Annotated in this window: 112 protein-coding genes and 2 tRNA genes (2 of these 114 running past the window's edge); 64 read left to right on the top strand and 50 right to left on the bottom strand. The window is 60.8% G+C overall.

Features of this window, described 5'->3' with window-relative positions:
* The 6 genes from EGJ68_RS11665 to EGJ68_RS11640 all read left to right on the top strand — a co-directional run.
* Positions 1-534, top strand: partial view of an ABC transporter ATP-binding protein gene (locus EGJ68_RS11665; protein ID WP_123034877.1) — the 3' portion only. 384 nt of this gene lie to the left of the window's left edge; only the last 534 of its 918 coding nucleotides appear in the window; its start codon lies beyond the left edge, outside the window; its stop codon occupies positions 532-534.
* Complete coding sequence (locus EGJ68_RS11660) at positions 531-1,304, top strand: ABC transporter permease (RefSeq protein ID WP_123034686.1); 774 nt, start codon at positions 531-533, stop codon at positions 1,302-1,304. The genes EGJ68_RS11665 and EGJ68_RS11660 overlap by 4 nt, the downstream gene beginning before the upstream one ends.
* Before the next feature lie 3 nt (positions 1,305-1,307).
* Positions 1,308-2,129 carry an NADPH-dependent 7-cyano-7-deazaguanine reductase QueF gene (gene queF, locus EGJ68_RS11655; protein ID WP_123034685.1) on the top strand — a complete coding sequence of 274 codons (822 nt, stop codon included), beginning with the start codon at positions 1,308-1,310 and terminating at the stop codon, positions 2,127-2,129.
* Between the two features lie 133 nt (positions 2,130-2,262).
* Positions 2,263-2,670 (top strand): DUF1761 domain-containing protein, encoded by a 408-nt coding sequence (locus EGJ68_RS11650; protein ID WP_123034684.1) that lies wholly within the window; start codon positions 2,263-2,265, stop codon positions 2,668-2,670.
* Positions 2,671-2,751: 81 nt separating this feature from the next.
* Positions 2,752-2,839, top strand: a tRNA-Ser gene (locus EGJ68_RS11645).
* A 367-nt stretch (positions 2,840-3,206) separates the two neighbouring features.
* On the top strand, positions 3,207-3,827 hold the full coding sequence (locus tag EGJ68_RS11640) for a hypothetical protein (protein WP_158283631.1): 621 nt from the start codon (positions 3,207-3,209) through the stop codon (positions 3,825-3,827).
* A gap of 343 nt (positions 3,828-4,170) precedes the next feature.
* On the opposite strand, the gene EGJ68_RS11635 is transcribed toward EGJ68_RS11640, so the two are convergent.
* Positions 4,171-4,629 (bottom strand): hypothetical protein, encoded by a 459-nt coding sequence (locus tag EGJ68_RS11635; RefSeq protein ID WP_123034682.1) that lies wholly within the window; start codon positions 4,627-4,629, stop codon positions 4,171-4,173.
* Positions 4,630-5,024: 395 nt separating this feature from the next.
* On the opposite strand from EGJ68_RS11635, the gene EGJ68_RS11630 reads away from it, so the two are divergent.
* Positions 5,025-5,333 carry a hypothetical protein gene (locus tag EGJ68_RS11630; protein WP_123034681.1) on the top strand — a complete coding sequence of 103 codons (309 nt, stop codon included), beginning with the start codon at positions 5,025-5,027 and terminating at the stop codon, positions 5,331-5,333.
* Positions 5,334-5,470: 137 nt separating this feature from the next.
* Here EGJ68_RS11630 and EGJ68_RS11625 read toward each other — a convergent pair whose 3' ends face one another.
* On the bottom strand, positions 5,471-6,229 hold the full coding sequence (locus tag EGJ68_RS11625; protein WP_123034680.1) for an SDR family NAD(P)-dependent oxidoreductase: 759 nt from the start codon (positions 6,227-6,229) through the stop codon (positions 5,471-5,473).
* Between the two features lie 127 nt (positions 6,230-6,356).
* Here EGJ68_RS11625 and EGJ68_RS11620 point away from each other — a divergent pair, with 127 nt between their 5' ends.
* Genes EGJ68_RS11620 through EGJ68_RS11605 form a run of 4 tightly spaced genes read left to right on the top strand, consistent with a single transcriptional unit; the run spans position 6,357 to position 10,088 of the window.
* Entirely contained in the window at positions 6,357-7,103 is a 747-nt protein-coding gene (locus tag EGJ68_RS11620; protein ID WP_123034679.1) for a DUF3348 family protein, read from the top strand.
* Entirely contained in the window at positions 7,103-8,950 is a 1,848-nt protein-coding gene (locus tag EGJ68_RS11615; protein ID WP_123034678.1) for a hypothetical protein, read from the top strand. Before EGJ68_RS11620 ends, EGJ68_RS11615 begins: the two co-directional genes overlap by 1 nt.
* Before the next feature lie 17 nt (positions 8,951-8,967).
* Positions 8,968-9,615 carry an OmpA family protein gene (locus EGJ68_RS11610; protein ID WP_123034677.1) on the top strand — a complete coding sequence of 216 codons (648 nt, stop codon included), beginning with the start codon at positions 8,968-8,970 and terminating at the stop codon, positions 9,613-9,615.
* A complete protein-coding gene (locus tag EGJ68_RS11605; protein ID WP_123034676.1) occupies positions 9,612-10,088 on the top strand; it encodes a DUF2894 domain-containing protein in 477 nt (158 codons plus the stop codon). Before EGJ68_RS11610 ends, EGJ68_RS11605 begins: the two co-directional genes overlap by 4 nt.
* On the opposite strand, the gene EGJ68_RS11600 is transcribed toward EGJ68_RS11605, so the two are convergent.
* Entirely contained in the window at positions 10,078-10,470 is a 393-nt protein-coding gene (locus EGJ68_RS11600; RefSeq protein WP_123034675.1) for an MAPEG family protein, read from the bottom strand. The genes EGJ68_RS11605 and EGJ68_RS11600 overlap by 11 nt on opposite strands.
* A gap of 155 nt (positions 10,471-10,625) precedes the next feature.
* On the opposite strand from EGJ68_RS11600, the gene modA reads away from it, so the two are divergent.
* The 3 genes from modA to modC are packed head-to-tail and all read left to right on the top strand — an operon-like array spanning position 10,626 to position 13,168.
* Positions 10,626-11,399 carry a molybdate ABC transporter substrate-binding protein gene (modA, locus tag EGJ68_RS11595; protein ID WP_123034876.1) on the top strand — a complete coding sequence of 258 codons (774 nt, stop codon included), beginning with the start codon at positions 10,626-10,628 and terminating at the stop codon, positions 11,397-11,399.
* A 15-nt stretch (positions 11,400-11,414) separates the two neighbouring features.
* Positions 11,415-12,101: a molybdate ABC transporter permease subunit gene (gene modB, locus EGJ68_RS11590; protein WP_123034674.1), complete on the top strand. Its 687-nt coding sequence runs from the start codon at positions 11,415-11,417 to the stop codon at positions 12,099-12,101.
* Positions 12,098-13,168, top strand: coding sequence for a molybdenum ABC transporter ATP-binding protein (modC, locus tag EGJ68_RS11585; protein ID WP_123034673.1), 1,071 nt, complete (start codon positions 12,098-12,100; stop codon positions 13,166-13,168). Before modB ends, modC begins: the two co-directional genes overlap by 4 nt.
* On the opposite strand, the gene EGJ68_RS11580 is transcribed toward modC, so the two are convergent.
* Complete coding sequence (locus EGJ68_RS11580) at positions 13,169-14,128, bottom strand: hypothetical protein (RefSeq protein ID WP_158283630.1); 960 nt, start codon at positions 14,126-14,128, stop codon at positions 13,169-13,171. It abuts the gene before it with no gap.
* A 68-nt stretch (positions 14,129-14,196) separates the two neighbouring features.
* Positions 14,197-15,123 carry a DUF1853 family protein gene (locus EGJ68_RS11575; RefSeq protein WP_123034671.1) on the bottom strand — a complete coding sequence of 309 codons (927 nt, stop codon included), beginning with the start codon at positions 15,121-15,123 and terminating at the stop codon, positions 14,197-14,199.
* 196 nt (positions 15,124-15,319) lie between these two features.
* Here EGJ68_RS11575 and EGJ68_RS11570 point away from each other — a divergent pair, with 196 nt between their 5' ends.
* Positions 15,320-16,786, top strand: coding sequence for an FAD-dependent oxidoreductase (locus tag EGJ68_RS11570; protein ID WP_123034670.1), 1,467 nt, complete (start codon positions 15,320-15,322; stop codon positions 16,784-16,786).
* A gap of 12 nt (positions 16,787-16,798) precedes the next feature.
* Here the strand turns inward: EGJ68_RS11570 and EGJ68_RS11565 are convergent, their stop codons facing one another.
* Complete coding sequence (locus tag EGJ68_RS11565) at positions 16,799-18,808, bottom strand: DUF3604 domain-containing protein (RefSeq protein WP_158283629.1); 2,010 nt, start codon at positions 18,806-18,808, stop codon at positions 16,799-16,801.
* Between the two features lie 77 nt (positions 18,809-18,885).
* On the bottom strand, positions 18,886-20,844 hold the full coding sequence (locus tag EGJ68_RS11560; RefSeq protein ID WP_123034668.1) for a pyrroloquinoline quinone-dependent dehydrogenase: 1,959 nt from the start codon (positions 20,842-20,844) through the stop codon (positions 18,886-18,888).
* A 184-nt stretch (positions 20,845-21,028) separates the two neighbouring features.
* On the opposite strand from EGJ68_RS11560, the gene EGJ68_RS11555 reads away from it, so the two are divergent.
* Together EGJ68_RS11555 and EGJ68_RS11550 are read left to right on the top strand one after the other, a co-directional pair.
* The gene (locus EGJ68_RS11555; RefSeq protein ID WP_123034667.1) at positions 21,029-22,801 is read left to right on the top strand and encodes an N-acyl-D-amino-acid deacylase family protein; all 1,773 of its coding nucleotides are present in this window, start codon (positions 21,029-21,031) and stop codon (positions 22,799-22,801) included.
* Positions 22,801-23,220 carry an SRPBCC family protein gene (locus EGJ68_RS11550; RefSeq protein ID WP_123034666.1) on the top strand — a complete coding sequence of 140 codons (420 nt, stop codon included), beginning with the start codon at positions 22,801-22,803 and terminating at the stop codon, positions 23,218-23,220. Before EGJ68_RS11555 ends, EGJ68_RS11550 begins: the two co-directional genes overlap by 1 nt.
* A 21-nt stretch (positions 23,221-23,241) precedes the next feature.
* Here the strand turns inward: EGJ68_RS11550 and EGJ68_RS11545 are convergent, their stop codons facing one another.
* Genes EGJ68_RS11545 through EGJ68_RS11530 form a run of 4 tightly spaced genes read right to left on the bottom strand, consistent with a single transcriptional unit; the run spans position 23,242 to position 28,892 of the window.
* Positions 23,242-24,606 carry a phosphotransferase family protein gene (locus EGJ68_RS11545; RefSeq protein WP_123034665.1) on the bottom strand — a complete coding sequence of 455 codons (1,365 nt, stop codon included), beginning with the start codon at positions 24,604-24,606 and terminating at the stop codon, positions 23,242-23,244.
* Positions 24,603-26,480 carry a DUF3604 domain-containing protein gene (locus tag EGJ68_RS11540; RefSeq protein WP_233248779.1) on the bottom strand — a complete coding sequence of 626 codons (1,878 nt, stop codon included), beginning with the start codon at positions 26,478-26,480 and terminating at the stop codon, positions 24,603-24,605. Before EGJ68_RS11540 ends, EGJ68_RS11545 begins: the two co-directional genes overlap by 4 nt.
* A gap of 34 nt (positions 26,481-26,514) precedes the next feature.
* Positions 26,515-27,819 (bottom strand): spinster family MFS transporter, encoded by a 1,305-nt coding sequence (locus EGJ68_RS11535; RefSeq protein ID WP_233248778.1) that lies wholly within the window; start codon positions 27,817-27,819, stop codon positions 26,515-26,517.
* Between the two features lie 59 nt (positions 27,820-27,878).
* The gene (locus EGJ68_RS11530) at positions 27,879-28,892 is read right to left on the bottom strand and encodes an LLM class F420-dependent oxidoreductase (protein WP_123034664.1); all 1,014 of its coding nucleotides are present in this window, start codon (positions 28,890-28,892) and stop codon (positions 27,879-27,881) included.
* Positions 28,893-29,068: 176 nt separating this feature from the next.
* Between EGJ68_RS11530 and moaC the strand changes: the two genes are divergently transcribed.
* The 12 genes from moaC to EGJ68_RS11470 all read left to right on the top strand — a co-directional run bounded on the left by moaC (position 29,069) and on the right by EGJ68_RS11470 (position 38,171).
* Positions 29,069-29,563, top strand: a complete 495-nt coding sequence (moaC, locus tag EGJ68_RS11525; RefSeq protein ID WP_123034663.1) for a cyclic pyranopterin monophosphate synthase MoaC — start codon at positions 29,069-29,071, stop codon at positions 29,561-29,563.
* Positions 29,557-29,808 (top strand): molybdopterin converting factor subunit 1, encoded by a 252-nt coding sequence (moaD, locus tag EGJ68_RS11520; RefSeq protein ID WP_123034662.1) that lies wholly within the window; start codon positions 29,557-29,559, stop codon positions 29,806-29,808. Before moaC ends, moaD begins: the two co-directional genes overlap by 7 nt.
* A 1-nt stretch (position 29,809) precedes the next feature.
* A complete protein-coding gene (locus EGJ68_RS11515) occupies positions 29,810-30,301 on the top strand; it encodes a molybdenum cofactor biosynthesis protein MoaE (RefSeq protein ID WP_199228013.1) in 492 nt (163 codons plus the stop codon).
* A 51-nt stretch (positions 30,302-30,352) separates the two neighbouring features.
* Complete coding sequence (locus EGJ68_RS11510) at positions 30,353-30,832, top strand: flavin reductase family protein (RefSeq protein WP_123034661.1); 480 nt, start codon at positions 30,353-30,355, stop codon at positions 30,830-30,832.
* Positions 30,833-30,854: 22 nt separating this feature from the next.
* Entirely contained in the window at positions 30,855-31,400 is a 546-nt protein-coding gene (locus tag EGJ68_RS11505; RefSeq protein WP_123034660.1) for an NUDIX hydrolase, read from the top strand.
* Positions 31,401-31,452: 52 nt separating this feature from the next.
* Positions 31,453-31,929, top strand: coding sequence for a thioredoxin-dependent thiol peroxidase (bcp, locus tag EGJ68_RS11500; RefSeq protein ID WP_123034659.1), 477 nt, complete (start codon positions 31,453-31,455; stop codon positions 31,927-31,929).
* A 1-nt stretch (position 31,930) separates the two neighbouring features.
* Positions 31,931-32,407, top strand: a complete 477-nt coding sequence (locus tag EGJ68_RS11495; protein WP_123034658.1) for a (2Fe-2S)-binding protein — start codon at positions 31,931-31,933, stop codon at positions 32,405-32,407.
* Positions 32,404-34,578, top strand: coding sequence for a xanthine dehydrogenase family protein molybdopterin-binding subunit (locus EGJ68_RS11490; protein ID WP_123034657.1), 2,175 nt, complete (start codon positions 32,404-32,406; stop codon positions 34,576-34,578). Before EGJ68_RS11495 ends, EGJ68_RS11490 begins: the two co-directional genes overlap by 4 nt.
* A gap of 83 nt (positions 34,579-34,661) precedes the next feature.
* The gene (locus EGJ68_RS11485; protein WP_123034656.1) at positions 34,662-35,888 is read left to right on the top strand and encodes a cytochrome P450; all 1,227 of its coding nucleotides are present in this window, start codon (positions 34,662-34,664) and stop codon (positions 35,886-35,888) included.
* A gap of 168 nt (positions 35,889-36,056) precedes the next feature.
* Positions 36,057-36,929 carry an amidohydrolase family protein gene (locus EGJ68_RS11480; RefSeq protein WP_123034872.1) on the top strand — a complete coding sequence of 291 codons (873 nt, stop codon included), beginning with the start codon at positions 36,057-36,059 and terminating at the stop codon, positions 36,927-36,929.
* Between the two features lie 9 nt (positions 36,930-36,938).
* On the top strand, positions 36,939-37,703 hold the full coding sequence (locus tag EGJ68_RS11475) for a glutathione S-transferase family protein (protein ID WP_123034655.1): 765 nt from the start codon (positions 36,939-36,941) through the stop codon (positions 37,701-37,703).
* Between the two features lie 18 nt (positions 37,704-37,721).
* Positions 37,722-38,171 (top strand): nuclear transport factor 2 family protein, encoded by a 450-nt coding sequence (locus EGJ68_RS11470; RefSeq protein ID WP_123034654.1) that lies wholly within the window; start codon positions 37,722-37,724, stop codon positions 38,169-38,171.
* 72 nt (positions 38,172-38,243) lie between these two features.
* On the opposite strand, the gene EGJ68_RS11465 is transcribed toward EGJ68_RS11470, so the two are convergent.
* The gene (locus EGJ68_RS11465; RefSeq protein WP_158283628.1) at positions 38,244-39,950 is read right to left on the bottom strand and encodes a class I adenylate-forming enzyme family protein; all 1,707 of its coding nucleotides are present in this window, start codon (positions 39,948-39,950) and stop codon (positions 38,244-38,246) included.
* 199 nt (positions 39,951-40,149) lie between these two features.
* Here EGJ68_RS11465 and EGJ68_RS18140 point away from each other — a divergent pair, with 199 nt between their 5' ends.
* The 7 genes from EGJ68_RS18140 to thrH all read left to right on the top strand — a co-directional run bounded on the left by EGJ68_RS18140 (position 40,150) and on the right by thrH (position 45,918).
* Positions 40,150-40,305 carry a hypothetical protein gene (locus tag EGJ68_RS18140; RefSeq protein WP_158283627.1) on the top strand — a complete coding sequence of 52 codons (156 nt, stop codon included), beginning with the start codon at positions 40,150-40,152 and terminating at the stop codon, positions 40,303-40,305.
* Positions 40,306-40,410: 105 nt separating this feature from the next.
* Positions 40,411-40,746 carry a preprotein translocase subunit YajC gene (yajC, locus tag EGJ68_RS11460; RefSeq protein WP_027948226.1) on the top strand — a complete coding sequence of 112 codons (336 nt, stop codon included), beginning with the start codon at positions 40,411-40,413 and terminating at the stop codon, positions 40,744-40,746.
* Positions 40,746-41,762, top strand: coding sequence for a D-cysteine desulfhydrase family protein (locus EGJ68_RS11455; RefSeq protein WP_123034652.1), 1,017 nt, complete (start codon positions 40,746-40,748; stop codon positions 41,760-41,762). The genes yajC and EGJ68_RS11455 overlap by 1 nt, the downstream gene beginning before the upstream one ends.
* Before the next feature lie 18 nt (positions 41,763-41,780).
* Positions 41,781-43,130: an alanine/glycine:cation symporter family protein gene (locus EGJ68_RS11450; protein WP_123034651.1), complete on the top strand. Its 1,350-nt coding sequence runs from the start codon at positions 41,781-41,783 to the stop codon at positions 43,128-43,130.
* Positions 43,131-43,213: 83 nt separating this feature from the next.
* The gene (locus EGJ68_RS11445) at positions 43,214-44,113 is read left to right on the top strand and encodes a 5'-nucleotidase (protein ID WP_123034650.1); all 900 of its coding nucleotides are present in this window, start codon (positions 43,214-43,216) and stop codon (positions 44,111-44,113) included.
* A 129-nt stretch (positions 44,114-44,242) separates the two neighbouring features.
* A complete protein-coding gene (gene cysB, locus EGJ68_RS11440; RefSeq protein ID WP_027948222.1) occupies positions 44,243-45,217 on the top strand; it encodes an HTH-type transcriptional regulator CysB in 975 nt (324 codons plus the stop codon).
* A gap of 83 nt (positions 45,218-45,300) precedes the next feature.
* Positions 45,301-45,918, top strand: coding sequence for a bifunctional phosphoserine phosphatase/homoserine phosphotransferase ThrH (gene thrH, locus EGJ68_RS11435; RefSeq protein WP_123034649.1), 618 nt, complete (start codon positions 45,301-45,303; stop codon positions 45,916-45,918).
* Between the two features lie 209 nt (positions 45,919-46,127).
* Here thrH and pabB read toward each other — a convergent pair whose 3' ends face one another.
* Positions 46,128-47,486 (bottom strand): aminodeoxychorismate synthase component I, encoded by a 1,359-nt coding sequence (gene pabB, locus EGJ68_RS11430; RefSeq protein WP_123034648.1) that lies wholly within the window; start codon positions 47,484-47,486, stop codon positions 46,128-46,130.
* 315 nt (positions 47,487-47,801) lie between these two features.
* Here pabB and EGJ68_RS11425 point away from each other — a divergent pair, with 315 nt between their 5' ends.
* Genes EGJ68_RS11425 through EGJ68_RS11395 form a run of 7 tightly spaced genes read left to right on the top strand, consistent with a single transcriptional unit; the run spans position 47,802 to position 57,702 of the window.
* A complete protein-coding gene (locus EGJ68_RS11425) occupies positions 47,802-49,535 on the top strand; it encodes an acyl-CoA carboxylase subunit beta (protein ID WP_123034647.1) in 1,734 nt (577 codons plus the stop codon).
* A gap of 38 nt (positions 49,536-49,573) precedes the next feature.
* Positions 49,574-52,387: an ATP-binding protein gene (locus EGJ68_RS11420; RefSeq protein ID WP_123034646.1), complete on the top strand. Its 2,814-nt coding sequence runs from the start codon at positions 49,574-49,576 to the stop codon at positions 52,385-52,387.
* 10 nt (positions 52,388-52,397) lie between these two features.
* On the top strand, positions 52,398-52,808 hold the full coding sequence (gene mce / locus EGJ68_RS11415) for a methylmalonyl-CoA epimerase (protein WP_123034645.1): 411 nt from the start codon (positions 52,398-52,400) through the stop codon (positions 52,806-52,808).
* A 23-nt stretch (positions 52,809-52,831) separates the two neighbouring features.
* Positions 52,832-54,994, top strand: a complete 2,163-nt coding sequence (gene scpA / locus EGJ68_RS11410) for a methylmalonyl-CoA mutase (RefSeq protein WP_123034644.1) — start codon at positions 52,832-52,834, stop codon at positions 54,992-54,994.
* Between the two features lie 4 nt (positions 54,995-54,998).
* Positions 54,999-55,958, top strand: a complete 960-nt coding sequence (gene meaB / locus EGJ68_RS11405; protein ID WP_123034643.1) for a methylmalonyl Co-A mutase-associated GTPase MeaB — start codon at positions 54,999-55,001, stop codon at positions 55,956-55,958.
* Between the two features lie 47 nt (positions 55,959-56,005).
* The gene (locus EGJ68_RS11400; RefSeq protein WP_123034642.1) at positions 56,006-56,323 is read left to right on the top strand and encodes a Rieske (2Fe-2S) protein; all 318 of its coding nucleotides are present in this window, start codon (positions 56,006-56,008) and stop codon (positions 56,321-56,323) included.
* Between the two features lie 32 nt (positions 56,324-56,355).
* Positions 56,356-57,702 (top strand): L-cystine transporter, encoded by a 1,347-nt coding sequence (locus tag EGJ68_RS11395; RefSeq protein ID WP_123034641.1) that lies wholly within the window; start codon positions 56,356-56,358, stop codon positions 57,700-57,702.
* Between the two features lie 48 nt (positions 57,703-57,750).
* Here the strand turns inward: EGJ68_RS11395 and EGJ68_RS11390 are convergent, their stop codons facing one another.
* From EGJ68_RS11390 to EGJ68_RS11360, 7 genes are read right to left on the bottom strand one after another with little or no spacing between them, the layout of a single operon-like run.
* Positions 57,751-58,674, bottom strand: a complete 924-nt coding sequence (locus EGJ68_RS11390) for a GNAT family N-acetyltransferase (RefSeq protein WP_233248777.1) — start codon at positions 58,672-58,674, stop codon at positions 57,751-57,753.
* Complete coding sequence (locus tag EGJ68_RS11385; protein ID WP_123034640.1) at positions 58,664-59,776, bottom strand: JmjC domain-containing protein; 1,113 nt, start codon at positions 59,774-59,776, stop codon at positions 58,664-58,666. The genes EGJ68_RS11390 and EGJ68_RS11385 overlap by 11 nt, the downstream gene beginning before the upstream one ends.
* Before the next feature lie 6 nt (positions 59,777-59,782).
* Positions 59,783-61,159, bottom strand: coding sequence for an adenylosuccinate lyase (purB, locus tag EGJ68_RS11380; RefSeq protein ID WP_123034639.1), 1,377 nt, complete (start codon positions 61,157-61,159; stop codon positions 59,783-59,785).
* A 3-nt stretch (positions 61,160-61,162) separates the two neighbouring features.
* Complete coding sequence (hflD, locus tag EGJ68_RS11375) at positions 61,163-61,849, bottom strand: high frequency lysogenization protein HflD (protein ID WP_233248776.1); 687 nt, start codon at positions 61,847-61,849, stop codon at positions 61,163-61,165.
* Positions 61,833-62,924 carry a tRNA 2-thiouridine(34) synthase MnmA gene (gene mnmA, locus EGJ68_RS11370; RefSeq protein WP_123034638.1) on the bottom strand — a complete coding sequence of 364 codons (1,092 nt, stop codon included), beginning with the start codon at positions 62,922-62,924 and terminating at the stop codon, positions 61,833-61,835. The genes hflD and mnmA overlap by 17 nt, the downstream gene beginning before the upstream one ends.
* Positions 62,921-63,373, bottom strand: a complete 453-nt coding sequence (locus EGJ68_RS11365; protein WP_123034637.1) for an NUDIX hydrolase — start codon at positions 63,371-63,373, stop codon at positions 62,921-62,923. Before EGJ68_RS11365 ends, mnmA begins: the two co-directional genes overlap by 4 nt.
* Entirely contained in the window at positions 63,370-64,041 is a 672-nt protein-coding gene (locus EGJ68_RS11360) for a pseudouridine synthase (protein WP_123034636.1), read from the bottom strand. The genes EGJ68_RS11365 and EGJ68_RS11360 overlap by 4 nt, the downstream gene beginning before the upstream one ends.
* A 146-nt stretch (positions 64,042-64,187) precedes the next feature.
* Here EGJ68_RS11360 and icd point away from each other — a divergent pair, with 146 nt between their 5' ends.
* The 3 genes from icd (at position 64,188) to clpA (ending at position 68,252) form a co-directional block, all read left to right on the top strand.
* Complete coding sequence (icd, locus tag EGJ68_RS11355) at positions 64,188-65,441, top strand: NADP-dependent isocitrate dehydrogenase (RefSeq protein WP_123034635.1); 1,254 nt, start codon at positions 64,188-64,190, stop codon at positions 65,439-65,441.
* Positions 65,442-65,628: 187 nt separating this feature from the next.
* Positions 65,629-65,958: an ATP-dependent Clp protease adapter ClpS gene (clpS, locus tag EGJ68_RS11350; RefSeq protein ID WP_123034869.1), complete on the top strand. Its 330-nt coding sequence runs from the start codon at positions 65,629-65,631 to the stop codon at positions 65,956-65,958.
* Positions 65,959-65,975: 17 nt separating this feature from the next.
* Positions 65,976-68,252 carry an ATP-dependent Clp protease ATP-binding subunit ClpA gene (clpA, locus tag EGJ68_RS11345; protein WP_123034634.1) on the top strand — a complete coding sequence of 759 codons (2,277 nt, stop codon included), beginning with the start codon at positions 65,976-65,978 and terminating at the stop codon, positions 68,250-68,252.
* A gap of 47 nt (positions 68,253-68,299) precedes the next feature.
* Here the strand turns inward: clpA and infA are convergent, their stop codons facing one another.
* From infA to EGJ68_RS11325, 4 genes are all read right to left on the bottom strand, one after another.
* On the bottom strand, positions 68,300-68,518 hold the full coding sequence (gene infA, locus EGJ68_RS11340) for a translation initiation factor IF-1 (protein WP_027948202.1): 219 nt from the start codon (positions 68,516-68,518) through the stop codon (positions 68,300-68,302).
* 86 nt (positions 68,519-68,604) lie between these two features.
* A complete protein-coding gene (locus EGJ68_RS11335) occupies positions 68,605-69,444 on the bottom strand; it encodes a hypothetical protein (protein ID WP_123034633.1) in 840 nt (279 codons plus the stop codon).
* A gap of 124 nt (positions 69,445-69,568) precedes the next feature.
* Positions 69,569-71,005 (bottom strand): cryptochrome/photolyase family protein, encoded by a 1,437-nt coding sequence (locus EGJ68_RS11330; RefSeq protein WP_123034632.1) that lies wholly within the window; start codon positions 71,003-71,005, stop codon positions 69,569-69,571.
* A 51-nt stretch (positions 71,006-71,056) separates the two neighbouring features.
* Entirely contained in the window at positions 71,057-71,911 is an 855-nt protein-coding gene (locus EGJ68_RS11325) for an NAD-dependent protein deacetylase (protein ID WP_233248775.1), read from the bottom strand.
* A 92-nt stretch (positions 71,912-72,003) separates the two neighbouring features.
* Between EGJ68_RS11325 and EGJ68_RS11320 the strand changes: the two genes are divergently transcribed.
* Positions 72,004-72,915 (top strand): TIGR01777 family oxidoreductase, encoded by a 912-nt coding sequence (locus EGJ68_RS11320; RefSeq protein ID WP_123034630.1) that lies wholly within the window; start codon positions 72,004-72,006, stop codon positions 72,913-72,915.
* Here the strand turns inward: EGJ68_RS11320 and EGJ68_RS11315 are convergent.
* Positions 72,891-74,192 carry a sigma-70 family RNA polymerase sigma factor gene (locus EGJ68_RS11315; RefSeq protein WP_233248774.1) on the bottom strand — a complete coding sequence of 434 codons (1,302 nt, stop codon included), beginning with the start codon at positions 74,190-74,192 and terminating at the stop codon, positions 72,891-72,893. The two genes, EGJ68_RS11320 and EGJ68_RS11315, sit on opposite strands and share 25 nt — an antisense overlap.
* 175 nt (positions 74,193-74,367) lie before the next feature.
* Here EGJ68_RS11315 and EGJ68_RS11310 point away from each other — a divergent pair, with 175 nt between their 5' ends.
* On the top strand, positions 74,368-75,381 hold the full coding sequence (locus tag EGJ68_RS11310) for a MerR family transcriptional regulator (protein WP_123034628.1): 1,014 nt from the start codon (positions 74,368-74,370) through the stop codon (positions 75,379-75,381).
* A gap of 30 nt (positions 75,382-75,411) precedes the next feature.
* Here EGJ68_RS11310 and EGJ68_RS11305 read toward each other — a convergent pair whose 3' ends face one another.
* Together EGJ68_RS11305 and xrtH are read right to left on the bottom strand one after the other, a co-directional pair.
* Positions 75,412-76,023 carry an exosortase H-associated membrane protein gene (locus EGJ68_RS11305; RefSeq protein WP_123034627.1) on the bottom strand — a complete coding sequence of 204 codons (612 nt, stop codon included), beginning with the start codon at positions 76,021-76,023 and terminating at the stop codon, positions 75,412-75,414.
* Entirely contained in the window at positions 76,020-76,517 is a 498-nt protein-coding gene (xrtH, locus tag EGJ68_RS11300; protein WP_123034626.1) for an exosortase H, read from the bottom strand. The genes EGJ68_RS11305 and xrtH overlap by 4 nt, the downstream gene beginning before the upstream one ends.
* Positions 76,518-76,584: 67 nt before the next feature.
* Between xrtH and EGJ68_RS18245 the strand changes: the two genes are divergently transcribed.
* Both EGJ68_RS18245 and EGJ68_RS11295 read left to right on the top strand, forming a co-directional pair.
* Entirely contained in the window at positions 76,585-76,752 is a 168-nt protein-coding gene (locus EGJ68_RS18245; RefSeq protein WP_169515381.1) for a hypothetical protein, read from the top strand.
* Complete coding sequence (locus EGJ68_RS11295; RefSeq protein ID WP_123034625.1) at positions 76,752-77,225, top strand: LEA type 2 family protein; 474 nt, start codon at positions 76,752-76,754, stop codon at positions 77,223-77,225. Before EGJ68_RS18245 ends, EGJ68_RS11295 begins: the two co-directional genes overlap by 1 nt.
* Positions 77,226-77,237: 12 nt before the next feature.
* Here the strand turns inward: EGJ68_RS11295 and EGJ68_RS11290 are convergent, their stop codons facing one another.
* Both EGJ68_RS11290 and EGJ68_RS11285 read right to left on the bottom strand, forming a co-directional pair.
* Positions 77,238-78,590: a sodium-dependent transporter gene (locus EGJ68_RS11290; RefSeq protein WP_123034624.1), complete on the bottom strand. Its 1,353-nt coding sequence runs from the start codon at positions 78,588-78,590 to the stop codon at positions 77,238-77,240.
* 66 nt (positions 78,591-78,656) lie between these two features.
* The gene (locus tag EGJ68_RS11285) at positions 78,657-81,875 is read right to left on the bottom strand and encodes an AsmA family protein (RefSeq protein ID WP_123034623.1); all 3,219 of its coding nucleotides are present in this window, start codon (positions 81,873-81,875) and stop codon (positions 78,657-78,659) included.
* A 124-nt stretch (positions 81,876-81,999) separates the two neighbouring features.
* On the opposite strand from EGJ68_RS11285, the gene EGJ68_RS11280 reads away from it, so the two are divergent.
* Positions 82,000-82,087: transfer RNA gene (locus EGJ68_RS11280), tRNA-Leu, on the top strand.
* 104 nt (positions 82,088-82,191) lie between these two features.
* On the opposite strand, the gene EGJ68_RS11275 is transcribed toward EGJ68_RS11280, so the two are convergent.
* Entirely contained in the window at positions 82,192-82,878 is a 687-nt protein-coding gene (locus tag EGJ68_RS11275) for a hypothetical protein (protein WP_158283626.1), read from the bottom strand.
* A gap of 99 nt (positions 82,879-82,977) precedes the next feature.
* Entirely contained in the window at positions 82,978-83,691 is a 714-nt protein-coding gene (locus EGJ68_RS11270; RefSeq protein ID WP_123034621.1) for an NnrU family protein, read from the bottom strand.
* Positions 83,692-83,898: 207 nt separating this feature from the next.
* Here EGJ68_RS11270 and EGJ68_RS11265 point away from each other — a divergent pair, with 207 nt between their 5' ends.
* Together EGJ68_RS11265 and EGJ68_RS11260 are read left to right on the top strand one after the other, a co-directional pair.
* A complete protein-coding gene (locus EGJ68_RS11265) occupies positions 83,899-84,534 on the top strand; it encodes a dUTP diphosphatase (protein ID WP_199228012.1) in 636 nt (211 codons plus the stop codon).
* Positions 84,531-85,478: a hypothetical protein gene (locus EGJ68_RS11260; RefSeq protein ID WP_123034620.1), complete on the top strand. Its 948-nt coding sequence runs from the start codon at positions 84,531-84,533 to the stop codon at positions 85,476-85,478. Before EGJ68_RS11265 ends, EGJ68_RS11260 begins: the two co-directional genes overlap by 4 nt.
* Before the next feature lie 5 nt (positions 85,479-85,483).
* Here EGJ68_RS11260 and trmA read toward each other — a convergent pair whose 3' ends face one another.
* The 6 genes from trmA to EGJ68_RS11230 all read right to left on the bottom strand — a co-directional run bounded on the left by trmA (position 85,484) and on the right by EGJ68_RS11230 (position 88,731).
* Positions 85,484-86,578 (bottom strand): tRNA (uridine(54)-C5)-methyltransferase TrmA, encoded by a 1,095-nt coding sequence (trmA, locus tag EGJ68_RS11255; RefSeq protein WP_123034619.1) that lies wholly within the window; start codon positions 86,576-86,578, stop codon positions 85,484-85,486.
* 23 nt (positions 86,579-86,601) lie between these two features.
* Complete coding sequence (locus tag EGJ68_RS11250; protein WP_123034618.1) at positions 86,602-86,919, bottom strand: TusE/DsrC/DsvC family sulfur relay protein; 318 nt, start codon at positions 86,917-86,919, stop codon at positions 86,602-86,604.
* Positions 86,920-86,927: 8 nt separating this feature from the next.
* Positions 86,928-87,218, bottom strand: coding sequence for a sulfurtransferase complex subunit TusB (gene tusB, locus EGJ68_RS11245; RefSeq protein WP_123034617.1), 291 nt, complete (start codon positions 87,216-87,218; stop codon positions 86,928-86,930).
* 2 nt (positions 87,219-87,220) lie between these two features.
* Positions 87,221-87,592, bottom strand: a complete 372-nt coding sequence (locus EGJ68_RS11240; protein ID WP_123034616.1) for a DsrE family protein — start codon at positions 87,590-87,592, stop codon at positions 87,221-87,223.
* Complete coding sequence (gene tusD / locus EGJ68_RS11235; RefSeq protein WP_123034615.1) at positions 87,589-87,993, bottom strand: sulfurtransferase complex subunit TusD; 405 nt, start codon at positions 87,991-87,993, stop codon at positions 87,589-87,591. Before tusD ends, EGJ68_RS11240 begins: the two co-directional genes overlap by 4 nt.
* A 63-nt stretch (positions 87,994-88,056) precedes the next feature.
* The gene (locus tag EGJ68_RS11230) at positions 88,057-88,731 is read right to left on the bottom strand and encodes a Bax inhibitor-1/YccA family protein (protein WP_199228011.1); all 675 of its coding nucleotides are present in this window, start codon (positions 88,729-88,731) and stop codon (positions 88,057-88,059) included.
* Positions 88,732-89,118: 387 nt separating this feature from the next.
* Here EGJ68_RS11230 and EGJ68_RS11225 point away from each other — a divergent pair, with 387 nt between their 5' ends.
* Positions 89,119-90,027 carry an NAD-dependent epimerase/dehydratase family protein gene (locus EGJ68_RS11225; RefSeq protein ID WP_123034614.1) on the top strand — a complete coding sequence of 303 codons (909 nt, stop codon included), beginning with the start codon at positions 89,119-89,121 and terminating at the stop codon, positions 90,025-90,027.
* Positions 90,024-90,443, top strand: a complete 420-nt coding sequence (locus EGJ68_RS11220; RefSeq protein WP_123034613.1) for a nuclear transport factor 2 family protein — start codon at positions 90,024-90,026, stop codon at positions 90,441-90,443. Before EGJ68_RS11225 ends, EGJ68_RS11220 begins: the two co-directional genes overlap by 4 nt.
* A gap of 47 nt (positions 90,444-90,490) precedes the next feature.
* Here the strand turns inward: EGJ68_RS11220 and EGJ68_RS11215 are convergent, their stop codons facing one another.
* Positions 90,491-91,504, bottom strand: a complete 1,014-nt coding sequence (locus EGJ68_RS11215; protein WP_233248773.1) for a HupE/UreJ family protein — start codon at positions 91,502-91,504, stop codon at positions 90,491-90,493.
* On the bottom strand, positions 91,501-92,439 hold the full coding sequence (locus EGJ68_RS11210; protein WP_123034612.1) for a peptidyl-prolyl cis-trans isomerase: 939 nt from the start codon (positions 92,437-92,439) through the stop codon (positions 91,501-91,503). The genes EGJ68_RS11215 and EGJ68_RS11210 overlap by 4 nt, the downstream gene beginning before the upstream one ends.
* Positions 92,440-92,524: 85 nt before the next feature.
* Here EGJ68_RS11210 and EGJ68_RS11205 point away from each other — a divergent pair, with 85 nt between their 5' ends.
* The 5 genes from EGJ68_RS11205 (at position 92,525) to EGJ68_RS11185 (ending at position 96,822) form a co-directional block, all read left to right on the top strand.
* Positions 92,525-93,118: an acyl carrier protein phosphodiesterase gene (locus EGJ68_RS11205; RefSeq protein ID WP_123034611.1), complete on the top strand. Its 594-nt coding sequence runs from the start codon at positions 92,525-92,527 to the stop codon at positions 93,116-93,118.
* Positions 93,119-93,189: 71 nt separating this feature from the next.
* Positions 93,190-93,621 carry a hypothetical protein gene (locus tag EGJ68_RS11200; RefSeq protein WP_199228010.1) on the top strand — a complete coding sequence of 144 codons (432 nt, stop codon included), beginning with the start codon at positions 93,190-93,192 and terminating at the stop codon, positions 93,619-93,621.
* A gap of 158 nt (positions 93,622-93,779) precedes the next feature.
* Positions 93,780-94,787 carry a sodium-dependent bicarbonate transport family permease gene (locus tag EGJ68_RS11195; RefSeq protein ID WP_123034610.1) on the top strand — a complete coding sequence of 336 codons (1,008 nt, stop codon included), beginning with the start codon at positions 93,780-93,782 and terminating at the stop codon, positions 94,785-94,787.
* Between the two features lie 80 nt (positions 94,788-94,867).
* Positions 94,868-95,182, top strand: coding sequence for a P-II family nitrogen regulator (locus EGJ68_RS11190; protein ID WP_027948176.1), 315 nt, complete (start codon positions 94,868-94,870; stop codon positions 95,180-95,182).
* Positions 95,183-95,544: 362 nt separating this feature from the next.
* Positions 95,545-96,822 (top strand): tyrosine-type recombinase/integrase, encoded by a 1,278-nt coding sequence (locus EGJ68_RS11185; RefSeq protein WP_123034609.1) that lies wholly within the window; start codon positions 95,545-95,547, stop codon positions 96,820-96,822.
* Positions 96,823-97,137: 315 nt separating this feature from the next.
* Here EGJ68_RS11185 and EGJ68_RS11175 read toward each other — a convergent pair whose 3' ends face one another.
* Together EGJ68_RS11175 and EGJ68_RS11170 are read right to left on the bottom strand one after the other, a co-directional pair.
* Positions 97,138-98,553 (bottom strand): heavy metal sensor histidine kinase, encoded by a 1,416-nt coding sequence (locus tag EGJ68_RS11175; protein WP_332888882.1) that lies wholly within the window; start codon positions 98,551-98,553, stop codon positions 97,138-97,140.
* A complete protein-coding gene (locus EGJ68_RS11170; RefSeq protein WP_123034606.1) occupies positions 98,522-99,214 on the bottom strand; it encodes a heavy metal response regulator transcription factor in 693 nt (230 codons plus the stop codon). Before EGJ68_RS11170 ends, EGJ68_RS11175 begins: the two co-directional genes overlap by 32 nt.
* A gap of 162 nt (positions 99,215-99,376) precedes the next feature.
* Here EGJ68_RS11170 and EGJ68_RS11165 point away from each other — a divergent pair, with 162 nt between their 5' ends.
* The 4 genes from EGJ68_RS11165 to EGJ68_RS11150 all read left to right on the top strand — a co-directional run bounded on the left by EGJ68_RS11165 (position 99,377) and on the right by EGJ68_RS11150 (position 103,911).
* A complete protein-coding gene (locus EGJ68_RS11165; RefSeq protein WP_123034864.1) occupies positions 99,377-101,140 on the top strand; it encodes a copper resistance system multicopper oxidase in 1,764 nt (587 codons plus the stop codon).
* A 10-nt stretch (positions 101,141-101,150) separates the two neighbouring features.
* A complete protein-coding gene (locus EGJ68_RS11160; protein ID WP_123034605.1) occupies positions 101,151-101,900 on the top strand; it encodes a copper resistance protein B in 750 nt (249 codons plus the stop codon).
* A 32-nt stretch (positions 101,901-101,932) separates the two neighbouring features.
* Positions 101,933-103,285 carry an APC family permease gene (locus EGJ68_RS11155; protein WP_123034604.1) on the top strand — a complete coding sequence of 451 codons (1,353 nt, stop codon included), beginning with the start codon at positions 101,933-101,935 and terminating at the stop codon, positions 103,283-103,285.
* Positions 103,286-103,452: 167 nt separating this feature from the next.
* Positions 103,453-103,911 carry an ATPase gene (locus EGJ68_RS11150; RefSeq protein ID WP_123034603.1) on the top strand — a complete coding sequence of 153 codons (459 nt, stop codon included), beginning with the start codon at positions 103,453-103,455 and terminating at the stop codon, positions 103,909-103,911.
* A gap of 49 nt (positions 103,912-103,960) precedes the next feature.
* Here the strand turns inward: EGJ68_RS11150 and EGJ68_RS11145 are convergent, their stop codons facing one another.
* The 9 genes from EGJ68_RS11145 to EGJ68_RS18405 all read right to left on the bottom strand — a co-directional run.
* Positions 103,961-105,235 carry an ATP-grasp domain-containing protein gene (locus EGJ68_RS11145; protein WP_123034602.1) on the bottom strand — a complete coding sequence of 425 codons (1,275 nt, stop codon included), beginning with the start codon at positions 105,233-105,235 and terminating at the stop codon, positions 103,961-103,963.
* A gap of 977 nt (positions 105,236-106,212) precedes the next feature.
* A complete protein-coding gene (locus tag EGJ68_RS11140) occupies positions 106,213-107,871 on the bottom strand; it encodes a BCCT family transporter (RefSeq protein WP_123034601.1) in 1,659 nt (552 codons plus the stop codon).
* A 137-nt stretch (positions 107,872-108,008) separates the two neighbouring features.
* The gene (locus EGJ68_RS11135) at positions 108,009-108,290 is read right to left on the bottom strand and encodes a DUF5676 family membrane protein (protein WP_123034600.1); all 282 of its coding nucleotides are present in this window, start codon (positions 108,288-108,290) and stop codon (positions 108,009-108,011) included.
* Between the two features lie 76 nt (positions 108,291-108,366).
* Positions 108,367-108,501, bottom strand: coding sequence for a hypothetical protein (locus EGJ68_RS18410; protein ID WP_269845666.1), 135 nt, complete (start codon positions 108,499-108,501; stop codon positions 108,367-108,369).
* Positions 108,498-109,115: a methyltransferase family protein gene (locus tag EGJ68_RS11130; RefSeq protein WP_123034599.1), complete on the bottom strand. Its 618-nt coding sequence runs from the start codon at positions 109,113-109,115 to the stop codon at positions 108,498-108,500. Before EGJ68_RS11130 ends, EGJ68_RS18410 begins: the two co-directional genes overlap by 4 nt.
* 245 nt (positions 109,116-109,360) lie before the next feature.
* Entirely contained in the window at positions 109,361-110,281 is a 921-nt protein-coding gene (locus tag EGJ68_RS11125) for a DMT family transporter (RefSeq protein WP_123034598.1), read from the bottom strand.
* Positions 110,282-110,638: 357 nt separating this feature from the next.
* Positions 110,639-111,004: a cation transporter gene (locus tag EGJ68_RS11120; protein WP_123034597.1), complete on the bottom strand. Its 366-nt coding sequence runs from the start codon at positions 111,002-111,004 to the stop codon at positions 110,639-110,641.
* 74 nt (positions 111,005-111,078) lie between these two features.
* The gene (locus tag EGJ68_RS11115) at positions 111,079-111,519 is read right to left on the bottom strand and encodes a hypothetical protein (protein WP_123034596.1); all 441 of its coding nucleotides are present in this window, start codon (positions 111,517-111,519) and stop codon (positions 111,079-111,081) included.
* Between the two features lie 75 nt (positions 111,520-111,594).
* A protein-coding gene (locus EGJ68_RS18405) for a DUF2933 domain-containing protein (RefSeq protein ID WP_123034595.1) crosses the window boundary here: on the bottom strand, positions 111,595-111,848 show its 3' portion. 28 nt of this gene lie beyond the right edge of the window; 254 of the gene's 282 nt are visible here — the last part of the coding sequence; its start codon lies off the right edge, out of view; the stop codon is at positions 111,595-111,597.

Here is a 111,848-nt window from a genome sequence, read left to right as displayed (position 1 = left end):
AAGCGACACGTGCCCTCACGCATGCTCTCCGGTGGCATGAAGCGGCGTCTGATGATTGCCCGTGCCCTGGTGCACAACCCGCGCTTGCTGATCCTCGATGAGCCCACGGCCGGCGTTGATATCGAGATGCGCCGTTCCATGTGGGACTTCCTGCAAAAGCTCAACCAGGAGGGCACAACGATCATTCTGACCACGCACTACCTTGAAGAGGCCGAGGCCTTGTGCCGCAATATCGCCATCATCAACCACGGCGAGATTGTGGAGAACAGCTCCATGCGTGATCTGCTGCGCCGGCTGCATCGCGAGGTGTTCATCTTTGATGCGGTGGACGAGCTGCCCGACGTGGTGGAGATCGAAGGGTTTGGTGTGCGACGTGTGGATGAGCGCACGCTGGAGATAGAAGTCGAGAAGGGCCAGCACATCAACGAGGTGTTTGCGGGGCTCAGTCAGGCCAGTATCCGCATCAGCAGCATGCGCAATCGCGCAAACCGGCTGGAAGAGATGTTTGTACGGCTGGTGGAGGGCGCGCAATGAATTTTCAGGAACAATGGGTCGCCCTGGTCACGATCCTGCGCAAGGAGATCAAGCGCTACCTGCGTATCTGGACCCAGACACTGCTGCCGTCCGCAATCACCATGTCCCTGTATTTCGTGATTTTCGGTTCGCTGATCGGGTCGCGCATCGGTGACATGGGGGGCTTCACCTACATGCAGTTCGTGGTGCCGGGGCTGATCATGATGGCCATTGTGACCAACTCCTACTCCAATGTGGTGTCGTCTTTTTTCGGCTCCAAATTCAACCACAGTGTTGAAGAGCTGCTGGTATCGCCCACGCCGAATTACATCATTCTGCTCGGTTACGTGATTGGCGGCGTGAGCCGGGGGTTGCTGGTTGCCGTTATTGTTACGCTGGTGTCGTTGTTCTTCACCGACCTGCACATGCACAGCTTTGCGGTCGTGGTGATCATTGTGCTGATGACCTCTATCCTGTTTGCGCTCGCGGGCTTTATTAACGCGGTGTATGCCAACAATTTCGATGACATCTCTATTATTCCAACGTTTGTGCTCACGCCGCTGATTTACCTGGGCGGCGTGTTTTATTCGATGGACCTGCTGCCGGATTTCTGGGCCGCGGTATCGAAGCTCAATCCGCTGGTCTATGTGGTCAACGCATTTCGCTATGGTGTGCTCGGTGTGTCGGATGTCAGCCTAAGCGTGGCCTTTGGCATGATCACCGTGTTCACCGTGGTGGCCTGGTGCTACAGCATGCACCTGTTGAACACCGGCAAGCGGTTGCGGCAGTAAGCCATGGCGCTGGACTCGGAAGCGCTGCTGCTGGGCAAGCAGGTACCCGCAGCCACCCAGTATGCGCCGGACCTGCTGTATCCCATCCCCCGCGAGGAGGGGCGCACTGCGCTGGGTTTGGCCGGGCAGCTTCCTTTTGAGGGCATTGACGTCTGGCACGCCTACGAGCTGTCCTGGCTTGATGGCCAAGACAAGGCACAGGCCAGGGTAGGGCGCTTTACCATTCCCGCCAGCACGCCGAACCTGGTGGAGTCCAAGTCTTTCAAGCTGTATCTGAACTCCCTCAACAACACGGTGTTCGACGACGAGGCGGCGGCGCTGGCCTGTATTGTGCGGGATATCAGTGCCGCAGCGGGCGGTGAGGTTGCGCTGGCGGTATTCGCCCCCGATGATCCGGCCCTGGCGGGTGCGCAGCCCGATGGGCTATGCATTGACAGCGCTGCCGGGCGCTGGCCCCGGCAGGAGCCCGAGGCCAGCATGTTGCAGTGTGCGCCCGGGAGTGTGGTCGAGGAGCGGCTGTACAGTCACCTCCTGCGTTCTCTGTGCCCGGTGACCGGTCAGCCCGACTGGGCAACGCTGTGGTTGCACTACCGTGGGCCCGCGCTGGATCACGCGGCTTTGCTCAGCTACATCCTGGCCTATCGCGAACATCAGGATTTTCATGAGCAGTGCGTCGAGCGTATCTTCTGCGATCTCCAACAGGCCTGCGAGCCCGAATTCCTGCACCTGCAGGCCTTTTACACCCGCCGCGGTGGGCTGGACATCAATCCATTTCGCAGCAGCGGTGGCGGTGAGCCGCCCTGGCTGCGTTTGGCGCGGCAGTAGCGCCAGCCCCGCGCTTGGTGGCCAGAACCCGGCTTGGGGGTCGCCGATATGGCCTGCCAAGCGGGCCTTGACTCCCGCGCGGCCCTCGGCAACAGTTATGCGACAACAACAATAACGTTTATTGGAGTTCGTCATGGCTGAAGTTCCTGTTCACTTTCTTGCCGTTCTGGCCGCTACGTTCACCGCGTTCGTGATCGGCGGCCTGTGGTATTCCCCCCTGCTGTTTGGTGCCGCGTGGATGCGGGCTGCCGGCCTGAGCGAGGCGCAGGTAAACAGCGGAAACAAAGCCAGAATTTTTGGCCTCGCCTTCGTTTTCCTGTTGGTGATGGCGCTCTGCCTGGAGCGGTTTCTGGCCGCACCCGGCGTGACTCTGGTCACCGGCACGCTCTACGGCTTTCTTACAGGGTTTGGCTGGCTGTTTTTTGCCACGGGGGTTATCACCCTGTTCGAGCAACGCCCCTGGTCGTACCTGCTGGTAAACGGGGGCTATTGGGTGGTGGCGCTCACCGCGATGGGTGCGGTGTTGGGCGGCTGGCGCTAGCGAGGGCGTCAACGCGGTAGAACAAACTGCCGCTAAAACGCTGGCAAGCGCTGGCGGTTATGTTATGATCCGCGCCCTCACGGTGAGGTGGCCGAGTGGTCGAAGGCGCACGCCTGGAAAGTGTGTAACGGGCAACCGTTCGAGAGTTCGAATCTCTCCCTCACCGCCATTTATTCCCACTGCTGGCTCTACCCAGTTAACGGGGGATGGGCCGATATTCACTAAACCCTGTTGATGATGCCATCGGAACGCCGCACCACCCATCCATAATGGGTCAGCACTCTTAGCCTGTAATTTCCAAAGTTCCTGAAACCATACGCTCGCTTCGACATCATCTTTCGGCGACCGATTGGTGCTATTGTTGCCTGACTTCTACCAGTCTCAAATACTGGTTATTCAGTTTGCGCCAACAACTGACAGTCAGATATGCTGAAGTGATAAGCATAGACGTCTAGTACCATAATTGTGCGGCCTCGGGTGTGGCAGCGCCAAAAAGACCTTCGACACATCGGCTCCAACTGAACCGGGAACTCTTGGTGGAAAATCACGTACCTAGAAGATACAGCCGCAATTATAGAAAAGCGGTCCAGTACATGCTTGTTTCCATGGTGCTTGGAGCGCTGTTGATAGTTACTGGTGTCGGCTGGATCGTGACGGCATATAAGCTCTCTTCGATGAATGAGCTATTTCTTGGCCGCGAGGTGGCAGTCAGGGGAGAGGATGCAAGTGCAGACACCCTGAGGGACAAGGTCGCCGCCCTGGAGCAGCAAGTCGCGAAATTGCAGGAAGAGAAGGCGAGTCTGGTGCAGAATCGGATTCCCGATCTCAATCCGCTGGTGTTTGACGCCATCGTTCCCATCGGCGAACGCTACCTGAAGAACATTAGGTTCACACGGACAGGTACAGAGCAGAAAAAACGTTTTGGTTACCTTGCCGTGTTGCAGAACGATGGCCAACGGAGTGTCGACCCTGACGTCACCATAATCCTGTTCGATGCCCTGGGCGTTCAGGTTGGAATGGCGCAGCTTGCAAAAGACGAGACTTCATCAGATGCGGGGAGCGATGATTTGAACGCAGGGGAGTCACGCTCCTACTTTAGTCAGGTCAAGCTGAGCCGTGACCGCGATCCCGAGTATTTTCATGTCGAAGTGAGGTGAATGAGGCGATGCTTGTATCCATCACTTTGGTTTTGCCTCGACACGCGGAGACTCAGTTAAGTGTAGTCTTTGCTTGGTAGGGCGGTGGTTAGTAGTCCCGCACTTGTCGAGATTTTGGTGCCCATCACCCCCGCTCGCCTTGCGTATGGCGCAGGTCTTTACAATATCCCGCAACCGTTGACGCGACTCTGCCGACAGGCAGCGCAGTTCACACACGCATAATCCGCGCTCGCTGAGCAGACGCTGCAGGATATGGCAGGGGATTTCGAGCTGCACTGTTTCAGTGTGGTCGAGACGGTTGGCTGAAGTCTCCACTGTCATGGGTTCAGAATGCTCGCGCGGTTCAATGCAGGCGTCGATTGTCGGCTCCTGCGGAGTTGGGCACCGGTTCATGTGTGTGTGTTCGTTCACTCGGAGTGCGCACCTCCATTAGACGCTGGCAACATGCGAGTGCTGTCTGCTGGTGGGCACCACTCACAATGTGCGGCTGCAGTTTCGCGATACAGCTACACAGCAAGCGCCGGGTAAGCTCGGGCTGGCGCAAATCGCGGATCAGGCGCAGGGTCAGGCAGGCTGCGTCGGCGAAGCGGTGCAGGTCGATGGCGGTAGCCTTGCGGTGCATGGTCAGCAGCACTTCGGCCGCTTCCAGAGCGCCGCCCGCGGCAGCAACGGCTCGCTCCAGCTCCCCTCGTTGCTGGAAGAGCAGCGCTTTTTGCTGGCTCAAGTCCCAGACGCTGAGTGCCCGCGAGCGCGACTGCTCAACCAGAGTGCGGTGCGCGTGGCACAGGAAGCGCAGATGCATGGTGGAGTCTCCTGAGAGGGCTTGCGCTCAATATAATGATAACCATTATCATTTGCAACCCTCTGCGGGCTCGGTTTCACCGGCACCCCGTTCGCGCCCCAAGCCATGGCACATGGGCGCTTCCCTGCACCACGAGGGCGCAATGCGGCGCATGTGCACGTCAATATCCTGGCTATCTGCACCACTGCCGGGCAGGTCGGTATGTCAGGTGTTACTTTATGTAGCCGAGCGGTGCGGAGGTAGAAATATGATCAGCAATCGTCATACAAAACAGTGAGATAAAATCGTTATCTTATGCCGATTAACAGTTGCATTCTCTGTCTTTTGTGTGAATATAGGTAACACATCGGGTAACAAATCGATGTATTCGATTTTCATCACACGAGGTGTATGCCATGAAATCCCTGCTCACAATCCCCGCCCTGTTCCTTGCCGCCAACACCTGGGCCAGTTGCCCCGCCAGCCTGCCAGTAGAGCATCCTGCTATTCCGGATGGCGCCATTGCCAGCCATGCTGAGATGCAGATAGCGCAGGAGGCGGTTGCCGACTATGTTGCCGGCGTCGAAGCCTACCTTGATTGCCGAACGCTGATTCACCCCTTGCTGCACAACCGGCTGGTAGACCGCGCCGAGACCGTTGCCGCACGCTACAACGGTGCGCTTGAGGATTTCCGCAAGCGTGAAGAAATGCTGGCAACCAATTGAAATAGAGAAGGTTTTCCTCTACTGATCAACCGCAGACAACAATAAGTGCGGTTTTCATACCCGGCTGCATAGCTGCTGCACCATCACCATCACACCGAACCGCTCTATCGCCCACTATAGATTACGCCGGCCGCGCTTCAGCGGCACAATGTCCCCCCATCCACTACCAGTGAATGCCCGTTCACGTAGCTTGCCTGCGAGCTGCACAGCCACAAAGCGGCAGCGGCAATTTCGTCGGCACTGCCCATGCGACCGCAGGGAATACTGGCCAGAATCATCTTCTCCAGTTGGGGCCCCTGTTGCAGCGATGCCTCCAGCATCGGGGTCTGGGTCGAGCCCGGTAGCACGGCATTGATCCTCACGCCGCTCGTGGCCAATTCCATGGCTGCGGTGCGCGTGAGCCCGAGCACGCCGTGCTTGCTCGCACAGTAAGGCGATAGATGCGGTGTCGCGATTACGCCGGCGCCCGAGGCGATGTTGACGATGGCCCCGGAACCCACTGCCTGCATTACCCGCAGTTGATGCTTCAGGCACAGGAATACCCCGGTCAGGTTGATATTGATGACCTCCTGCCACGCGTCCAGCGTGGTGTCGGCAATGGCAGCCGGTGCGCCCGCCACCCCTGCACTGTTGACGGCGTAGTCCAACCCGCCAAAGTGCCGCCGGCAGCTGTCCACCGCGGCGCTCACGGTTGCCTCGTCCGTCACGCTGCCGGGAGCGGCAATGGCGTCCAGCGCCTGGCTGAGGCCGTGCAAGCGTTCCTCGTCACGGTCCATCAGCAGCAAGCGGCAGCCCTGTGCCGCAAATTGCCGGGCGCAGGCTTCGCCGATCCCAGAGGCAGCGCCGGTAACCAGGGCCACCTTGTTCTGCATGTCTTCATAGTGCACAGCTGTCATGGTTTTTACTCCGTGGGGTCCTGCGGCCCATCATAGCCCGCCATGCTTGCCTGACATACGCAAAACGCGGGGAGGACTCTGGCGTTGATCTCCGCTAGAATGCCCGCCCTTTGCGACCTCGGTACTCATGTCCCGCGCCCCCGTCCACCGCCCCCAACGCCCTGCGGTCACCTCACGCCTGCAGCGAGCCCTGTCGATTGTACCGATTGACGCGGCGGTCGTGCCCAGCGGGGAATTGCTGGCGTGGCTCGGGCAGCCGCTGGACTTGCACAGCGCCAGTGAGCTCGCTGACGTGCTGTCGACGCAGGGAGCGCGGGGAGCCCGCGAGGAGCCGGTCAAGCCTGTGCCGGGGCAGGGTGGTGCAGCGGAAACGTTGGGCAGTTGCGAGGAAACACTGCTGGCGGTGCAGCGTGGTGTGTTGGGCGAGTTAGTCCGGAGTTTCACTGCCGCTGAGGGCGCGCTGCTTCCCCTGCCCAGGTTTGACGCGCCCAGTAGTCTGGACGGCCTGAGTGCCGCGGAGCGTTTACGGCGTTTCCACGCCGCCTGGCAGCGTGAAATGGAGCTGCGTATACAGGCGCTGCGGCGCGACCTGCGGGCGTATCTGCGGCGGGTAAGCCCTGCACTGGCGGGCCTCGCCGCACTGGACGAAGCCCTTGAACGCCATGTGATGCGTGCGGGGGAGGCGGCGCTGGCCATCGTGCCGCCGCTGCTGGTGCCGCGCTGGGAGGCGCTATTGGCGAATGACGCTGATGCGGGCAGTCAGGATCTGCTGATCAGCGAACTCAGGGAACTATTGCTGGCCGAATTGGAGCAGCGTCTGCAGCCAGCGCTGGGCCTGGTGGAGGCGTGTACAGCGCATGGGGAAGGAAATTGATGATACGTTTTTTCGCAGGATGCCTGTTTTTGCTCGGTGCGGGGCTGCTCGCCTGGCTCGCGTTGGGCTTTGCCGCCAGCAGTCTGTTGGCGCTGGTCGTCACGCTGGTGATTGCGCTGGCCTACACGGTGGGCGCGCTGGAACTCTGGGTGTTCCAGCGCGACACGCAGCGTTTGCAGCAGGCGCTGCAAGCCAGTGATAGCGAGGCCACGGAATTTGAACACTGGCTGGCGACCTTGCCGGCGGCCTTGCGCAGCGCCGTTGCCCGGCGCATCCAGGGTGAACCGATTGCGCTTCCGGGGCCGTTACTGACGCCGTACCTCACGGGGCTGCTGGTGATGCTGGGCCTGCTGGGTACGTTTATTGGCATGATGATCGCCCTGCAGGGGGCTGTGGGTGCATTGGAGGGCAGCACTGAACTCGCCGCCATCCGCGCCGGGCTGACCGCGCCCATCAAGGGCCTGAGCATGGCGTTCGGTACCTCGGTGGGCGGTGTGGCGGCGTCCGCCGTGCTGGGTTTGCTGTCAGCCATGGCCAGGCGCCAGAGGCTTGCGGTCGTGCGCGAACTCGATGTGCAGGGCGCGCGGCTGTTCCCCGGCCAGGGGCCGCTGCATTACCGTCGACAGATGCTGCACGAGGCCCGCACGCAAACCGGGCAGTTGCCGCTGCTGTTGGCACAGGTCGAGGCACTGCTGACCCGCGTTGATAGCGCCACCGACAGCCTGCATGCGCGCATGCTCGAGGGGCAGGAAGGTTTGCAGAACAAGCTCGTGGAGTTGCACACGGGCTTGTTCGAACATGTGGGCCAGTCATTGCGTGAGAGTTTTGCCGCCAGCGGGCGTGAAGCCGGTGAGAGCATGGCGCCAATACTGCGCGACACCCTGCAGGCGATTGCGGCACAAACTGAGGCGACGCAGACGACCGTTCGCACTGGTGTCGACAATCAGCTCGCCGCGCTGGCCGAGGTGCGCGTGCAGGCTGCGCAGTCCGTGCGAGATACCCGTGCCCTGGTGGCGTCACAGGCCTCCGCGGTAGCCGCGCAGGACAGTCTGCGGCTGGCGCTGGAAGCCACGGTGCGCGATGCCGGTAGCAGTCTCGACACGCAGGCTGCGAATGCCACCGCGATGCTGCAACAGGTGGGTGAGCAGTTGAGCGCTCACCGCGAGCGGCTGGAACAGCAGTGGTTGGCGGAACGCACGCGCTTTAACGAGCAGCAGCAGGCGCTTCTTGAGGCCCAGGCTGACAGCGTGCAGAACGCACTCACCGCCGCCATGACGACCAACGCACAGCTGACGGTCGATACGCTGCGTCCGATAGTGGAGTCGACCATGGCCGGGCTGGCTAGCGCGGTTGCGACGGTGCGTAAGGAGGCGAGCGAAGCATTGCAGCGGGATGAGAGCTTACTCCAGTCCCAGCGCGAGCTGGTGGCCGGGCTGCAGGCGACGGCAGGGGCGCTGGCGCAGGATTCAGCGGCGTATCGCAGCACCCTGGAGGCGTTCGCGCAGCAGACGGCCACCGCGCTGGATGCCACAGCCCTCCAGTTTGCGTCCACTGTAGGGCAGGAAGCCGACCGGCTCGCCGAGGTGGGCGGCCAGTTCGCCGCGGGGGCGCAGGGATTGACTGCACTGGGCGATGCCCTGGGCAGCGCCGTGGCGCAGTTCGACGCAGTAGCCCAGGGCTTGTCCACCACGCTGCAGCAACTGGCGCAGGGTATGGAGGAGGCGGCGGGTCGCAGTGACGAACAGCTCGCCTACTATGTGGCTCAGGCGCGTGAGGTGATTGATCACAGCGCGTTGGCACAGCAGAAGTTGCTGGACCAGCTGCGAGAGATCAGCCGCAGTGTGTAGCGCAGCAGGCTTGGGCAATGTCTGAATACGAGTACGAAGGCGATGGTCAGGACACCCCGGTATGGGCGGTGTTCGGCGACCTCATGGCGGCACTGGTGGGCATTTTCGTGCTGTTGTTGGTGTGGACGCTGGGCTTGCAGGTTGAACTGACGCGCTCCCTGCAGGATGAAGTGGCCCTGCGGGAGGCCGAGCAGCAGCGCCGCATGGAGCTGGAGCAGGCGCTGGCAGACCCGCTGACAAGTAACCGCATTACCTTGCGCGACGGCCGCATCGGCATCAGTGGCCAACTGTTGTTCGGCCTCAATTCCGCAGAGTTGCAGCCTGAGGGTCGGGCGTTGATCGCCAGCCTCGCTGCACCGCTGGCACACTACCTGAGCCAGAGCGACCACCTGCTGATGGTCAGTGGTTTTACCGATGACCTGCCCATTCACGCGGATAACCGGGTGTTCACCGACAACTGGGAGCTCTCGGCGCAGCGCGCGTTGACCGTGACCCGGGCGTTGGTGGACGCCGGGCTGTCACGTGAACTGGTGTTTGCCTCGGCGTTTGCCGAGCAGCAGCCCATTGCGCCCAACACGGATGCCGACAACCGGGCGCGCAACCGGCGGGTGGAGATTGCCCCGGTGCCCCGCACGCCGCGCGTGGAGCAGGAGCCCGCTGGATGAGCAGCGAAAAGATCACGGGTGGACTGCCAGCGCGGCCCGGGAGAGAAGCCCTGCGCGCGCTGCCCGGTTTGCTTGAACGCGGCGTGCAGGCGCTGTCGCCTCCCTCGCCGCGGCTGGCGCTGGAAGCCAGGCTGCAGGGGCAGGAGTTCGCTGCGTTCGGTGGTGCAGATGGCGTTAGTGTCGCTGAGCCGCAAGCGGATGGTTTGGTGGCGGCACGCCGTTACCGCGAACAGCATGCCTCGCAGGTGATCGACCAGTTGTTGCTGGAGTTCCGCGCCGCATTGCCGGAGGCGCCGGGGCCACTGAATCCGGAAACGCTGGTGATTCGGGCAGTCGCGCGATTGCAGGCCGTATCACCGGAATACGTGGAGCGCCTGATGCGCCACGCGGAAATGTTGTGCAGCCTGCAGGGGGCGACCAGGCCGGCCGCCCCTGCCCGTGCCGCCCGACGACGCAAGTCGGTTAAAGCATAGCGAACAGCATCATGGCGAGGCCGGCAACACTGACACCCCAGATGGCGCTGCGCAGGTACGTGATGCCGACCAGATAGACCGGCAGGTACACCACCCGGGACCAGAAGAATACCTGTGCACCGAGCAGAGCCTCTGCGCCATGGCCGCTCACGTGCGCAACCAGCACCAGCGGTACGAAGAGCAGGAAACCTTCCTTGGTATTGTTTGCCGCGCGTTCCGCGCGCCCGCCGAGTGCAGTCGCAGCCGGTAGCTGGTCGCGGTTGCTGAGGCCTGCCTTGAGGCCCTCGGCGGTCCACTCGCGGTTGCGCAGAATAGCGCCCAGCAGAATAGCGACAAACGTGAGTACCGTCATATAGAGCGCCAGCTGCAGCAATGTCGTCATGGTGTTACTCCTGTCTGTTATGGTTGTTAGCGACGGATCATGCCCTGAGTAGGAGGTGCAGTCCAGCCTGTCATACACGGCTATCGATGCGCCATTGGTTGCTCCTGATTCCCACAGCCGCCTCCAGCAAGTATGCTCACGCGATGAATCTGGCGATGAAACAAAGTGCGCTCCGCAGGGTGTGGCTGTTGCTGGGCTGGCTGGCGCTATGGGGCCAACCGGCGCTGGCCGGCGTGGACATCCGGGTGGCCGTCGCCGCGAATTTCACGGCCACATTGGAGGCGCTTGCTGGTCCGTATGAGCAAGCTTCCGGCAACCGGTTGGTCATCAGCCCCGGTGCCACCGGCGCCTTGTATAGCCAGATCGCCAACGCGGCGCCGTTTGATGTGTTCCTGGCGGCCGATGAGCTGCGTCCGCGCAAGTTGGTTGAACACGGTATGGCGGTGGCGGGCACCGCGTTTGTCTACGCGCAGGGCATACCCGTTCTGTGGAGCCCGGACGCCACGCTGATCGACGCCGAGGCCGGCGTGCTGCGTCAGGGGCAGTTCCGCTATCTGGCGATCGCCGAGCCGCGCACCGCGCCGTATGGCGCTGCGGCGCGCAGTGTGCTGGAGGCGCTGGGCCTGTGGGATTCACTGGAGCGACGTCGACAGCTGGTGCGCGGCAGTTCCGTTGCCCAAACCCACAGCCAGATCGCCAGCGGTGCCATTGAGCTGGGGTTCGTGGCGCTGGCGCAGGTGCAAACAGCGCAGGGTGTACCAGGGTCATACTGGATTCCGCCTGCGGACCTGTACGCACCTCTGACGCAGGGCGCGGTGTTGCTCAGCGGTGCCCGCGCCACGGCAGCCGCGCGGCATTTTCTGCGCTGGCTGCAGGACGATGCCGAGGCGGCTGCCATCATTGAAGCCGCTGGCTATCGCCGTGGCTGAGCGGGTGTCCCTGTGATGTTGTCAGCGGAAGACCTCACCGCCCTGTGGGTAACCCTGCAACTGGCGGCGGTCAGTACCGTACTGTTGCTGCTGTTGGCGACACCACTGGCCTGGTGGCTCTCGCAGACCGCAGCACGGGGGCGCGTACTGGTCGAAGCACTGGTCACCTTGCCATTGGTGTTGCCGCCGACTGTGCTCGGGTTTTACCTGCTGCTCCTGCTGGGCCCGGAGGGTGCCGTGGGCGGCACGCTGGAGCGTATCGGCGTAGGACACCTGGCGTTCAGTTTCAGCGGTCTGGTCGTCGGCTCGATGGTGTACTCCCTGCCGTTCGTGGTGCAGCCATTGCAGAACGCCTTTGCGGCCACGGGCGCGCGCCTGTTCGACGTGGCGGCTACCCTGCGTGCATCGCCGCTGGACCGTTTTTTAACGATCGCGCTGCCCCTGGCGCGGCGCGGCTATCTTACTGCCGCCGTGCTGGCGTTCGCGCATACACTCGGGGAATTTGGCGTCATCATCATGCTGGGCGGCAACATTCCCGGCGAAACGCGCGTGGCGTCAATCGCCATTTACAACCATGTGGAATCGCTGGATTACGGCGCTGCGCACGCGCTTGCCCTCACCCTGGTTGTGTTGTCCCTGTCGTTGTTGACGCTGGTTTACGCAGTCAACCGGCGGGCGCGGGCGGTGGGGGTGCCCGGGTGACTATCGAGGCACGCTTTGCCCTGCAACAGGGTGAATTCCGGCTTGATGTGGACCTGACTCTGCCGGGTGAGGGCGTCACGGTTATCTACGGCACCTCTGGCGCGGGCAAGAGCACGCTGCTGCGCTGCGTGGCGGGGCTGGAGCGAGCGGCGCAGGGGGCGCTCTCGGTCAACGGTGCCGAATGGCAGCGCGAGGGGCTGTTTCTACCGGTGCACCGTCGTCCACTGGGTGTGGTTTTTCAGGAAGCCAGCCTGTTTCCGCACCTGAGCGGGGCTGGCAACCTGCGCTATGGTTTACAGCGAACACCTGCACATGAGCGTCGTATCGCCTGGGACGAGGTGGTGCAGCTGCTGGATATAGAGCCGTTGCTGGCGCGCTACCCACAGACCTATTCCGGCGGCGAAAGACAGCGCATTGCCCTGGCGCGCGCGCTGCTGGCCAGCCCGCAACTGCTGCTGCTGGATGAGCCGCTGGCCGCGCTGGATGATGCGCGCAAGGCAGAGATACTGCCCTTTCTCGAGCAGCTGCGCGCGCGTTTCGCGGTGCCCATGCTCTACGTGACCCACAGCCTGCGCGAGGTCGCACGGTTGGCCGACTATCTGGTTTTGCTCGAGGCGGGCAGGGTGGTTGCGCAAGGCCCCCTGCAAAGCGTGCTGAGCCGTCTGGATCTGCCGTTGGCCGCGGCAGAGGATGCCGGTGTTGTCATCGAGGCCGAGGTGGCCGAACACGACACGCAATGGCATTTGTCGCGGTTGATATTTTCCGGCGGCAGCCTCTGGGTAGCGCGCTGTGCCGAGCCCGTAGGGTCACGCTTGCGCTGCCGGGTACTGGCGCGAGACGTCAGCCTTGCGCGCGAGCGCAACGAACAGAGCAGTATCGTCAATTTGCTGCAGGCGGACGTTGTCGAGCTGGCTCCCACTGATTCACCGGCGCATGTACTGGTGAGACTCGACGCCAACGGCACATCGCTGCTGGCACGCATCACATGCCAGTCACAGGCGCGCCTTGGCGTGCAGCCGGGCGAACGCTTCTGGTTGCAGATCAAATCGGTGGCGCTGCTGCGCTAGTTAACGCGAGAACGCTTCTTCGATATCGCCGGTGAAGACTGCTTCCAGGCGCAGGACAATCTCCGCGCTGCCGCGGCGCTCATCTTCCAGCACATCGCGGCGCCAGAAGTAGCCGGGCTGTACCTCGAGAAACAGCCACTTGCGGTTGAGGTTTTGCCGGTAGCGCATGCCCATGCCGTAAGCCTGGGTAAGATGGCGCGGCTGGGTTCTGCCGTTGAGCGTGCCGTAAACGCCAATAACGCGGTTGTTGCTCAGGCGTTGATTTACCGTCACCCCCGTGTTCCAGCCGAAGCCGTCGCGCTTTTCGTCCCAGCGCGCCCGGTTATACCACTGCAGGAGGCGGTCGGCGCTCACCGCGACGTCGATGTCAAAGCGGGTGTCCGTGCCAAAGCGGTCGTCCGTGCGATACAACAGCTCCTGGCGAAAACGCGCCGACACCTGCTCGGAGAGCGGTGTCTGGTAGCGGTAGCGCGCTGCCAACTCGGGGTTGATGCCGGAGCTGAATCCCAGCCTGAAGTCTATGCGGTCGTGAGTGCCCTCGCGGCCCACGACCTGCAGGGCAATATCATCGGATTGATTCTGCTGATCGCGCAACAATTCATCGCCGAGGCTGCCGCTATCCTCGTCAGAGAACAGCAGGCTGACACGCTCATCGAGGTTGGGCAGATTGACCTTGCCGCGCAAGCTCAGGCCAGTGTCCCAGCCGTACTGTTCGCTCCACTCCAGTGAAGGCCGCAGGCGCAGCGTGGAATAGGCTGCTTCTGCATCCACCCGCCTTACGCCGAAGAAACTGTCCATCCAGCCTGCGAGGTCATCTGCGCGGGTGGACACGTAACGGTGCCCCTGGTCGAGCCAGGGTGTCTCGTCTTCGACGTCGTCCTCTTCAGCGCTGACGCCTGCACATGGCAGCAATAGCCATAATGCCACCAGCATCAGAGCTTTGCAGGTTTGTTTAGGCATCAATGTGTCCCGAAAGGAGGCGCTTCTAATGCCGCGACTCTATCAGTTGCCAAGGGGGGCCGCCTGAATTATTTGCGTGAATCTGGCCATGTATCTGGCGCCACGAAACAGCGGCTGCGTTCGTTGCCGTGAGCGTCCAGCGCGGCGACCAATTGCGGTTTGCCCCCCTGTCGAAAATGCGTCTCCAACGTGGCGGCGAGCGTTGCACCTGCTTGCCCATGGCGCGAGGCACGCAGGGGCGCCAGCCAGTGGAGACGCGGAATGATCTGCCAGTCGCCCGCGCACTCAGCGCGCCATGCTTCAAGTGGCAGCCAGCGGCCCAGCGGCAGTGCCGTGTTGTAGCCTCGGGGCGGCGGCAGTGGAGCCGCCGACGGTGAGAAAAGACAGCCCGCTACCCTCGCTTCCCGCAGCGGTTTTTCCGCGTGCAGGGCTGCGAGAACAGGCTGTGCTGCCGGCTGCTGGCTGAGCTGTGTCTGGTGTTGTAGCAGTCGTTGCAGTTTGCGATCAAGGCGGTCGACCGTGTTGGGGCCGATCCAGTCGCCGCTGTTGCTGTAGCCAGCGCTTGGCGTGGCAGTTGTCAGGCCCAGGTAAAATTTTACCGCAAGTTCCAGATGTACCGCCCGTTGCCGCTGGTGGCACCAGTAGAGGCAATCGAATTCCCCCAGTGTCTGGCCACCCGCGCGCACCGGCAGGTTGCTGGCGATCAGCTCGGTATCGCGGTCGCTGTGCAGGAAGAACTGCCACAGGCGCTCGAAATAGACACCCAGCCGTGTCGCCGGGCGCTGCTGCAACCAATCCTGCAGTGGCCCCGGGTCCCGATCCAGCGCCTGCAGCCAGGCACTGCGGGCGCCGGTGAGTGGGAACGCTGCCGTGCCGAGATCTGCCTGCGGTAAATGCAGTAGTGCAGGGGTGAAACAGGCCCAGGCGAGGTCCCGTACCGTACGCTCTTGTAACGCCAGCCCGGCCAATGCGGCCTCTGCTCCCTGATCGTCCATCAATCCCCTCGGCTCGTGGCTGTGGCGGTGCGGTGGTCCCGGGGGCGGGGCTCCCCGCGGGTCTGCAGAGTTTAACCGGATCGCGCTTTATCCGGGCGAGAGCGGCACAGCGGGGAACGAACGGGTAGTATCAGTGCCGTAAAAATGTGGCCCGTTGGGGTCGCCATGCTATTGAGAGTGTAGAGGAGAAGCGTTTGTGACGGCGAATTATTCTGCAGCAACACCCTGCCGGCTCGACCAGGTGCCGGCCTGGGATATCGAAACCGATGTGGTGGTCGTGGGCTTTGGCATTGCCGGCGCCTGCGTGGCGATTGAAGCCGCCGGCGCAGGCGCATCCGTCACCGTACTTGAAGTCGCCGGTACACACGGCGGCAGTGCGGCGCTCTCGGGTGGTGAGTTTTATCTTGGCGGTGGCACACCTGTGCAGCAGGCAGCAGGTTTTGAAGATAGCAGCGAAGCGCTGTTCAAGTACCTGTTGCAAAGCGGTGGTCCCGGTGTAGATGAGGCAAAAGTACGCCTGTATGCCGATGGAGCGGTCGCACACTACGAATGGCTGGCGGAGCAGGGCATTCCGTTCAAGGGCACCTACTTGCCCGGAAAATGGCTGGAGCCGGTAACTGATGACACACTGATCTGGTCTGGGAGCGAGCGGGCCTGGCCGTTTTCCGAGGTGTCGGACCCGGCACCGCGCGCCCACGCCGCGCAAATGGAGGGTATGGGTGCCGGGCGTCTGGTCATGGATAAACTGGCCGAACGTGCGCTGGCCTGCGGTGCGCAGGCGCACTTCAACGCGCGTACCCTGTGCCTGGTGGCTGACGCGACCGATACGGTGCACGGGGTAGTGGCTCGCATCGACGGCAAAATCAGCTTTGTGCGTGCGCGCAAGGGCGTGGTGCTGTGCGCCGGCGGTTTTATCTGCAACAAGGATATGGTGCAGCGCTTTGCGCCCGGGGCGCTGGCTGCGGCCGAAATGCCTACCAGCGGCGGCAACGATGACGGCTCCGGTATTCGCATGGGCATGTCCGTTGGTGGCGCGGTGAGCCACATGAACGAGTTTTTCGCCACCAAGCCGTCGTTCCCGCCGGACAATATGGTGTTCGGTATTTTTGTCAACGAGCGCGGGCAACGCTTCATCAATGAAGACGCGTACCACGGTCGCGCGACGCATTACATCCTGCGTCAGCCCAATGGCCGCGCCTGGTTGCTGATGGACAACGGCATTTTTGCGCGTCCCGATTTCAACCCGGATATCCAGATTGCCGCCGTCGGTGAAACCTGGGCTGAGGTGGAGACGGAGCTGGGTATACCGGCCGGCGAACTGGTGCACACGGTGGAAAGCTACAACCGCTATGCCGCCGCAGGCGAGGACCCGGTGCTGCACAAGCATGCGGACTGGATGCGGCCACTGATCGAGCCGCCTTTCGCGGCGCTCAGCTTCACCGGTGAAGATTACCCGGCGACCGGCTTTACCCTCGGCGGTCTACTCACGGCGGCGTCTGGCGAAGTGCTCAACGGCGACGGCGTGGCGGTACCCGGGCTGTATGCCGCCGGCCGCACCAGCTGTGGCCTGCCGCGCTGGGGCGAGGCCTACTGTTCCGGTATTTCCCTGGGTGACGGCAGCTTTTTTGGCCGCCTTGCGGGTCGGCAGGTTGCTGCACAATAGGCGCGGGCGGCATCAATTGCGCTGGCGTGGCGCCGTGTACCAGATAGGCGATGTCCACGCGCGCTCCTGAATTGTCTTGGGCACGTTGGGGTCGCTGCAGCTGGGCGGCCTGTCTGCCGGGTTGAGCTGGTTGCACTGGTAGGTGGACCAGCGACAACTGGGATTCTCTACAACGCGGGCGTAATAGACGGCATCACGCTTGGCGTCGAAGTCGGGGTCCTGCCAGACGCTGCACAATTGTGCGTGACCTTCGCCCTTGCGTTCGCATGTTTCAATATCCACGCTGGCGCCGTTGTTGGCGTTGCCTGCCACATCGTAAATAGTCTGGTGCATACGGCCCAGATCATCCACCCAGCCTTTCACAACCTGAATGCGCTGCAGTGGCGCGCCCTCATCGCTGGCATCACGCAGGGCATTGAGCGCGAAGACGGGCGCACTTTCTGGCCCGTGTGTGGAAGGCAGCTCACCGCCCATTGGCACACCGTGCTCGTAGCCCTGCGCGGCAAAGTCTCCACCTTTACACATGTCCTGCGGGAACTCCCAACCGCCAAAGAACCGCGGCACAATACGCGGTCCACTGGTGCCAAAAGTTTCCCGCCGTTTCATCGCGGTAAACAGGGATTCGCGACTGTTTTCTTCAGCCCAGATACCTGCAAGCCCTCCCGGATTGCTTCGTACCGGGGAATTGGTGGCAACGTTTCCCACCTTGATTTCACCTTGAAGGCGGTCCGCCGGTAAGGTGTCCTGGCCCGAGGACCCCTCAAAGCCGGCTTCAGCGACGGCTCCACCCGTGGCGTTGTGGTTATCACTCGCGGCAATGATACCGAGCCTGAGCGGGTTTACGCCGATGCGTTGCTGTTCTTTCAGGCCCTCAATGAGGCCATAACGGACAAAGCTGAGTCGTGAGATGCAACTGCTGAGTTGCATGCCCCCGACACCCGTACTCAATTCGCAGTCCACTGCGGGTTCAGCCGGCTCACGCAGTTTTTCAAAATCACACAGCTCGTCGGCGCTGCCGAGTACCTGGTGCAGCCCATTGCGGCACTCAGAGTCACCCTTCACTTGCATGATCTCCACCAGCGGTTCGAGGCGCTGGCGCAATTCGGCCATGCGGATCTCATCGGCGGGGGTATTGGCGCCGGGATATTCGGAATAAAACATGCGCCCTGCACTCCAGTTGGAGTTGTGCGGAATCGCCAGCACATCGCACTCCGTGTCGCTGTCGAGGCAGTTCCTTTCCAGGTTACGCCACAGGGCCTGCGGCGTTCCTGCCTCCTGCGCGCTAACGGGCAAGGTTGGAACCGTCGCATTGCGGAATATGACGTTGCGATGCATGTTGTTGGAGTCGACAGCCAGTGAATACTCATAGCCCACGAAAGTGGTGAAAGCGCAATCCTCGCTGGCGTCATTCCACGTTTCGGCCGCGCGCTGTATTTCCAGCCAGGGGCCGGACATTGCCTCGATACACGCCGTACCGTCTTCACCACAGACATCCGGATTACGGGGGGCCGCATCACCTTTGAGGACCAGCGCGAACATCCTGGCGAGATGGGCCATCTCTTCAGGCCAGCCGCCCAACTCTTCACCGCGAAACATTTTGCACGTGGCGCTGTTGAAACTGGAGCTGCCGGGCGTTGAGCAACGTACAACCTCGCCCAGGTATTCAGCGTGGTCGGTGACGACCGCAAAGTCCAATGGGCGCGCGAGCTGTTGCACGCGGCTGCCATGGGTTTGGTTGAAGGGCGCGGGCAGGGTGATGGGCTCACCACGTGCGAAAGCGTAGGCATCATCGGGGCGGTTGGTCACGCCGAATGCATTGGCATCACCAGAGAGTGTGGTGTGGATGTGGGTCGCGCCGAAATGCACGTTGCGGTGCGGATTGTTCTGGCGACAGGGCTGCTGCTCGGCGACTTCGAAAGGCGGTGCAGCGGCGCTGCCAAAATAATCGTTGATGGTGTCTGCGACGGCCGCGTGCGACAACACTGCCGCAAGGGCCGTCGTGTATTTCCAGCGCTTCCTCATTATTATTCTCCTCGAGTTGCTGGTGGAGCTGGATGGCATCAGGTTCGTTTAGCCCATGTTCAGTTAGCCCATGCAGGCTAGCGCAGCCTGAACGCCACAATGGCATCACCCATGGTGGAACCCAGCATGCGGTTGCCACCGGCTGCGATCACCACGTACTGCGCGCCGTCTGTCCCGGTGTAGCTCATCGGCGTGGCGTGCCCGCCCGCCGGCAGGCGCGCTTTCCACAACTCCTCCCCGGTCTCAGTGGCAAACGCGCGCAGGTAACTGTCGGTGGCTGCGGCGATGAAGGTGAGGCCGCTCGCGGTCACCATGGAGCCGCCGCTGTTCGGTACCCCCAGGTTGAGCCACAGCGGAAAGGGGGCGAGATCACGGGTGCTGCCCAGCGGGACTTCCCAGGCTTTCTTGCCGGTCGTCATGTCGATGGCGGTGAGTACACCCCATGGCGGCCTGTTGCAGGGGGCGCCGAGCGGCGACAGCATGGGGCGGCGCTTGACCGCGTAGGGGGTGTCCAGCTGCAGTTCAACCGGTTCGCTGAACCCCGGTGCTTCTACCACCGCGCGCGGAATCAGTTCGATGACGGCCGGTATTCGGGAGGTGTTGGCCAGCAGCAGCTTGCGCACCGGGTCCCAGCTGACACTGCCCCAGTTGCTGCCACCCATGAAGCCGGGATAGACCAGCGTTGGCTGGGTGCTGATCGGGGTAAAAAGCCCGGCGTAATTGAGGCTGCGAAACTGCTTGATACAGGCCTGCCGGTCAAACCACAGGAAACCGAACATGTCGTCCTCAGTCAGCTCCGTGGGGTGCAGGGGCTCCGGCAGCAGCGGCCAGGGTTGCGTGGGAGAGAGCGCATCTGGCGCTGGCCCGCCGCCCGGTGCGGGCCGCTCTTCAATCGGTAACAGTGGTTCGCCTGTCTCCCGGTTGAGCACAAACAGGAACCCCATTTTGGTGGCCTGTACCAGCGCGGGTACCGGGCCGTCTGGCCCCGGGTAGTCAATCAACAGCGGCTGGGAGGGCACATCGTAGTCCCAGATGTCCCGATGCACCGTCTGGTAGGACCAGCGGCGCTCCCCGGTGAGTGCGTCCAGCGCCACCACGGAGCTGCCGAAGGTGTCGCGCCCGTTGCGCTCGCCGCCGTAGTAGTCACCGGCCGGATTTCCTGTGGGAATGAAGACCAGGCCCCGTGCACTGTCGGCGGAAAACGGTGCCCAGGCGTTGGGGGTGCCGGGCGTGTAGCTGCCCTCCACACGCTGCTCCGGAGGCAGTGCCTCCCAGTCCCACACCTGCTCACCGGTGCGCACATCGAAAGCGCGTATGACACCACTGGGCACTCCACCGCGGCGCAAATCAGCGACATGGGCACCCACGACCACGCGGTCGCCAACGACCGTCGGCGCCGAGGTCAGGGCATATTCGGCGGGACGCACATCTCCGAGATCGGCGATCAGGTCGATTTCACCGGAGTCGCCAAAGTCTTCGCAGGGCTTGCCACTGTCGGCATCAAGGGCAAGCAGGCGGCCGTCCAATGTGCCGGCGAGGATGCGTGCCGCACACGCCCCGTTTGTGCCTGCATCGCCGCTGTCATGAAAGGCCACGCCGCGACACGTCACGCTGTAGAGGCCCGTCAGTGCGGGATCGGCATCGTGGTGCCAGCGCTCCTCGCCGGTGACTGGGTCGAGTGCGATCACCCGATTGCGTGGCGAGCACAGGTACAGTGTGTCGCGGGCCAATATCGGCGTGGTTTGCAGTGCCGGACTGTTGAAGGGGTCGGGGAAGCTCTCGGGGGCCAGATCGCCCGTGCGGTAGGTCCAGGCGGGCTCCAGCGCGTCCACGTTCGCCGGCGTGATTTGGGTGTGGCTGACAAACCGCGCACCGCCCTCATCGCCACCGTAGTGGCCCCAGTGTGCGTGCTTTTCTGCCAGCTGCGGTGGCAGGGGCTGGTGCTGTGTCGGCTCGGAATCGCTGGCGTTACAGGCCGTCAATACAAAGCCCGCTGTTGCCAGGATAAGGGCCGATCTGGGGAAGCGAAAAAACATGGGATGCAGACTCTCCTTGTGCAGGCCGGTGAATTCCGGGCGCTTGCCGTGACCGTAAACAGGCTAAATCTCTGCACCAGCACAGGGTTCCGCAGGCCGCGTGACGCACCTGCTTTAACCTCCGGGGGCAATCCAGTAGTCTGTCGAACACTAAAATGATAAGCAATTGCCGGAGGATAGTCCTTTGTACGACCTACTCATTTGTGATGGCAAGATTGTTGACGGCACGGGTCAGCCGGGCTTTGTCGGCAATATCGCAGTGCTTGACGGGCGCATTGTTGCGGTGGGCGATGTGCAGGGTGAGGCACGCAAGGTGATCGATGCCCGTGGGCTGGTTGTGGCGCCGGGGTGGGTGGATACACACTCGCACATGGATGGCCAGGCCACCTGGGACCCGTATTGCAGCCCGGCCTCCAACCACGGCATTACCACCCTGGTTATGGGGAACTGCGGTGTCGGCTTTGCGCCCTGCAAGCCTGATGACGCGGAGCGTCAGCGCATGATTGAAGTGATGGAAGACGTGGAAGATATCCCGGGAGCAGCGCTGGCCGAGGGCATTACCTGGGAGTGGGAGACCTTCCCGGAATACCTTGATGCCCTGGATCGCATGCCGCGCGCCATCGACATCGGCGCACAGGTACCGCATTGTGCCGTGCGCACTTATGTCATGGGCGAGCGCGGTGTGCGCAATGAACCGGCCACGGCAGACGATGTGGCGCGTATGGCAAGTATCGTGCGCGAGGGTCTGGCGGCGGGCGCAGTGGGGTTTACCACCTCACGAACTCAGTTGCACACCACCCGCAACGGCGAGGTCATGCCCGGCACCTACGCGGATGCCGATGAGCTTCTGGGTATAGGCCAGGTGATCGGTGAAGCCGGACAGGGGATCTACGGCCTGGTGTCCGACTTCAGCAACTGGGAAGAGGAAATGGCGTGGATGAAACGCCTTTCCATCGAAAACGATTGCCAGGTGAACTTTGTGCTTTTCTACCGCTCCGAGGCCGACTGGCCCCGTGTGCAGCAACAGCTGCAATACGTGAAGGACGCCCGTGCCGATGGAGCGCGTTTGATCCCCCATGTGGGTGCCCGACCGGTGAATATCCTGATGGGCTGGGAAGGCACCGTGAACCCCTTCATGTTCCATCAGAGCTTCGCACCGCTGGCAGGGCTGGCGCCAGAGGAACGCCTTGCGCGCCTGCGCGATCCCGCTGTGCGCAGGGCAATCGTCGATGAAACGCCGCCGCATATGGGCCACGACATCATGGACAAGATTGTCGACGGCTTCGACAATATTTATGTACTGGCAGAAAACCCCGATTATGAGCCCGCAGGGGAGGACAGCATTCAACACCTGGCTGAGCGCGCCGGTGTAACACCTGCGGAGTATGCCTACGATGCGCTGCTCGAGAACGATGGCAAGCGCATGCTCTACTGCCCGCTGTTTGGCTACGACATGCGCAGCCTCGATCGTCAGCTGGAAATGCTCTCCGATGAAAGCTCAGTCATCAGCCTTGCCGATACAGGCGCCCACTGCGGTGTACTCTCCGATGCAAGTATTCCCACCTGGCTGCTCAGTTATCTGGTGCGTGACCGTCAGCGCGGGGCCCGTTTCAGCCTGGAACAGGCCGTGCGTATGCACACGCTGGAAACTGCCCGCTGCATGGGCCTCGCTGACCGCGGCACGCTGGAAGCGGGTATGAAAGCCGACATCAACATTATCGACCTCGATCAGCTGGCGATCGCATCGCCGCAGGTGATTTACGACTTGCCCGCGGGCGGACGTCGCGTTTTTCAAGGCGCCACAGGGTACCGCTACACTCTGGTGTCCGGCGAGGTCATCATGCAGGATGGAGCGCCGACAGGGGCACTCCCAGGGCGACTCGTACGCGCGGGCAAGCAGGGCGATACCCATTTACCAAACACCCCCCAACCCCACAACAAAGAGGAAGCAGCCTGATGATCAGAGTCAAAGTAGAACGTGAATTGAATGCGCCTGTCGACAAGGTGTGGGCGCTGCTGGAGGATTTCGGCAATCTGAACTGGTACCCCGGATGGACTGATCTGGAGGCCATCGGCGACGGCCCGGGCATGATTCGTCGCATTCATATGGAAGGCATGGAGCCCATCGACGAAATACTGGAAGCCATGGATGCCGCCAGTCGCTCGTTCAGCTACACGATTCCGAAGATGCCGATGCCGGTGAGCGAATACCGCGCCGAGGTATCGCTGGAATCCCTGGACAACGGCGCCCGTACCCTGGCGCGCTGGAATTGCTCGGCCAAGCCCGAGGGCATTTCTGAAACGGAAGGGCAGGCGATGCTCGAAGGCATTTATGCCGATATGCTCGCCAAACTGGAAGTTGCCGCCAACGCCTGACCGCCTTGCCCGCGGCAGCCCCTAGTCCAGCGCGGCCCAGCGCCGCTCCGGGTACAGGGCGGCCGCGGGTTGATACAGCCACTCCTCCCGATAGGCCTTGCGCGCCAGAAGCTGGATAAGAGGCTCGTCGGCAACGCGCCCCTCGGCGATGGCCTCCATAAGTTGGCCTGTAGCTCGCTCGTAGCCCCGTGTTTGCCTCCTTAGCAGGCGTCCGATGTCCTCACAGCAGGCGGCACGCACAGCCTCGCCGTAGCGCTGCTCGCGCTCCGCGCAGGCCACAAGCACACGCGCGTCATTGAGCCGCGAGCGGGCGAAGGGACTGTCCAGCGCGGGCAGCACATCGCGCTGCAGGGTGGCGGATGCCGCCGCCAGTAGCACTGAATGATCACTTGATGTGTCCGGCATGGGCGGCGCCTCCACGGCAACGTTCATGGCATCCCCCAGCGCCTCGCAGGTAGACCGGTCCCCCACGTAGCGGTAGCTCAGGTACCAGGCCATGGACTCGCGCAGGCCCGGTTGGCTGCAGGCGGCGTGAATCGGGATCATGCCGCGCACATTCTGCTGGATTCGGTAGTACTGTGCCGCGGCCCGGGTGTAGGGGATTCCCGAGAGCTGCTCATAGCGTTCGAACAACCCGCTCAGGCCGCCGCTGGGATTCCAGAACTCGCGGACGCAAATGTTGCCCAGGTCCTCCATGGGGTCACCCCAGTGCCCCCATTCCCAATCGACTACGGCGCTTACCCGGTCGCCCTCAAACAGAAAATTGACCGGCCCGGTATCGCCCTGCACCAGCGAAACCCGGGCAATCTGGCGGGGCGCAAATCGGCGCAGCCAGCCTGCGCCATAGCCGAGCAGTGGGTCCTGATAGTGCTTGAGAAAAGCCGCGAAAGCCTGCAGCTGGGCATCGAGGTCGCCCAGCGCAGCTTCCGCGGGTGTGCTGGGGCGTGCACCGAGTATCTCATCCAGCTCCAGACTGTCCAGGTCGAGGCAGTGGAGGCGGGCGATGGCGCCAATAAAGTCCTCCATGATGCGCCGTTGGCGCTGTGGGTCGTCGACACCCGGGAGGTCGGCGCTGCCGGGCACCCGGCTGAACAGTGCGGCGTGGTAGGTATCGCTCCAGCCCAGCAGCTCGGGCACGGGCACATCGGTAGCCGTCAGCGCGCGACAGATGGCCGCTTCGCGTTGCAGGGAAACATTGCGGGCGGCGGCCGGCTCGCGGTCGAGGCGCAGAAAACCTTCGAGCACACTGCCATCGCCACGGGTGATATCGACGACCCAGGCCTCGCGTCGCGCAACATGGCGCTCAAGGCGTGATATGTGTCCCGGGCCCAGACTGGCGACCCAGGGCAGCAGGCCTTCTGGCAAATCGTGAGTGGGCTCGGTCATGGTGTGTCGCTGCCCTCGGGTTGGTACCAGATGGGCGAGGTGTAGGCGCGTTCCTGGTGGGTGAGGGTTGTGCCCGCCGGGAGGTCTGCCTGCAGGCGTACCCGGTCGTGCACGGGCCAGCGCGGCGTGGGTATTTCCAGAACACGCAGGTAGTAGACGGCGGCCTGTTCGGGGTCGAAGTCCGGGTCGGTCCATACGGCGCTCAGTTCAGCGCTGCCAATGGTGTTTGCATAGTGCCCGGTGTCGGTGTCCACCGTGTTGCCGACAGGCGGCAGTTTGCCCTCGGCATTCGGTTCGCGAGCACCGGACCACGCCACGTCGTAGACCGTTTCATGTGTTTCGCCCCAGCTGTCCACCCAGCCCTTGACGACCTGTAGCCGGTCGAGGTGCGCACCCTCTGGCTCCTTGAGCGCCTGCGCCATGAAAACGGGGGCTGGCTGTGCCCCCTTGCGCGTCGGCAAAACGGCCCCCATCGGCACACCTTTCCTGTAGCCCCGCAGTGCGGAATCCGTTGCCGTGAGATCCTGCTCGCTGAAATCCCAGCCACCAAAGAAGCGCACACGCATACGCGGGCCCGTTGTGGCATAGACTTCGCGTCGGCGCATCGCGTCAAACAGCGCCTCGCGGGTGTTCTCGGTTGCCCACACCGCGGCATAGCCGGCGGCGAGCAACCCCGCGCTGCTCATTTCTGCCTCGGGTATCCCCCACAGGCGGCTGGCGCGCTCGGCTGAAGGCTCGTGGCTGGACATTTTGCCCCAGAAGTTGTCCTCCTCCACGGCGGCCAGGGCGGTGTGCGAATCGGTGCTGCCAATCATGCCGAACTGGAAGGGATTGACGCCCGTCTGCTGCTCTACCCGCAAACCGGTCTGCAATGCCGGGCGCACGTACTGGAAGCGCTGCATCCAGTCTTCCTGCGCGGTACTCATATCAATGTTGTACTGGTCCCAGGTGCCGTAATCCGCAAATTCGTCAGTGGGGGACAGCAGCGGATGTGCCTCGCCATCACCTTTCATCTGCGTCACCTCCACCAGTGGCTCCCAGCGCAGGCGCTCACGAGCGTAAGCGACCGTGATGGCATCGCCATTGGCGCGTTTGTCGGCAAACATCAGACCGCCACTCAGGTTCCCGTTGTGCGGAATAGCCAGCGCTTGCCCGCCGGTGTTTTGCTCGTAGTCGGCGAGATAGCGCCAGAGTGCCTCGGGGTCCTCGCTGTCGAACGCGGAAAATGGCGTGACCTGATTGGCGCGCGAAGCGTTATCCCGCAACACCACAACCCGGTGCAGGTTGTTGCCATTGGGCATGGCCGACCATTCGAAGCCGATGAGGGCGCTGAACACGCCCGGCTCGTTGGCCTCATCCGCCATGCGCGTATTGGCTTCCCAGGGGGAGGGCAAGGAGGCTGGCAATGTCACCAGGGGCGTTCCCGAAGCGTAGGAGGCGCCGATATCCAGCATCATGCGGCCAAAGCCCACCGGGTCGCCGCTGGCGAGAACGTCGCGCCAGCGGCGCGCCGTGTCGTTTTGCATGAGCGTGGGGTCACCGGCACGAACCCGCGGCATGACACCCAGGTACTCTGCGTGGTCGGCTACCACCAGGAAGTCCAGCGGCTGGCTCATGCGCGCGCGCAGGCCTGTGCTGCTGGTGACCGTTTCGCCACGGGCGAAACGGTAGGCATCGGCGGCGGTCAGGTTGTGCACGCCGAACAGGTTGGCGTCGAGGGAGGTTGCGGTGTGCAGGTGGGTGTCACCCCAGTAGACCTGTTGTGGGTAGTCGTGGTCCGCCCAGGGCGAGTACGCATCGGCGCGGGCCAGGGTGGTGCCAGCGAGCAGGAGCGCAGAACTGAAGAGGGCCTTGGTGAGCAAAATATTATTCATTATGGGAGTTTCCCTGCTGGGTGTGTTGATGTGCTCAGACCACGCTGTATGCCTCTGCGGCGCGCCGGCGTTTGGCCAGGTCCTCAGGCAGTCGTCGGGCCGCGAAGTAGAACAGGCCGATGGCAACGAGACCAAACAGTGAGGCGAGGACCATGGCGTAGCGGAGGCTGTCGGTGCCAAAGCGCGGCGCGAGCAGGTCGCTGGCAAGCCCCGTCAGGAAGGGGCCCAGGCCGAGGCCGATCATGTTCAGGACGAAAAACAGGATGGCCGAGGTCAGCGCCCGCATATTGGGCGGCACCAGGGCATGTGACAGGGCAATGCAGGGCCCCAGGTACATCGCTGTCAGGATATTGGTGAACACCAGGATAACCAGCAGGTGGGTGGTGTTGTCGGTCAGCAGCACATAGAGATAGGGCCCAAAGGCGATCAGCCCGCCAAGCATGGGTACCCACAGATACCAGCGTGGGTCGCGAGCGCCGAAGCGGTCACCGAGATACCCACCGAGATAGGTACCCAGGGCACCACCAATCCCGGACACCAGAGCGAGCACGATACCGACCTGCGCCACACTCAGGCCGTGGCTGCGAATCAGGAACGAGGGGAAAAAGTTGCCCACGCCGTAGCTGACAAAGGCAGTGAGGGCGCAGCCCACGGCGATAAGCCAGAAGGAAGGCAGCTGCCGCAGCAGTGTCAGGGTGTCCTGCAAGGAGGGGCGGGCGGCGGCATTGTCGGCGGCGGTCTCCCACCGTCCGCGCAAGGGTTCCTGTACCGTGAGACGCAATACGATGGCGAACAGCACGCCAGGAATACCGACGATCAGGAAAGCCGCGCGCCAGCCGAAGGCTTCCGCGATCATGCCACCAAACATGAAGCCCAGCAGTATGCCGACGTAAATACCCATGGAATAGAACGATAGCGCGCGCCCCCGCTGTTCCGGCGGAAAATAGTCGCTGATCATCGAATGCGACGGTGGGCTGCCACCGGCCTCACCCAGCCCCACACCGATACGTGCTGCCAGCAGCTGGGCGTAGTTCTGCACAAACCCGGACAACGCGGTCATGCCGCTCCACACGGCGAGTGACAGCGATACGATATTGCGCCGGTTGCCGCGGTCAGCCCAGTAGGCAATGGGGATCCCGGCGGTGACGTAGATCAGGGCGAAGCTGAAACCGCTGAGCAGGCCGAGCTGGGTGTCGGACAGGCCCATGTCGGCCTTGATCGGCTCCTGCAGAATCACCAGAATCTGCCGGTCGATAAAATTGAAGGCGTAGACCATGGTCAGCATGACCAGTACAAAACGCTTGTACGCGGGAGAATAGTCCGGCTGGCCTGTAGTCACGGCTGTGGCATCCTTGTCTTTTTTATAGTGTGCCCAATATAACGGAAGCGGTATTCAGGTCAATTTACCAGCTCCGCCATTTCGCGCAGCAGCGCTGTGTCGCCATTGATCAGCAGGCTGGTGACCGGGGAGTCTTCCCAGTCGCGCAGCTTTTCCTTGATGCGGTCTCGGGGGCCCGAGAGCGAAATCTCGTCGGCGAAGGCGTCGGGCACCAGCGCAATTGCCTCGTCCCGTTTGCCGGCGAAAAACAGCGCCTGAATCTGTTCGGCTTCATCCGCGAAACCCATGCGCGCCATCAGTTCCTTGTGGAAGTTGCGTGCTTTGGACCCCATGCCGCCAATGTAGAAGCCCAGCATCGCCTTGACCGGGTACAGCGCTTCATCAAGGTTGTCGTTGATGTTGCACAGTACCAGCGCCGGAATTTCGAAGCCGGGTCTGGCGTTGCGCAACTGGCTGGCGTAGACCTCCTGGCGGTAGGGGGAGTAGTAGAGCGGCAGCCAGCCATCGGCAATTTCCGCGGTCTGCTCGACATTTTTCGGGCCTTCGGCGCCAATAAAGATGGGCAAGTCAGCCCGTAGCGGGTGGACGATGGGCTTGAGCGGTTTACCCATGCCCCAGGCGCCCGGGCCGTGGTAGGGCAGGGGGTAGAACTCACTGTCGCTGGTGACGGGTGCCTGTCGCGCCAATACCTGGCGAATGATATCGACATAATCCCGTGTGCGTGTCACCGGTTTGCTGTAAGGCTGGCCATACCAGCCCTCCACCACTTGGGGGCCGGAAACGCCGAGGCCAAGTATCATGCGTCCGCCTGAAAGGTGGTCAAGGGCCATGGCGGCCATGGCGCAGGCGGTAGGTGTGCGCGCGGAAAGCTGTGCGACGGCCGTGCCGAGCCGAATGCGAGACGTCTGGCTGCCAATCCACGCCAGGGGAGTGAAGCAATCATTGCCCCAGGACTCGGCGACCCACACCGAATCAAAGTTCAGCCGCTCCGCCTCCTGTGCCAGCTCGACCATGTTTGGCTGCGGTTGCGCGCCCCAGTAGCCGAGTTGCAGTCCCAGCGTCAATTTGCCCATGTTGCCTGTCCTCACCTTGGGTGTGCATTATTGTAAGAGCTACTCTACCCCAATCGCGGCCCAAGGTGATGCGCGAAAACGGCCATGGGGCCTGTCGCAAGTGTGCAGGCGTGTTATTCTGCGCGGCCATTGGATACACTTCCGCGGCAGTTGGAACCGGGAAAGGATATGATGTCATGTCTCAGCTGACGCATCTTGATGCGTCGGGCACAGCGCGCATGGTGGACGTGGGGGCCAAGCCGGAAACGCGGCGCGAGGCAGTTGCCACGGCCAGCGTCAGCATGCAGCCCGAAACCCTGCGCCTGCTGCGCGAGGGTGCGCATGCCAAAGGCGATGTGCTTACGGTGGCGCGGATTGCCGGCATTCAGGGCGCGAAGAAATGCGCAGAGCTTATTCCGCTCTGCCACCCCTTGATGCTCAATAGTATCGATCTCGATTTCACGCTTGATGACGACGCCAGCTGCGTGCACATTGCTGCGCGCTGTCGTGTGTCCGGCAAGACGGGAGTCGAGATGGAAGCCCTGACCGCCGCCTCGGTGGCAGCCCTCACAATCTACGACATGTGCAAGGCCGTGGACCGTGGCATGCTGATCCAGAACCTGGGGCTGCAGGAGAAACACGGCGGCAACTCGGGAAGCTGGCAGCGGTCGCCGGATGACGCCTCATGCTGAGGGTCCTGTTTTTTGCCAGGCTGCGTGAACAGCTCGGCTGCGAGTCGCTTGAGCTGGCCAGTGAACCCGGTATCGACAGTCTCGCAGCGTTGCGCGCGGCTCTGTCCGAGCGCGGACCGGTGTGGAAAGAAGCGCTGGCAGACGCAAACCTGCTGGCCGCTGTAAACCAGTCGCTCGCCGAGCCGGGAACCCCGCTTGTGTCGGGTGACGAAGTCGCCTTTTTCCCGCCGGTTACCGGGGGTTGACGTGACACAGAGTGACTGTCGCGTGCGAGTGCAGGAGGCGGCTTTCAGCCCCGACCAGCTGCAGCGGTCGCTGCCCGCAGCGGGGGCAGTGGTGACGTTTACCGGCAACGTGCGGGATGTGGGAGCGGGAGGCGCGGTCGACGCGCTGCAATTGGAGCATTATGCCGGCATGACCGAACACAGCCTGCAGGCGATTGCCGAGGAGGCGGCAGCGCGCTGGGTACTCACGGCCGCGCATGTGGTGCACCGGGTTGGGCGTCTTGATGCAGGAGAGGCTATCGTCTGGGTGGGGGTATGCGCCGCGCACCGGGCCGAGGCCTTTGCGGCCTGTGAATTCATCATGGACGCACTCAAGACCCGCGCACCTTTCTGGAAAAAGGAACACGGTCCGCAGGGCGCACGCTGGGTGGATGCCCGCGCCAGCGACGTTGCGCGCGCACAGCGCTGGCAGTTAACCCGAACAGGGGATGCCAATGGGTCCCCCGGCGGGTGAACCTGTAGCGTCTGAAAACAGTATTATTACAACAATGCACAGGAGAAGGTTATGGAATTGGATGGACGAGAGCTGCGCAGCGCTCTGGGACGGTTTGCCACGGGCGTGTGCTTGATCACCGCAGTGAATGAGGAAGGGGAGGCACTGGCACTGACCGCCAATTCTTTCAGCTCGGTGTCGCTGGACCCACCGCTGGTGCTGTGGAGCCTGCAGAACAACTCGGAGGTCTTCACCACCTATTCCAAGGCCCGGCACTACGCGATCAATGTGCTGGCGGGAAACCAGCAGGAGCTTTCTTCGCGTTATGCTCGCAAGGGCGACCATGTGCTGGATGCCGAGCACTTTACGCCAGGCGAGCACGGTGGTGCACCGCTGATCAACGATGCGCTGGTGCAGTTCGAATGCAGTCTGGATGCGACACATCCCGGCGGCGATCACCTGATTATCGTGGGCCGGGTGCACGCTATGCATGCGCAAGTGGAAGGCGAGCCGCTGGTGTTCTACAGCGGCGCCTATCGCGCGCTGGCATGAGGCTGCACGGGGCGTTGAGCGCATGAATTATTGTACGCTCTGTGGCGCAACCGTAGCCCTGCGGATCCCCGAGGGCGACGATCGCGAGCGCTTTGTCTGTAGCGCCTGCGACGTGGTGCACTACGTGAATCCGCGCGTGATCGTGGGCTGCGTTCCTGTGTACGAGGGGCGGATTCTACTGTGCAAGCGCGCGATTGAACCGCGTCTGGGCTACTGGACACTGCCCGCAGGGTTCATGGAAAACGGTGAAACCACAGTGCAGGGGGCGGCGCGTGAAACCTGGGAGGAAGCGCGTGCCCGGGTCACAGAGCTGGAACTCTACCGCGTCTTTGATGTGCCACACATCAATCAGGTGTACATGTTTTACCGCTGCAACGTGGTTGACGGGGAATTTGGCGTTGGGCCGGAAAGCACCGACAGTGGTTTTTACCGCCAGGAAGATATTCCCTGGGGCGAAATCGCCTTTCCAGTGGTTCAGGAAACGCTTCAGGAGTTTTTTGCCGACAGCGCATCCGGGCATTTTCCCGTGCGGGTGTCGGCCATAGAGCGGCGTCGACCGCCGGGCTGATATTCGCCGTCATCGCGCTGGAAAATACTTGCACACATGAGGAGGACAACCTATGGCATTCCCCAAAGTTGGTAACCTGGCTCCGGCTTTCTCCCTGCTCGATCAGGACGGTAACAGCGTCACCCTGAAGCAGTTCCGGGACAAGAAAAACGTTGTCCTCTACTTCTACCCCAAGGCCATGACGCCGGGCTGCACGGTGCAGGCCTGCGGTATCCGGGACAGCAAGAAGGCATTGGAGAAGGCCGATACCGTGGTACTTGGCGTCAGCCCTGACCCGGTGGCGCGCCTCGGAAAATTCATCGAAAAACAGGACCTCAACTTCACGCTGCTGTCCGATGAGGATCACGCGGTTGCCGAGAAATATGGTGCCTGGGGGCTGAAGAAATTCATGGGCCGCGAATTCATGGGGATCCTGCGTACCAGCTTTATCATCGGCAAGGACGGACGCCTCAAACACGTGATGGATACAGTGAAGACGAAAAGCCACCACGATGATGTGCTCGCCCTGATCAAAGAGCTCGGGTTGTAACGTGGTTGCCTTCAGCCTCAACGGGCGCAACGTTGAACTCAAAGTAGATCCTGCTACGCCGTTGCTGTGGGTGTTGCGGGATCACCTGGGTCTGACCGGCACGCGCTTCGGCTGCGGTATGGGGCTCTGCGGAGCCTGCACCGTGCATCTCGACGGCGCGGCCATTCGCAGCTGCTCGACACCGGTGTCGCAGGCTGCCGGGCGCAGTGTGACGACGATTGAAGGCCTCGGTGGCGATCACCCGCTACAACGGGCCTGGGTCGAGCACAACGTACCCCAGTGCGGATATTGCCAGTCCGGGCAGATCATGTCGGCCGCGGCATTGCTGGCATCCAACCCGCAGCCTGACGAAGAGAACATTCGCCAGGCCATGTCCGGCAACCTGTGCCGCTGTGGCACCTATCACAAAGTGCAGCGGGCGATCTTGAGTGTGGCGGCGGTAGAGCACTGGCAGCCCGCCGCGGAGGATGCATCATGAGCCTGACCCGACGCCAGTTCATTCGCAATGTCTCCGTGACCGGTGGTGCTCTGACGCTGGGCTTCCAGCTTACCGCGTGTTCGGGGAAACCCCTGCAACTCGGGAGTGAGGCGGACTTCCAGCCGGATGCTTTCCTGCGCATCGAGCCTGATGGTGCCATCATCCTGCAGATTCCCAAGGCGGAAATGGGGCAGGGCGTGGTTACGGGCATGGTGACTCTGGTCGCCGAGGAGCTGGAGGTACACCCGGAGCGTATCGGCTATGCCATGGCCCCCGTACATAGCGCCTTCGCCGACCCTGAGATGCGCCTGCAGATTACCGGCGGCAGTGCCTCCATCCGCGTCTACCACGAAATCCTGCGTCAGGTGGGTGCCAGTGCCAGAGAGACCCTGATTGCCGCCGCCATGCAGCAAAGTGGACTCGACCGGGCCAGCCTTGCAGCGCGGGACGGGCGCGTGCGCAGTACCGATGGGGCGGTGGACCTCGCCTATGCGGATCTGGTGGCGATCGCCCGCGCGTTACCGGTGGTCAGCGATGTGGCGCTGAAACCGGCGGATCAGTGGCAGTGGATCGGCCACTACGACCAACGCGTGGACGCACAGGCAAAGACGGACGGCAGCGCGCGCTTCGGCATGGACGCAAGTCCCGAAGGCTGCCTGACTGCGGTATTGCTGCGCTGCCCGTGGTTTGATGGTGCCGTCGAGTCCTTTAATGCGGAACACGCGCTGGAGCACCCCGGGGTGGTCGCGGTGTTTGCCACCGAACACGGGGTTGCCGTGGTCGCCGAAGGCTATTGGCCGGCCCGGCAAGCGGCGGGCAAGGTCGAGGTGACCTTTACCCCGCCCGGCGGTGGCCTGCGCGATAGTGCGGCAATTACCGAGGCGCTCACCGCGGCACTGGACGGCGATGATTTCGCCAGTGTCCGGGACGATCCGGCAAGCGCCAAGGCGGGGCAGGGCACGCTGGTGTCGGGGCGTTACGCCGTACCGTTTCTGGCGCATGCCGCGATGGAGCCGCTCAACGCCACCTGTCGTCTCACTGAGGGCGGCTGCGAGGTCTGGGTGGGCTCGCAGGCACCGGACCTGGCGCAGGATGCGGCGTCCCGCGTGCTCGACGTGCCGCGAGAGGCAGTGGTTATCCACAACCAGTTTCTCGGCGGTGGTTTTGGCCGTCGCGCCGCGGCGGATAACGTTGCCGAGGTCGTCGCTATCGCGCGGGAACTGAAACGTCCGGTGAAACTCGTGTGGAGCCGCGAAGACGACATGCGCCACGACTGGTACCGGCCGCCCATGGCGGGTGCCATTGAAGCCCGCGTGCATGCCGATGGCAGCATCAGCCATTGGCAGCACCGTATTGCGGGGCCCAGCATTAACCAGCAGGTGTTGCCGGTGTTGATGGGCGCCATGTTGCCCCAGTGGATTCCGGGCGGACCGCGGCAACTGGTGGGCGACTTTGTCGGCAAAAAGGATTTCGCGTCGGTGGAGGGCTCCAAAGAGCTGCCCTATCAGTTCGACGGTGTTAGTGTCAGCTACCACAACGTGCCGGTGCCGGTGCCGCTGGGATACTGGCGGTCAGTCGGGCACAGTCACAATGCGTTTGTGGTAGAGAGTTTCGTCGACGAACTCGCGCATGCGGCCGGTGTTGACCCGCTGGAATTTCGTCGCAAACATCTTGCCGCAGACTCCCGCGAGCGCCGGGTACTGGACGCTGTGGCCGCCGCGGCAAGCTGGGGCAATGCCCCTGCGGGCCATTACCAGGGTATTGCCGTGCACGATTCCTTCCAGTCCTGCGTTGCGGAGGTGGTGGAAATATCGCTGGTGGATGGCAAGCCCAAACTGGAGCACGTGTATTGCGCGATCGATTGCGGCCAGGTGATCAACCCGGACATAGTGCGTGACCAGATGATCGGCGGTATCGTGTTCGCGTTGAGCGCTGCGCTGCACGGCGAAATCACGCTGAAAAACGGCGCGGTGGAGCAGAGCAACTACCACGATTATCAGCTGCTGCGGCAGACCGATACGCCCCCCATGACGGTTGTCCTGATCGACAGTGCGGCGCCGCCTACCGGGGTGGGTGAGCCGGGCACGCCCCCCGCGGCTCCTGCGCTCGCCAATGCCCTGTTCGCGGCCACAGGGGAGCGTCAGCGGCGCCTGCCACTGCGCATGGGCTGACGGCAAGTCCTTGACGGGGTCTCGCTTCGGGTACAGACTAACGCGCATTAGTATAATGGCGGTATCTGCCCGAGGAGAGACCCATGAGCCGTTGCCCACACTTTGACCTGAACGACCCGGAAAGCTACCGGGGCGGGTTGCCGCGTGACACATTCGCCTACCTGCGACGCGAAGAGCCGGTGTACTGGCATGAGCCCAGTCATGGCAGCCCGGGTTACTGGGCGGTCACACGGCAAGCGGAAATCGACGAAGTGTCGAAAAACCCGCAGTTATTTTCCTCCGCCGAACGGACCTGCATGTTGAACAATCCCACGCCGGACGAGGTGGAGATGATGCAGGCGCTGATGATCAACATGGACCCCCCCAAGCATTTGAAATACCGGCGCCTGGTGCGTTCCGCGTTCACTCCGCGCAAAGTCGACAGCTATGAACCGCGGTTTCGCGAAATCGCCCGGGAAATTCTCGACCGCGCCCTCCCTGCGGGGCGCTGTGACTTTGTCGAAGACATCGCCATGGAGTTGCCGCTGATTGCGATTTGCGAGCTGATGGGGGTGCCGCTGGAGAAGCGCCAGCGCCTGTTTGAGCTGACCAATATCATGCTCGGCATGGACGACCCTGACCTCACCACCTCGGCGGAGGATGGCATGAACGCCATGGTCGAGATGTTCATGATGGGTATGGAGCTGGCCACAGCCCACAGGGAGAACGGTTCCGAGGGGATTGTTGCCACATTGCTGGACGGCACTGTGGAAGACGAACCTCTCACGGATGAAGAGTTCTGTAATTTCTTCATGTTGCTGATTGTCGCCGGCAATGAAACGACGCGCACAGTCACCAGTCAGGGCATGCGCATGCTGCTGGAGAATCCTGCGCAGTTTCAGGCGCTGGTCGATAATCCGGCGCTGGTGCCCGATGCCATCGAGGAATTCCTGCGTTACAACCCGGCTGTGATTGCGTTCCGGCGCACGGCGACAGAGGACACCACGCTGGGTGGCCGCAACATCCGCAAGGGCGAGTTGGTGCAGTTGTTTTACGGTGCAGCCAGTGCTGACGAGACCGTATTCGACGATCCCGAGCGCTTTGATATCCTGCGCAATCAGCGCGAGGATGTGCGCAATGGCCACCGTGCGTTCGGTGTGGGGCAGCATTTCTGTCTCGGCTCTCACCTGGCCCGTCTGGAGCTGACCGTGATTTTTGAGGAAATTGTGCGCCGCATGCGTAATCCGCGCCTCGACGGTGAAATTCAGTGGCTGCGTTCAAGCTTCATTCACGGCATCAAGCACATGCCCATCGTGTTCGACGTGGCCTGAGGAGGCCCCACTCGCGCCCGGTCGCCGGGTGCGGGCCGCAGGGGCTTGCCCCACGGTTCATGCTATTGTGCCCCACGTTGAATTCTGGCCGCGGCGAGAGCCCTGACCTTGGTGTGGGGGCCCGGTCACAGCACAATGGCGGGTCTGTCATTGAAGGAGCAACTGACCATGCCCATGCCTACCGATATCGGTGTTATCGACCTCATGCTGGCCGTACCCGGCGACGACAACAGCAATTTCTACGAGTGGATCAAGCCCATGCTCATGGACAAGCAGAGCCATGAGATGTTCAAGATGCCCGCGCAGTACATGTTCAAGGACATTCCGCAGATCGACGGGCAGGACGATTACGTGGCCTACACCGTGGCGCAGATGGACAAGCACAATATCGAGCGCGCCATGATCGGGGTTGGCCCGTACGCGGAGCAGCACAAGGAAGCCCTGCGCAGGTTCCCCGATCGATTCTTTGCCTGCTACGAAGCCAATCCCAACAACGGCATGGACGAGGTGCGTACCATTGTCGCACTGAAGGAAGAGTTCGATATCAAGGCGGTTACCGCATCGCCCGCCATGATCTGTCCGCCGGTGCCCGTAAACGACAAGAAGTGGTACCCCATCTACGCGAAACTTGTTGAACTGGATATACCATTTTGCCCCTGCATGGGTATTCCCGGCCCCCGCTTGCCCTTTGGGCCGCAGAAAGTTGAATTGCTCGACGAGGTGCTGTGGTTCTTTCCCGAGCTCAACGTGGTCACGCGTCATGGCTGCGAGCCCTGGACCGACGTGGCCTGGAAAATGATGTTGAAATACCCAAACCTGCATTACATGACCAGCGCGTTTGCGCCCAAGCATTATCCAAAGGACATCGTGCACTTCGCCAACACGCGCGGTGCCGATCAAGTGATGTATGCCGGCTATTTCCCCATGGGCCTGTCGCTGGACCGTATTTTCCGCGAAATGCCGGATGTGCCTTTCCGGGACGAAGTGTGGCCCAAGTTCCTGCGCGAGAACGCGCTGCGTGTATTCAAACTGGATAAATAGGAGCGGTTGATGGAATACGTCGAAGTCGAACAGGCGGTAAATGCCCCCGGATTGCGGTTGGTGCTCAGCGCCGGTGTGCCGGGGCCCTGGGGTGAAACCGCGAAGTCACTCTTCGACTACAAGGGGCTCAAGTACCTGCCGGTGCGTCAGGAGGGGGGCGGCGAAAACGCCGAGCTGGTGTCCTGGACCGGGCAGAGCTCTGCGCCGGTTGCCGTGTTCGACGATCTGCCGCCCGTGTGCCACTGGTTGGACCTGTTGCACCTGGCTGAACGGCTGGCGCCAACGCCGGCGCTGTTGCCCGCCGACCCGGCACAGCGTGCCGAAGTGCTCGGCCTGTCGGCGCTGATTGCGGGTGTTGACGGGTTTGGCTGGCAGCGCCGCCTGCAGCTGTTTGTGCCGGGCATGGCGCTGGCCGAGCCGCCAGAGTCGATTGTGCGCATGGCCGGCAAGTACGGCTGGAGTGAGCAGGCAGCCGCACAGGCTGACCAGCGCATGGCTGCCATCGCGGGGCTGCTGGATGAGCGCCTCGCCGCGCAGGAAGCCGCCGGCAACCCCTGGCTGGTTGGGGAGGGCGTCACCGCCGTGGATTTCTACTGGGCCAACTTTGTCGGCATGGTGTTGCCGCTGCCCCCGGAGGTCAATCCCATGCCGGATTACCTGCGTGGCATGTATGCTTCCGGTGCTGAGAAGACTACCCGCTGGCTCACGCCACGGCTGCTGGCCCATCGCGACCGCATGTATCGCGAACACATCCGTCTGCCGCTGGATTTCTAACAAAAAGGGAGAATTTTCATGCTATCACAACAGGAACTGTCAGACCGTCTGGAACTGCAGGATCTCGTATTCCACTACTCGCACCTGATCGACAGCAAGTCCTTCGATGACCTGCGCGGTGTATTCACCGAGGACGCACACGTTGATTACTCGGCCTTCGGTGGTTCAGTCGGCAACCTCGAGGAGACCATTGCCTACCTCAAGGATGCGGTTTCCGATGGCATCTTCCCCAACAGCCAGCACCTGAACGCCAACCTGCAGTTCGTGGTGAATGGCGACACGGCGACCGGCCGTGTCATGTGCTTCAACCCGATGGAAATGGCATTGCCGGATGGGGGGCGTCACGTTTTCCTGTTGGGCCTCTGGTACGTTGATGAGTATGTGCGCACAGGGCAGGGCTGGCGTATACGTCGCCGTGCGGAGGAAAAGAGCTGGGTGTTCAACACACCTGATTTCATGGAACTCTGAACCGGCGCTGGGGATAAGCCCCGGTAAAAACGCGGTTGCGGGTGCCTTGAGGCACCCGCTGACTGTGCCGTGCTAGCGGTGTGGCCACTGTGCCAGGTGCGCGGCACGAATATCGGGTTTCAGCAGTTTGCCAGTGGCGTTGCGCACCAGCGCTTGCTGCGTAAAGCGCCACTGGGTGGGTATCTTGTAGCCCGCCATGTGCTCACGCAGGTAGCTCACCAAGTGGTCAACCTCAAGATCGGTTGCGCCATTTACCGTGGCCGCCAGCTCCTCGCCAAGGTCCGGGTGGGGCAGCCCATAGACTGACGCTTCAATCACCTGTGGATGGGCGGTCAACACGCCTTCCACTTCGACCGGGTAAATGTTTTCGCCATTGCGGATGACCATGTCCTTGATGCGATCAACCACGTGAACAAAACCGTATTCGTCCACAAAACCGATATCGCCGGTTTTCACCCAGCCATCGACAAACGTTTCCGCGGTGGGTTTGGGCAGGTTCCAGTATTCCCGCGCATTGGTCGGGCTGCGCACCATCAGCTCGCCGGGCTGCCCGGCCGGCAGTACATTGCCCTCCGGGTCTACACTCTGCATATCGACGATGGGGGAAATGGTGCCCGCCGCCGTCGGTTGCAGGCGGTACGCTTCGCCGGTACAGCTGCTGCCAGTCGCATTGGTTTCGGTCATGCCGTAACCCGTACCCGGGTAGGCATCGGGAACCTTGCGGTAAATGAGATCTTTCAAGTGTGGCGGGCAGGCCGCGCCACCCGCACCGAGTGAGAACAGGCTGCGCGTGTCGGCACGCTCAAAGGCTGGTGATTCGAGCATGGCAATCGTCATGGCCGGCACACCGGTGAAAACGGTAATGCGCTCGCGCTCAATGACCTTGAGCGCCTCTTCTGGATCCCATTTGTAGAGAATGCTGGTTTTACGACCGCCGCGCAGGTTGAGCAGGAAAATGGCGTAGCAGCCGGACACATGAAACAGCGGCACCGCAAGCAGGGTGCAGGGCTCAAAGCCCGACCCCATCATCTTGCCGATGACTTCGGGGTTGGTCATGGCTGATACGTAGGCCATCAGCTCGAAGTTCTGCAGTGCCTGGCAGATGGCGGCGTGGGTTGAAGCCGCACCCTTCGGTTTGCCGGTGGTGCCCGAGGTGTACATGATCATTGCCAGGTCTTCGCTATCCAGCGCCACCTCTGGCGCCTGTGCCGGGCTTTCCTGGGTCGCCTCCCAGCGCGTTGCCGGCGCGATGTCTGCGGAACCGCTGCGCACCACCACCGCCTGGCAGTCCAGCTCGGCGAGCTGCGCACGCACCAGCGTGTGGCGCTCAAGGTCGCAGACGACCAGCCGCGCCCCGGCGTCGTTCAATGCATAGCCCAGCTCTTCCGCGCGCCCCCAGCTGTTGAGCGGGACAACGATCGCGCCCGTTGCCTGAATGCCGACAAATGCGAACATCCACTCCGGGTAGTTGCGCATGGCGATGGCAACCCGGTCCCCCTTGCGTATGCCCGCCTGGTGCACCAGATAGTGTGCAAAGCGGTCGGCCGCGGCAAAGAATTCCGTGAACGTGTAGCGTTCATCCTCGTAGGTGATTGCGGTCTTGTCACCATGGGCACGACCGGCATCCAGCGCGTCGCGCAGGGTGGCGGGTGCATTGGCGTAGCAGCGCATGGCGACACCATTGATGGTGCAGTCTTTGAGTTCGAAGGGCGCTCCGGGAGCAGTCAGTTGTTCGGCGGCGGCGCGCAGGTTCGCGCTGAGGGCGGCGACATCATTCATGGCGGTCAGTAGTCTCCAGTCGTCGTCAGGGATACGGGTTGAAGTCGGGGCATGATACACAAGCGGCGATGGCAGGGGCAGTATTGCCGGCGGCCTGTGGCGAATTGAACGGCGCCGGTGCATTCCGCTACACTGGCGCGCTTTGCCCGGTGCAGGTACCTCGCGCCAATGCTCATGGACCTGACAGCGGGGACACGCAGTGGCGACCACTTTAACCGGCAATACCAACGGCATCCGCGGCGCCGCGCGCAAGGGATTTCACGACTGGTTGGCGCAGCAGGACGCCCATATGGCCGAGCGTTTTTCCGATCACGCGCCACAAATCATGGTGTACGACCTCGACCTGCAGTCCTGACTGCCCGCCAGATTGCAGCAACGAGGGTTTCGCTGTACATTTGGCGCCTGTTATTTTCCCCCCGTTACCGCTCGCGCCAGTCGGCGCAGGCTGCAAGGAGTTGTCATGAGTTTGTTCATTGCCAGTGCTCACGCCCAAGCCCAGGGTGGCGCCCAGGGTGGCGGCGAGATCTTCCAGATTGTATTTCTGGTGGGGCTGTTCGCGCTGTTCTACTTCATCGCCATCCGCCCACAGCGCAAGCGGCAGAAAGAGCATGCGCAGATGGTGGCCGCGCTCGGCAAGGGCGACGAAGTGGTGACCAGCTCTGGAATCCTCGGCCGCATCACCGGGCTCGACGACAACTATGTGGTCTTGAACGTGGCGAATAATGTCGACATGAAGTTCCAGCGCATCCATATCCACGCGGTGTTGCCGAAAGGAACACTCAAGTCCATCGGCTAATGAAAGGGCTTGCGCTGCCGCCAAGGATTGCGCTGGCCCAGCGCCCCACGCCCCTGCAGTACTTGCCCCGGGCCACTGAGCGCTGGGGCTGTGGCAAGCGCCTCTGGATCAAGCGCGATGACCTGACGGGTTGTCTGTTGAGCGGCAACAAGGTGCGCAAACTCGAATTTATCATTGCGCATGCGCTCGCCGAAGGCTACGACACGCTGATCACCTGCGGTGGTCTGCAAAGCAACCATTGTCGCGCAACGGCTTTTGCCGCGGCACAGGCCGGCCTCTCGGCACACCTCGTGCTGCGTGGAGACACGCCGTTCACGGGTCAGGGCAACTACCTGCTCGGTCAGTTGGCCGGTGCCACCATCAATTGCTACCCCAAGAGCCACTATGTTGCTGAACTGCCCGCCTTGCTTGAAAGCTGGCGAGCGCACTACGCAGGGTTGGGTAGAAAGGCGCTGATTATTCCCACCGGCGGCAGCGATGGCCTCGGTATCTGGGGCTACATTGCCGCCTGTGAGGAACTGCGCGAGGACCTTGCCCAAGCCGATATCGAGTCGGCTCACCTGGTGACCGCCACGGGTTCCGGCGGCACCCAGGCGGGCCTCACCCTGGGCACGGCCCTGCACGCTCTGCCGCTTACGGTCTGGGGCGTCAACGTCTGTGACGATGAGGCGTATTTCCTCAATAAGGTCGCGACGGATGTAGCGGACTGGCGCAGCCGTTTCCCCGGCCAACCCGCAGCAACGGTGACACCGCGTGTGATCGATGGGTACGTCGGTGCGGGCTACGGTGTGGCGAGCCCTGAGGTATTGCGGGTTATCGCAGACCTGGCGGCACTGGAAGGCGTATTGCTCGATCCGGTGTACACCGGCAAGGCCTTCCATGGGCTCGCTCAAGAGCTGCCGACGGGCCGTTTCGACGATCAGCGCGATATTGTATTTCTGCACTCCGGGGGCGTATTCGGTGTGTTCCCGCAGGCGGACCAGTTCGGTTTCTTACACACCGCCGCCAGCGGTTAATTCAGGGTCATAGTAATCATGCAGGCATTCGGCGAATTCGTCACCACAATCAATGGCTGGGCCTGGGGCCCCGTGATGCTGGTTCTCCTGCTGGGCACTGGCCTCTATCTGAGCATAGGCTTGCGCTTTCTCACCCTGCGCAATATCCCCCGCGCATTCCGCCTTCTTCTCAGCGGCCGGGGAGGGCAGGGGCAGGGTGATATTTCTCCCTTCAGCGCACTCATGACCTCACTCTCGGCAACCATCGGTACCGGCAATATCGCCGGGGTCGCCACTGCACTGGTGCTCGGTGGCCCGGGTGCCCTGTTCTGGATGTGGATTACGGCGCTGGTGGGTATGGCAACCAAATACGCCGAGGCAGTCTGCGCTGTGCGGTTCCGGGAGCAGGACGCAGCGGGGAACTACAGTGGTGGGCCCATGTACTATATTCGCAATGGGCTGCACCAGCGCTGGCACTGGCTGGCCTGGGCCTTTGCGATTTTCGGTACCCTGGCGGGCTTTGGTATTGCCAACACCGTGCAGTCCAACTCGGTGGCGCAGGTTCTTGAGGACTTTCTCGCGGTGCCACCACTGGCAACCGGACTGGTGCTGATGGGCCTGGTCGCCGCGGTGATTCTTGGCGGTGTGAAGCGGATTGCGCGCGTCGCGAGCTGGCTGGTACCGATGATGGCACTGGGTTACATCCTCATGGGGGTGCTGGTACTGGTCACCCACGTTACGGCGATTCCAGCGGCAGTAGTCACCATCGTCAACGCAGCCTTCAGTGGCTCGGCCGCAGCGGGGGGCTTTGCCGGGGCGACGGTGTGGGCCGCGATTCGCTTTGGTGTTGCGCGCGGCATTTTTTCCAACGAGGCAGGCCTCGGCAGCGCGCCCATCGCGCACGCGGCGGCGCAGACCAGTCAGCCGGTGCAGCAGGGCATGATCGCCATGCTGGGTACGTTCATCGACACGCTTATCGTCTGCACCATGACCGGGCTGGTCATCGTTATCATGGATGTACTGCCCACCGGTGTCAGTGGCGCCAGCCTGACCTCCATGGCGTTTGCCCAAGGCATGCCCGGGGGTGAATACGTGGTGACCCTGGGGCTCTGCCTGTTCGCCTTCACCACCATGATTGGCTGGTCATTCTATGGCGAGCGTTGCGCGGTATTCCTGTTTGGCATTCGTGCCAGCCTGCCTTTTCGGCTGCTGTGGGTGCTGGCCATTCCGGTGGGTACGCTGATCGATCTCGAGCTGGTCTGGTTGATTGCCGACACCCTCAACGCCTTCATGGCCATCCCCAACCTGATTGCGCTGATCCTGCTGGCGCCGCTGGTGTTTCGCATCAGCCGGGCCTATTTCGACGGTCAGCCTGCACCGGAGGCCTGAGCTGCAGCGGCCTCTCGGCGCGCCCCGGCATCCCGTGTTATGGCCGCTAGGCGCGCAGGAGGGTTGCGGTTACACTGCCATCCATGGCAGATGAAACCCCCAACAAGCTGGTTATCGCGATTTCTTCGCGCGCGCTGTTCGACCTGGATGCCAGCCATCAGGTGTTCGAACAGGACGGCCTGAAGGCCTATTCCGAATACCAGATCGCTCACGAAGAAGAGCCGCTGGCACCCGGCGAGGCCTTCCCGCTGGTGCAGAAAATGCTGCGGTTGAATTCGCTGCTGGGCGACAGTGTGGGCGTGGAAGTGGTGTTGCTGTCGCGCAACAGTGCCGACACCGGCCTGCGCGTGTTCAACTCCATCCAGCACTACGAGCTACCGATCACCCGGGCGGCCTTTTGTGGCGGTGAAAGCCCCTGGCGCTATATCAATGCCTTCGGGTGCCAGCTGTTTCTTTCCAACGAAGCCGAGGATGTGCGCTATGCGCTCGCCTGTGGGGTGGCCGCGGCCACGCTGGTGTCCAACAAGAGCGGCAATTCAGGCACCGACCAGCTGCGCTTCGCCTTTGACGGCGATGCCGTGGTGTTTTCCGATGAGGCCGAACAGGTCTACAAGTCGCAGGGGCTGGAAGCCTTCACTGCCAGCGAACGCGCAGCCGCGCGCACACCGTTGAGTGGCGGGCCGTTTCAACCCTTTCTCGCGGCCCTGCATCGTTTGCAGCAGGCGTTTCCCGCCAGTGAGGCACCCATACGCACGGCGCTGGTGACTGCGCGCTCGGCGCCGGCGCATGAACGCGTCATACGCACGCTACGCGCCTGGAATATTCGTATTGATGAGTCCATCTTTCTCGGTGGCCTGAACAAGACCGAGTTCCTGCGCGCCTACCAGGCGGATGTGTTTTTTGACGATCAGGAGACGCACTGCCAGCTCGCCAGTCCGCACATTGCCACCGGCCATGTGCCACACGGTGTTGCCAACCGCTAGCCTGCGGTGTCTTATTCCACGGGTCTGTTATTCCATTGCTCTTGGCAACAGCCAGCTTTAACTACTATTCTGTATAAGCTCCCGCTCACCGCGGCCCTGTGGTGAGCGCGTGCGGTGAGAGGTTTGGGTATGAAACTGCAGCAACTGCGCTACATCTGGGAAGTCGCCCACCACGACCTGAATGTGTCGGCAACGGCACAGAGCCTGTACACCTCGCAGCCGGGTATCAGTAAGCAGATCCGTTTACTCGAAGACGAATTGGGCGTGGAGATCTTCGCCCGCAGCGGTAAACATCTGACCCACGTCACGCCGGCGGGGGAGGCCATTTTGCAAACGGCAGGGGAAGTGCTGCGCAAGGTGGAGAGCATCAAACAGGTGGCCCAGGAGTACTCTAACGAGCGTAAGGGCAGCCTCTCGATTGCGACCACGCACACCCAGGCGCGCTACGCCTTGCCCGCGACCATCCGCTCTTTCATTGAACGCTACCCGGACGTGTCGCTGCACATGCACCAGGGCACACCGATGCAGATTTCCGAAATGGCGGCGGATGGCACGGTGGATTTCGCCATCGCCACCGAGGCGCTGGAGCTGTTCAGTGACCTGATCATGCTGCCGTGTTACCGCTGGAACCGCTGTGTGCTGGTGCCTCGCGATCATCCCCTGACCCAGCTTTCCGAGCTGACGCTGGAAGACGTAGCCGCGCACCCCATTGTGACCTACGTGTTCGGTTTCACCGGGCGCTCGAAGCTCGATGAGGCTTTTGTGGCACGCGGTCTGGTGCCCAAAGTCGTGTTCACCGCTGCCGATGCCGATGTCATCAAAACCTACGTGCGCCTGGGGCTCGGCATCGGCATCGTTGCCGCCATGGCCTACGATGAGCGCGCGGACTCGGACCTCGTGGCGCTGGATGCCACGCGCCTGTTTGCCAGCAGCGTGACCCGCATCGGTTGCCGTCGCGGCACCTTCCTGCGCGGCTATATGTACGACTTCATTGAGGACTTTGCGCCGCATCTGACCCGGGATATCGTCAAGGAAGCGTTTGCACACCACAGCAAAGCCGAGCTGGAGGCGCTGTTCGCGGACATTGAGTTGCCTGTGTACTGATTTTTTGTGCCCGTTGCGCTTGTGGCCCGTGCGGTGCTTGGGTAGATTGGGCCGCTTCCTGAAAGCCTCTTGGAGTATACCGCGTGGAACTGGCCTGCCTTGACCTGGAAGGGGTGCTCATCCCCGAAATCTGGATTGCGTTTGCGGAAAAAACCGGCATTGACGCCCTGCGCGCCACCACCCGCGACATCCCCGACTACGATGTGCTGATGAAACAGCGCCTGCGCCTGCTGGATGAGCACGGCCTGAAGATCGACGATATCCAGGCGGTGATTGCCACGCTGGAACCGCTGCCGGGTGCCGCCGAGTTCCTCAACTGGCTGCGCGAGCGGTTTCAGGTGATCATCCTGTCGGACACGTTCTATGAATTCTCGGCGCCGCTGATGCGCCAGTTGGGCTGGCCCACGTTGCTCTGTCACCGTCTTGAAGTGGATGAGTCGGGCAGGGTGGTGGACTACAAGCTGCGGCAGAAGGATCCCAAGCGGGCTTCGGTGCAGGCCCTGCACAGTCTGCATTACCGCATTATCGCGGCGGGGGATTCCTACAATGACACCACCATGTTGGCAGAGGCGGATGTCGGTCTGCTGTTCCACGCGCCGCAGAATGTGATTGACGAATTTCCGCAGTTCAAGGCGCTGCATGACTTTCCGTCATTGAAGCAGGCGTTTGTTGAGGCTAGTGCGCGGGCGTTGAGTGTTTGATGCTGGTGGCTTGGGTGGGTAGGGCGCGCATGCCCGTGTGGGGTATGCTGGACTCGCCGTGAACCCATCCATGGGGGCTCGATGGCAGCATCCATGCTGCCAACGGTCCTGCATACCCCACACGGGCACACGCGCCCCCGCGAGGCCTGTTTGAATCGTCGAGAACCCATCCACGGGGCTTGATGGCAGCGTGCATGCTGCCAACACCGTTAACGAAATCGTTGTTCCAGTGTGCTGAGGAAGCGTCCGACCTTGTCGTAGGTTTCCTGGTATTCCTGGTCGACCTCGGAGTCGGCCACAATGCCGCCGCCGCCCCAGCAGCGCAGGCTGCCGTGATTGGCGACCAGACTGCGGATGGCGATGTTGCTGTCCATGTGGCCATCGGCGCTGACATACAGCAGTGAGCCGCAGTAGGCCTCACGGCTGCAGGGTTCCAGTTCGGCGATGATCTGCATGGCGCGGCGTTTTGGCGCGCCGGTGATGGAGCCCCCTGGAAAGCTGTCGCGCAACAGGTCGATTGGTCCGCGCCCGGCCGCCAGCTCGCCACGGATAGTGCTCACCAGATGGTGTACGGTGGGATAGCTCTCCAGTGCGAACAGCTGTTCGACATGGATGCTGCCCGGCACACAGCTGCGCCCGAGGTCGTTGCGCAGCAGGTCCACAATCATCAGGTTTTCCGCACGGTCCTTGGGGCTTTCCCGCAATGCGGTGGCGCTTTGCAGGTCGCGCGCCGGATCGGCAAAGCGAGGGCGGGTACCTTTTATGGGGCGGGTTTCTACCTGTTGCCCCTGCAGGGAGATGAAGCGCTCGGGTGACAGGCACAGCAGCGCCTGTTGCGCTGCGGGCTCGAGATAGCCGGAAAAGGGTGCCGCAGCCACTTCACGCAGGGCGCAGTAGGCGGTGAAAGGGTCGCCGTCGTAGGTGGCGTCAAAGCGTTGTGCAAGGTTGACCTGGTAGCAGTCGCCCGCTGCAATGTAGTCCTGAATGTGGGTAAAGGCGCTGTGGTAATCGCTGCGACTCATGGCGGGCTGGAAGCTGCCGCCGAGGGTGAAAGGCCGCAAGGCGTGATTGGCCGTTGCCAGCCTGGCGCGAATGTCGGCCCGCGCGCTGCCCGCAACCCACGGCATGGCCACCAGTGCTGAGCGCTGTAATAGATGGTCCTGCACAATACACCAGTCGTAGCAGCCTATGGCGGCAGCGGGCGAGGTGGGCTGGGATGCGCCGGGGTGCGTTACCCCATGCAGGGTGTTGCCGGGCTCGTAGCCCAGGTAGCCCAGCAGTCCGCCACAGAAGGGCAGGCGCTGACTGGCGGGTGCGATAGTCGCATACCGCTCCCGGTGCAGGTCGGCCAGCGCCTGCAGGTAGCGCTGCCAGCAGCTGTTTGTCGCGCTGGTAGCGGGGGCCTGTGGCGTTTCTGCAATCGGGTCCGCCACCAGGATGTCATAGCGACCGCCGCTGGCCCAGGGTTGTGCGCTGTCCAGCCAGGCGGCGCCGGGGAGGTCGCGCAACGCCGCGTACAATGGCGCACTATCCGCTTGCCAGGGCAGCTCGTCGATATGCAGTTTCACGACGCCACCCCGGCTCGCCAGACGGGGGAGGTCAAATGTTTACACCTCATATATTCGTAGGAAACCAACGCAAAAACTACGCAATCTTCGGTATCTGGCCGGGAAAACCTGAGCATTTGCGAGGTCTTCGACACTCGTATTTGAGTGTCGTTAAATTGACATTCAAGGGGCATGGAATTAATGTGGTGCGCCGAATTCGGGCGGGCAGTCATCGTAAGCCCGGCCGCCGTCGCATGTAAACCCGGGAACCTCGACAGAAGGTAGAAGCTGTTGCCGGCTTCCACGGAGCGGTAACGTACCAGCATGGGAAACAGAATGAAGAAAAGCACTGATTCAGAACTGATTGCGTCTCTGCAGAACCCCTTCGCCAGCGCGCCCGAGCGGGAGTTTGGCGTGCCGGGCCAGGTGGCTTCGCAACCCGGCCTGTATGAAAAGGCGTTGAAGGCGGGCTGGGAGCTGCAGCAGCGTCCGCTGCGTGCCGCTGGCGTGCGCAATACACAGCGTCAGCACCAGAAGAAGCGCATGACCATCTGGGAGCGTATCGAGTGTCTCGCGGATGAAGCGCCCACGGTGCTTTACCAGAACTGGGGCCCGAATCTGGATGGTGCTTCATTGGTCACGGCGCTGGTCAAGGTCAACGGGCGCGATGTCGCCATTTATGGCCACGATTTCACCGTGCGCGCAGGCTCCATGGATGCCACCAACGGCAAGAAGTTGGCGCGTTTGTTTGAGCTGGCGGCGAAACGCAAGATTCCGCTGGTGGGCCTCAACGATTCGGCCGGTGCCTACATCCCTGCCGGTGTAGGCGGGCTCGACGGTTACGCAGATGCCTTTACTGCACTGCGCAAGATTTCGGGTGTTGTGCCGAGCATCATGTGCATGTTCGGTTTCAACGCCGGCGGTGGTTCGTATCTGCCGCGGCAGGGCAGTTTTCTGATTCAGCCCAACGACACCTTCTTCGGCCTCACGGGTCCCGGGGTGGTGAAGTCGGTGCTGGGCGAGGATGTGACGCCGGATGAACTGGGTGGTCCCGGTGTACATAGCCAGAGTGGTGTGACCGATTTCGTGGTGCCCGATGAAGTCGCCGCGTTGCGCAAGGTGCGCGAACTGCTCAAGTACCTGCCGGATAATAACAGTGCCCTGGCACCTTACCAGGCGTCCTCTGACCCGGTTACGCGCAAGACCTGGGACATCGATATCCTGCTGAAGAAAGCGTTCAACTCACCCACGGGCTACAACACTCCGGTGGATATCAGCATCCTGATTCAGCAACTGTGCGACCATGGTGACTTCCTGGAGATCCAGGCGGAACGTGCACGCAATACTATCACCGCGCTGGGGCGTATGGGCGGCAACGTTGTCGGCTTTGTGGCGAACAATTCTGCGGTGGCGTCGGGCCAGATCGATATCGCCGCAGCCTACAAGAACGCGCGCTTTATCCGCTTCTGCAATCTGTACAACATCCCGATTATTTTCCTTGAGGACACCACAGGCTTCCTGCCCGGGCGCGAGCAGGAGGCCGGCGGTATTGTGCAGGCCGGTCGCGCGATGCTGGATGCGATCGTCGACCTGCGCACGCCGCGCTTCCTGGTGCTGGTGCGCAACGCCTTCGGCGGTGCCTACGCGTCCTACAACAATTACCCCACCGGGGCAGACTTCGTGGTAGCGCTACCGACCACTCGCGTAGCGGTGATGGGGCCGGCCGGCGTGGAGTACGTCTACAAGGACGAGCTGCGGCGTATCCGCGGCAGCGTGGCGGGCAAAGTCGCCGCCGAGACCGACGCGCAAAAAGCGGCCGGTCTGTCGGATGAGGATGCCCGCTCAGCAGCGGAGCAACTCGTGCAGGGTTGGGTAAAGTCGGAAGAGCAGGCACTTGCCCAGCGTTACGAGCAGGAGTTGATGAACCCGAATGAGGCGCTGAGCCTCGGCTCTATCTCGCAGATCGTCATGCCTTCAGACCTGCGCACGGTACTGGCCGAGCACATGGATTTCTGCCTGCGGCATTACACGCCTGAACCGCTTGCCTCCGTGCAGCGCGAATTTCACTGACCACGGCCACGGCCATCGCCTGATTGAGGAAATACCGCGTGTCCAACGAATTTTACTTGCGCAATCCCCTGATTCACCGCGAGCGTCGCCTGGCGGAGCACCCCTCCGCCTGGGTGCGTCGCTTCGATTGTTCGGGCTTGCGGCCGCTGATTATCTGTCGCGGCCCCATTCGCAAAGAAGCGATGGATGTCTTCACCGAGATGGGTATCGAGCATTTCGGTATCCTGCTTTCGGAGAAAGACTCGATTGTCTACCGCAACGCCCAGGCGCCTGAACTGCGCTCGTTGACGGACCCTGATCGTGTCCACCGCGTGCCGGATTACACCGGGGCGAACAAGGAAGAACGCGACCAGCGCATTGCGCAAATCATCAGTATCGCCCACGACAACGGCTACAACGCCATTTTCGCCGGCTATGGCTTCATGGCGGAAGACCAGGCCATGGTGGCGGCCATGGAGCGTGCCGGCCTTAACTTTATCGGCCCCTGCTCGCGCACGGTGCACGATGCGGGCCTCAAGGACGAAGCCAAGCGTACGGCGTTGAAGGCGGGTGTTTCGGTCACCCCCGGTATCGACAACGGCACTGCGCTCACGCTGCTCAAGAAGCACCCTGACGTTGCCGCACTGAAAGCCCTGTGTGCCGCCAACGACCTTGCGGTCGACAACGAACAGCTGGATAACCCGGATATCACCCTGGAAGACAAAGCGGACACCGTACTGGCGGCTTCCTACGAGAAGGGTGTGGACCTCTACACAGTGGACGAACTGTGTGCAACGCTCACCGAGGCTGTGAAAAGGATGGCCGAGGATTACCCGCAGAACCGCGTGCGCCTGAAGGCGATCAGCGGCGGTGGCGGCAAGGGCCAGCGTATTCTCGGTATTGGCGAGGCAGAGCGCACGCCGGAGCTGGTGCGGGAAATTCTCAACGAGGTGAAAACAACGGGGGTCGGCGACAACAAAAACGTTCTCGTTGAACTGAACATCGAAACCACCCGTCACCAGGAAATCCAGGTGATCGGCAATGGCGACTGGTGCATCACCCTGGGTGGTCGCGACTGTTCCTTGCAGATGCACGAGCAGAAGCTGCTTGAGGTATCAGTGACGATCGAGTCATTGCAGACTGCACTGGCGCAGGCGGAGGCGTCGGGAAACAGCACGGAAGCGGAGGTGTTGCGCCAGGACCTCCTGACCCTGGAAGAAATGGAAGACGAAGCGGCGCGCTTTGGTGCGGCGGTAGGCCTGGATTCTGTGTCCACCTTCGAGTGTATTGTCGATCGCGACAAGCACTTCTTCATGGAAATGAACACCCGCATCCAGGTTGAGCACCGGGTGACGGAGCTCTGCTACTCGCTGAAGTTCACCAACCCGGACGATGAGCGCGACTTCTTTATTGTGCAGTCACTGGTGGAAGCCATGGTGCTGCTGGCCGCGCATGGTTCTGCTTTGCCGTGCCCGGAGCGCGTGCTGCGTCACAACGACTCGGTGGAAGCGCGGCTGAATGCTACCAACCAGGCGCTGCAGCCTTCGGCCGGTGGTGTTATTGAAGGCTGGAGCGATGCACTGGACGGTGAAATTCGCGACGATCAGGGCATCAGCCTGCACAATCCCGATACTGACGTCTTCATGAAGTACACCCTCGCGGGTGCTTACGACTCCAACATCGCCCTGCTGCTGACCGTGGGTGACACGCGCCTGGAAACCTACGAGCGCATGGCCGAGGTGATACGCCGTACCCGTATGCGCGGCAAGGACCTGGCGACCAACCTGGAGTTTCACTACGGGCTGGTCAACTGGTTCATTGGCCAGAATATCAACGCGCGGCCAACGACCCGGTTTATCGTGCCCTATCTCACGGCCGTGGGGGAATTGAAGGCCCAGGCGGACAAGCTCGATATCGACTACGCGTGGCAGCAAATCAGTCGGGCGGCGCTCAAGGAGCAGGGTGAAGAGGCGGCAAAAGCACTCAAAACCAGCCTGGAGCTGAAGTCCACCCTGCTGTTGCGGCCTCTCGAGCGTTTGCTGGCAGAACCGCACATCCTGGCGGGATGGCTGAGCATCAATCGCGACTGTTATACCTTGATTGACGGCAAAGTGAGCTGGAACGAAAACCCGATCGAAATGCTCGCCGACACCTACCACTTCCTGAACATGGACTACAGCCCGGAGGCACCCGCTGCTACCGTGGTCTGGGATCACGATCACGACCTGCTGCAGGACGCGCTCGATTTCTACACCGAGCTGTCGCAGCGGCTGGATGTCGGCGACTGGGTGCAGTTGCAGAGCGTACTGGCCGATTCCGCGGTACCTGACGGGTTCACGACAGAGAGCTGGACGCAGGTGCGCGCGGCGCATGCGGGCTTCCAGTCCGGGGCGGATATCCTCGCAGTACTGCCCAGTATTGCCGAGACGACGGGCTTCTTTGACCTCACGGTCAACGAGGATCTCACCGTTCACATTCCCGAGCGCCTGCTCGACGGCGATCTGCAGCACCGCATGGCCAAGGTGCTGGTGCCGCCGCCAGTGGCAAAGTCTGACGAAATTCTCGCCGAAAGCGGCGGTATGTTCTACGGGCGGGAATCCCCCCAGCATGAGCTTTATGTGCAGGAGGGTGATCACTTTGAAGCCGGTGACCCGCTGTACATTGTTGAAGTGATGAAGATGTTCAACAAGGTCTACGCGCCGTTCGCCGGCACGGTAGACAAAGTGCTAATCGATACCGACGGTGTGATCATCCACAAGGGACAGACCCTGTTCAAGGTGACACCGGACGAAAAGATCGAGGAAGTGTCTCCCGAGGCGGTTGCATTGCAGCGCCGTGAATCCACCGCACGTTTTCTGCAGCAAGTTATCTGAGGAGCTCCGAATGATTACCGCGCTGGATCATATTGCCATTGCCGTGCCGGACTTCGAGAAGGCCATCAAGCGTTTCATGGAAGACTTCGGGCTGCCCTTCGAAGGCACTGAGGACGTTGTGCCGGCGAAGACCTCCACGGCTTTCTTCCCCCTGCCGCCAACCAATATCGAACTGGTGCACCCGCTCAACGGGGAGGGGCCTATCGCCACCTACCTGGAGAAGCGTGGAGGCGGACTGCATCACCTCTGCTTCCGCTCGGACAATATCGAGGAAGATGTAGCGCGCCTGAAAGCAAAAGGCTACCAGTTCCTCTCGGAGGCGCCGACACCCGGTGCGCACAACTCCCGCGTGATTTTCATTCACCCCAAGAGCTGTGACGGCGTACTCATTGAAATTAACCAGCCCGGCGACGAGCACTGAGCGGGCGAGCGGAGACAGCGATTATGAGCGACAAGATCTATAACCGGGATGAAGCCAACCCTGAGGCCTGGCGCGCAGAAGCGGAAAAAAGCCTGCGTGGCAAAGGGCTGGATACACTGACCTGGCAGACGCCGGAAGATATCGCGGTGAAACCACTGTACACCGCCGAGGATATCGAGGCGCTTGAGTACACCAACACCATGCCGGGCCTGTCGCCCTACATCCGTGGCCCCCAGGCCACCATGTATGCCGGTCGTCCCTGGACGATTCGTCAGTACGCGGGCTTCTCTACGGCGGAAGCCTCCAACGCATTCTACCGCAAGGCACTGGCTGCGGGCGGGCAGGGCATCTCCGTCGCCTTCGACCTGGCCACTCATCGCGGCTACGATTCCGATCACCCGCGTGTGACGGGCGACGTGGGCAAAGCGGGCGTTGCGATCGACTCCGTGGAGGACATGAAGATCCTGTTCGACGGTATCCCGCTGGACCAGGTGTCGGTATCCATGACCATGAACGGGGCGGTACTGCCCATTCTGGCGGGCTATATCGTGGCCGCGGAAGAGCAGGGCGTTAGCCAAAAAGAGCTCGCGGGCACCATTCAGAACGACATTCTGAAAGAGTTCATGGTGCGCAACACCTATATCTATCCGCCGGCGCCGAGCATGAAGATCATCGGTGACATCATCGCTCACTGCTCGCGGAACATGCCGCGTTTCAACACCATCTCCATTTCCGGTTATCACATACAGGAAGCGGGAGCGAATGCCGCCCTGGAACTGGCCTACACACTGGCGGATGGCAAGGAATACATCCGCACGGCACTGGCGGCGGGCCTGAGCATCGACGAATTTGCGCCGCGGCTGTCCTTCTTCTGGGGCATCGGCATGAATTTCTACATGGAGATTGCCAAGCTGCGTGCGGCCCGCTTGTTGTGGGCCCGGATTGTGGCGGAATTCGAACCGCAGAATCCCAAGAGCTCCATGCTGCGCACGCACAGCCAGACGTCCGGCTGGTCCTTGACGGAGCAGGATCCCTACAACAACGTAGTGCGCACGACGATAGAGGCCATGGCGGCGGTATTCGGTGGCACCCAGTCACTGCACACCAACGCGCTGGATGAGGCGATTGCACTGCCGACGGAGTTCTCGGCGCGTATTGCCCGCAACACTCAGCTCATTATTCAGGAAGAAACCGGTATTACCAATGTGGTGGACCCCTGGGGCGGCTCCTACATGATGGAGAGCCTGACCCAGTCCATCGCGGACAAGGCCTGGGAACTCATTGAAGAGGTCGAGGCGGCCGGCGGTATGGCCAAGGCGATTGAAACCGGCATGCCCAAGCTGCGCATTGAAGAGGCGGCCGCGCGCAAGCAGGCACGCATCGACCGTGGTGAAGACGTGATTGTGGGCGTCAACAAGTACCGCACTGACGATGCCAGCGAGGTCGATGTACTGCAGATCGACAACGACGCCGTGCGCACATCCCAGCTGGCGCGCCTCGCCAGCGTGCGCGAGGGGCGCGACGAAGGTGCTGTAGAGGATATCCTCGAACAGCTCTACCAGGCGGCAGTGAGTGGTGAAGGCAACTTGCTGGAAATGGCCATCGAGGCGACGCGCCGCCGCGCAACGGTAGGGGAGATCTCCTTTGCGCTGGAGCGCGAATACGGACGTTTCAATGCCCAGGCGCAAACTGTATCCGGCGTCTACGGCTCCGCTTTCCAGCACGATGAAAACTGGCAGGGTATCAGTATGGATATCGATGCATTTGTTGAGAAATACGGCCGCCGGCCGCGCATGCTGGTGTGCAAGATGGGCCAGGATGGCCACGATCGTGGCGCCAAGGTAGTTGCCACAGCGTTTGCCGACGTTGGCTTTGATATCGACCTCTCGCCGATGTTTTCCACCCCGGAAGAAGTGGCGCGTCAGGCCATTGAAAACGATGTGCACGTGGTGGGCGCCTCTTCGCTGGCCGCCGGGCACAAGACTCTGGTGCCGGCACTGGTCGAAGAACTGCGCAAGCAGGGCGCCGATGATATTGTGGTGATTGCGGGCGGTGTGATACCGCGCCAGGACTACGATTTCCTCTATGAGGCGGGCGTGAAGTGCATTTTCGGTCCCGGTACGCCTATTCCACAGTGCGCTCGCGAAGTGCTGGATGCGGTCAACGAGGCACAGGGCAAAGCCTGACGCCATGACAGCTGTCGATCTGGAAGCTCTGCAGGCGGGTAATCGCCGTGCCCTCGCCAGGGCCATCACGCTGGTGGAAAGCTCGCTTGCGGCGCACCGCGAGAGCGCCCAGACCCTGCTTGAAACACTGTTGCCGAAAACCGGTAACAGCATTCGGGTGGGTATCTCCGGTGTGCCCGGGGTGGGTAAATCCACCTTCATCGAAGCGTTTGGCCTCTACCTCATCAGCCAGGGCAAGCGCGTGGCGGTGCTGGCGGTGGACCCAAGCTCGCCGCGCACCGGTGGCTCTATCCTGGGCGACAAAACCCGCATGGAGATGCTCTCGCGGCGCGAGGAGGCGTTTATTCGTCCGTCGCCGGCCGCGGGGGCGTTGGGCGGTGTGGCACAGAAAACCCGCGAAACCATGCTGCTCTGTGAGGCGGCCGGTTACGACGTCATCCTGGTGGAGACGGTGGGCGTAGGCCAGTCTGAATACCAGGTCGCCGGCATGGTCGATTTTTTTATGGTTTTGATGCTACCCGGTGGCGGCGATGAGCTGCAGGGCATCAAGCGCGGCATCATGGAGCTGGCGGATGCACTGGTGATCAACAAGGCCGACGGCGACAGCGAGCAGTTGGCAAAGCAGACCGGCCAGCACTACAACGCCGCCATGCACCTGTTGCGCCAGACCACGTTCTGGACCCCGCGGGTCATGACCTGCTCGGCCCTGAAGGATCGCAATATCGATGCGGTCTGGGGCATGCTGGTGGATTACTGGACCGAGGCCCGCAAGGCAAACGCTTTCAACGCCAAGCGCGCGCGGCAGAACCGTGACTGGATGCGCTCGCTGTTGAACAACCTTTTGCTGCAGCGCTTGCAGCAGAACCCGCGCATACGCGCGCTGCTGCCGGAACTGGAACAGGCGGTGGAGGAGGGTACAACCACCCCTTACGCCGCGGCGCGCCAGCTGATCGACCTGCTCTGATCCCAGCTGCTACTATGCCTTTGTGATTCTCCGCTGAGTGTGCCCGCATGCGCTTCCGGCCGCTGGAAAAACTGATCAATCTGCACGAAGGTTACCGGCGCGAATTTCGCATCGATGAGCTGGCGTTGCTGCTGGCGATGCAGGATGGCGACTTGTATCTGTTCGAGTCCCGCTGTCCGCACCGGGAGCATGCACTCGATGTGGCGTCGATTCGTGATGGCGTAATCGAGTGCCCGCTGCACCGTTACCGCTTTCGGCTGACGGACGGCGCGCTGTTGCAGGCCTCTGAAGAACCCTGCCGCGCACTGAAAACCTGGCCACTGGTCTACGAGGGCAATGAAGTCGGGTGCATGCTCCCCGATTGACGCCGTTTTCACCTCAGCCCCAAGGAACTGCCATGCCCCTGCTAGTCAATTTGCTGTGCTTTATTGCCCTCTGTTACCTGTTGTACCGGTTGCGCAGCCGCGGCTGGCCGCTCTCGCGGCAGATTCTCGCCGGCCTGGTGGCCGGTGGACTCTACGGGCTGGCCCTGCAGTTCGCCTGGCCCGGGCACACCCAGCTGCTCACCAACACACTGCAGTGGACGGGTATTGTGGCGAGTGGCTACGTCAGCCTCTTGCGCATGATCATTATGCCGCTGGTGCTGGTGATGATGGTGGCCGCCGTGCTGAAGATGCGTGCAGTGGCGGACCTGGGCAAAATCGGTGGCGCTGTGGTCGGTTTGTTGATTGCAACCACGATGATAGCGGCGGTGGTGGGCATCCTGGTCACCAGTGCGTTTGGTTTGAGTGCCGACAGTATCACGCAGGGCGCGCGGGAGTTTGCTTCCGCTGAAGCACTTGCGCAGCGTTATGAGACGGTTGCCGGGCTGGGGCTGCCCGACATGCTGGTGCGCTTTGTGCCCGCCAACGTTTTCTACGACCTCACGGAGGCGCGTCCCACATCCATTATCGCGGTGGTGATATTCGGCATCCTGTTTGGCATTGCGGCGCTACAGGTTGCGCGTACAGACCCGGAGCGTGGCGCCCAGATAGAGGGCTTTGTCGATACCACCCGATTGATTGTGATGCGTCTGGTGCATATCGTCATGGCGCTCACCCCCTACGGAATTCTCGCGTTGATCGGGGGTGTCGTGGCGCGCTCTGATGCCGCGGACATCGTCAATCTGCTCGCGTTTATTGCGGCCTCTTACCTCGCCATTGGCATCATGTTCGCCATTCATGCGCTGCTGCTGGGCGTGCACGGGGTTGGCCTGCGTCATTATTTTCGGTCGGTCTGGCCGGTGCTCGCGTTTGCCTTTACTTCGCGCAGCTCTGCCGCCAGCATTCCGCTCAACGTGGAAACCCAGGTGGAGAAACTGCGGGTGGCCACACCTATAGCCAATCTGTCGGCCACGCTGGGGGCGACCATCGGGCAGAACGGCTGCGCGGGGATTTACCCTGCCATGCTGGCGGTGATGATCGCACCCTCCATGGGCATAGACCCGCTGGCCTGGGACTTCATGGCGGGCCTGGTGGGTGTTATTGCCATCAGTTCCTTCGGCGTGGCCGGTGTCGGCGGGGGCGCGACGTTTGCCGCGCTGATTGTGCTGCCCGCCATGGGGTTTCCCGTCACAGTCGCCGCCGTGTTGATCTCCATTGAGCCGTTGATCGACATGGCGCGCACGGCGCTCAATGTGAACGGTGCCATGACTGCGGGTGTGGTGACGCAGCGTTGGTTGGGTGCTGCCGTTGCGCGTGATTAACGTGAGTGGGCCCGCTCTACCCGTGCGTTGCAGGCGGCGCCTGCAAGGTTAAAGCGGCACGCTGCGAAACTCGATATGCGGCCCACTGTGGCGCCACAACTCCTCGAAGAAATCACGGTAGCGTTCCGCGCGTGCCCGCGAGTCCGGTTCGCAGAATGCTGCCTTGTCGCTTTCTGCCGGTTTACAGAGTACGCCGCTGCGGTCCGTCAGCACCAGGGTCTCTCCCTTCCAGTCGGGGTGTTCATTGAGCTGCTGCAGAATGATGGAGGAGGGGAGCCGGCGCGCCAGTGCCAGCAAGCGGTGGCCGCGCTGGATCATGGGCCGGTAGTCGCTGACCAGAATGCGCACCCGTGACTGCGGGGCGCGTCGCGCGAGAGCACTCAGTGCGGTGGCGAGTTCGCTGTCATCGAAGACGCGATGATCCAGGTCGTGACTGAGTATGCAGATTTCACGTGATGCATTGCGGCACAGGGCCACGGCCCAGCGGGTAAACGGTTCCGGGTAGGCAATGCCATTGCCGTAGACCTTGCCGAGGCCTGTATCACGGCGCATGGCAACGTGGGATATGCCAGCCTCGGTAAACGGCTCACCCTCGGGTACAAAGCCGGCGCGCGCGTAGAAGTCTGCGGCGTGCTGCTGCGCGTGCAGGTACACCGTCTCCAGGCCCTGCTCCCGCGCCGCGTTGATCAGCGCTTCCAGCACGGCGGCCCCGTAGCCGCGGCCGCGGTGTGGGGCGAGCACGGCCATGCGCCCGATTTTGCCACCCGGCAGCAGGCGCCCACAGGCCACCGGCTCGCCCTGCAAGGTGCCCAGCACGTGTACGGCAGTGGCATCCTGGCCATCCCACTCGATATCGCGTGGCACGCCCTGCTCCAGGATGAATACCGTCTCGCGCAGCGCGCGCAGGGTATCCTGCTGCTGGTCCCAGGCGGCCGTGTGCACGTCCAGCTCTTGTGTCGGTTCACTCGACATCCAATGCTCCCTGTTGCATCAGGAACTGTAGCACGGGCATCGTGTTCTCGCCGCCCGGCCAGTGCACTACGTGGTCTGCACAGAGCTGAGCCAGCCAGTCGCGCAGCGCTTCCGGCGCGCTGCAGCTTGCGCCATTGGCAAACACCCGCAGGCCCTCTCTCTCGCTGTGCTGCCAGGCCACGCGGGCGTCCGGCGCCAGGCGCACCCCGTTGCCGTCCTGCACCTGGGCGGTTAGCTGCTGCACATCGTTCGACGCCAGGGGTTCGTTGTTGGACTCGGTCACCAGTTCGCCAAACCAGCTGTCCTCGCGGGCGCTGGCCAGCAGGGCCTGGATCTGCTCGCGCGCCCGCGCGGTGTCGGCGGCCGTAATTTCCCCACACCGGCTGGCTGTTTCGCGCCCGGCGTCACGCAGTAGCAGGTTGTCTGGCGTTCGCTCCAGTTGTGTATCAGTGAGGCGCGAAAGCAGGTCCGCCATGCGCGGCGCTCGGAAACCGAGTGAGAAACAGGTGGACTCGCCGCGGGAAATGCCCCAGTGCGCAACCCCCGGTGGAATATAGAGTGCATCGCCACAGCGCAGGGTGTACTCAGCCTGGCAGTCGAAGTTTGCCAGTAATTTAAGGTCAGCATGCGCCAGCAGGGGCGTATCCGCGTTGCAGCGCTGACCGATCCGCCAGGTGCGCTCTCCCTCGCCCTGTAGCAGGAAGACGTCATACAGGTCGTAGTGGGGGCCGATGCCTCCTCCGTCCGTGGCGTAGCTCACCATGATGTCATCGAGGCGCCAGCGCGGGATGAAATCGGTCAGGCGCCGCAGCTCGGCGACCTCGTCCAGTAGTTGGTCGACGCGCTGGATCAGTAGTGTCCAGGGGTGCGGGCGCTGAAAATCACTGGCGCCAAACGGCCCGTGGTGCAGTTGCCAGCTGCTGGCATTGTCTGCGGCACCGCTGCACTCGGCGATGCGCGACTCAACCTCATCCTCCATGGCCAGGCCAGCGAGTTCGTCGGCACTGACCGGCGGCACAAAGCCGGGGACGGCGGCGCGCAGCAGCAGTGGCTCGCGCTGCCAGTACCGCTCCAGAAACAGTGCCGGCTGCAGCCCCTGCACGGAGCGCTAGTCCTCGCGGATGGCGCGCGCCTGCGCCGCCGCGTTACCGGTGTACCCAGCTGGTGTCAGTGCCAGCAGGGACTCCTTGGCTGCTGCAGGAATCTCCAGCGTGGCAATGAATGTTTGCAGGGTCTCCCGGCTCATGTCCTGGCCGCGCGTCAGTTCCTTGAGCTTTTCATAGGGCTTTTCGATACCGTAGCGACGCATCACCGTCTGAATCGGCTCCGCGAGGACCTCCCAGCTCTGCTCCAGATCCTCCGCCAGGCGCGCCTCGTTCAACTGCAGCTTGCCGATACCCTTGAGGCTCGCTTCGTAGGCAATCAGGCTGTAGCCGAAGCCCACGCCCATGTTGCGCAGCACGGTGGAGTCGGTGAGGTCGCGCTGCCAGCGGCTGATGGGCAGTTTGCTGGCCAGGTGCTGGAATACCGCGTTGGCGAGCCCCAGGTTGCCTTCGGAGTTTTCAAAATCAATCGGGTTGACCTTGTGCGGCATGGTGGAGGAGCCCACCTCGCCGGCCACTGTGCGCTGGCGGAAGTAGCCGAGGGAAATGTAGCCCCACAGGTCCCGATCGAGGTCGATCAGCACCGTATTGAAACGCGCCATGGCGTCGAACAGTTCTGCCATGTAGTCGTGTGGCTCAATCTGGGTGGTATAGGCATTCCAGCCCAACCCCAGACCGGTAACAAACGCTTCCGCATTGGCCTGCCAGTCCACCTCGGGGTAGGCGCTCAGGTGGGCGTTGTAGTTGCCCACTGCACCGTTGATCTTGCCCAGGTAACCTGCTGCTTCCAGTTGTGCGAGCTGGCGCCGCAGGCGCGCGACGACATTGGCGATTTCCTTGCCCATGGTGGTAGGGCTCGCGGTCTGGCCGTGGGTGCGGGAGAGCATCGGGGTATCGGCATGGGCAACGGCAAGTTCACTCAAGGCCAGCAGCAGCCGCTGCATGGTCGGCAGCAACACATCCTGCATGCCATCGCGCAGCATGAGTGCGTGGGAGAGGTTGTTGATGTCCTCGGAGGTGCAGGCAAAGTGCACGAATTCAGCAATGCTTTCCAACTCCGCGTTGCCGGCAAAGCGCTCCTTGATGAAATACTCAACCGCCTTGACGTCGTGATTGGTGGTGGCCTCGATGGCTTTGATGCGCTGTGCGTCTGCTTCGCTGAAGTCACGGGCGATGGTGTTCAGCGCGGCGCTGGCCTGCTCTGACAGCGCCGGCACCTCGGTCACAGCGGCAAGTTGCGCGAGCTGCTGCAGCCAGCGCACTTCCACCAGTACGCGCCGTTTGATCAGGCCGAATTCGCTGAACACGCTGCGCAGGGTTGCGGTGCGTGCACCGTAGCGGCCATCGATCGGCGATACGGCGGTGAGTGCGGTGAGTTCCATGCTTTACTCCGGAGAATCGGTCGGGTGTTGCGCCACGCCCAGCTGGCGTGACAGTTCATGGGCGCGCCGCCCGATACTGCGCCGCTGCAGCAGCAGCTTCCAGCGCCGGCCACCGAGTTGGCGCCACAAGTGGGTGGAGCGTATGCCCGCCAGCAACAGGGCGCGGATGGTGTCGGCATTCTGGCGGTTCTGCAGGTGTTGCGCGTTGCCGTTTACCTTGATGCGAAACTTCAGCGTGCTCAGCGTATCCTGGTACACACCGGACACACTGTGGCAAATGTCGTTCACGTTGCCGGCGAAGTGCTCGGCGCGAAAGCTGGTGTGCTGCAGTCGGGAGTGCACGACCCGCATCATTGCCGTGTCCGCAGCGAACTTGCGTTCCAGGTACAGCAGGTTGAAGACATAGCGCACCATGTCGCGCAGTTCCTGCGGCTGTTGATTGTGCAGCACCATGGCCAGCGTATCCAGGCCCAGTTTAACACCACCCAGGCCACCGTAGATGTCATCCACTGCTTCGCTGTCGAACACAAACAGGCTGTTGAGCGAGGCCTGCAGGAATTCCGGTGGGCAGCTCCCCGTGCGTGATACCTGATCCACCAGACGCGCGGCTTGGGCAACGCCAGCGAGGGCGATGGTCTGCTGGTCCAGTAGCGGCACCGTTTGTGCGCCGGGTTCAGTCGGTGCGTTCAATGACACCCCCTCCCAGGCAGCGTTCGCCGTCATAGAGCACGACGGACTGGCCGGGGGTGACGGCACGCTGTGGCGCGTCAAACTCGACCCGGAAACCGCCGGCGGCGGGGCTGACACGGCAGGCCTGGTCGGCTTGGCGGTAGCGCACCTTGGCGGTACAGTGCAGGGGGAATTCCGGCGCTTCGCCGGTAATCCAGAAAATGGCACCGGCGTGCAGGCTATTGCTGAACAGGGCGGGGTGGTTGTTGCCTTGTGCCACGCGCAGGATGTTGTGTTCGAGGTCCTTGCCGACAACGTACCAGGGCGCGTCACCATGGTCGGCGAGGCCGCCAATGCCCAGCCCCTGGCGCTGGCCTATGGTGTGATACATGAGGCCCTGATGCCGGCCCAGCAACTCGTCGTCCAGGCTGTAGATGTCACCGGGCTGCGCGGGCAGGTATTGCTGCAGGAAATCCTTGAAACGGCGTTCGCCGATAAAACAGATGCCGGTGGAGTCTTTTTTGTCCGAGGTCACCAGTGCGTGGCGCGCGGCGATGGCCCGCACCTCGGGCTTGGCGATCTCGCCGACGGGGAACAATGTTTGTGCCAGCTCGCGGTGGCCTACGGCGTGGAGGAAGTAGCTCTGGTCCTTGTTGTCATCCAGCCCCCGCAACAGCGTGGCTTTGCTCTGTGTCTCTCCGCGACGCGCGTAGTGCCCGGTGGCAATGCGATCGGCTCCCAGCAGCAGGGCGTAGTCGAGGAAGGCGCGGAACTTGATTTCGCGGTTACAGAGGATGTCGGGATTGGGTGTGCGCCCGGCCTGGTACTCGGCGAGGAAGTGCTCGAACACGTTGTCCCAGTACTCGGCGGCAAAATTGGCTCCGTGCAGGCGAATGTCGAGTGCATCAGCCACTGCCTGCGCGTCTGCAAAATCCGCCTTGGCCGTGCAGTACTCGGTACCGTCGTCCTCGTCCCAGTTCTTCATGAACAGGCCTTCCACCTGATACCCCTGCTCGCGCAACAACAGCGCGGCGACGGAAGAGTCCACGCCACCTGACATGCCGACGATTACCTTGGTCGATGCGTTGAGGCTCATGCTGGTGAAATCAGGTCCAGAGGATAGCGAATGCCGCTGCGGTGCTGCTCAATGGCGGCAAGTACCAGCGGGCTGCGCATTCTAGCAGAACTGGCGAGGATTTCCTCGTAGTCCAGCCAGTGCACCGCCAGGATGTCGGGATCACGCTCTGCGCCGGTCAGCAGTTCCCGTGGCAGCGCCCAGAAAGTGGTGCGATAGTAAGTCACCCCATTGCCCGCCGCGACATAGCGCGCCAGCCCCAGCACCCCTTGTAATTCTACGCTCCAGCCCGTTTCCTCGCGGGTTTCACGCAGTGCGGCCTCGAGGAGTGTTTCACCGGCCTCAAGGTGCCCCGCGGGCTGGTTGAACACGCGCCTGCCGCTGGTTTTATCGCGCTCTTCGACCATGAGGTAACGCCCTTCGTCGAACACCACAGTGGCCACGGTGACGTGGGCAAACCACTCGCTCATGGTCTTTGCCTCCTGCGGCGGCTTTGCTCGCCGCCGGTTTTTGCCCCGCTGCGTTTGCGAGGCGGGTGCACGGTCAGCCTGCGGTGGGCACCGGGTGGCAGGCCCTCCAGTGTCCAGTCACCAATGGCCACGCGAATCAGGCGCAGGGTGGGCAGCCCGACTGCCGCGGTCATCCGGCGGATCTGACGGTTGCGCCCTTCGCGGATACTGATTTCCAGCCAGCTGTCGGCGACGGTCAGGCGCACACGCACAGGCGGGTCCCGTGGCCAGAGGGTGCTGGGCGGCTCGATGGCGCGCACACGCGCGGGCAGGGTGGGGCCGTCGCGCAACGTGACGCCGGCCTGCAGTGCGGCAATCTGCTCCGGGTTGGGTCGGCCTTCAATCTGGGCCCAGTAGGTTTTCCAGAGTTTGTGGCGCGGGTGGGTAATCTGTTGCTGCAGCGCGCCGTTGTCGGTGAGTAGCAGCAGGCCCTCGGAATCGTAGTCCAGGCGCCCCGCAACCCGGAAGGCCGGCGCCTGCAGGTGGTCCGCCAGGGTGGCACGGCGCGGGCGCGCAGCGTTGTCTGCGGTTGTCGTCGCGGCGCTCTCAGCGCCCCCGGGTTGGTCACCGCGGTCGCTGAACTGGCTCAGTACCTGAAAGGGCTTGTTGAAAAGAATTACCGTGGCCATCGTGGCTCCGTAGCGGTTAAAAAACTGCTCCCCGGTTCAAGAGAAAGGCCGGGAAACCTGATACACTAAGCGCCGTTTTAACGGGGGATCCCACAAGGATACCGCACCCCGAGACTCAATGGACCCACAGCGACGGAGAACAATCTATGGGCTACAAGCACATCAAGGTGCCGGCGACCGGCGAAAAGATCACGGTCAATGACGATTTCAGCCTGAACGTCCCCAACGACCCGATCATCCCCTACATTGAGGGTGACGGCATTGGTGTCGATATCAGCCCGGTCATGATCAACGTGGTCGACGCCGCGGTCGAGAAAGCCTACGGTGGCAGCAAGAAGATCTCCTGGATGGAGATCTACACCGGTGAGAAAGCCGCTGAACTGTACGATGGTGACTGGTTCCCCGAGGAAACACTGCAGGCCATCAAGGAGTACTCGGTCGGTATCAAGGGCCCCCTGACCACACCGGTCGGTGGCGGCTTCCGCTCCCTGAACGTGGCACTGCGCCAGGAGCTTGATCTCTACACCTGCCTGCGCCCGGTGCGCTGGTTCGAGGGCGTGCCGTCGCCAGTGAAAGATCCCGGTGCCTGCAACATGGTGATCTTCCGCGAAAACTCTGAAGACATCTACGCCGGTATCGAATACAAGGCGGGTTCCGACGAGGCGAACAAGGTTGTCGATTTCATCATCAACGAGATGGGCGCGACCAAGATCCGCTTCCCGCAGAATGTGGGTATTGGCATCAAGCCGGTTTCCGAGGAAGGCACCAAGCGTCTGGTGCGCAAGGCCATCCAGTACGCCATTGACCAGGATCTGCCGTCGGTGACACTGGTACACAAGGGCAACATCATGAAGTTCACGGAAGGTGCCTTCCGTGATTGGGGCTACGAGCTGGCCCAACAGGAGTTTGGCGGGGAACTGCTCGATGGCGGACCCTGGGTCACCATCAAGAACCCTAACACGGGCAAGGATATCGTCATCAAGGATGTGATCGCAGACGCGATGCTGCAGCAGATCCTCACGCGTCCGAAGGACTACAGTGTGGTGGCGACCCTCAACCTGAACGGCGACTACCTGTCGGATGCCCTGGCGGCCCAGGTAGGCGGTATCGGCATTGCGCCGGGCGCCAACCTGTCAGACACCATAGCCCTGTTCGAGGCCACTCACGGTACGGCGCCAAAATATGCCGGTCAGGACAAAGTCAACCCGGGCTCGCTGATCCTCTCTGCCGAGATGATGCTGCGTCATATGGGCTGGAACGAGGCCGCGGACCTGATCATCAATGGCATGAACGGCGCCATCCAGAAAGGCACGGTCACCTATGACTTCGAGCGCCTCATGGAAGGTGCAACGCTGGTCAGCTGCTCCGAATTCGGTCAGAAGCTGATCGACAACATGTAAGCCGGCTCTGCAGGCTTACCGGGAAGGGCCCGTGGCAGCACGGGCCCTTTTTTGTGGGCGGTGTTTGGTGGCGAAAAACCGACGGGGGTTGAATTGACTTATAATGGGCCAATATCCACTATCTATGACAGGAAAGATGTGTGAGAGGAAAGGCGTGAACGAGGGTATTCGGGCCGGTGTGTGGCTCATGTCCGACGACGAGCAGGGCGACCGGGAAGGCGGCCTCGCGCTGCAGGACGCCAAGCCGGAGCTCAAGAAGCCGCCGTTGTTCAAAGTGGTCTTGCTGAACGACGACTATACCCCCATGGAGTTTGTGGTTGAGGTGCTTGAGGTGTTCTTTCGCATGAACCGCGAGCAGGCCACGCATGTGATGTTGACAGTCCATACCAAGGGTAAGGGCGTATGTGGAATATATACCCGGGATATTGCCGAGACCAAGGCGGCCCAGGTTAATCAGTACGCGCGAGACAATCAGCACCCGTTGTTGTGCGAAATCGAGGCATCGGAGGGCGAGTAGCCCGGGAGTGGTAATGTATGCTGAGCAAGGATCTGGAGTTGACCCTCAACGAGGCCTTTCGCGAGGCCCGGGGCAAGCGCCACGAGTTCATGACGGTCGAGCATCTGCTGCTCGCGCTGCTGGACAATAACGACGCCATTCGCGTACTCAAGGCCTGCGGCGCAGAAATCAACGCTCTGCGCGGAGACCTCATGGAATTCGTGGACGCGACCACGCCGCTGATTCCCGAAGACAGCGATGACCGCGAAACGCAGCCTACCCTGGGGTTCCAGCGGGTACTGCAGCGCGCCGTGTTTCACGTGCAGTCGTCCGGCCGCAGCGAAGTCACCGGGGCCAACGTGCTGGTGGCTATTTTCAGCGAGCAGGAAAGCCAGGCGGTGTATTTTCTCAAGACGCAGAGCATTGCGCGTCTTGATGTCGTGAACTTCATTACCCACGGTATTTCCCGCGTGCCCGAAGACGGGGAGAGTGGGGCCGCCGGCGGGCCAGCCAGCGACAGTGCGACCGCGGAAGAGGCCGAAGAAAGCCCACTGGATACCTATTCCACCAACCTCAACGAAGAGGCGCGTGCCGGGCGTATCGACCCACTGATTGGTCGCATGCCGGAGGTGGAGCGAGTCGCGCAAATTCTCGCGCGACGGCGCAAGAACAACCCACTGCTGGTGGGTGAGTCGGGTGTGGGCAAGACGGCGATTGCCGAGGGCCTGGCGAAAATGATCGTCGATGGCGACGTGCCGGATATGCTCAAGGACAGCGTGGTGTACTCGCTGGACCTGGGGGCATTGCTGGCGGGTACCAAGTATCGCGGTGATTTCGAAAAGCGCTTCAAGGGCCTGCTGGCCAACCTGAAGAAGCGCGAGGGAGCGATTCTTTTCATCGACGAGATTCACACCATCATCGGCGCCGGCGCGGCGTCCGGCGGTGTCATGGATGCCAGCAACCTGCTCAAGCCGCTGCTGACCTCGGGGAAAATGCGCTGTATAGGCAGCACGACTTTCCAGGAATACCGCGGCATTTTCGACAAGGACAAGGCGCTCAGCCGGCGCTTCCAGAAGATCGATGTGCTGGAGCCATCCCCCGACGACGCGTATCTCATCCTCAAGGGGCTGAAGTCGCGTTTCGAGGAGCACCATGGCCTGCGTTACACGAACAAGGCGCTGCGCGTGGCCACCGACCTCTCTGCGCGCTACATCACTGACCGCTTTCTGCCCGACAAGGCCATCGATGTCATCGACGAGGCGGGCGCCTATCAGCAGCTGCAGCCACCTTCGAAGCGCAAGAAAGTGGTTGGCGTGGCCGATATTGAAGCGGTGGTCGCCAAGATTGCGCGTATTCCGCCGAAATCCGTGAGCTCGGATGACCGCGAAACGCTGCAGAAGCTCGAACAGAATCTGCAGATGGTGGTGTTTGGCCAGACGGCGGCGATCAGCAGCCTGGCCACCTCCATCAAGCTGGCGCGGGCGGGCCTGCGCTCCGGGGACAAGCCTATCGGTTCCTTCCTGCTTGCCGGCCCCACCGGGGTGGGCAAGACCGAGGTCACCAAGCAGCTGGCGCGGCAACTTGGTCTGGAGCTGATTCGGTTCGACATGTCGGAGTACATGGAACGGCACACGGTGTCGAGGCTGATCGGTGCACCGCCGGGCTATGTCGGCTTTGATCAGGGCGGTTTGCTCACTGATGCGGTGACCAAGCACCCACACGCTGTGATTCTGCTCGATGAGATCGAAAAGGCCCATCCCGAGGTGTTCAACCTGTTATTGCAGGTAATGGACCACGGTACGCTCACCGACAACAACGGTCGCAAGGCGGATTTCCGCAACGTGATTCTGGTGATGACGACCAACGCGGGGGCCGAGAGCATCAGTCGTCGCACTATCGGTTTTACGACCCAGGACCACAGTACGGACGCGATGGAAGCCATCAACCGCATGTTCACCCCCGAATTCCGCAACCGGCTGGACAGTATTGTGCAGTTCGAGCCGTTGGGTGAAGACGTTATCCTCACGGTTGTCGACAAGTTCCTCACCGAACTGCAGGGCCAGCTGGACGAGAAGCGCGTGACGCTGGATGTGGATGAAGACGCTCGCCTGTGGCTGGTGGAGAAGGGTTACGACCGCAATATGGGTGCTCGACCCATGGCGCGCGTGATTCAGGAATACATCAAGAAGCCGTTGGCGGAGCTGGTGTTGTTTGGCGCTCTGGCACAGAGCGGCGGCGTGGCACAGGTGCGGCTCAACCCGGCGCGAGATGGCCTGGAAGTGCATGTAGAGGAAACGGAGGCTGAACCCGCCTGAGGAGGCGGCGGGCGCGCTCTGATGATGCCGCGGCTTCGGCCGCGGTATCAGCGCTCGCGGTAGGTTATACGGCCTTTGGTGAGGTCGTAGGGGGTGAGTTCCACGCGAACTTTATCGCCGGTGAGGATGCGAATGTAGTTCTTGCGCATTTTGCCTGAGATGTGGGCAGTTACAACGTGGCCGTTTTCGAGTTGTACGCGAAACGTTGTGTTGGGCAGGGTATCGATAACCTCACCTTCCATCTCGATCTGGTCTTCTTTTGCCATGCGGCGGCAGTCCCTCGTAAAATCAGGGGCGCATTTTGCACTAAAGCCGCCGCATGTACCAGTTCAATATGCGGCAAAACTGCCGCTCAGTTACCGAACAGCTTGCCGAATGCCTTGCCGATTTCCTTGGTGGCGTTTTCCAGACTGTCTTCTGCGGGTGCACCTTCTTCACTCGGTGCCTCCTCGGCGTTGCCGCCGAAAATGCCGGACATGATGCCGCCCATGCCACCTTCCTCGGAGCCATTACCGCCACCGAACAGACCGCCGAGTGCGGAGAGGTCGGTGGGCTCTGCCGGCAGCGTGAAGCGCGCGGGATCAATGCTATCGGTCGTGATGCTGGCCACCCGCATATCCTGTCCGTAGCGCAATACACCGAGCTCCTTGTCGTTCAGTCGGGTTTGCAACAGGTTGGCGGCGTCTTTCTGATCCACCATGTCACCGACGCGTGAAGCCATGCGATGCATGGCATCGCGGAAGCCGACGGCCCTCGGGTCGGGCGAGAGCACCAGTTCCGCCTGCTGCGTCTGGCCATTGTGGTCGACGAAATTGAGGGTATACACCTCACCTTCGATGCCGGCTACCGTCTCCTTGCGACCGGTTGCCTCCAGCTTGTCGACGCGAACGTCTGCCAGGTCCGGCACCGCGGCTTGTGCCATGCCGCCAAACATGGACATGGCCTGCTGTACATCAATCACCATGATCTGGCCGTCGTTGTCGGTAACGACATACAGGCTCTGCTCGTTGGCCAGCATATAGCTGCCCTGTTCCTGCGCGACATTGACCCGCAGCTGGTTTCCCTGGTATTCAAACGACATGCGGTTGCCTTCAGCATCTATGACCTCTGCGGTATCCGCGTGGCCGGGTGCTGCATGCAGGCCCAGCGTAAGAAGCAATGCCGTGTACAGGGTTTTCTGGTTCAGTGCCATTGTGAACGTGCTCCGTGTGGAAGGGTGATCTACCGCGCTACCAGCACACAGTATTGACGCTCTTTGCGCGGATTTCCAGCGCTGTGTGTACATCACAGGTAGTGGCCTGTTGATGGTGGTGCGCTTAGCCCTTGCGTATCTCCTGGTAGGCCGCGAGCGCCGCCTCACGCGCTTCACGGTGATCGACAATGGGTTGTGGGTAGTCGCTACCGAGGACCACGCCGGCTTCCTCCAGCACGGCCGCGGGGGCCTCCCAGGGCCGGTGCAGATAGCGGTCGGGCAGGGCGGCGAGCTCCGGCACCCAGCGGCGCACGTAAACACCGTCAGCGTCGAATTTCTGGCCCTGGGTTACCGGATTGAAAATGCGGAAGTACGGTGCGGCGTCAGCGCCGCTGCCCGCCGCCCACTGCCAGCTTGCGGTGTTGCTGGCGGGGTCGGCGTCGACCAGGGTATCCCAGAACCACCGTTCACCGGCGCGCCAGTGCGTAAGCAGGTGCTTGGTCAAAAACGAGGCGGTAACCATGCGCATGCGGTTGTGCATGTACCCGGTGTGCCAGAGCTCGCGCATCCCGGCATCTACCACCGGGTAACCGGTTTGTCCCTGTTGCCAGGCGCGTAGCAGGGTTTCGTTGCCGAGCCAGGGAAAGTCCTTGAACTGCGACTTGAAGGGCGAGTGTTCGATGCTGGGAAAGTGAAACAGCAGGTGGTAGGAGAATTCGCGCCAGCCCAGTTCGGCGAGGAATTTGTTGATCTGTTCTTCCAATAACGGCTGCTGCTGCAAGGTGGCGCGTGCGGTGTGCCACACCTGGCGTGGCGACACGTCACCAAAGCGCAGGTGCGGTGACAGGCGCGATGTCGCCTGCTCAGCCGGGTGGTCGCGGCCGCTGGCGTAGTGCTCCACACGGTCTTGCAGGAAGCGCTCTAGCGCCTTGTGGGCGCCCTCCGAGCCGGGTGCCCACAGGGTAGACCAGTGTGCTGCCCAGTTGGGATTGGTTGGCAGCAGTGCGAGTTCTCGCAGGGGCGCACCCTGCTCCAGCGGCTCTGCCCAGGTTGTTTGAGAGGGAAGCGGCACGGGCTGGGCCGGTGCTTCGGCACGGCAGCAATGACGCCAGAAGGGGGTAAACACCTTGAACGGCGCGCCGGACTGATTCTGGATATGCTCGGGCTCGTGCAGCAAAGTACCCGGGTACCGTTTGAAGGCCACGCCCAGGGCGTCGCAACTATCGCGTAACTGTGCCTCCAGCGTCACCTCCCAGGGGCTGTAGGCACGGCTGCAGTGCACCGCGCGGATATCGCGGCTGGCGAGCAATTCCCGCAGGCAGGCCGCGCTATCACCGCGCAGCAGGTTCAACTGGCCGCCGGCCTGCGCTATTTCCTCACCGAGTGCTTGCAAGCTGTGGTGAAGCCACCAGCGACTGGCCCCGCCCAGGGCGCGATCACCGGCAGCGGCATCATCGAGAATGTATAGCGGCAGCACGTCTCCGGAGCGGCTCGCCGCCGCCAGCCCCGGCAGATCGGTGAGCCGCAGGTCGTTGCGAAAAAGGTAAACGGTGGTCGCCATGTCGTCGGATCCAGGTGTCTGTTGAGCACGGCCTGCAGGTGGGCTGCAGGCTCATGTGTTGGCAGTGAATGTGCCTGCAATTGCAGCGTCCAGCAAGGTTTCGCAGGGCGTTGAGAGTTTGAGTGTAGCGAGTGCGTCAGCCCGGGTCAGCCCGGGGTTGATAATGAGCAGCGCTTTGTTCTGCTCCCGCGCTCTGCGGCAGAAGCGGAAGCCCGAGTACACCTGCAGGGATGAGCCGATAACCAGCAGCGCATCCGCCGCGGCCAGTGCCTCATTGGCGCGCAGCACGCGTTCAGCGGGCACATTGCCACCAAAAAATACCACATCGGGCATCAGGACCCCGCCGCATACCTCGCAGGGCGGTACCTGCGTGTCTATCGCCAGGGTATCCGGGAGCGCCATGTCGCCGTCGGGCCGCTGCGCTCTGACCTGCGGACGTGTGGCCAGCTGTGGGTTGGCGCGGGCGAGGCGCTGTTGCATCACTTCGCGGTCGGTAAACGCCTCACAGTTCAGGCACAGCACGCGGTCCAGGCGCCCGTGCAGGTCGACCACGGCACTGCTCCCGGCCCGTTGATGCAGACGATCGACGTTCTGCGTGATAACCAGGCTCACCACGCCTTGTTGCTCAAGCGTGGCCAGCGCTCGGTGTGCCACGTTGCTGCGTGCGTCGCGCACGGCGGGCCAGCCGAACCAGCTGCGTGTCCAGTAACGCTGGCGGACCGCGGCGTTCTGCAGGAATTCGCGGTGCTGGATGGGCGTACTGTAGAGCCAGCGCCCAGTCGCGTCGCGGTAAGTGGCGATGCCAGAGCTGGCACTGATGCCTGCGCCAGTCAGCGCCACCACGTTCGGGTAGCGGGCAAGAAAGTCCTGCAACTGTTGCAGTTCCCGCTCTGTATTGCTCATCATGTTGCTCACAGCTGTGGATTCATGTGGCCCGGTCCGGGTTTAAGGGCTGAGTCGACAGCATTCTGGTGCGCCACAAGGGGAGAGCATCGATTATGCACATTCTGATAACGGGCGGTACGGGATTTGTGGGCGAGGCGCTGCTGCAGCACTGGCTGGCAGCGGGTCACGACGTCACGGTGCTCAGCCGCACGACACACGCCGACAGGGAGCACTGTCGCTACGTGACAACACTGGACGCCGTGTCGTCCACATCGGAGCCGCAGGCTGTGGTGAATCTGGCCGGAGCCTCCCTCGCCGGCAAACGCTGGAATGCCGCCTACAAGCAAGAACTGCTCGAATCCCGCGTGGCGGGCACGCGCGCCCTGACCGACTGGATATGTAGTCTGGCAGAGCCGCCTCAGGTGCTGCTGAGCGCCTCGGCTATCGGCTTTTACGGCCCACGTGGCAGTGAGACTGTTGATGAGGTGTCCGCGCCGGGGAGTGGCTTCGCCAGCGAGCTGTGTCGCGCCTGGGAGGAACAGGCGCTGGCTGCGGCTGCCGCCGGGGTTCGGGTGTGTCTGCTGCGTCTGGGGGTTGTTCTGGATGCCAACGGTGGCGCGTTCACGCAAATGGCGCAGCCGTTCCGGCTCGGCATAGCGAGCTGGCCGGGGAGTGGCAGGCAATACCTGAGTTGGGTGCATCGCGCGGACGTAGTCGCCGTTTTCGATTATCTGCTGCAGCATGAGGAGTTTTCCGGCGCGGTAAATGTCACGGCGCCGCAACCCGTCACCCAGCGCGAATTCTGCCGCGCCATGCGTGAACACTTTTCCACATTGCCCGGTATGCCTGTGCCCGCGCCAATCATGCGTCTGCTGCTCGGAGAAATGGCTGACGAGCTTTTGCTCACCGGTCAGCGCGTCGTGCCGCAGCGGCTGGAGGGCGCTGGTTTCCTCTGGCGGCACGCGGACATAGGCAGTGCACTCGAAGCCATCCTGGAACCTCACGCCGGCGACAAATTGCCGTGATCACTGGCGGCCTTGCGCACCACGCTGTTCTGGCTGAGCTTGTCCAGCGCGGATTTTTCCAGTTGACGCACCCATTCGCGGCTCACACGCAACTTGTCGGCGACTTCCGCCCGCGTTAGCGGCGGCCCGTCGTGTAAACCCCAGCGGGCGATAACGACCTGTTTTTCTGCCGGGTCGAGGTGCTCGATCTCCTGCAGCAGGCAGCGCTGCAGGGAGGCCGATTCAGCGCGCGCACCAATGTCTTCGAAGGGTCCACCGGGCATACTGTCGAGCAGCGATTCGTCGTCGTCATCGAACTGTGGCTGGTCCAGTGAGATGGCCATGTTGCGGAGCTGGCGCAGTTCGCGCGCCTTGTCGGCAGCAATACCAGCCGCTGAGGCCAGCGCTGCCTCGCTGGGCTCCTCACCGCTGGTGCTCCAGAGGGCGTTGCGCTCCCGATAGAGTTTGCCCACTTGCTCGCGCACGTGGGTCGGGTAGCGGATCAGCGCGGCCGAGTCGCTGATGTAACGACGCACGGCCTGGGAGATCCAGTTGTAGCAGTAGGTGCTGAAACGGTAGCCTTTGGCTGCCTCAAACTTCTCCGCGGCCCTGATCAAGCCCAGTGTGCCCTCCTGAATCAGGTCGCGGTATGGCGCGCCCTTGCCACGTGCCTTGCCGGCGATGGAGTACACCAGGCGCAGGTTGTGCAGGGTGAGAGTGTCGCGCGCCTGGTTGAAGCGCGACAATGCCAGCGTCAGTGCGTTCAGCTGCGCGGATTCCAGCCGGTAGCGCTTGGTCGTTGGTTTACGACCTTCCGTGGTGGTCTGCCACGCGTGCAATGCATCGGCGACGCGGCAATTCACGGATTGTTCGTTTGCTCTGGCCAGGGCACTCGCCATGCCAACGGCAAGGCTTGCCGGCAGCGCCATCTCACGGAGGGTTTCATGGGCCGTTTCGAGGTCGCCAGCCGACAGGGCACCTGCCAACAGTATAACGACACCAGCCTGGTCGCCACCGTTGAGGTAACTGACCAGCTCGCGACGCAGCAGGAAGTGATGGTCGCGGTTGGCGAAATTGGCGACCTCCGGGGGTTCATGCTGGATACGGGCCAGCAAGTCCTGGAGAAAATGGCGGCCGCCTGCACTGTGAATAAACAGGTTGCCCAGGTCATCTACAGCGCGCCACTTGCTGGTGTCGATATCGCGCTCCTGTTCGGCGCTCAAGAGCGGATAGCGGCGTGCCTCTGCGAACAGCCGCTCAAGCTCGCGATCGTCGGTGTCGGTCTTCCAGTTATCCACGTAGTCACTCCTCTCGGTTTGTGCTGTATACGCTGCACCGCGAGGGTTGGACAAGAAATCCGGACAGTTGTCCAGATAACATGCAGACATAACCTCGACAATGCATCCAGAGTGCAACGCACAGCGTAACAAGTAGTGAGCGCAACAAGCACACAGTGTAATTGAGGCAAGTAATATGAACGCAGCGTTAATGGAACCTCGGCCCCTCTACGGCATTGGTACAGTGGCCCGGCTTACCGGGCTCAAGCCCGACACGCTCCGCGTTTGGGAGCGACGTTATGGCCTGGGGGCCAGCCACAAGACGGCAACCGGGCGTCGCCAGTACACGCAAGCGGATCTAGAGCACCTGCAGTTGGTAGCGGCGCTGGTCAACAGCGGCTCACGTATTGGCGAAATTGCCTCGAACGAGCGCAAGACACTTGAGATGTTGCTGCGGGGCCGGGGCAAAGCGGGGCGCGGTTCAATGCCGGCACCAAAACCACGGGTTGTTTTTGTTGGCGGCCAGCTCTGCGAATGGCTTGACGAGCACCAAGGCTGTCTTGCCGGCGTCGACGCGCTGTTGGTGCGGCTTCCGCTGAACCAGATTACCGCGAAGGAATGCGAAGAAATCGGCAAGGCCGACAGTCTGGTGGTGGAGTGCGCCAATCTCACGGGCGCCCAGACGCGCCAGCTGGGGGATCTTATTCGCAACCTGGAAGTGGAGAAGGCGCTGGTGACCTACCAGTTTGCCAGCGAACGCTGGTTACAGGCCCTCGAGCAGCAGCATATCGCCGCGACCACATTTCCGCCCGACCCCGCGTATCTTGCGTTCGAGCTCGCGCGCAGCGTTGCTGACAAGACGACCAGCCTGGGCGATACAAATCTCGGGGAGTTGATGACCGCCAAACCGCGGCAGTTCAATGAACTCCAGCTGAGCGCGGCGCGGCAGCTGAAAAGCACGCTCGACTGTGAATGCCCCCGACATATCGCCGACCTTATTCGCTCTCTGGCGCACTTTGAGGAGTATTCCTCTAACTGTTCGGTGGACAACTGGAGTGACGCTGCGGTGCACGCCTGTATCTATGCTTATACTTGTCAGGCACGCTGGCTGATGGAGCGCGCACTGCAGGCAGTACTGGAGGACCGCGGTGAGGAGTATCAAGCGCTGATGCGCGAAATCAGCAGTGGCCGGATGGGGGATGCGGCGTAATAACGTGGCAGCGTTTGCGCCTGCACTGCGCTACCGCTGTCGACCTGCAGCCGCCTCGCCGAGCAGGACAGCGCGCCAATGAGGGCTTTCCCGCACCGACCAAGCCCACAGCATGATCGGCGCAACCGTGGGCACGATGAGGGTGCTGAACTGGAAGAGCAGCGCGATGGCGTTGGCGGAGGGCAGCGGGTTTGTGGAGGCCGTCCAGAGCAGGTCGCCACCCAGGCCCAGCATGAGGTTTTTCAGCGTGACTGCAATGACGCCGACGAACATCAGCAACCACAGCACCAGTAAACCGCGGGCGAAACGTTCCAGAGAGCCTTCGATGCGGCTGGCGAAGTGGAGCGCGGCATAGAACGGTATCGAGTAGGAAAGGATGCGGGTGTTCAGTGGAAACGCCAGTTGATATTCCGCCTGCTCAAGGGATACGACGCTTTGTCCGGCTTCCCCGAACAGCGTGAACACCATCAGCTGGTGCCGGTCGATTACCACCGATTGCACGACTTCTGGTAGCGCCCAGGGCAGGGTGACTTGCGCCAACCACAGGGCCGGCGCCGAGGGCAGGGCGCCCAGCGCGTACCACAGGCCGAAGAAGGGAATCATCAACAGCAGCACAAGGCCGATGAAGCGGTACAGCGTCATGCGGTCACGCCCTGCGGGCGCCGCTCGAGAAGGCGCAGGTAGAGAATGAAGACGATGAGCACGTCCAGCATGATGAACACGGGCCACAGGTAGAGGTGTGTCCAGTTGAAAATATCCAGGTTCCACTGCCCCAGGTAGAACAGGCTGATGATACGGGCAATATTCAGCACCTGAATCGTAAGAAAACCCGCGAGAATCGCCAGCAGGCGGTAATGCCACGGCGCGGGGTAGGCCAATACGCCCGCAATCAATACAATCGCGGCCTCCACGCCGTTGCAGCCCGACTCAATGGAGACCGCAAAGCCGTTCACGGTGTGTGCGATGACTCGGCCATAGGCAACCACATTGCTGTCGAAGGGGGTGATTAACGCGGCGCTGAGCGTTGCCAGTGAGGCCGTGAAAGGCTGCACAACAGCGGCCTGCACGGGGGCCAGCATTTCCAGGGTAAACAGTGCGACCAGCACCACGAGGAATATCAGAATAAATTTGCTCATGCGGATGTTATTATCGGCTGTTTCTGGCTGTGCATTTGGCAGCAGGATAGCATAGAGGAGTGTCGAAGTGTCGCCGACCGCGCGCAATACAGGGATCGTCCTGACCCTGGGCATGCTGGTATTCAGCAGTTGGATGTACCTGCAAACGGGCGATTGGGTTGCCCTGGTGTTCGCCGTGGCCAGCCTGGGTTACGGCGTGTTTTTCTTTTCGGTTACGCCGGGAGGGCGCGACTGATGGCCCGTTGCCTGCGGGCTAGCCGCTACCGGGCGCTGTCTGCGCTGCTGTTGGCACTGTTCTTGGCAGGCTGCGCAGGGCTTGGCCCGGCAATTGATCCGCCACGAGTCAGTGTTGATAGCGTCAAGAGCCTGCCCATGGCGGACTCGGGGCCGCGCTTTCGTATCGTGCTGCGTATCGCCAACCCCAATGCGCAGGCGCTGGATATTGCGGGTATCAGCTACGGTATCGCATTGCTCGAGCGCGAGCTGGTCAGTGGCGTGACCAATCAGGTGCCTGCCATTGCAGGCTACACGGAGGAGCAGGTCACGATTGATGCCGGGGTGAATCTGCTGGAGGTGTTGAAGCTGTTGGGTAGCCTCGGACGCGCTCGCAGCGATGCGCTGGAGTATCGCTTCACGGCCAAGATTGACTTTCGTGGCTTGCTGCCTACCCAGTATGTGGAAGACAGCGGTGTGCTGCGTCTGAATTGATGGCTGCGGCGGCTAGCCCATAAACGACTGGGCAAAGATCAGCAGTATGATCAGGGGGCACACCACGCGCACGTAGCCGGGCCAGATTTTCCAGAACAGCTTGTGCTCGGCCCCCGCATCGCCCTTGCGCAACTCCTGGAGCAGGGTGTCGCGGTGCCATACCCAACCCGCATAAAGACAGAACATAAAGCCCAGCAGCGGCTGGCTATAGCGGGTGGTGACCGCGATAACCAGGCCAAACAGCGTATCGAAGTTCAGCAGGATCACCGTGCTGATCAGCGCAATCACGGAACCAATGGCCAGTACCGCGGGTTTGCGCCCCACGCCATGCTCTTCAATCGTATAGGCCACCGGCACCTCCAGCATGGATATTGATGAAGTCAGCGCTGCAATGGTCATGAGGAAAAAGAACAGCAGGCTTACCACCACGCCGGCTACGCCCATGGTGTCAAACAGTTTCGGCAATACCGTAAATATCAGGGTGTCTTCGGAGATAAGCGCGCCGCTGGCAGTAAAAATTTCCACGCCACTGTGCAGGGCGACGTACATGGCAGGCAACACAAGGAAACCCGCCAGCACGGCGATGGAGATGTCCACCAGCGTAACCAGACCGCCCACCACCGGCAGATTTTCGCTGTCGCTGATATAGGAGCCATAGATCAGCATTGTGCCCACACCCAGCGATAGCGAAAAGAAAGCGGCACCGAGTGCTTTCACAATCAGGCCCGGTGCCAATGCGCGCTCAAAGTCCGGCAACAGGTAGACCCGCAGGCCATCCAGCGCCCCGTCCAACGTGAGCACATAGATCACCAATAACACCAGCGACAGCAACAGCAGAGGCATGAGGCGGCTTGACCAGCGTTCAATGCCCTGTTGCACGCCCTCGGAAATAATGCCGATGGTGAGTGCCATGAACACCAGCATGAATATCAGGTTGCGTGAAAGACTGAAATCAGTAAGCCAGGCACTGGCGGCTGTCATGCCGGCAAGGTCTGTCAGCGCAGCCAGGCAATGGGCCAGCATCCAGCCGGCGACAATGGCATAGAAGCTCAGAATGAAGCTCGCCACAATCAGGCCTGCGATGCCGGTGCCTGTACCCACCTTGCGCAGCAAGGTGTTGGGGGATATCAGGCGCAGGGCGCTCACGGCATTGGCGTGAGCGTGACGGCCAATGATCAGCTCAGCCATAAGTGCCGGGTAGGCGAGGGTGAAAGCGAGAAAGAGGTAAACCAGCAGGAAGGCAGCACCGCCATTGCTGGCGGCCTGGGTTGGAAAGCCCCAGATATTGCCGAGTCCGACAGCGCTGCCCGCGGCAGCCATAATGAAGCCAAAGCGCGAGCTGAACTCGCCGCGGGAAGAAGCCATAAAGAAGAATCCGTTCGTGCCAGCCGGGTCGTGGACCGCAGTGTATCACGGTGGAATGCCACGAGCTTATTGTGTGAGCAGTACCTCGCAGGGTCGCGTTGCAGCGCTCTTGGACTGGCCGCCGCCGAATACCTTTACCAGAAGGCGTGGCACGAAAAGCATTGCCTCGGCGGACACATCCAGTGTCGCCGCAATGGGAGAAACCGAGGTGCGCGGGCTCGCCATATCGCCGCGCAGGCTGATGCTCGAGGGAATCTGAATGCTGCGTGACTTGGAACGCGGCGTCAGGGTGAACGCCAGTGTACGTTTGGGCAGGTCAAAACTGCCGATACCCGTGGCGATCATGTTCGGAGACTCGACGAAGAGGCTGTCAGTACGCGCCACGCCATTTTCAAGCGTAAACTGCGCCATGGTGCAGTCGAGAAATGTTGACTTTTCCAGTGCTGCGCCTGAAAACAGCCAGGTGAGAATGCCCGTTGCGAGCACATCATAGGCCGCACCCTCAACGGTCGCGTTCTCCAGCGCAAAGGCCATGTTGCCATTGAGTTGTTGCAGCAACTCGGTGCCGGTTGCACCCTGGGCGCTGAGGCCGCCGCGCAGGTTCAGGGAGCCGCTGATGTCCGTGTCGATACCCAGGTCCCTGCTCAGTGTGTTGAGTGGAATAGACTGCGCCTGCCCGGCAATGCTGAGGCCGGGCGGGTCCAGGCTGATATCGACAACACCGCGGATTTCTGCCGGCGCCGCATCGTAGCTGAAATCGAACTGGTCGAGCAGGTAGGTGGTGCCGCTGCCGTTGACATGCACATTGATGTCGTCGAAACGGGTGACTTCTCCGCGCAGGGTGTCGAGCTGTAGGCGCAAGTCGATCGGATAGCGCGGCAGGCTGGTCAGAAACTGCGGCAAGGACCGGTTGTCGGGATCTGTATCGAGTTGTCCTGTGGGTCGGTAATCCGTCGTTTCGGTGCCGGATGCCTGTAAGCCAATGTCGTCCAGGTTAACCAGCGCTGAAGACAGGGTGGCTTGCAATCCGTCTATGGTGCCGCCTGTGTGGGTTGCTTTCCCCGCAAGTGACAGCGCCGTATCACCCAGTTGTGCCTTTGCCTGCAATTGCGCGGAGGTTGCATCCACGGTCAGGTTGGCCTGTCCCGTGACGGGTTTCAGCGACAAGCCGCTTAACGCCTTGAGCAGTTCGCGGTCATCACTGCCGTAGTTGAGGCTAACAGCACCACTCCAGCCGTCGTTCGCGTAGCGGCCGTTTCCGCTGGCGCGCAAGCCGAGCGCGGCACCCTCCGTGCTGCTGAGTTCAAGGTCGGACAGCACGTAGTCCGCCTGTGTGCCGCGGAGTGTGAAGCGGCCGCTCACGCCACCCAGTTCAGCAGGCGGCTTTGTGCCCGGTGCAAACTGAGTCAGCAACGTATCCAGGCTCAGATGCTGCACGCGCGCGTTCAGTTCTGCCTCGCGCGCGCCGGTGAGGTCTCGCAACGCTCCGGTGACCAGTAGTTGCCCGAACAGGCTGTCGAGGGTGGCGCGAATACCGTCAAGCGCCACACGCTCACCGCCATATTTGAGTAAGCCCTCCAGTGTGCCAGCACCCAGCGGCGGCAAATCCAGTGCAGCGAACTGCCCCAATGCGGCTACTTCAGGCGCCTGCACCAGTATCCCGGCTTGCAGAGCTTGTGGCTCGTAGCCCATGTTGTGCCCAAGCACGGTGTTCAGGTTGTTTACATCGATCGTGAGGTGTTCATGCGTGATCTGTGCGGTCCCATCATGAAGCGTGAGTTCAGCGTCAGTGCCACTGACCTGTACCTGGCTCTGAAATGAAAACCCGGGGGGGACGTCGGTATTGAACCAGCGACCGGGCGTGACCAGATCGGCGCTGCTAACCTCGAGGGCAAGATCGATGCCGGCGACGCGAGTGCCTTGCTCGGGAGGGGTCAACGCAACCTGCGCAACGTTCCCGGTGACGCGCAGCTGGGTGCTCTCGCTGTGGCCCAATTGGCCCATGATATTTTCCACGTGCAGCGCGCCATCATTTTCGCGCAGCGTCGCCGCGAACTCCCAAGGCCCGGGATCGATAGTGGGTGCCTGCCCCAACCAGGGGCTGAGCAGCGCGAGTGATGGCGCCACGGCGTGCACAGTGAAGAGGGTGCCCGGCGGTAGCTGGGGGCTCCCTAACGAGCCCGGGCCTGATGAGCCGTTCAGGGCAATCCACAGCCCGTCACTGCTGGCGGTGACCACAGTGAGCTGCTCGATCGCAGGGTTAGCCACGGTGCCGGAAAGAGCGATGCTGGCGCGTATTCCGCCCAATGGCGACAGGTCGAGATCCAGCCAGCGCAGGAAATACCTGGCTGAATCAAGCTCGCCCGATGCAATCAGGCTGAGGTTCGGGTCAGGGCTGTCCTGGCTTGTCATTGCACCGCTGGCTTCAAAGAAATAGGCCGGACGGTTATCCAGCTCAAACGCTGCATCTGTGAGGGTAAAGCTGTTCAGATCACCCTGCAGTTTTCCCTGCAGGGTCAGCGCTCCCGCCAATGGTGGCGCGTCGGGAAAGAGGTCAAAAAAGGTTGCGACTTCGGCAAACGCCGCATCTACCGCGACGTCGAAGCGGAAGGCGTCCCCGTAGCCGGTCAGCAGGCCCTCCAGCGTGCCCCGGGTGCCCGACTCCGGCGCGGCCAGCCGGGCACTGAAGGTCACGCGCCCCTGGTCGCTCATGATTTCCCTGGCCGTGATCTCCAGGCTGACATCGAGCGGCGCACCATCGAGGTCGGCGAGCAGACTGACCTCAAAACGGTCCGCCGCGCTGCGCGCTCCGCGTAGGTCGCGCAAGGGGAAGATGGCCACATCGCCGTCCCGGTTCACCACGTGCACGCTATCGACCACCAACGATGCCGGCAGAAAACGCAGGTACTGCATCCACTGCGCGGGCGTGGGATCCTCGCTGTCGTCTTCCGCTGACACGTAGACGACAACGCTTTCGCTCTTCAGGGTGGTTGCTTCCAAATTGCCCCGTCGCAGGTCCGCCAGCCGGGTGTCACCGGTAAACCCCAGTACGGTAAGCAGGGCAGGACCGGTGGAGCCCTTGGGGAGCAGTTGCAGCGTATCGAATTCAAGCTGCAGTTGAGAGGGCTCAAATACCAGCCCCTCGATTTCAAGGCGATAATCGGTAAAAGAAGCTGTGCCCCATTGCAATGCCCGGGTCAGCAGCCCTGGCGTTGACAGCAGCACAAGTGTGGCAGCGAAAGCGACCAGCAGCAGGGCGAGCGGCACCATCCAGAGCTTGCGCATACGGTTTCCAGTCGCAACCAGTCAAAGAAAACGAGTGTAACACGGTGGCTACGCCGCAACTTTTTGTTCGCGCAGGTCGCTGTGCTATGATCCGCGCCGCGTACCTGGTGCGCCGCTGCCTATAGCCCGGGTGGTGAAATTGGTAGACACAGGAGACTTAAAATCTCCCGATCATTGCGATCGTACCGGTTCGATTCCGGTCCCGGGCACCACGAATCCGTAGGTTACGAGAAATACAACACAATCTCCGAGTCTGGAGATTTCGGTAATAGACATACCGTAGATCACAACCTACCCCGTCCCCAAGCGCTCAGCGTTACCGAAGCTGCTCGGCCTGCAGGCTGACTTTGTAGGTGCCGTCTGCCGCTGCGCTGAAAGAACCCAGAGCCCCACCGCGACTGCCATCCTGCAACAGGTCTGTGGTAAACCCGAAACCTGTCTCGCGACAGGCAAAACCCTCTGCAGTGAGTGTCGGGCAGATGACCTGCCGGGCACGGGAGGTCAGTGCCTCCTGGGGCGTCCCGCTCCAGTCGTAGCCCGAGTATTGCCTGATATTCTCCCGGTTGTCCCTGTCTTGTAATATGTACCCCAGACCGATGATTGGCCAGTCCGGATTGAATTCATTCCGTCTTCGGGGATCATTCGGCTTATCCATGCGCACGTGCAGTAAAAAGCGCTCTCGATTCTGTTGGTTGCTGACAACGGTACCTTTCACCAGGGTGTAGGTGGCGATAGACGTGCCTCGGCCCATCTGCTGATTTCTCTGCAAATTAAAATCGTACGCTTGCGCTTGCAGAGCCTCGATTGCTTTGCCGATAGGCATATGGAGCCGAACACCCTGCAGTTCAACGGTCGACAGTGCGGCCATCGCGCCGGGTGCCAGATTGCCCACTGGCGGCGGCGCGGCAACGTTGCCGCCACGCTGCGCGCTCGCGCTCGAGGCGCTAACGACCGCGGTGAGAAAGGTGAACATGAGAAGTGTAGCCTGTCGAGAATTCAGCATGTTTTTCCAGAGTTGCAATGCAATGATGGGTAACAATCGCATCACTTTATGGCGCTGGTGCGACAGCTTTGATTCAATATACGCTGCCGTCTGTGTTCTTCAACCCCACACGGCGCGCAATAACGCCAAAGGATTGGCGCCGAACAACACAGGATGCGCCACCAACAGCGCGCCCCATAACAGACAGCCCAAGGCAATGCCAAAGCGAGCGTTGCGATCAATGTGCCCGCGAGTCACCGAGGGTACCTGCTGATGCTTCAGTCGGTGCTGCAGCAACGCAATCCCCACAACCCCGAAAACTGCCGAGCCCCCAAACAGCAGCAGGGCAGGCCACTCGCCGTTGGCCGGTACATGGGCGATCCCCCAGAGTGTCAGTCCCCACACCAGAGGATGGCGCGTCCAACCTACGATGCCGGGCCGGCTCGGATCGAAACCCGCGTTGCGGAACGACACAGAGAAAGGGTTGGGCGACAGTGCTCCGGCTGCAATCAGGATGAAAGCAGGCAGTGTGGTGACGGCGGCAAATGTGTAGGCCCACCCGGATGTCGGCCAAAGCGGCGTGCGTGCGGCGCCCAGCAACGCCAGGATCACCCAGGCCAGTAGCAGGCAGGACAGTACTGAATAGCCAGCCATATAGGCGGGCCTGCCAAACTGCGTGATAAGCCACGGCCGCAAGGCGGTGCGTGAAATCAGCACATGACTGAGAATAAAGACGCTCATGGCCAGGATGACCTGCATCAGGTGAGCCGCTCTCTTGGTGCGGGCAAGAACATTGCGTTGCTCCGGGTTGCTGTTAGTGCCAGGCGCTGCCATGCCGATACCGCCACAGGCTGCGTGGCGAAGGTACCGCAAGTGATGCCTGAAGGCGAATGTGCGCGGGTCCTGGCGAGCCTGGCGAGTGCGTGCGCGGGGCCCCCATGCCAGGACATGTTTGGCGCAGAGAGCTGCTCGCGTGACGTGGTGCGCCACTCGCGGCGCTGTTATCCTTGTGGCCTGTTTTCACACCTAGAGGCGCCGCAATTGAAACAGGCATTGCAGACCATGCTGGCCATGCAGGACCGGATGAACACCCGTATTCACCCCCAGTGGATCGATCAGGATTTCGCCTGGTACCGTGCGCTGTGGATCGAATGCGGCGAGCTGATCGAGCATTACGGCTACAAATGGTGGAAAAAACAGACGCCCGATATGGAGCAGGTGCGCCTGGAGGTCATCGACATCTGGCACTTCGGGCTGTCGGCATTGTTCGCCGGTGACAAGACGGTTGAGGCGATAGCCGAGGACATTGCAGCCGAGCTCGCAGGCTTCAGTCCCGCGGGCCTGGGGGTGCGCGAGGCCACCGAAGCGCTGGCCTTGCACGCGCTGCAAGCACAGGGTTTCTGTCCGCGCCGATTTTGGGAGCTCATGCATGCAGCGGAGCTTGATTTCACCCAGCTGCACAGTGCCTATGTGGGCAAGAACGTACTCAATTTTTTCCGCCAGGACCACGGCTATCAGGCGGGTACCTACCAGAAACTCTGGGCGGGGCGCGAGGACAACGAACACCTCGTGGAGGTGCTGGCCGAGCTTGATAATGCGGCTGACGATTATGCCGACCAAGTCTACGCGGCGTTGCAGGCACGCTACCCCGGCGCCGCAGCAGATGCGCCGCGATGAGCCATGAAGAAGAGCGCCTGTCCACCAGCGCGCTGGCCCGCGCACTGGAAATCCCGGTGCAGCAGCTGTTTGTGACGCTGAAGGACTACGGCTGGATACGTCGCCACGCGGACAACTGGTTGCTCACGCAAAAGGGCGAATACGAAGGGGGCACGTATCGCGACAGCAAACGCTTCGGCCGGTACATCGTCTGGCCCGGTGCGCTTGTGCAGCACCCTTTGCTCAGCGCCATTGAATCCAATCAGCGTATCACCGCCAGCCAGATGCGGCGTTACTACCCGCGCTTGCAGCCCCGACAGCTGAACCGCGCGCTCGCGGAACTGGGCCTGCAACGCCACAGTATTTTGGGCTGGGAGCTGACTGATTTCGGCCGCCATCTGGGCGGGCAACAGGTGGAGAGCGACAGCACGGGTGCATTTTACGTCAGCTGGCCGCATGAAATTGTTGATCACCCGGTCATTCACCGCGAGCTGGAGCGCCTGTCCGGCCAACCGGAATGTGCGGAGCAGAATCGGGACGCGGAGCACGCTGGCGCGGCGCCCGAGTCGGCGGAACCGGATCTTTTTGCACAGGTGGAGACTGAGCCTGAGTCACGCAGCTTACAGGCAAGCAGCGCCTGCAGCGGCATCGATGGCCATCAAACGGGAAGTCCGTTGCAGGCGGTGGTGTGCAACTGGTTGTACTTGGCGCAGTTGGCGCACGCCACACGTCGGGCGCTGCCGGTGGAGGAACCCCTGTGGGCTGACTTCTACCTGCCTGCCGGCAGTGTGTATATCGATTGCTGGGACGATGAGGCGGCACCGCCAAAGCTTGCCGCGCGCCTGCGCAACAAGGAAGTGTGCAAGGCGGAGGGCCTGAGGTATCTGGAGGTCAACGCGGCCGATGTGGAGCGCCTGGATGAGGTGCTGGGGCGAGGTTTGCTGGCGTTCGGTATTCGCTGCTAGCGCATCTACCGGCGGCGCAGTACCACGCCGCATTCCATGTGCGCCGTGTAGGGGAACTGATCAAACAGGGCAAAGCGGCTGATGTCGTGGCTCAGTGACAGCGTGGCAAGGTTCTCCGCCAGCGATGCCGGGTTGCAGGACACGTAGACGATTGTGGGGAAGCGCTGCACCATGGCAACGGTCGCCGGGTCCAGGCCCGCTCGCGGTGGGTCCACGAACACCGTATTCAATTTATACGCCGACAGGGGCTGTGGCAGGTCGGCCAGGCGCCGGAATTCGCGTTCACCGTTCATGGCCTGGGTCACTTCCTCCGCGGCCAAACGGATCATGGCCACGTTCTCTATGTGGTTGGCTGCAATGCCCCACTGGGCGGCGCGAATGGATGTCTTGGCCAGCTCGGTCGCCAGCACCTGATTGAAGTGGCGTGACAGCGGCAAGGTGAAGTTGCCGTTGCCGCAATACAGCTCCAATAGATCGCCGCCTTCCCCCGTCACACTCGCACAGGCCCATTCGATCATCTGCCGGTTCACCGCGGCATTGGGCTGGGTGAACGCCTGGTCGTACTGCCGGTAGTGGTAGTCGCGCCCGGCGACGTGCAGGGTTTCGGTCACGTAGTCACGCCCAACCACCACTTTCTGCTTGCGACTGCGACCCACCAGCGCCAACTTGAATTGCCCGGCCAGGGCTTCTGCCGCGGTTTCCCAGGAGGCGTCCAGGCGCCGGTGATACGCCAGTGTCACCAGTGTTTCGCCGCTGGTGGTACTGAGGAATTCAACCTGGAACAGTTTGCGTCGGAGTTCCGTGTGCGCGCGCAGTGCGGCGAGCAGGTCGGGCATGAGTGCCTGTATCGCGGCACAGGCAATCGGGAAGCGGGTGATGACGACCGGGTTCTGTGGCTCCCCGGGTGGGAACATGACGTAGTCCAGCGCATCGCCGTTGTGCCACACGCGAAACTCCGCGCGCATGCGAAAGGCCTCGGGCGGAGACGGAATGACGGTGGGTGCCGATGCAGTGAAAGGTGCCAGCTGCTCGCAAGTGCGCGCCACTTTGGCTGCCAGCAGGGCGTCATAGTTTGCCGGATCGATGTGGGAGAGGGGCATGAATAGGTCTCGTGGCGCTGGGGTTACAGGCAGTTATCGGGTTTGGGCAGGCCGGCGATCTTGCTGGCAATCTTGGCCGGTGAGCCGGGAAACAATGACAGCAGGTAAACGCTGCGGCCGCAGCTTTCACCCAGGTTGATGCGGACCCACTTCACCAGTGGGCGCATGGCGGGTGAACTGTCGAATTGCTGGTAGTAGTCGCGCAGCAGGTGAAGCACTTCCCAGTGGGCCGGGGTCAGCACAATACCTTCCGCTGCAGCCATTTGCTCCGCAACGGCAGGTGTCCATGCGGACAGGTCATTGAGGAAGCCCTCGGGGTTGAACGCGGTAGCGGGTAGCATGGCTGAGCCTAGTACCAAGCCATTTGCTGCGCGTGTAACTCGCTCAAGGCAACGAAACCGGCATCGTCTACCAGCGTGAAGCAGGGCGCCAGGCGGTGTTTTACCCCTGCGGCGCTGGCATCGGGCTCCAGCACATGCAGTGTGGCGCCGCTCGCCTGCAGTGCCTGCCAGCTCTGGCTGTTCTCCAGCGCGATATAGACACCGTCTCCCAGCAGGAGCAGGGCATCCTCTTGCTGCAACAACGTGATGCAGTCCTGCACTGCAGGATGGCCGGGGCTGCAATTGAGCGTATGCAGCATGGTCAGAAGCCGAGTATGTGTCGGTGGTTGTCGAACAGCGCGCGCAGGGCCTTGTGATCAACCAGAATGGCTCCCGGTGGCAGGTCTGTTGCCGTGAGCCCGGCGCGTGCCGCAGCCTCGGCATCCACGTAGCAGTGCTCCATATCGTAAAGCGGCATGGAGTCGATGACCTTGCGCAGGTTGCGCACGCCCACGCCGGAGCTGTCCTGCTCCGGCAGCAGTTGCAGCACGCCGGCACCGAGAAACAGCAGGTTGACCGGTTGCTCAAAGGCGGCGGTGGCCAACGCGGTATCGAGCGCACTGCGCGCGAGGCTGCGGCCTGGCTGAGGGTGTCGGGTGACTACCAGAACGCCCCCTTGTGCAGCGGCCTTCATGCGGGCGCGCCGAAGGTGACAACCCGGTCGGCGGACTGCATGGCTTCCACCAGCAGGCCCAATCCGCCCAGGGTAAAACCGGGGTGAACAGTGGCGGCGGGGAAGCCGTGGCGCTGCGCTTCCGCACTGTCCAGCAGGCCGCGCTTCACCGCGGAGCTGACGCAGAGCACCAGCTCTGTGCCGTTGGCATCGGCAAGCGCCGACCAGGCCTGCTGTGGACTGCGTTCATCCTGCGGTGTGATGGCCGTGGCAAGGCCATTGCTGGTGCCGTTATCCAGAAAAAACACCCGCGACAGCGTGTGCCCGCGTGCGACGAGGGCGGCAGCGAAACGCGCCGCCGTGAGGCTGGTGTGCCCGGACGCGGGGGCAGTAAGCACCAGCAGGCAATACTGCAAGGTCATGCAGCGCGGCCAACAAAAAACCCCGGCAGGAGCCGGGGTTGGGTGGCTGCAGTATGGCTGGGCTCAGTCATCGCCGCCAAGCGCGGTGAGCAGGGACAGCATGTGCACGAACAGATTGTAGATGTTCAGGTAAAGGCCCACTGTGGCGCGGATGTAGTTGGTTTCACCGCCGTGGATGATGCGGCTGGTGTCAAACAGGATCAGCCCGGACATGATCATGATCACGGCGGCTGAAATGGTTAGCGACAGCGCCGGAATGGCCAGGAAAATGTTGGCGATCATGGCCACTACTGCCACGATCAGCCCGACCATGAGGAAGCCGCCCATGAACGAGAAGTCTTTGCGTGTGGTCAGGGCGTAGGCCGAAAGCCCGAAGAAGACGATTGCCGTGCCGGCCAGCGCCTGCATGACCAGGGCGGGACCACCGGGCATGGACAGATAGAAGTTCAGCATTGGGCCGATAGAGGCACCCATCACGCCGGTGAAGGCAAAAATGGCCAGCAAGCCCTTGCTGGTGTCTGCCATCTTGTGAACCACAAACAGCAGGCCAAAGCCCACCAGCATCAGTACCAGGGCGGCACCCTGTGGCAGCCCGACGGCCATTGAGATGCCCGCTGTGACTGCACTGAACAGCAGGGTCATGCCGAGCAGCATGTAGGTGTTCCTCAGCACCTTGTTGGTGTTGACCAACGAATCCATGCCCGCCGTATTCACGTTGTACATGCTCTTCTGTTGCATCGTTTACCGCTCCATTGCTGTGCACTCGAGGTGCGAACATTTCTTTGACCCATAATAGTGGCGAAGTTCCCCGATTCCAAGGTTTTCCGCTCTATCTTGATTCAATGATAGCCATAGAAATCAAGCGGTTATTATACGCGTGCCGGGTGCGGACAGATCGGTGATGCCTCGGGCGATGCGTCGTCGGTGGATGAGGCCTACGCGCGAATTGCCCGTAAGCGCCCCGGGCCGTTGTTCAACATGGCAGTCTCACAGGCACTTTTAAGCGGCTGAACACGGTAGGCGGTGGTCGAGGCTTACCCCCGTGCTTTCCCAGCCGGTACACTCCCGGGTCACGGCGGGCCACGTTTCGGGATGGCCGCACTATTGGCAATTGAGGAGAACGACATGCGAGTACTGGTGGTAGGCGGAACCGGGTTGATTGGCGGCCACGCCGCATTGCATCTGGCGCAGGCAGGGCATGAGGTAACGATCATGGCACGTTCTCCCTCCAAGGTGCCTGCACTGGCAGAGCTGCCGTTCATTGCCACACACTATGTTGAAGATGACGTAGCGGATGGCCGCCTGGAAGGATTCGACTGGCTGGTGTTCGCGGCCGGCGTGGACATTCGGCAAGTACCGCAGGATGGTTCGGTGACCGAGGAAGCCTTCTATACGCGCTACAACACGGAGGGCATTCCGCGCTTCTTCGCCGCTGCCAAGGCTGCCGGTATCAAGCGCGTGGCCTACATCGGCACGTTCTACCCGCAGGTGGCACCGGAAAAAGTCGCCACCAGCCCCTATGTGCGTTCGCGCAAGCTGGCTGACGATGCCATCCGCGCCATGAGCGATCACAGCTTTGCGGTGTGCAGCCTGAATGCACCGTTTGTACTCGGCCATCTGCCGGGTCTGGAGATCCCACACCTCTACTACAACTACCTCTACGCCAAAGGCCTGATGGAGGGCGTACCGGTGTTTGCCCCTGAAGGGGGTACCAACCACATTACTTCGGCGTCTCTTGCGGAGGCGGTGCAGGGCGCACTGGAACACGGTGAAGCCGGGCGTGCCTACCTGGTAGGCGATGAGAACCTCACCTGGAAAGCCTACTTCGAGATGTGGTGTGAAGAAGCCGGCAATCCGCAGGACCTGGAGGTGCGCAGCGACGAGCACCCGCTCATGCCCGACATGATTATGTTCGCGGGGCGCAACGCAACCGTCAGTTACGCACCGGAAGGGGTTAAAGAGCTGGGCTATGGCACGGGCCGTATTCGCGCTGAAATCGCCGCCATTGTTGCCAGTTTCGAGGCAGCGAAGTGAGCCGGGAGCACGCGCCAGCTCGCCTCGCCGCCGCCTATGCAAAAGCGGTAGATGACCGGGAGTTTGCGGTGATGGAAACCCTGATGTGGCCCGAGTTCACGCAGCAGGGCCCAGGCTTTGCTGCGCCGTCACGTGAGGTTTTCATCGGGAATCTGGAATTCCTGCGCCAGTTTGAGCGCACGTTCCACCTGGTGGGGCAGGTAGCGGGTGAATGGGAAGGTGATCGCTACCGCGGGGAAACCTACTGCGTGGCATCGCATTTCTTCCAGCGCGAAGGTCGCTCCTTCTGCCTCGATATGGGTATTCGCTATCAGGACGTGATTGAGGTGCGTGCTGAAGGCGCGCGCTACCTGTCGCGTGACCTCAACGTCGTCTGGCAGGACGAGCGCGAGATCACGCCACCGTCGTTCGGTTAGGACGCCTCGCCGCCAACCCTGTGGGTTGGCGGTTTTGCAGCCACCTTTCAGGCGACGACTTCCAGCCCGCGTTCGATACACCACATGGCCGAGAGGCCACCCAGCAGGTAAATCGGCACCGGCTCCAGGCGCTCCCGCCAGGGTGCAATAGCGCGGCGCAGCAGCCACCACAAAAGGAGCACCACGGCGATAAAGGCAATTTGCCCGGCTTCGATACCCACATTGAAAAACAACAGAGCGAGTGGCAGGTTACCCTCTGGCAAGCCAGTGGCGGCCAACGCACCTGCGAAACCCATGCCGTGCAACAGGCCAAACCCGCCCGCCAGCCACCACGGGTGTTGCCGCGACAGACTGTTCTGATTGGGGGAGGTGAGTGCCAGCGCCAGCCAGAAGATGCTCAAGGCAATGGTGAATTCCACCAGCGCTACCGGGTAATTGAGAAACCCGAGCGTCACCAGCGACAGGGTGATGCTGTGCCCAACGGTAAACGCGGTGATGGTCCAGAGCAGACGCGTGCCGCCCCCCACCAGCAGTAGAAGGCCGAATACGAATAGCAGGTGGTCGATACCCCGCCATATATGATCCATGCCGAGTACGCTGTACTCACCCATCACGCGCGCAGCGCTCGGTGCCTCAGGCACCTTAAACGAGGGCTGCTCGGCCGTCAGCACCTGCTGGTACTGACGGCCATCCTGCAGGTTCAGCATCAACATCACGGAGGCCTGGTTGGCGGCTAGCCCGTCAACGGCCAGGCGTTCTCCCACCAGGCGTGCGCGCCCATCACCGCTGCATGCGAGCTGCAGGCTGGTCACCAGCCCGGTACCCTCCGGTTGCGTGGGGCTGGTGGAGAGCACGCGGCAGCGCTCAGGCCACACCGGTGCGAGGGGTACCGGACTATTGGTTTGTGCGGGTGTTTTCCACACTACATTGTAGTTTCCTGAGTCGAGCTCGGTGAGCTGCAGCAGCGTCGGGGCAAAGCGGTGTGCCTGGGCGGCGCCGGGTAGCAAGCACAATGCGAGCAGCGCACAGAGGGTAAGTAACGGGCAGGGATTTATTCTCACAGGCGGAACTCGTAGGTTGTGGCGAGGCGCTCGATCCCGACTTGCAGGGCACGGCTGCGCGCCTGTTGCGAGAGATCCCTGGACAGTTGTCCGCGGACGTCTTCCAGCTGTGCAGGGCGCGCTGGCGCAAAGGCATCCAGCCACACCAGGTGCAGGCCAAAGGCCGAGCGCAGCGGACCAATCCAGGTGTCCGTTTCCGCACTTTCCGAGGTCAGTTTGTCGACAAATACAGCGCCGAACAGCCGTGCCAGCTGCTCCGGCGTCTGGTTGCGAAAGGCGTGCCCGTGCAGAAACGGCGAGCTCAATGGCAGCGCATCCGCCGGTGTCATGCGCTCTTTGCGCAGGCGTTGTGCCAGTGCCGGGACCTCCGGTTCGCGCTCGCGGTTGAAGTAAATGTGCTGCAGCGAGTAGCGGGGCGGTCGCTCTAGCTCCGCAGTGCGGGCTGCAAAATCAGCCTGAATTTCTGCGTCCGTGGGTGCTGCGGGCGGGTTACTGGCGAGTATCAGCTGCTCCATTACCTGGATCATGCGCCGCCGCACAACCTCGTCACCCAGGTGCAGGCGCATTGCCAGTGCCTCTTCGAACAGCGCCTCGTCATCAGCGGCCGGGTCGGCCAGGCCAAGAAAACGCATGTTCAGCAGTAACCGTTGCTGCACTACCGGGTCGTGGCGGTGCAATTCCAGTCCCAGCGCATGCTGGAACAGCATGTCCTGTTCCAGTTCATTGCGCGTCATGCGCTGCACTTCTGCAGGTTCCGGCGAGCGCCCCGTCAGTGCCACCCACTGGGTAATGAGTGTGTCGATGCGCGCCTGCGGCAGCGGACCGACAACCGGCTTGGGCGGCGGAAACAATTGCATCTGGGCGAAATACAGCACCACACCGAGCAGCAGAAAGTGAAACCAGGGTGCGCGCAAAAACGCGGGGCGTAGTACCATCGGGCGGAGCTTATCGTGTTATAGAGGTGGCGCAATGGTCGCACCCTCGGAAACGAAAGGGTAGTGTGAAAATGGGTTTTTCCTCGTGAACCATCTGGCGCACGCGCTGTTATCCGGTGCCGACCCATTGCATCGCGTGGGGAATGTCACGGGAGATTTTATCAAGGGGCCACTGGCAGACCAGGGCTTGTCGCCACGCCTCTGTGAGGGCGTGCGGCACCACCGGCAAATTGATCGCTTCACCGATGACCACGCGCTGACCCGGGATCTGCGCACGCTGTTCGCGCCGCCTTTCCGGCGCTACGCCAGTATCCTCCTTGATGTCGCCTTCGACCACTTTCTCATTCAGCACTGGCAGCGCTTCACGGCGGAGGAAAGGCCGGTTTTCATTGGCGGCGTATATGGGCTGTTACTCGAGCACCGCGATGAGCTGCCCGCGCCGCTGGCTGCTGTTGCGCCGCGGCTGGTTGCGCATGACTGGCTCAATCGCTGTGCCACTATCGATGGCGTGGACAGCACCTTGCGCGGGCTGGCCGGGCGGTTGCAGCGCGCCAACCCGCTGGCGAAGGGCGCCGCTGAAATCAAACGCCATGCCATACCGGTAGAAGCGGGTTTCCTCGAGTTTTTTCCGCAGGCCCAGGAGTTTGCCAAGAGTCTGTCGCCAACACCACGGAGTTAACAGGCAACGGGCTGGTTTTTTCTTTCGATACACCTATGATAAGTGAGTTCATAATAAGTGGAGAATAACAGGTGAGTGCACAAATCACGGTTAACAATGGCGGTGGCATCGGTAGCTTTCTTTCCCGTTTTCCCTGGGTATTGCTGGTAGTGCTTTATCCTGCGGTACTTTACCAACTTGAGGTGGACATGGCCGCCCAGATCCACTTCGGTTTCGTGTACATCGGTCTCGGCGTATTTGTGCTGTTTATCGAGTTCTTCAAGTCGGGTGACATCAATGCCGGCTCCTTCTTTTTTGACCTGCTCTGGTCAGTTGCAGCGGTAATGCTGGGCACGGCATTGCTGACCTGGTTTGTGTTTGAGGGCAGCAACAGCAATGGTCCGGGCTGGCAGCAGCTCAACTACTTTCACTGGTTTGGCTGCGCCATTGTGCTGGGCGATGCCATCATCAGCCCATTCAATGCGTTTCGCACAGCCCTGCGGAATCTGGGGTTGGGTGGCTGACGTCAGCGCGGGTTGGGGCCAACGGTCGTGAATCACCCCCCCAACCCGTTGTGTTTTATAGTTCTCTTTTAAAGAATAATTATAGATAAATATTCTATTTTACTTGTCATAAGGTCGGGCGCAACATGCTCTTCCAACGCAACCGTTGGAATTGCCTCATGGAACTTCTGCTCGATTTTTTGTCCCGTTTTCTGGTTCAGTTCCAGACCCCGGCGCTGGCGTTTCTGGTTGGCGGCATGTTGCTGGCGGCGTTTCGCAGCAAGCTGGAAATACCCGACGCGATCTACCAGTTCTGTGTGTTCATGTTGCTGATGCGCATTGGGCTGGAAGGTGGCCTGGAAATACGCGATGCCAATCTGGCCGACATGCTGCTGCCAGCAATCATCGCGGTCGTTGTCGGCATCGGTATTGTGCTGCTGGGCAGCATGGTGCTCGCCTGCCTGCCGGGGGTGAAAACCGAGGATGGCATTGCCACGGCAGGCCTGTTCGGCGCGGTGAGTGCCTCCACCCTGGCTGCGGCCATGGTCATGCTCGAGGAGCAGGACCTGGTATTTGAGGCCTGGGTGCCGGCACTGTATCCCTTCATGGATATTCCTGCGCTGATTGTCGCGATTGTCCTCGCGAACCTGTATCTGGCGCGGAAAAAGGAAGGCGTTAAAGCCAAAACCCGAATCTGGCCCATCATCAGCAGCAGTCTGCGTGGCTCTGCGCTCAGCGCGTTGTTGCTTGGCTTGGCTCTTGGGCTGCTCACCCGGCCTGAGATTGTCTATGAAGGATTCTACGACCCCCTGTTCCGCGGTCTGCTGTCGATACTCATGCTCACTATGGGCATGGAGGCCTACACGCGCCTGAACGAGCTGCGCAAGGTGGCACACTGGTATGCGGTTTACGCGGCCGTGGCGCCATTGCTGCACGGCTTGATTGCCTTTGGCCTGGGTTACGTGGCGCATATTCTGACTGGCTTCAGCCCAGGCGGTGTGATTTTGTTGGCGGTGATGGCGGGTTCAAGCTCGGATATTTCAGGCCCGCCGACCCTGCGTGCGGCCATTCCCACGGCGAACCCTTCAGCCTATATTGGCTCCTCGACCAGCGTCGGTACGCCCATCGCCATCGCAGTGGGCATCCCCCTCTACGTGGCGCTGGCGCAGGCTGTATTTGGGGTGTGAAAGCAGTGATACGCTGCAGGCGACAGTGGCATGCGGGGCAACGACCATGCTGGCATTGAGTACAAGACGAGGGCACGGATATGACGTACAAGGCAGCCAAGGTGGTGATCATCACCGAAAAAGTGATCCTGGAGCAGGTAGCCGAGGTGATAGAGGCCCACGGCGCCACCGGCTATACCGTTTTTGCGGCGGGCGGCAAGGGCAGCCGCGGTGTGCGTCCGACCGGTCGGGCCGCCGTTGTGGACGGGTTCAGCAACGTACAGATTGAAGTGATTACGGCGACCCACATCACGGCAGAGGAAATCGCCGTGGATGTGGCGGAGCGCTTTTTTCAGAACTATTCGGGCATCACCTATCTGGAGGATGTGGAGATTTTGCGCTCGCACAAGTTCTAGTGTGTTGCCATTGGTTCGCGGTCTACAGACATAAAAAAACCCGGGCAATAAGCTTGCCCGGGTTTTCAATTTGGCGGTGGGCCAGTCGATTTTTTTGAGAACGATTGAGACAAGCTGAGACAATAACTAATTGAAAAAATTGGTATTCGTAAAAATGGTGTGTCCTGACCTGTCTCATAAAATGTCATGAAATAGTATCATTTATGGCGGGAATATTGGCGGGTTGAAGTATACTTGGAATAATTTGGAGGTTTAGGATCCCTTATATGACAAACGTTGGAGGGATTTATTGCGGTTTTTTTGCTATGTCGTTGAAAGGCTAGACGTTTGTGATGCGAGGTTCGAATCCCTAAAGGTGCAAAATGCCTAAAAAAGTCCGTGAAATGAGCGCTACTGAGCTTCGTCGGATGGCAAAGCCAGGGATGTTCGCAGTGGGCGGAGTATCTGGCCTGCATGTGGTTGTTACCCAAGCCGGCGCAAAGTGCTGGATTCTGCGCACAATGGTCGGTGAACGGCGCCGGGAAATTGGGTTGGGGGGCTTCCCAGAAGTGCCGCTGGCGGAAGCTCGAAACAGGGCCCGGGAACTTAAGGAAAAGATACGACGGGGCATTGATCCGGTACAGGAGCGTAAGGATCATCGTCTCAAGCTTGTGAGATCTAACGCCCGTAGCCTCAGTTTTGCGGAGGCCGCCAAGCGTTGCCATGCCGTGAAAGCACAAGAGTTCAAGAACGCCAAGCATGCCGCCCAGTGGCTGACCACACTGGAACGGTACGTTATCCCACAGCTGGGGAAGTTGCCCGTGGCTGAAATCGACACCCCCCAGGTACTGGCGGTATTGCAGCCGATATGGGCGGTGGTGCCAGAGACTGCCAGTCGTGTGCGCCAACGCATGGCTGCGGTGTTTGACTGGTCAAGAGCCGCAAAGATACGCACAAGACCCAATCCGGCAGCGTGGAAAGATTGCCTGGAGCCACTGCTTCCCGCTACTGCCAAGTTGCGCAAAACCGCAGGGAAGGCCCGCAAGCACCACGCCGCACTCCCCGTGTCCGATGTGCCTCGCCTGATGGCCGATCTTTGCGCCCGGGACGCCCCCAGCCCCCACGCGTTACGATTTGCCATTCTGACTGCTGCGCGTTCCAGGGAGGTCAGGCTGGCAACGTGGAATGAAATCGACCTGGACGCCGCTGTGTGGCGCCTCAGTGCGGACCGCATGAAGGCCGACAAGCCGCATGTGGTTCCGCTGTCTTGCGCCGCTGTGGACTTGCTGATGTCGCTCCCGCGGGACAATCCTGCCCGATTGGTATTTCCAAACAGCAAAGGCTTGGAGCTGTCGGATATGGCGCTATCCAAGTTGCTGAAGGACGTCCATGCAGCAGATCTTAAGAACCACGGCCCCGGGTACATTGACCCACAACTCGACCGGATCGCAACGCCCCACGGTACCGCACGTTCCAGTTTCAAAGACTGGTGCCGCCAGCACAACCGATTTCCCGATGAGTGGTCGGAGCTGGCGCTGGCTCACGTCAATAGTGACCAGACTAGGGCTGCGTACGCCCGTGGAGAGCTTTTAGAGGAACGGCGGGGCATGATGGAGGCGTGGGGACGGTATTGCGAGCCTGCGCGTTCGCCTTCCACGTGAGCTGTGACGGTGCCTAGAGAGCGTCGACGTCAGAGTTTTCCTCACTAGCTGCCGGATCCTAAGCCCGCCCCGAGTATTCACTATATTTTAAAAACAATATCGTAGGCTTAATCTCAACAGACATTTTAGCATTTACGACAAGCTTGGCTGTGAACTGCTGTACGGCTTCATCAATGATCGTAGCGGACTCCATTTGGGCCTCGACCGGAACAAGCGAGACAAACCCGTAAAATTCGAGGTTTGGAGCCTTCGACAAATCCGGGGCGATTTAAACTAATATTTGCCTTGATCTTGTCAGTCGCTTGGGAGAAAGGTTCAGGTCGTGTAGGGCAAAAAGAGCGTAAATGTGGTTTTATTCTGGGCTGAGGCCGCCTCCACGCGGCCACCGTGAGCCTTCACTATGGAACGCACAATGGCCAGACCAAGCCCAGCGCCTTCGCTCTGTCGCGTTCTGGAAGGGTCAACACGGTAAAATCGGTCGAAGATTTTGGCCAGGTGCTCAGCGGGTATCCCCGGGCCAGGGTTCTGCACGCTCAGTGAGACCTCATGATTAGATGCTGCGGCCAACCGAATCTGCACGCGCCCACCGGAGGGCGTGTGGCGAATGGCATTGGACAGCAGATTCGAAATAGCCCGCCGCAGCATAGCGCGGTCGCCCTGTATAGTTGGCACCTGCCCTTCCAGTGCCAGAACAATCTGGCGCTCTTCCGCCAGCGCTCCAAAAAAGTCGAACAGCTCACTGGCCTCACTGGCCAGGTTCAACGTCACCTCAACCGGCTTGAGCAGGCCATGGTCACTCTTGGCTAGCCACAACATATCGTTGACCATTTTGGCCAGCCGCTCTTGTTCTTCCAGATTGGAATACAGGAGTTCGCGGTACTCCTCTAACGATCTGGCCCTACCCAACCCAACTTGGGTTTGTGTAATAAGATTGGTCAGAGGCGTACGCAATTCGTGGGCGATATCCGCCGAAAAGTGCGACAAACGAGCAAAGCTGTCTTCAAGGCGGCCGATCATGTGGTTAAAGGAAGTGACCAGGCCCTGCAACTCCGTTGGGGCAATAGAGGGATCAAGGCGCACATGGAGCCTGTCGGCCTGTATATCACCCATTCTTTCGGAAAATCCACGCAGGGGGGCATGTGCCTGGTAAACGCCATACCATGCAGCTAAAAGCGTTATGCCGCCCGCCAAGCTCATAATGAGCCACAACGTGCGACGAAAACTCTGTAAGAACTGCAAGTGGAAGCCTATATCGATAGCCGTCGTCACCGCGTAGATCTCCCCCATCACCTCGACCTGCGTCAGGGCGCCGCGCAAAGTACTACCGTTGTCGTGCCAAATTTCTAGATCATTCGCGTGGATTGCGGTGGTCGGGTTAGCCGTCGCAGCCATTTGCGACAGATCAGCGCCCGGGGTGCCATAAAGCACATCGCCGGACTGGCTCATTACCTGAAAATAGACGCCATGATGCCCCGATATGGCGCCCGCCAATGCCACGTTCAGTCGTTTTGGATCGCCGGCGCCAATGTGCAGTGCGTCGACCACCGCTTCGCTCATCACCGCAAGCTCATCAGCGTCCTGCTCCGCAAAATGGCGGTCGACAGCATTGAGCACAAGATTTCCAATTAAAAAGAGACTGCACCCAATGGCGAGCGCGACGAACACCATGACGCGTGCCGCCAGTGACAGGGGTTGACGCTCAGTGCGTGTCATCGTCAGTTTCAACGTCAAGCGTGTACCCCATACCTCGTACGGTATGAATCAGTTTCGGCTCAAAGTCGTCGTCAATTTTTGCCCGCAGCCGGCGAATTGCCACATCAATCACATTGGTATCCGAATCAAAGTTCATGTCCCACACCTGGGAAGCGATCAGAGAACGCGTTAATACCTCACCCCGGCGACGCACCAACAATTCCAAAAGGCAAAACTCTTTGTGGCTGAGATTGATTTTCTGGCCGGCACGGGTCACACGGTGTTTCAGTAGATCAAGGGTCAGGTTGGCCACCTGAAGATACTCTGACAAGGCGGGTGTTGAGCTTCTGCGTAACAGCGTGCGCACCCGAGCCAAAAGCTCGGCAAAGGCAAAGGGCTTCACAAGATAGTCGTCGGCACCCAACTCCAAGCCCCTAACGCGATCATCCACAGAGTCGCGTGCGGTTAAGAACAGTACCGCTGTCTGCTGACCGGCGTCGCGCAAGGACTGCACAATACGCCAGCCGTCCACATCCGGCAGCATCACATCGAGAATAATCAGATCAAAGGACTCGGTCATTGCCAGGTGGTGCCCGTCCAGCCCGTTACGCGCCAATGCAACCACAAAGCCCGCTTCGGTCAGACCTTGACCAAGATAGTCTCCTGTCTTCACTTCGTCTTCCACGACCAAAAGTCGCATTGGGTATTTCTCCTGATCCGTTCGCCTCAAGTGTAGCCATGCGCGCCCAACGACGAGATTACAGTCTAATTACAAGATTGTAATGCGAGTGTCATCTATGAGACAGGGGCCATTGGCTAAGCTGATAGTTGTGTAATGATGTCGATAAAAAGGGGATCCGCGATGAGAACGTCGCTGCCACAGGGCCGAAGACAGTTTATCAAGTCAGCACTCGGGACAGCGTCTGCCCTGACTCTGGCCAAAATCGCGCCCGCTTGGGCTTATCCAACAGGTAGAAGCTATGGCGATGTGATCCACGCTGATCAGGCAGTTGATCTAGTAATCCGACGGGAAAACCAGACGATCGCCGGGCTCAGCGGCAGGCCGATCACTATCAATGGCAGCATGCCGGGGCCGCTGATCAGGCTCAAAGAAGGGCAACGCGCACGGCTGAACGTGACTAACGGGTTGAATGAGGACACGTCGATCCACTGGCACGGGATTATTCTTCCCGAGAATATGGATGGTGTGCCCGGCGTCAGCTTCCCCGGCATCAAGCCGGGAGAAACATTCCACTACGAATACGAGGTGCAGCAAAACGGAACCTACTGGTACCACAGCCACTCCGGGTTACAGGAGCAGCTAGGCCACTTGGGGCCGCTTGTCATCGACTCAGCGGATGGCGACATTGGGGCAGATCGGGAGCACGTCATTATTCTCAGTGACTGGACCTTCGAAGATCCCTACGAGGTGTTTCGCAATCTCACGGTGGCCGAGGGATATTACAATTATCAGCAACGCACGCTGGGCGACACGCTCGCCGATATTCGCCGCCAAGGGATTGCAAAAACCTGGGAAGAGCGCGCCATGTGGAACCGCATGCGTATGAGTGCCCGGGATATTCTAGATGTCACCGGGTCCACCTATACATACCTGATTAACGGCCGCGACAACGCAACCAACTGGACGGCGCTGTATAAACCCGGGGAACAGGTTCGGCTGAGAGTCATCAATGGCTCTGCCATGTCATTTTTCGATTTCCGCATTCCAGGCCTGGAGATGACCGTGGTCTCTGCGGATGGCCAGCCGGTCAAACCAGTGACCGTTGACGAGTTCCGGATCGGCGTAGCGGAAACCTACGACGTTATTGTGACCCCGCAGGGCAATCGGCCTTATACGCTGTTCGCGGAAAGCATGGACCGCAGCGGGTACGTGCGAGGTACGCTGGCGACGCAGTTGGGGCAGGCAGCGCCCGTGCCAGAGCTGCGCCCCGTACCAGAGCGCGGAATGGCAGCGATGGGAATGTCGCATGCAATGGGTGACATGCAATCATCCGGTAGTGAATCAAGTATGGAAGACCATGCTGCGATGTCACATCGGCCCGGCCCGATGACGTCAGGTCGGCAGCGCCCCTCGGCACCGGATTTGGGCATTCAGCATGCACCGGGCGGGCATGGACCCGCAGCGGCCATGATAGCCCGCAATCCCGTGAGCCGACTGAACGAGCCCGGCGTCGGGCTCGAAGATGTGGGCCATCGTGTTCTGGTCTATGGTGATCTTGTGGGCGCTCATCCCTGGCCTGACGAACGCGAGCCGGCGCGGAATATTGAGCTTCACCTGACGGGAAATATGGAAAAATACATGTGGTCGTTCGACGGCGAGAAATACTCTGAAGTCGATGGGCCGGTAGCATTCCGCCACGGCGAGCGCCTGCGCCTCATTATGGTGAACGACACCATGATGGATCATCCCATTCACCTGCACGGTATGTGGATGGAGCTGGAGAATGGGCACTACCCCCGCCCCAGGAAGCACACGATCAGCCTTAAACCGAGTGAAGTAGTTTCATTGCAGATCAGTGCCGATGCGCTCGGCAGTTGGGCCTTCCATTGCCATCTCCTCTATCACATGAAGGCGGGAATGTTCCGCGTAGTCAATGTCAGTTAAAGGGGGATACATGAGGACACTGAAAATGCTGATGTCTTTATCCTTGGCAGGAATGAGCGTTCCGTTGTTCGCCGGCCACGCTGAAGATAACTGGCCGGAACCCATCAAGGCGTATCGCACCGGTCAGCTACTGTTTGACCGACTGGAAATCACACGCACGGAGAATGATGAGAACTTGATCGTCTGGGATATGCTCGCCTGGTACGGTGGAGATAGAAACCGAATCTATTTCAAAAGCGAAGGAGAGAACAGGTCAGATGACGGCGAGCCTACCGAGCTCGAGAGTGTGGAGTTACTGGCCAGTCGTCTGATTGCACCATTCTGGGAAATACAGGGAGGCGCTGGTACACGGGGTTCGGTGGCGTCTGGAGCAGAGCGGGAAAACTACCTGGTGTTCAGCCTGTTTGGTATGGCTCCCTATCGATTTGAAATGGATAACTCCATTACGGTCAACGAAGATGGAGATATCGCCGCGAGCATCGAAGCCGAATACGATATTCGTCTGTCTCAGGTGTCGTATTTACAGCCACGTCTGGAGGTGGAAGCGGCTTTGACTGACGCTGAAGAGTACGATCGCCCAAGTGGATTCAATAATGTGCGTGTGGGATTACGCTATCGCTACGAACTGTCCAGAGAGTTTGCCCCTTACATTGGTGTCTATTGGAGCCGCGCTTTGAGTGACAAGGCCGAACAGATTCGCGCTCAAGGTGGCGATGAGTCCGAAATTGGCGTCGTTGTCGGCGTTCGTATGTGGTTCTAGGTCGATACATTGAGCAAACAACCGGAGGGTTCATGGCTGAGGAGAAAGATAGAACAACGCATTACCGAGAAGGTAGCCTGACCTTAGCGGGCACCGTGATGTTGGGAACCGGCGTCATGATCGGCGCCGGTATCTTTGCGCTGACCGGACAAATGGCACAAATGACCGGTGTACTGTTTCCCCTGGCGTTCCTTGCGGCGGCTGTCATCGTTTCATTCAGTGCATATTCTTACATCAAGATTTCCAATGCCTATCCGTCCGCCGGGGGGATTGGCATGTATCTGCACAAGGCTTACGGCGACCGTTTGCCGACGGCTTTCAATGCACTGCTGATGTATTTCTCGATGGTGATCGCCCAAAGCTTTCTTGCCCGCACGTTCGGTGCCTATACCATGCAGCTATTCGGCGGAGACGAGAGTGGTCGTATGGCGCCCATTCTCGGGGTGTCACTTATCCTCGCGGCTTTTCTGATCAATCTGATGGGCAACCGCCTTATCGAGAACGTGGCGTCGTTCATCGGCATTTTGAAAATCGGGGGCATTCTGGTTTTTGGGCTCGTGGGTGTCTGGATTGCCGATAGCATTTCCGTGGACTTCTCCAGCACTGGAGAGGCCGGAACCGTTGGCAACTTCCTTGGTGCGACCGCACTGGGGATACTGGCGTTCAAGGGCTTCACAACGATCACCAACAGTGGTTCGGAGGTGAAGGACCCGCATCGCAACGTTGGCCGGGCCATTGTTATTTCTATCGCGGCGTGTGTGGTCATCTACACGCTGGTCGGATTTGCGGTTGCGAGCAATCTTTCGCTTGCCGAAATCGTAGAAACACGGGATTACTCCCTTGCGGCCGCCGCCCGGCCGGCGTTGGGCGATTATGGCGTTTGGTTCACGGTGGCCATTGCGATGATGGCCACCGCCGGCGGCATTTTGGCCAGCATTTTTGCGGTCTCGCGCATGCTCGCAATGCTGACGGAAATGAAACTGGTTCCCCACCGCCATTTCGGCATGCCGGGCAGTATCCAGAAGCACACGCTTGTCTACACCGTGGTTCTGGGCCTGGTCCTGACCGCGTTCTTTGACCTCTCCCGGATTGCGGCGCTGGGAATCGTGTTCTATCTGATTATGGACATTGCCATCCACTGGGGCGTTATTCGTTATCTTCGGGAGGACATCAAAGCCAGGGCATGGGTACCCGTCATAGCCATTTTTCTCGACCTTCTTGCACTTGGAGGTTTTGTCTGGGTTAAGGTGAATTCTGACCCCTTTGTAATTGGCGTTGCCGTGGTCACCATGACAATCATTGCAATTGCCGAGCAGATCTTCCTGAAAAGCTCGGCTCGCGCCAGACAAAAGGCTCTGGAGGAATCGAATGCACACCACCACTGAAATCATTCATTGAATCGGAGGGTCATACGATAATGGAAAATCATATGTGGGGTCACACGATGTGGGCCGGCCAATAAAGTGAGAGTTCGCCATGACCGAACATCAGCACGCAGATAGATTACCGCTGGCCGATAAGACCATTTTTAACGATGGAAGAATGATCGAGTATGGAAGTTAGAACATTTTATGACCTGATCGAATGGACCCGAGAACTCCATGCCAAACTGGCAGAGTGCTTGAGTCATTGCGCTTTGCGTCACGGTGAGGAGCGGGCCTCCTTACTGCTCGAGTATCTGGCGTCTCACGAAACCGAAATGGAGAAAATGGTTGTGGCCTTTGAACGGCAGGCCGACCCCAAGGCGGCGCGCACTTATGTCTACGATTACATGCCGCATAATCCGATTACGACACATTTGGTTTGCGATGATCACTACGCAAAACTGGATGCCGATACGATCAGTGCTGAAGTCTTTGATTTTCATGAGCAAATCATCAGCCTTTACCGAACCCTTAAGGGCAAGGCTGAAATTCGGGAGGCTGCGGAACTTATGCAATCGCTGCTGGAAATGGAGGAGCACGAAACAAAGCGGTTGGTCCGGCAGGTAGAGCGAATGGACGATTTGTAAACAGCCGGGTCGCCCGTTTGGTCATGTATCGGTTTGCGGCTGGTTGCGGTCACTCCACAAGCAGTAAAGGCGCAAAGCCGCCGCCTGGGGTACGAAAATTGGTGGTCTGGCCCCGATACAGTCTTGCCGCGGCCAGGAGCAGGGTGCCGCGATAAGTATACAGGCGCACGTCGACCTTGAGCACTTCCCGCGCGCCATCGACCAGAACCAGGCGCCCGGAGGGCGGCACATAAGTCTGAGCGATATAGTCACTTTCGAGAATTCGAGCGAAAGTACTTTTTGTAAGTTTGCTGCCCCGGTACACGCCTTTGCTGCCGTGGCCCGCCACGGGTTTGAAGAACCACTGGCGTCGCTGCTGCCAAAGATCCTCCCCGTTACTGGCGGTGACCGGTACGGTACGCGGAATACCACGGCGGAGCAATTCGAAGTATTCAGGACTTAAGCCCCAATCCAGAAGGGTCGCGCGATCCGAGAAGACTGTCAGATTGCGTTTATCCGCGAACAGTGCGTGAGTATAGGGGTTGGGGGTTATGACAGCTCCTCCGTCGAGCCACGCGGAGCGCAAGGCTGCGTGTTCGGGCATTTCCAGCCCGAAGTCCACCAGACGGTTGTAAACCAGGTCGATTCGCTTGCCACCACCGTATAACTCGCCTGACTCATACCTGAGATCGGAGGGAGAGAATATGACGGCATCAATACCATTGTTTCGCAATAGCTGCTGCGCTAGCCGGAATTCGGGATAGAGGTACTGCCCGGAAGGCTGATCATCGACGATCGCTATGCGCTCGGGGCGTCCGCTGCCCCGCTGGGTGCGCCATTCACTCTCGAACTGGGCGATCACCGCGGCGTCGAAGTCTTCCGCCCAGGATGCATTCGTAGAACCGCCGCAGCATCGCAGCTGGGCTCGTGCCAGCACGGCATTGAGGAACGCGCCCCCGGCGTTTGTATTGACTTCTATGAGCTGAGGCCCCTCCTCGCCGAGGTGGAAATCATAGCCCATAAATGCGCCCAGAGGCCCGGGGTTGATCTGTGCATTCTGCGGGGCCCAGGACAGCACTCGTCGTTGGTAGCCAGGGAGCGCGGCAGCGACCTCAAGGGCCCGGACGATGGCCAGCATGTGGTCCAGATCCCGGCCAGGAACAAAAATGGCGGCATCGGAGAAGAATTGCTTCCAGGCGCTGCTGGACAGGACATCATGGGTGTCGTCGCCCAATTGACTGGCCAGATTGATAGCGATTGCCTCCCGATCGAGAGTGGCGCAGGCGCAGTGCTGGTTCAACCTTTCGGCTTCCGTCTGTTCTGGTGTGTCATCGGGTGGCTGCAAGAGCGGTTCTCTGGTTCATTTCGCGATTACCTACCGCTGCATTGTAGTCCGGTCGGAACTCAATTGCGGCACAATGAGGCTACCGTTATGGGGTCCCCACTTCAAACTGAACTGTATGCCATGACAGCGGACAGTAAGCACGACACTGAAACCTTCACCGCCACAGTGCGCCAGTAACGCCATCCGGATTTTTGTGGCAAGGCTGCGCTATTCGACGCGATGCTGTCTGATTTTACCGCCGCTAAACGCAGGATCTGGCTGGAATGCTATATTTCTGTCGACGATGCGATAGGGCAGGTATTCGTGGAGGTTCTCTGTGATTGCAGCCGGTGTGGCCTCGATATGCGGGTGAGGATCGATGCATCGGGCTCCAAATCTGGCTGCTCCGGCGAATCGGCCCACCGCTTGAAGGCATTGAGCGGTAGATTTCCGTGGCGCCACCCCTGGCTGTTCCCCCGTCGAAATTACGCCGTAAACTTGCCCTCATCGACGATTAGGCTGCGAATCTTGGGGACTTCAATATCACACAAGTCAACTCGGGGCGAAGTTCCGGGCCTGCCCGTCGAGGCGATACCCGTTTTCGCCTCTTAGGCACGCTGGTTGAGGATGCCTGCAAGGTCTTTTAATCCTTGGGAAGGGGAGATCTGACATGGCAGGATGCTAGTAACTAGAGAGGACTAACACTGGTTACGAATCATGGCAGAGTCTGTCGTTTCCGCTTGTGTTGCCATCTGGAATGCCAATTCGGGGCTGCTCGCAAAGGGCTGTGGCTGACCACACCCTATTCTGTGCCGAATTAGGTAATCCAGCGTGACCTGTGCTGGGCGGCATCGAAGTGTGTCGATGGTAGGGTGCTGGTGCCTGTGAAGATCTACGTCTCCTTCGTTCGGCTGGTCATACAGATACCAGAGGGGGTGAAGGTGTGGAAGCAACCTTTATTTACAGTCACAATCCACAACGAATATGGCTTAGATTGGCTAATTGTCGCAGTTTTGCGCGGGACATTCCTCTGGAGCGGTTGGATGAATTTCTTCCTCTTCCCGGCGCTCCGCGTCACGCTCGGGTTCCCGCATCAACAATTTTTCAACCCGGGTGCGGAGCAATTGCTCTTTTTCCTCCCGCCGCCTGATCTCCGCCGCGAGATCTTTGTAAAGGGAGAATGCCATCAGCACCATCAGTAACATGAACGGGAAAGCGGCGATTATGGATACGGTTCGCAGCCCGTTCAGGCCACCGCTTAGTAACAGGACGGAAGCCATCAGTAGCTGAAGTCCTCCCCAGAGGATGCGAACAAACCGTGTTGGTGTAAGAACACCCTTTGAGGTGAACATGCCCAGCACAAATGTGGCGGAATCCGCTGACGTCACCACAAACATGGAGACCAGTGCCACGGTCAGTATGGACGCGAACTCACCCCAGGGTAACTGATCAAGAAGGACGTAAAGTCCGGCCGGCACTTCTTCCGATACGGCATCCGCAATCGCGACGCCATCGAACAAATCGAAGTAGATTGCGGAGCCGCCGAAAGTGGCAAACCACAACATGCTTAAAGCCACCGGGACGATCATTACGCCCAAGACAAACTCGCGGACAGTTCTACCCCTCGAGATCCTCGCTATGAAACTGCCCACGAATGGCGCCCAGCTCAATCCCCAGGCCCAGTAGAACATGGTCCATTGCTCCACCCAATGTTCATGGGAATAGGGAGTGGTTACTAAGCTCATCTCTATGATATTGCCAAGGTACTCACCCGCTGTCTGGGTGAGTTCGCTGAAGATAAAACCGCTCGGTCCCGTGACGAGCACGAAAAACAGCAGTCCAGCGGCGAGCACCATATTGGCATTGCTGAGGTAGCGGATACCCATGTTGAGGGGCGTCATTGCCGAAATGATGAACAAGGTTGCGAGTCCCGCGAGAATGTAAAATTGTGATGTCGTAGAGTAGGTAGCTACTCCCAGATTGGCCAGTCCGCTGTTGACCTGTAACGCGCCAAGGCCGAGAGTCGTTGCGACGCCGAATACGGTGGAGACCACGGCAAGGATATCGACGATATTGCCCCAGCCGCGGTCCACCCGATCGCCCAGTAGCGGGCGGAAGCTTTCGCTGATCAGGCCGCGACTGCTGTGACGAAAGCGCACATAGGCAATGGCCAGCCCTACCAGTGTGAAGTTGGCCCATTGGTGGAATCCCCAGTGAAAAAACGCGTAGCGCATTCCCAGCTGCGCTGCCTCTGGGGTGCGGGGTTCGGCAAGGCCAAGGGGCGGATCATTGAAATGCATCATCGGTTCGGCCACGCCCCAGAAAACCAGACCGACACCCATCCCGCCCGAGAATATCATCGCCAGCCAGCTGTTGAACGAGAACTCCGGTGGTTCACCCTCTGCTCCCAGGCGAATGCTTCCAAATTTGGAGAAGGCGAGAAACAGGACAAACAACACAAAGCCGGTGGTTGCCATCAGATACATCCAGCCAAGTTTCCGGGCGGTGATATCGAGAATCTTCAGGGCTGTGGATTCCACCGCGTCGGGATACAGGACGGAGGAGGTGACGAATGCAGTTATGATCACTACCGAGGTGTAAAACACCACTCCGACATCGCCCAGATATTCCCTAAGAAATATTGTTGACCTGTTCATAAACGGCTCACTTTAAGCTGTTCACGGTAAGTTTTATGTAATGAATGAATCACGAGACGGAAAAATGCCCGACAGTCTTCGGGTTTTGGTTAAAGATTCTAAGCGGATTCGTTCGACCTATGATGAGTATGATGCCACTATAGCTCGCTTCTGGAGAACACCCGGTACAAGGGGACGAACAAAACCGCGATATACCAGCCGTACAGATAGACTTCGACTAAGCCAATGAAGAAGCCAGTCCACGTAAGCCATTCGAAGCCGGGCAGTAGCGGTGCCCACGCCTCGTACATACGCATCTGTGCCGGGGCAAGCAGACCAAAACCCACGCACAACAGATAGCTGATCACCAAGAACAGCGACAGGGTATTGCCTAATGGGGCGACACGTAACTGGGTGACAGGTGTGTTCGAATTGATCATAGTTAACGTCCTCTCTTAGTCCGAATTCTTCAAGGGTTGAAGTGGTTTACGAAACAGTTACATCCCGATTGGATCTTTATTGATCGCTGTCGGGGTTGTGTTGAATGTCCGCATTCTGTTGTCTGCGACGTTTGCGTTGGTGTAACTCAACCAGAATAATAACGACAATGAAGATAATGCCGCTGGCGATTGTAACGGCCTGCGGGTTCATGTGGACCTCCTGATCATATCGCTGGATGGAATAAACATCGGTACTCTACGCCGGTACGCCCGGTATTCGTCGCCGAATTGCTCAAGCATTTGACGCTCTTCTTTTTTTGCTAGGTAGGTATAGGCGGCGACAATGATGGGGAATGCCAGGACCGAGAGAATTGTCGGCCAGTGTACGACACCTTCCCCGAAGATTATCAGGAAAAGGCCTGTATATTGTGGGTGGCGTATATGAGCGTAAATTCCATCGGACATAAGCACGTTTTCGCGTCTTGCCGCGTGGATCCTTCGCCAGCCTTCGGCTACGAGTGATGCACCGATAAAGACTATGCCATATCCCAGAATCATGGCCACGATGTGCGCCACTGGCGAGTCAAAAAGTTGGGCCCAGAGGTTTCCACCTTCGCCCCATTCGAGATCCAGCCCAAAAAATCGGGCCAGAAAATAGATAGTGAGGGGGAAACCGTACATTTCCGCGTAAAAAGCGATGATGAAGGCCTGCAGCACGCCAGCGCGCGCCCATTCCTTCCAGCTATCAGGGGCAAGATACCGATACATCAACCACGAAACGATAACAGTGACGATGACTGCCAGGCCCCACATTCCTACATGCATAATATCAGCACCTTTAATGAAAATATGTCAGCGGTTAAGAAGAAAATATAGAGTCAAGAATAATGTTTCTCGTCACGCTAGAAAACTTTTCAGTGCAAACCAACATCTTTCTTCTATGATAAGTAGAATCCAACTCAAATGGCCTTCGTCTATTCTCAGCAAATAGCTATATTCCGCCGCGGCATTGGTACATAGGCCCTGCTATTCTTTCGGTTCGGACCAATCGGGACGGTTGCTGGAGGTAATCATCGCTCATCGCCCGCCTCAGCGACGCTAACCTGAATGGCACGGCTCCCTTGCATGAGGGCTATACCGCATACGACGATCAGAATACCCAGCGCCTGGATAAGTTGCAGCCTTTCACTGAAGAACAAAAATCCTATCAGTAGCCCAAAGACCGGGGTCAGAAAGCTGAAGATGTTCAGTTGGTTCAATGGGGCGCGGGCGAGTAGACCGAACCAGAGAAATATCATCGCGGCTGTTGCCAGCGCGGAGAGAATGAGTAAGGAGCCAGTGAATCGGACTGTCCAGTTAACGCTCCAGTGTTCACCGGCTATCGCTGAGGCGAGCAACAGTATTCCGCCACCAAACAGGAGTTGGATCGCCATGGGCGCAGCGATGGAGCCGCCCGCTTCGTTTTTTAGCAGAATATTGCCTATTGCCGTCCCTATAGCGGCCATCAGTACCCAGGTAACTCCCAAGAGATAGCCGTCATTGTTCCCGCCGAATCCCGGCCACGACAACAAGGCCACACCCAAAAAACCGGTGACCAAGCCGGCTATACCCTTGGCTTTCAGGGTCTCACCAAGCCAGATGGCGGCGATCGCCGCGGCAATGAGCGGCTGGGTGCCCGCCAGCACGGTTGCAAGGCCCGGTGACAAGTGCCCGGCGCCCAGGAACATGCCGCCAAAGCCCAAAGCCGTATACGATAAACCGATTAGCCCAAGATGTAGCAGACTTCGGGGGTTGAGCTGATAAGTCCCCTGAAGCCGCAGCGCGATGCAAACAAGGACGAGCAGCCCACCGGCAAGAAAGGCACGCAGGGCGGCAAACAAAAGAGGTGGAGCGTCTGGCAGGCCAATCGCAATAAACGGGAAGCAAATGGCCCAGAGTAGCGCCACGATTACCATCCATGCAATATCGGTGGGTATCGGGCGCATGCTCATGGTGACGTTCCGGGGAGGTGCTGGCGCCAATAAAGGTGTTCGTAGAGGGAGCACCGCATTAGGCCGAGAGTGCCGACGAACAGAACTTCCTCCACAGTGACACCGGCCACCAGCCAGCCGCAAAGGGACCACGCTGCCTGCGGCAATGGCTGCACGACTTGCCCCATAACTGGGCTCTGTGCTTCTGCGGGAAAAGTAGGGCGGCAAACGCAATGAAACCGAGGATAACAAACCAGTATCGCCAATTCACGGGGCTGTTCGTCTTCTCCCCTGGGGGGTTATCGCTCTTTAGTGATTGCTGGTTCATTTTGGCGCCTGTTTTCAGTATGCGGGAGCAAGGACATGCCCTTTCAGAACCTATTTTCGGTTATGTGGAGGTGTGCGGTGACAGCTCCAGGGTTCATGTTGGGCATTGTCCTTGACGTTCTGATCGACAAATCGGTAGTACTCTTCTTTAAAGTGCGCCCACCAGCCATGTTTGGGTTGAATACCGTGCTTAGCCAGAATTTCCCCCACGCAGTCGATGCATAGCCGGGATGCGTCATAGGAGAAATCGAGTTTGGCGGACTTGTCGTCGAAGGCGACCTTTTCCACACCGTATAGCTGGTCAATTTCTGCAATGGCTGCGTTCAGATTCCTGCTGTCAATGGGCGCCACAAGTTTGAGCTGACGATTTACCAGGTTGACCTCTGAAACGCCCAATCGGTGCTCTTTGTGTTTCATTCACGAGGCTCCTTTTTTTGTGCGGGTGCATATTCAGCGTCAGCGCGGAGAATGCACGCTTTCGGTCGGATCAGCTATTTCTTGTGAATATGTTTGCGGAGCTTTTTCTCTTGCGTCTGATGCTCCTTCATCTGATCCATCATTGCCTGCATCATGTTCTTGTCTTCGCTCATCATGCTCATGCACTTTTCCATGTTCATGGGTGCCATGTCTTGGCCCTTGTTGCCGGGCTGGTGCAACGTAGCCATACTACTGCTCATCATATGCATGCCGGATTGCATGACATCCATGTGCTCCTCCAATAACTGCTGGCGCATCTCCGGATCCTGCTCGGCTTTTATCTCTTCCATCAACGCATGCATTTCCTGCATGTGCTCATGCATCGATGCCATCTCTTGATCGTGCATTCCCATGGTTCTGTCCATCATTTCGTCACCGTGTTGATGACCATCCTGGGCGAAGGCGGGAGTTGCAAAAATTGCAGTGAGGGCGATTGCTTTACATAATTTTTTCATGGTGTTCTCCTGGTGGATGTGTCGAAAAGTCGACTCCGATTGGTGAGGATTGAGCTCACCGGTTTTAAACAATGTCTATCGTCGTTTTGCAGCCTCTTTTCGGCCTTCTTCCAGGCCCCGACGATAGGCCTCGTCCGCATCCGGATGTTGGCCGTGAGCGTGCTCTCCGTCAGCGTGCCCGCCGCGGCCCTTGTGCATAAAGATATGCATCAGTGGGCACAGCAGGATAATCAGAAAGGGGAGATACGGAAGAACGTGGGCGCCGTGCTCCACAAGGAGAAAGTAGAATGCGGCGCCAATCAGTGTGAGTGTTGCCAAGCCGTGAAGGC

This window comes from Haliea alexandrii, assembly GCF_003719295.1.
Lineage (GTDB): Bacteria > Pseudomonadota > Gammaproteobacteria > Pseudomonadales > Halieaceae > Haliea > Haliea alexandrii.
This window is presented reverse-complemented; position numbering and strand designations above follow the sequence as displayed.

Excerpts from the sequence above, each read along its gene's own strand:
- EGJ68_RS11565 (WP_158283629.1), bottom strand. The coding sequence starts at position 18,808 with ATGAGGAAGCGCTGGAAATACACGACGGCCCTTGCGGCAGTGTTGTCG.
- EGJ68_RS11115 (WP_123034596.1), bottom strand. The coding sequence starts at position 111,519 with ATGAAAAAATTATGTAAAGCAATCGCCCTCACTGCAATTTTTGCAACT.
- EGJ68_RS11425 (WP_123034647.1), top strand. The coding sequence starts at position 47,802 with ATGAAGAAAAGCACTGATTCAGAACTGATTGCGTCTCTGCAGAACCCC.
- infA (WP_027948202.1), bottom strand. The coding sequence starts at position 68,518 with ATGGCAAAAGAAGACCAGATCGAGATGGAAGGTGAGGTTATCGATACC.
- EGJ68_RS11580 (WP_158283630.1), bottom strand. The coding sequence starts at position 14,128 with ATGCCTAAACAAACCTGCAAAGCTCTGATGCTGGTGGCATTATGGCTA.
- tusB (WP_123034617.1), bottom strand. The coding sequence starts at position 87,218 with ATGCTGCATACGCTCAATTGCAGCCCCGGCCATCCTGCAGTGCAGGAC.
- EGJ68_RS11305 (WP_123034627.1), bottom strand. The coding sequence starts at position 76,023 with ATGACGCTGTACCGCTTCATCGGCCTTGTGCTGCTGTTGATGATTCCC.
- EGJ68_RS11210 (WP_123034612.1), bottom strand. The coding sequence starts at position 92,439 with ATGGTACTACGCCCCGCGTTTTTGCGCGCACCCTGGTTTCACTTTCTG.
- EGJ68_RS11190 (WP_027948176.1), top strand. The coding sequence starts at position 94,868 with ATGACGTACAAGGCAGCCAAGGTGGTGATCATCACCGAAAAAGTGATC.
- EGJ68_RS11660 (WP_123034686.1), top strand. The coding sequence starts at position 531 with ATGAATTTTCAGGAACAATGGGTCGCCCTGGTCACGATCCTGCGCAAG.
- EGJ68_RS11480 (WP_123034872.1), top strand. The coding sequence starts at position 36,057 with ATGCCCATGCCTACCGATATCGGTGTTATCGACCTCATGCTGGCCGTA.
- EGJ68_RS11150 (WP_123034603.1), top strand. The coding sequence starts at position 103,453 with ATGGAAGTTAGAACATTTTATGACCTGATCGAATGGACCCGAGAACTC.
- EGJ68_RS11465 (WP_158283628.1), bottom strand. The coding sequence starts at position 39,950 with ATGAATGATGTCGCCGCCCTCAGCGCGAACCTGCGCGCCGCCGCCGAA.
- EGJ68_RS11260 (WP_123034620.1), top strand. The coding sequence starts at position 84,531 with ATGAGCCATGAAGAAGAGCGCCTGTCCACCAGCGCGCTGGCCCGCGCA.
- EGJ68_RS11120 (WP_123034597.1), bottom strand. The coding sequence starts at position 111,004 with ATGAAACACAAAGAGCACCGATTGGGCGTTTCAGAGGTCAACCTGGTA.
- EGJ68_RS11360 (WP_123034636.1), bottom strand. The coding sequence starts at position 64,041 with ATGGCCACGGTAATTCTTTTCAACAAGCCCTTTCAGGTACTGAGCCAG.
- EGJ68_RS11135 (WP_123034600.1), bottom strand. The coding sequence starts at position 108,290 with ATGATCAATTCGAACACACCTGTCACCCAGTTACGTGTCGCCCCATTA.
- EGJ68_RS11330 (WP_123034632.1), bottom strand. The coding sequence starts at position 71,005 with ATGGCGACCACCGTTTACCTTTTTCGCAACGACCTGCGGCTCACCGAT.
- EGJ68_RS11295 (WP_123034625.1), top strand. The coding sequence starts at position 76,752 with ATGGCCCGTTGCCTGCGGGCTAGCCGCTACCGGGCGCTGTCTGCGCTG.
- EGJ68_RS11470 (WP_123034654.1), top strand. The coding sequence starts at position 37,722 with ATGCTATCACAACAGGAACTGTCAGACCGTCTGGAACTGCAGGATCTC.
- EGJ68_RS11625 (WP_123034680.1), bottom strand. The coding sequence starts at position 6,229 with ATGACAGCTGTGCACTATGAAGACATGCAGAACAAGGTGGCCCTGGTT.
- scpA (WP_123034644.1), top strand. The coding sequence starts at position 52,832 with ATGAGCGACAAGATCTATAACCGGGATGAAGCCAACCCTGAGGCCTGG.
- EGJ68_RS11630 (WP_123034681.1), top strand. The coding sequence starts at position 5,025 with ATGAAATCCCTGCTCACAATCCCCGCCCTGTTCCTTGCCGCCAACACC.
- EGJ68_RS11560 (WP_123034668.1), bottom strand. The coding sequence starts at position 20,844 with ATGTTTTTTCGCTTCCCCAGATCGGCCCTTATCCTGGCAACAGCGGGC.
- EGJ68_RS11395 (WP_123034641.1), top strand. The coding sequence starts at position 56,356 with ATGCCCCTGCTAGTCAATTTGCTGTGCTTTATTGCCCTCTGTTACCTG.
- EGJ68_RS11455 (WP_123034652.1), top strand. The coding sequence starts at position 40,746 with ATGAAAGGGCTTGCGCTGCCGCCAAGGATTGCGCTGGCCCAGCGCCCC.
- EGJ68_RS11540 (WP_233248779.1), bottom strand. The coding sequence starts at position 26,480 with ATGAATAATATTTTGCTCACCAAGGCCCTCTTCAGTTCTGCGCTCCTG.
- modB (WP_123034674.1), top strand. The coding sequence starts at position 11,415 with ATGTTGTCAGCGGAAGACCTCACCGCCCTGTGGGTAACCCTGCAACTG.
- EGJ68_RS11185 (WP_123034609.1), top strand. The coding sequence starts at position 95,545 with ATGCCTAAAAAAGTCCGTGAAATGAGCGCTACTGAGCTTCGTCGGATG.
- EGJ68_RS11310 (WP_123034628.1), top strand. The coding sequence starts at position 74,368 with ATGAACGCAGCGTTAATGGAACCTCGGCCCCTCTACGGCATTGGTACA.
- moaC (WP_123034663.1), top strand. The coding sequence starts at position 29,069 with ATGTCTCAGCTGACGCATCTTGATGCGTCGGGCACAGCGCGCATGGTG.
- EGJ68_RS11290 (WP_123034624.1), bottom strand. The coding sequence starts at position 78,590 with ATGGCTTCTTCCCGCGGCGAGTTCAGCTCGCGCTTTGGCTTCATTATG.
- meaB (WP_123034643.1), top strand. The coding sequence starts at position 54,999 with ATGACAGCTGTCGATCTGGAAGCTCTGCAGGCGGGTAATCGCCGTGCC.
- EGJ68_RS11270 (WP_123034621.1), bottom strand. The coding sequence starts at position 83,691 with ATGGCAGCGCCTGGCACTAACAGCAACCCGGAGCAACGCAATGTTCTT.
- EGJ68_RS11155 (WP_123034604.1), top strand. The coding sequence starts at position 101,933 with ATGGCTGAGGAGAAAGATAGAACAACGCATTACCGAGAAGGTAGCCTG.
- EGJ68_RS11285 (WP_123034623.1), bottom strand. The coding sequence starts at position 81,875 with ATGCGCAAGCTCTGGATGGTGCCGCTCGCCCTGCTGCTGGTCGCTTTC.
- EGJ68_RS11530 (WP_123034664.1), bottom strand. The coding sequence starts at position 28,892 with ATGGGCAAATTGACGCTGGGACTGCAACTCGGCTACTGGGGCGCGCAA.
- EGJ68_RS11635 (WP_123034682.1), bottom strand. The coding sequence starts at position 4,629 with ATGCATCTGCGCTTCCTGTGCCACGCGCACCGCACTCTGGTTGAGCAG.
- EGJ68_RS11445 (WP_123034650.1), top strand. The coding sequence starts at position 43,214 with ATGGCAGATGAAACCCCCAACAAGCTGGTTATCGCGATTTCTTCGCGC.
- moaD (WP_123034662.1), top strand. The coding sequence starts at position 29,557 with ATGCTGAGGGTCCTGTTTTTTGCCAGGCTGCGTGAACAGCTCGGCTGC.
- yajC (WP_027948226.1), top strand. The coding sequence starts at position 40,411 with ATGAGTTTGTTCATTGCCAGTGCTCACGCCCAAGCCCAGGGTGGCGCC.
- EGJ68_RS11165 (WP_123034864.1), top strand. The coding sequence starts at position 99,377 with ATGAGAACGTCGCTGCCACAGGGCCGAAGACAGTTTATCAAGTCAGCA.
- EGJ68_RS11320 (WP_123034630.1), top strand. The coding sequence starts at position 72,004 with ATGCACATTCTGATAACGGGCGGTACGGGATTTGTGGGCGAGGCGCTG.
- EGJ68_RS11240 (WP_123034616.1), bottom strand. The coding sequence starts at position 87,592 with ATGAAGGCCGCTGCACAAGGGGGCGTTCTGGTAGTCACCCGACACCCT.
- EGJ68_RS11140 (WP_123034601.1), bottom strand. The coding sequence starts at position 107,871 with ATGAACAGGTCAACAATATTTCTTAGGGAATATCTGGGCGATGTCGGA.
- cysB (WP_027948222.1), top strand. The coding sequence starts at position 44,243 with ATGAAACTGCAGCAACTGCGCTACATCTGGGAAGTCGCCCACCACGAC.
- EGJ68_RS11610 (WP_123034677.1), top strand. The coding sequence starts at position 8,968 with ATGTCTGAATACGAGTACGAAGGCGATGGTCAGGACACCCCGGTATGG.
- EGJ68_RS11365 (WP_123034637.1), bottom strand. The coding sequence starts at position 63,373 with ATGAGCGAGTGGTTTGCCCACGTCACCGTGGCCACTGTGGTGTTCGAC.
- EGJ68_RS11505 (WP_123034660.1), top strand. The coding sequence starts at position 30,855 with ATGAATTATTGTACGCTCTGTGGCGCAACCGTAGCCCTGCGGATCCCC.
- EGJ68_RS11490 (WP_123034657.1), top strand. The coding sequence starts at position 32,404 with ATGAGCCTGACCCGACGCCAGTTCATTCGCAATGTCTCCGTGACCGGT.
- EGJ68_RS11620 (WP_123034679.1), top strand. The coding sequence starts at position 6,357 with ATGTCCCGCGCCCCCGTCCACCGCCCCCAACGCCCTGCGGTCACCTCA.
- EGJ68_RS11225 (WP_123034614.1), top strand. The coding sequence starts at position 89,119 with ATGCGAGTACTGGTGGTAGGCGGAACCGGGTTGATTGGCGGCCACGCC.
- EGJ68_RS11450 (WP_123034651.1), top strand. The coding sequence starts at position 41,781 with ATGCAGGCATTCGGCGAATTCGTCACCACAATCAATGGCTGGGCCTGG.
- mce (WP_123034645.1), top strand. The coding sequence starts at position 52,398 with ATGATTACCGCGCTGGATCATATTGCCATTGCCGTGCCGGACTTCGAG.
- mnmA (WP_123034638.1), bottom strand. The coding sequence starts at position 62,924 with ATGAGCCTCAACGCATCGACCAAGGTAATCGTCGGCATGTCAGGTGGC.
- bcp (WP_123034659.1), top strand. The coding sequence starts at position 31,453 with ATGGCATTCCCCAAAGTTGGTAACCTGGCTCCGGCTTTCTCCCTGCTC.
- tusD (WP_123034615.1), bottom strand. The coding sequence starts at position 87,993 with ATGACCTTGCAGTATTGCCTGCTGGTGCTTACTGCCCCCGCGTCCGGG.
- EGJ68_RS11250 (WP_123034618.1), bottom strand. The coding sequence starts at position 86,919 with ATGCTACCCGCTACCGCGTTCAACCCCGAGGGCTTCCTCAATGACCTG.
- EGJ68_RS11510 (WP_123034661.1), top strand. The coding sequence starts at position 30,353 with ATGGAATTGGATGGACGAGAGCTGCGCAGCGCTCTGGGACGGTTTGCC.
- EGJ68_RS18410 (WP_269845666.1), bottom strand. The coding sequence starts at position 108,501 with ATGAACCCGCAGGCCGTTACAATCGCCAGCGGCATTATCTTCATTGTC.
- EGJ68_RS11575 (WP_123034671.1), bottom strand. The coding sequence starts at position 15,123 with ATGGACGATCAGGGAGCAGAGGCCGCATTGGCCGGGCTGGCGTTACAA.
- clpA (WP_123034634.1), top strand. The coding sequence starts at position 65,976 with ATGCTGAGCAAGGATCTGGAGTTGACCCTCAACGAGGCCTTTCGCGAG.
- EGJ68_RS11170 (WP_123034606.1), bottom strand. The coding sequence starts at position 99,214 with ATGCGACTTTTGGTCGTGGAAGACGAAGTGAAGACAGGAGACTATCTT.
- clpS (WP_123034869.1), top strand. The coding sequence starts at position 65,629 with ATGTCCGACGACGAGCAGGGCGACCGGGAAGGCGGCCTCGCGCTGCAG.
- EGJ68_RS11275 (WP_158283626.1), bottom strand. The coding sequence starts at position 82,878 with ATGCTGAATTCTCGACAGGCTACACTTCTCATGTTCACCTTTCTCACC.
- modA (WP_123034876.1), top strand. The coding sequence starts at position 10,626 with ATGAAACAAAGTGCGCTCCGCAGGGTGTGGCTGTTGCTGGGCTGGCTG.
- EGJ68_RS11325 (WP_233248775.1), bottom strand. The coding sequence starts at position 71,911 with ATGATGAGCAATACAGAGCGGGAACTGCAACAGTTGCAGGACTTTCTT.
- EGJ68_RS11160 (WP_123034605.1), top strand. The coding sequence starts at position 101,151 with ATGAGGACACTGAAAATGCTGATGTCTTTATCCTTGGCAGGAATGAGC.
- EGJ68_RS11615 (WP_123034678.1), top strand. The coding sequence starts at position 7,103 with ATGATACGTTTTTTCGCAGGATGCCTGTTTTTGCTCGGTGCGGGGCTG.
- EGJ68_RS11390 (WP_233248777.1), bottom strand. The coding sequence starts at position 58,674 with ATGTCGAGTGAACCGACACAAGAGCTGGACGTGCACACGGCCGCCTGG.
- trmA (WP_123034619.1), bottom strand. The coding sequence starts at position 86,578 with ATGCCCCTCTCCCACATCGATCCGGCAAACTATGACGCCCTGCTGGCA.
- EGJ68_RS11475 (WP_123034655.1), top strand. The coding sequence starts at position 36,939 with ATGGAATACGTCGAAGTCGAACAGGCGGTAAATGCCCCCGGATTGCGG.
- EGJ68_RS11485 (WP_123034656.1), top strand. The coding sequence starts at position 34,662 with ATGAGCCGTTGCCCACACTTTGACCTGAACGACCCGGAAAGCTACCGG.
- EGJ68_RS11125 (WP_123034598.1), bottom strand. The coding sequence starts at position 110,281 with ATGAGCATGCGCCCGATACCCACCGATATTGCATGGATGGTAATCGTG.
- EGJ68_RS11195 (WP_123034610.1), top strand. The coding sequence starts at position 93,780 with ATGGAACTTCTGCTCGATTTTTTGTCCCGTTTTCTGGTTCAGTTCCAG.
- EGJ68_RS11605 (WP_123034676.1), top strand. The coding sequence starts at position 9,612 with ATGAGCAGCGAAAAGATCACGGGTGGACTGCCAGCGCGGCCCGGGAGA.
- xrtH (WP_123034626.1), bottom strand. The coding sequence starts at position 76,517 with ATGAGCAAATTTATTCTGATATTCCTCGTGGTGCTGGTCGCACTGTTT.
- EGJ68_RS11130 (WP_123034599.1), bottom strand. The coding sequence starts at position 109,115 with ATGCATGTAGGAATGTGGGGCCTGGCAGTCATCGTCACTGTTATCGTT.
- EGJ68_RS11650 (WP_123034684.1), top strand. The coding sequence starts at position 2,263 with ATGGCTGAAGTTCCTGTTCACTTTCTTGCCGTTCTGGCCGCTACGTTC.
- purB (WP_123034639.1), bottom strand. The coding sequence starts at position 61,159 with ATGGAACTCACCGCACTCACCGCCGTATCGCCGATCGATGGCCGCTAC.
- EGJ68_RS11600 (WP_123034675.1), bottom strand. The coding sequence starts at position 10,470 with ATGACGACATTGCTGCAGCTGGCGCTCTATATGACGGTACTCACGTTT.
- EGJ68_RS11400 (WP_123034642.1), top strand. The coding sequence starts at position 56,006 with ATGCGCTTCCGGCCGCTGGAAAAACTGATCAATCTGCACGAAGGTTAC.
- EGJ68_RS11335 (WP_123034633.1), bottom strand. The coding sequence starts at position 69,444 with ATGGCACTGAACCAGAAAACCCTGTACACGGCATTGCTTCTTACGCTG.
- EGJ68_RS11230 (WP_199228011.1), bottom strand. The coding sequence starts at position 88,731 with ATGCAACAGAAGAGCATGTACAACGTGAATACGGCGGGCATGGATTCG.
- icd (WP_123034635.1), top strand. The coding sequence starts at position 64,188 with ATGGGCTACAAGCACATCAAGGTGCCGGCGACCGGCGAAAAGATCACG.
- queF (WP_123034685.1), top strand. The coding sequence starts at position 1,308 with ATGGCGCTGGACTCGGAAGCGCTGCTGCTGGGCAAGCAGGTACCCGCA.
- EGJ68_RS11545 (WP_123034665.1), bottom strand. The coding sequence starts at position 24,606 with ATGACCGAGCCCACTCACGATTTGCCAGAAGGCCTGCTGCCCTGGGTC.
- EGJ68_RS11550 (WP_123034666.1), top strand. The coding sequence starts at position 22,801 with ATGATCAGAGTCAAAGTAGAACGTGAATTGAATGCGCCTGTCGACAAG.